Origin of the sequence: Uliginosibacterium sp. 31-16 (assembly GCF_030730865.1) — a bacterium.
Lineage (GTDB): Bacteria > Pseudomonadota > Gammaproteobacteria > Burkholderiales > Rhodocyclaceae > Uliginosibacterium.
In genome coordinates, this window is record NZ_JAVALZ010000001.1 from 1,532,158 (window position 1) to 1,643,273 (window position 111,116).

The following is a 111,116-nucleotide window of genomic DNA, read 5'->3' on the forward strand; positions in this document are numbered from 1 at the left end:
TCGCGTTCGATGCGGGAGAGTGCCGCGTCAACCTGGGCCGGACTTTGCCGCGCCAGGCCGACGGCCACCTGCAGGCGGGCCAGCGGCGAACGCAGCTCGTGGGACACATCGTGGAGCAGACGGCTTTGCGAGCCCATCAGCTGTTGCAACTGCTGCGCCATGCCATCGAATTCGCGGCCGAGTTCGCCGATCTCGTCGCGCCGGCCATCCATGCTCTGGGCCACTCGCACGTCGAGCTGCCCATGCGAGGCGGCCAGAAATGCATCCTGCAGCTTGCGGATCGGGCGCGAGAAGTGGCGGGCAAGCAGGGCGCTGACGGCCAGGCTGGCGAGCAGCGCCGCAATGGCCAGAGCGATGGGCGCTTCAATGCGCACATACGGTAGCAGGGGTGCGCGTTCCGGTGCCCGCGCTGCGGTCAGCGGGAAAAACATCAACCATTCATGCCCGGCGGTATCCTGCCAGGCGCGCACGCCGCGTTTGCGCCAGTCGCCCACCCGTTCGCCATCCCGCGAGGCGTGCCATTCGGCCAGCCTTTCGCGCGCAATGCCCAGCGCCTCGGCGGGCACTTCGCGGCCGAGCAGGTCAGCCCCCTCCTCATTGACCACGAGCGGTGGAGCGCCGTCGTGAGCCGGCCAGCTCTCCAGCAGCGAGCGCAGGGCGCTTTCGCCACCATACTGGGCGACCGACCAGGCCGTGCGCAGGGCGATACTGCTGCGCGGCCCGGCGGCCAGCACGCTCTCCTCGCTGCGGCGCGCCTCTTCCTGAATGGCCAGCGCGGCCGTGACGCCGATCACGGTCAGCAACAGGGTCAGCCAGAAGCCGGCGAAGATTTTCCAGAACAGGCGCCCCATCGCTCACTCCACGATGTACTGATAGCCGATGCCGCGCACAGTCTGGATCGGCGAACGGCCATCGGCGAGCAGACCGAGCTTGCTGCGCAGATTGCTTACGTGCACGTCGATGCTGCGGTCATAGCGGGCGAGCGGCCGGCCGAGCCCTTTTTCGGACAGATCGTTCTTGCTGACCGGGCTGCCGGCCTGGCGGGCGAGCACTTCAAGCAGATTGAATTCGGTGCTGGTCAGGTCGAGCAGGTTGCCCGCCCATTCGGCGCGGCGCTGTTCGGGGCGCAAGCTCAGCAGACCAACCGCAATCGGCATCTGGGCCTCGTGGCCGCTGGCGACGCTGCCGGCGCGGCGCAGGATGGCGCGGATGCGCGCCACCAGCTCACGCGGTGTGCAAGGCTTGGGTACGTAATCATCGGCGCCCAGTTCCAGACCCAGCACGCGATCAATGTCGTCGCCGCGTGCCGTCAGCATGATCACCGGAACGCGGCTGGCCTGGCGAATGATGCGCAGCGCCTCGATGCCGTTCATGCGCGGCATCATTACATCCAGAACGACGATGGCATGTTCGCCGCTGAGGGCGGCGGCGGCGCCTTGTTCGCCATCATTTGCGGTGTCCACCTCGAAGCCTTCCACGCGCAGGTATTCCGCCTGCAGCGCACACAGCTCGGTGTCGTCATCGACCAGCAGTACCTTGGTCATTTTCAATTCATCCTGTCAGAACAGGCGCCCATGATACGACCGGGGCATGGCTGCCAAACCCTGCTTACGCTTCCTTAACCAGAATTTACGGGCGGCTGACACAGCTTAACTGCCCCGGCGCCCACACTGGCATCACCCGATCAACCCGATCAGAACCCCAGAGGAGCCTGTCATGACCGAACTGAATTCCACCATCCGCCGTTTCCTTACCGTCAGTGCCGTGGCCCTGGCCCTGCCCATGAGTGCATGGGCGCAGCAGGCTGCCGGCAGCGCCCCCGCTGCCCCGGCTCAGGATGCTCGCGCATCGGTGCAGCAACGCCCGCATGGGCATCACGGTCATCACGGCCGGATGGATGCGGGCATGCGCGGCGATCACCTGTTCATGCTGCGTGGGCTGGATCTGAGCAGCGCACAGAAAGATCAGGCCAAGGCCCTGTTTGAAGCTCAGCGCCCGGCCATGCAGGAAAAACGCCAGGCCGTGCGTGAAGCCCGCGATGCGTTGCATCAGCTGGTGATTTCCGGCAAATACAGTCCTGAGCGCGCCGCCGAACTGGCCAAGGATATTGCCCAGAAGGAAACCGCCCAGATGCTGTTCATGGCCGAACAGGGCAACAAGCTGGTGCAGATCCTGACCCCCGAGCAGCGCACCAAGCTGCAGACGCGCATGCAGGACAAAGGCGCCGCGCACGGTGGCCGCCGTTAAGCCTGCAGCATTCCTCCTGAGCCCCGCAAGCCGGATCCGGCCGTACACGATCCGGGCTTGCGAGGCCCGAATTTCGCCCACGGAATCCCATCATGAAACGCGTCCTTCTGCCCTTGAGCCTGCTGATCACTGCCCTGTGGGCACTGAGTCAGTCAGCGGAAATCCTGACTTTTGCCGCCCCCTTCCTTGATCTGCGCAAGGCACTGACGATTCTGAGCGGCGCGTTGGCGCTGGGCTGGATGAGCTATTCGATGCTGCTGGCGCTGCGGCCGGTGTGGCTGGAGCAGTGGCTGGGCGGGCTGGACAAACTGTTTGTCGAACACAAATGGGCCGGTATTGGCTCGGTGCTGTGGGTCGTCACGCATTGGCTGATTGAATTGTCGCCGCGCACCCTGGTGGCCTGGGGCTGGGTCACCCTGCCACCTCGCGCTCCGCGTGGTTCCCGCCCGCCGCTGGACTGGTGGATTGCGCTGGCCCGTCAGCTCGCCGAGCCGGCTGCCTGGCTGATGATTGCGCTGGGCATCGTCGCGCTGCTGCGCTTCGTGCCTTACAGCTGGTTCCGCAAGCTGCACAAGCTGTTCCCGATCGCATTCCTGATGGGCGCGTATCACAGCGTCTTCATTCCCGGCGGGATCAGCGCCTCAGCGCTTGGCGCCATGATGGTACTGATGGCCGTGTTCGGCAGCGGGGTGGCCGTCATGTCACTGGCCAGCCTGATCGGTCGTCAGCGGCGTGTGGCAGGGCGCGTCAGTCACATCGAGCAACATGCCAGTGGTGTCATCGACCTGAGGGTGCAACCGACGGGCAGCTGGCCGGGTCATCGTGCCGGCCAGTTCGCCTTGCTGACCCTGGATCGGCACGAGGGGCCACATCCGTTCACGATTGCTTCGGATTGGCAGCCTGGCAGCAGTCTGCGCTTCACAATCAAGCCGCTGGGTGACTACACCTGCAAGCTGGCGGGCAGTGTGAAGCCCGGTGACGTGGCACAGATCGAAGGGCCGTTCGGTGGCTTCGATTTCGGCACGGCCGCTGAACCGCAGTTGTGGGTGGCCGGGGGGATCGGGATTGCCCCGTTTCTGGCACGCCTCGATGCGCTGGCAGTCCAGGGCGGGGCAAAACAGAGGATCGTGCTGTTCTACAGCGTGCGCAATGAGCAGGAAGCGCTGTTCCCGGTCGATCTGCCCGAGCTGTGCGCACGTGCCGGGGTCGAGCTGTTGCTGCGCGTGGAAAGCCGTGACGGGCGTTTCAATCCTGCCGAAATTGCTCTGCGCCTGAGTGCCGAAGCCAGCGTATGGTTTTGTGGTCCGGCCCGCTGGGGAGATGGTTTGAAGCGTTTCCTGCGGCGCCAGAACGGCTTGGGGGCGCAGGCATTTCATCAGGAAATCTTCGAGTTCCGCTAAGCTACTGAGATGTCTCGACGCGTCCCCCTGTTGTGCCTCCTGAGCAGTCTGCTGGCCGGCTGCATCAGTGTAGGCCCCGATTACCGCGAACCCGCGCCGGTATTGCCTCTCCATTGGCATGCCGTGGACAGCGGCGCTGCAAGCGGCTCTCCAGCCGGGTGGTGGCGCAGCTTCGATGATCCGGCGCTCGCCGGCCTGATCGACGCGGCGCTCGCCACCAGCCCGGACCTGCGCACGGCCCAGGCCCGACTGCGTGAGGCCCGCGCCCGGACCAGCGTGGCCGAGGCCGCGCGGTACCCAGGCATCACCAACGATATCAGCGGCAGACGCAGCGAAAGCGCCGGCAAGGGCGTGGCGACCGACACCTACAGCATCGGCTTCGACGCCAGCTGGGAGATTGACCTCTTCGGTGGTACCCGGCGCAGCGTGGAAGCCGCACAAGCCAATGCCGAGGCGGCCGCAGCCGGCGTGCGGGATGCCCGGGTGACGCTGGCTGCCGAGGTGGCGCGCAATTACCTCGACCTGCGCACCCAGCAGACCCGTCTGCAGATCGCCCGCGACAATCTCGCCAGTCAGGCCGAGACCGCGCAACTGGCGCGCTGGCGCCAGCAGGCCGGGCTGGTCACCGAACTCGACGCCTTGCAGGCCGGCAGCACGCTGGAATCCACCCGTGCCCGCATTCCGGCGCTGGAATCTGCCGTGGAAGCGGATCTCAACAAGCTTGCCGTGCTCGCAGGCCTGCCGCGCAGCGAGATCGAAGCACGCTTCGGTGCGGCTGCACCGATCCCGCTTACGCCGCCCGCACTGGGTGTGACGATTCCGGCCGAAACGCTTCGCCAGCGCCCCGATGTGCGTGCCGCCGAACGCAAGCTGGCCGCCGCTACAGCCAGCATCGGTGTGGCAACCGCCGAGTTGTATCCGGGCCTGAAACTTTCCGGCAATGTCGGCCTCTCCGCCCTGAGCACCGATACCCTGCTGCGCCCCGAAGCGGCCAGCAGCAGCCTGCTCGCCAGCCTGACTACGCCGGTCTTCGATGCCGGGCGGATCCGGCGCAACATCGCCATCCAGAATGCCCTGCAGGAGCAGGCACTGATTGCCTGGGAGAAAACCGTGGCGCAGGCGCTGGCCGATGTTGAAACGGCCCTGGTGGCTCTGGCCAAGAGCCGCGAGCGTGCCCGCAGCCTGGTGCTGGCGGCTGATTCGGCGCGTCTTGCGGCACAGCTCGCGCAACACCGTTATGCCGGTGGCTTGATCGATTTCGGCACCCTGCAGGATACGCAGCGCAGCCTGCTGTCAGCCGACGATGCACTTGCCTCGCTGCGTGGCGAGGAAGCCAGCGCACTGGTTCAGCTGTACAAATCGCTGGGCGGCGGGTTTGGTGAAGAGGCTGCACCGTGACCCGCCATGACCTGCCGTGCCACGCCCTGACTACTCCGGACATGCCATGACCGAAACCACTCAGAACACGCCCTCCGGCATTGCCCAGGTCCTTGCCGGCAGCCGCAAGAAACCACGCACCCGGCGCCTGTGGCGGCTGCTGATCGCGATTGCCGTGCTGATCCTGGCCGGTGGCGTGTATGCCTGGCTGCAGGGGCGCTCGGCCAAGGGGCCGCAATACACCACCAGCACCGTTGCGCGCGGCGACATCACGGTGACCGTGACCGCCACCGGCAACCTGCAGCCGATCAATACGGTGGATGTCGGTTCGGAAATCTCCGGCACCATCGCCAGTGTCTATGTCGATTTCAACGACAAGGTGAAGAAAGGCCAGGTGCTGGCCCAGCTCGACACGACCAAGCTGCAGACCGCACTGGAGCGCTCGCGTGCCACCCTGGCCGCCAATCAGGCACGCGTGCAGCAGGCGCGTGCCACGCTGGAGGAAAGCCGTCAGTCGCTGGCCCGGTTTGAAGAGGTCTCCCGGCTCTCAGGTGGCAAGGTACCCTCGGCCACCGAGCTGGATGCGGCACGCGCCAAACTCGCCCGGGCGTTGGCCGATCTGGCTACGGCGGAAGCGGCAGCCAATGAGTCGGCTGGCGCGGTGAAGCAGGGCGAAACCGATCTGGGCAAAGCCACCATCCGCTCGGCGACCAATGGCATCGTCCTCAAGCGCACGGTGGAGCCGGGCCAGACCGTGGCGGCTTCGCTGCAGGCGCCGGTGCTGTTCTCGCTGGCCGAAGACTTGTCCGAGATGGAACTGATCGTTGCCGTGTCGGAGGCCGATGTTGGTCAGATCAAGGAAGGCATGCCGGCGACCTTCACGGTCGATGCCTGGCCGGACAAGAGCTTTCCCGCCACCATCCGCCAGGTGCGCTATGGCGCCACCATCGTTGACAACGTGGTGAGCTACCAGACCGTGCTGCTGGTGAAGAACACGGATCTCAAGCTGCGCCCCGGCATGACGGCCACGGCCGACATCAAGGTGGCCGAGCACAAGGATGTGCTGCTGGTGCCCAACACCGCGTTGCGCTTCAAGCCTGCCGAGGCGCAGAAAAAAGCCGAGGGCGGCGTGATGTCCATGCTGATTCCGCGCCCGCCCGCACCGCCCAAGCCCCAGGCGCGCGGCAATGGTGAAGGCGGCAGGAACCGTGCCCGCGTGTGGGTGAAAACGGCCGAGGGCATCAAGCCGGCGCCGGTGCGCACCCTGCTTTCCGATGGTCGCAACACCGAGGTCGAATCGAAAACCCTGCAGGTCGGTGACGAAGTGGTGACTGACGCTGTGGAGAAGGCCAAGTGAGTGAGCGCCTGAGTGGCTCCCTGATTTCACTGCGTGGGGTCACCAAGACCTATGGCAGCGGGCAGGCCGCCTTTCAGGCACTGAAAGGCATCGACTTCGACATCGCTGCCGGCGAGTTCGTTGCGGTGATGGGGCCGAGTGGCTCCGGCAAATCTACCGTCATGAACATTCTGGGTTGCCTCGACGTGCCGACTTCGGGCGAATACATCTTCCTCGGCGAACATGTCGAAAGCCTCAGTCGCGACCAGCGCGCGCTGTTGCGCCGTCACTATCTGGGTTTCGTATTTCAGGGCTTCAACCTGCTGGCGCGCACCACGGCGCTGGAGAACGTCGAACTGCCCCTGCTGTATCGCGGCCTGCCGCTGGCGGAACGTCACGCCAAGGCGCGTGCCGCCCTGGCTCTGGTCGGACTGACCGGCTGGGAGCACCACACGCCGGCGGAACTCTCCGGCGGGCAGCAGCAACGCGTGGCGATTGCCCGCGCCATCGTGACCCAGCCGACCCTGCTGCTCGCCGATGAGCCGACCGGCAACCTTGACTCCGAACGCGGCGCCGAGATCATGGCGCTGCTTACCGGGCTCAATCGCGAGCACGGCATTACCGTGCTGATGGTCACTCACGAGGCCGACATGGCTGCGTATGCGAGCCGTACCCTGCGCTTCGTTGACGGCGTGGTGGGGCATGACACGTCTTACGTGGGGGCCGACTGATGATCTGGAACGCCCTCCTGCTGGCCCTGCGCGAAATCCGTCGCAACCTGATGCGCGCCTCGCTCACCGTGCTGGGCATCGTCATCGGCGTGGCTGCCGTGATCACCATGGTCACTCTGGGCAATGGCGCCACCGCCCAGATTACTGCGCAGGTGGCGAGTCTGGGCTCCAATCTGGTCATCGTGCGGCCCGGCCAGCGCATGTCGCCGGGTCAGGCGGCAGGCTGGGCGCCGGCCTTCAAGGAAGACGACATTACCGCCATCCTCGAAGCCGTGCCGGCCGTGCGCAGCGCCACCGGCACAGCACAGCGCGGCAGTTCCCTGAGCTATCTGGCCGAGAACACGTATACCCCGGTGATCGGCACCACCCCGAGCTACCCCGAGGTGGGCAACTGGAGCTTGACCGAAGGCCGTTTCTTTCACGATGGCGAGCAGCGTGCCGGGCGCGCCGTGTGCGTGCTCGGTGAGTCGGTACGCAAGACCCTGTTTGCCGGCACCAGCCCGCTGGGGGAGAAGATCCGCTTCCGCGGCGTCGCCTGCGAGGTGATCGGCGTGCTCGCCCCCAAGGGGCAGTCTGCGATGGGACAGGATCAGGATGACGTCGTGCTGATGCCGCTGAAAGCTTACCAGCGCCGCGTCGCGGGCCGCCGCAGCCGGCAGGACGTGGGCACCCTGATGCTTTCGGTGCGAGATGGCATGAGCACCGAGAAAGTGGTCAAGGAAGTCACCGAACTGATGCGTGAGCGGCGCAATCTGGCGCCCAACGAGAGCGACAATTTCTCGGTCTTCGATACCAAGCAGATCGCTGACGCGCTATCAAGCACCACGCGCATCCTCACCGCGCTCCTCGGCGCAGTGGCAGCGGTCAGTCTGCTGGTGGGCGGCATTGGCATCATGAATATCATGCTGGTGTCGGTGACTGAGCGCACCCGCGAAATCGGCACCCGGCTGGCCATCGGCGCACTCGAATCCGAAGTGCTGCTGCAGTTCCTGGTTGAGGCGGTGGCGCTGTCGTCCTTTGGTGGCCTGCTTGGCATCGCACTGGCCCTGATCGCCTCATTCGGCCTTACCAGCGCGATGAACCTGCCTTTCGTACTGGATCTGAACATCATGCTGCTGGCCTTCATCGTGTCTGCCAGCATCGGCGTGCTCTTTGGTTTCGTGCCGGCACGCCGCGCCGCGCGGCTCGATCCGATCGAGGCGCTGCGCCACGAATGACCTGCATCGGAGATTGCCATGCGCCTTTGTTCCCGCTTCCTGACCCTCCTGTGTGCGCTGCTGCCGGCTCTGGTCAGCGCTGCGGAAACCCGCGACATCACCCTCGCCGCGGGTGAAGTGTTCCGGCTCAGCGAAACCGAGCAATGGCGCTTCGAAGTGCAGAAGGAGGCCAGTGGCCGTTTTGCCGATGTGCGGATCAGCCCGAAGCAGGGCAACAGCTTCATCCTTGCCCTTTACTTCATTGCCGACACGCCTGATCTCGCTCGCCTCGATACGCCGGAAAAAATCGCCCGTTCGGTGAGCGAAGGAGCCGAAAAATACCTTGCGAACAGTGTCGAGAAAGACATCACCCTGCAGGCGATTTCGGCGCGGGGCAGCTATGGTTACCGGACCGTGCTGACCGATGCCGATCCGCGCAGTGCGCCGGGCGGATATCGCTACATCACGCGCGGCATGGTGCGCCTCTCGCCGGACTCCGCGCTGGGCTTCAGCCTGCTGAGTCAGGAGATCAACACCGCGGCCTACAACCGCCTGCTCAACTACGTGTACAGCTTCATCAGGCTGGCTCCCAACAGCGCGCAAAGCGCACCCGCCGTGCCGCTCGCCACGACAGCACCTGTCGCCAGACCCTCCGCCAGCTTCAGCTCCAGCTCCAGCCCCAAGCCCGCTCCGGCGCCTACCGCGAAAGCGCCGGTGTCGCGCCAGCCCCGGCCGGGCAGGGCCGGCCAGGATCTGCGCGATTGCCTGAATCTGCCCACCGCCGCTGAAGTGGCGCGCTGTACTCACTCCCGCTGAAGCATCGGTCTGCCAAGCCGCATCCAGCGGGCTTCTCCGGATAGCCTGCCTGTTCAGCCTTGTGCAGAGCGGATTTCCAGCATGGCATGCTGAAGAAGTCCGCGGGAGGCGGCTTGGCAGGAGGGGACGTGCAGCCATTCAGGTGGCGTGCGTAAAAAGCCACCTCAGTCCTCCGGCACAACGGTTGCCGTTGCAGGCTAGCGTGCCGGTCCCACCTTGGCGGGCTCGACGGTTTGCTGGCAATTGCGGCCGGCCTGCTTGGCGCGATAGAGCGCTGCGTCGGCCTGGTGAAGAAGTTCTTCCGCCGCGTGCAGGCGCGAGGCGTGCAGACTGGCCAGACCCAGACTGACCGTGACAATGCCGGGCGGGATGTTGGCGTGGGGCAGGGCCAGCGACCAGATGCCCTGCTGGATGCGTCGTGCGGTTTCGCGCGTTTCGTGCGTGTTTGAATTGGGCAGGAGCACGACGAATTCTTCGCCACCGTAGCGGGCGACCAGATCGCCGGCGCGTTGTGCGGCTTGTGTCAGGGCCTGGGCGATGGCCTGCAGGCAGGCATCACCAGCCGGGTGGCCATAGTGGTCGTTGAAGTGCTTGAAATGGTCGACATCCAGCATGATCAAAGACAGGGGCGCGCTGGCGCGCTGGGCACGACTCCATTCCTGGGCGAGCATGCGATCGAAGCTGCGGCGGTTGGCAATGCCGGTCAGCGCGTCGGTGTAGCTCAGGGCTTCAAGCTTGTTGTTCGCTTCGGCCAGTTCCCGGGTGCGTTCCTCGACGAGGGCGGCGAGCTCGGCGTTGCGCTCCTGCAGGCCATTGATGGGGTAGACCTCGCCATCCTGTACGAGGTGATAGGGAATCGAGATGCCACTGTGGATGATCTTCCAGTCCTGGTCTTCCAGCCGGAAAATCAGGACCAGCCGGGCGGTTTCGCGCGACAGGATGTGATCGGGGGTGGGCAGGTGGATGTGGAAGAAAGCGGTGCTCGCCACCACGTCGTCGCTGATGTCCTGCAGGGAGACATCCAGCATTTCGATGCCCAGACGACCCGGCACCTGGGCGAAGTCCTGGCGGGTGATGCTGATCCATTCCGCCTTGCTGGTCACGAGGCAGTTGCCGCCACCGGTGTAGCCGCTGAAATTGTCGCTGAAGCGCGTGGTGAGACGGTCGTCACGGGACGCGTACATCTCGATGTATTCATCGAAGAGTGAGCGAATCAGCTGCTGGCGTTCCGTGCGCATGGGACAAACCTGTTTCTGGGGGAGGAATGTGCGCGTTGCGTTTGACGCGCCCTGTCAGGATGGCGGAAATTGGCGACAACCCGGGGCCGCACTGTCCGAAAGTCTTCCCCCTTGTTTCAACATGGTTTTACGGCCGCGCGTGACGCAACTTTACCGCGGGATGCCGGTCTGGCCTCAAATCAGGCTTCTCCGGTCAGGCGTGGCCAATGGTCGGCTGCTCGCGTGCAGGTTACGGGGGCTATGATTGCGCTTGCAGGCTGTGTGGCCTGTGAGCCTTCCACCGACAAAGAGAGTCATCTTGAGCGCCTCCATGACACCCGTCCGGTTCCCGCGCACACCCTTGCTGAATGGTCACGATGTCCGGCAGATGCGGCAGACCGTGCGCGACTATTTCCACGCCACCTTTGACCGCTACGAACAGCTCTTTGAAGTGCTGAGCTGTGACGAGGCTTACTACCGGAAGCCGATCACGCTGCGGCACCCACTGATTTTCTATTACGGCCACACCGCCACCTTCTTCATCAACAAGCTGCTGCTGGCCGGCCTGATCACCGAGCGCATCAACCCGGCCTTCGAGTCGATGTGCTCGGTGGGCGTGGATGAAATGAGCTGGGACGACCTCTCTGACGCGCATTACGACTGGCCGGCGGTGAGCGAGCTGAAGGCCTACCGTGATGCGGTGCGGGCGAAGGTGGATGCGGTGATCGCGAACGCGCCGCTGACTTTACCGATTGACTGGAGCAACCCCTGGTGGGCGATCCTGATGGGCATCGAGCATGAGCGTATCCATCTGGAAACCTCGTCGGTGCTGATCCGTCAGCACGTGCTCGATTTCGTGCAGCCAAATGCTGCCTGGCAGCCCTGCCGTGAAACGGGTGTGGCACCGGCGAATGAACTGCTTGCGGTGGCCGCTGGCAGCGTAAGGCTCGGCAAGGCGCGCGAGGATGCGCGCTATGGCTGGGACAACGAATACGGTCAGCGTCACGCGGCGGTTGCCGCCTTTCAGGCCAGCCGCTATCTGGTGAGCAATCAGGAATTCCTCGGTTTCGTCGAGGCCGGCGGCTATGCGCAGGATGCGCTGTGGACCGAAGAGGGGCTGGGCTGGCAGCGTTTCAGCCAGGCGACGTGCCCGACTTTCTGGCAGTGCCGCGAAGACGGCTGGCGTCTGCGCCTGATGTGCGAGGAAGTGCCCATGCCCTGGGACTGGCCGGTGGAGGTGAATTACCACGAGGCCAAGGCGTTCTGTACGTGGAAGTCACGCGAGACCGGGCTGCGTGTACGTCTGCCGAGTGAGGATGAGTGGTATCGCCTCTACGATCTGGCGGGGCTGGGTGAAGTGCCTGCTCAGGAGCCTGCGGCGGCCAATCTGCATCTCGATCACTGGGCATCCTCCTGCCCGGTGACGCACTTTGCCCACGGTGATTTCTTCGATGTGGCGGGCAATGTGTGGCAGTGGACCGAGACGCCGATCTATCCCTTCGAGGGTTTCGAGGTTCATCCGATCTACGACGACTTCAGCACGCCGACCTTTGACGGGCGCCACAACCTGATCAAGGGCGGCTCGTGGATCGCCTGTGGCAACGAGAGCCTGCGCGATTCGCGCTACGCCTTCCGGCGGCATTTCTTCCAGCATGCCGGTTTCCGCTACGTGGTGAGTGAGGCTGAGGCGGCCGCGCCGAACGTGTTCTACGAGAGCGACAAGCAGCTCTCCGAATACGCCGAATTCCACTACGGCGACGAATACTACGGCGTGCCGAATTTTCCGAAAGCGCTGGCGCAGATCGCGATTGCTGCGATGGCCGGCAAGCCGGCGCGCACGGCGCTTGATCTGGGCTGCGCCACCGGGCGCGCGAGCTTCGAGCTGGCGCGGCATTTCGAGCATGTCACCGGCGTGGACTTCTCCGCACGCTTCATCAATCTGGGCGTGCAGCTCGCCGCACAAGGCGAAGTGCGCTACACGCTGGTCGATGAAGGCGAGCTGGTTTCCTACAAGACCCGGCGGCTGGCTGATCTGGGGCTGGAGTCTGTGCGCGACAAAGTGAGCTTCCTGCAGGGCGACGCCTGCAATCTCAAGCCCATCCTGACCGGCTTCGACCTGATTCTGGCGGCCAATCTGATCGACCGGCTGTACGATCCGGCGGCCTTCCTGTCTGCGGTGCATGAACGCCTGAACATTGGTGGCGTGCTGCTGATCGCTTCGCCCTACACCTGGCTGGAGGAGCACACCCGGCGTGAGGACTGGCTGGGTGGCTTCAAGAAGGATGGCGAGAATTTCACCACGCTGGATGGTCTGAAAGCGCTGCTGGGCAAGCATTTCCGCCTGATGCAGGCACCGCAGGAAGTGCCCTTCGTGATCCGCGAAACGCGGCGCAAATTCCAGCACACGCTGTCGGAAGTGACGCTGTGGGAGCGGCTCAGATAAGCCGCAGGTTTCACGTTGCCGCAGGCGACTGAAAGGAATGGCGATGGATATCTACATGCAGGCCGCCATTGACGAGGCGGAGCTGGGGCGTGCCGAGGGTGGCATTCCGATTGGTTCGGTGCTGGTGCATCACGGCAAGATCATCGGGCGCGGGCACAACCGGCGTGTGCAGAATGGCAGCGCGATCCTGCACGGCGAGATGGATGCACTGGAGAATGCGGGGCGCCAGCCCGCGCAGATCTACCGGGAGTGCGTGCTGTACACCACCTTGTCGCCTTGCCCGATGTGCAGCGGCGCGGTCGTGCTGTATGGCATTCCACGCGTGGTGATTGGCGAAAACCGCAGCTTCATGGGCGAAGAGGAATGGCTCCGGTCGCGCGGGGTGGAGGTCGAGGTGCTGGAGGACCGCAGCTGCATCCGGATCATGAGCAACTTCATCGCCGAACACCCCGAGTTATGGAATGAAGACATCGGCGTCTAGCGCCGGACTGGCCGATTACACGGACAGCATCCTGATCAGCTGAGTGTCACCGCTGTTCGCCACCTTCTCGGCCAGCGCATTGGCCTTGATCTGCTCCTGAGCCTCCAGCCTCTCCCTGATTTTGGCCGCGATGGCCTTTTCGATGGCGGCGCATTTCTCGGCGGGCATGGCTTTGAGGTCTTCTTCGGTCAGCCCCATTTCCTTGAGGATGGCTTCGCGCATGCGCTGCTCGGGGGTTTTGCTCATGTATTCGCGGAATTCAGCCAGCGCGGCAGCATCGGCTTCCCGGGCGGCACGGTTGCGGTCGGCCACACTCAAGCCTGGTGTTGCAGTGCTGGCGCTGCCTGTGCCGGAGAGGGCCTGTTCCAGCGCGCGCTGAAAGCTGTCGGTCGACGTCGTGCTGCGGGAGCTGCCCGCCAGGCCGCTCGTCGATGTGGCGTTCTGAAGCTTGGTGATCAGCATGGTGGTGAGCTTTCACGACAGGGGTGTTCCCTGTCCATGCAATCGGCGTACCAGACCGTGCGGCCTTGCTGCGGTTGCCGCGCATTGGGAGGCGTGGAAAATCCTGCCGGGCGAGCGCGCTTTTTTGCCGGCAGAAACCGCCGGAGTTTGCCGTTTCCCGGGCGTACCGCTCCCGGGAGAGGCGTCGTTCAATCGTTGCCGGGCCGGCGGAAATCGTCCTCAATCCAGGCGTTGGCGCTGCGCAGGTTGAAGCGGAAATCCGGCCCGACACGCACCCGCGCCAGCACTTCGCCGGTGGCGTCGAGCGCGGCGAGCAGGGCGTGCGGCTCGTCCTCGTCGGGGATGATCTCCAGGGTGATTTCAAGCGGCCCGTTCTCCGTGCTGACGGTGAGGCGCTTGTGATGCATGGCGTGCACGTGCTGCTCGTGGCGGCGGATGACTTCGCTGGCGGTCTTGATCAGGGTGCTGAAGGCGAAGGCATCCAGCGGTTTGGGATTCTTCTTGTCGCGGCCCATCGTCCACGGGCCGACCAGCGCGGGTTCGGGCTCGCCATCCTTGATCATCTCGACGGCCCAGCCGTCGTCGTCTTCGTTCTTGATGACGCGGGCCGTCCAGCCCCTGTCGATCCACAGGCGGGGTTCGTTCACGGCGCTGGGGATTGCGGCCTCGGAGGCTTCGTGCTGCAGGTCTTGGGTCATGGCAGGATTGTACGTGGCTGCGCCTTGGCGCAAGCTGCTTTAAACAGGGGTGGCCGGAGAGCCGCCTGCAGAGTGCTTCTGCAGGTAGTCGTCCGGCTCAGGCAGTCTGGATGCGGGTTTCCGGGCAGGGGGACGGCGCAGGCTTGCTGCGTGCGGCCGGGCAGGCGGGTGCCCGGTGGGTGCAGACGTCAGACCCGGCGGACATGCGTGCTGTCTCGATCAGCTTTCCGCTGCATCCGCAGCGGGTTGCGGGGAGGTCTCCGGGGTTTCGTCGCCGATGTCCTGATCGCTGCCGCCCTCGTTCTTGCGCTTGAGCTTTTCTTCTTTCTTCTGTTTCTTTGCGAGTTCGCGCTGACGTTTTTCGTAGGAATAGTTTGGTTTGGCCAAGATGCGATCTTTCACTTTCGGGTTGTGGATGGCCTATACGGTAAGCGATTTCCGGGAATTAAGCTGCATTGCTGCGTGCCGGGCCCGGTGAATGCCTACAATGAGGCGGCGTTCTCCACCCGGGATCCCTCATGTTCAAGTCCCTCGCCATCGTGCTGTCTGCCTGTCTGCTGTGCCTTGCCGCGACGGCGGCCGAACCGCTCTGGCAAACGCAGGTCCATGCGCCCGCACCGGTCGACAACCCGCTCAAGGGGCTGGTGCCGTATGCCGGCGCGGCCAATCCGGACGGCTTTCCGCACAGCATGGAGTTCAGCTATTTCCCCCTCTCGGCCGTTTTGAAGGCGCCGGGTCGATACGACTGGACGGTACTGGAGCGCTTTCTGGATCAGGTGGCCGGGCGCGGGCATCAGGCCGTGTTGCGTTTTCATGTCGAATATCCGGGCAAAACCGGCAGCCTGCCCCCCTACCTGCTGGATGCCGGAGTCGGGCTGACGCGCTGGCAGCGGGCCAGCACCCCGCCGCGCCCGCCGGTGGACAACGAGACGCCGGACTATGCGAACCCCGTTTTGCGCCGGGCGCTGACGGACTTCATCGCGGCCTTTGGCGCACGTTACGACGGCGACCCGCGCATCGGCTTCATCACGGCGGGTCTGCTCGGCCTGTGGGGTGAGTGGCACAACCATCCGCGTACCGAGCTGTTTGCTGACAAGGCTCTCCAGGCGGCGGTGATGGATGCCTACGCGCAGGCCTTCCGCAAGACGGCCGTGCTGCTGCGTTATCCGGCGGGCGAGGCCGATCCGGTCTACGTGGCGAATGCCGGAAGCCGCTTTGGTTTTCACGACGATTCCTTCGCCTGGAATACGCTGGCGACGAAACCGCATTACTTCGTGGCCAAGCTGCAGGCGGCCGGCGCACTCGATGCCTGGCAAACCCGCCCCATCGGCGGCGAGATCCGCCCCGAGGCCTGGGGCAAGGTTTTCGATGCCGAACCGGGTCTGGCAGCACTGCAGGATTTCGCCCAATGCGTGGAGGCGACCCATGTGAGCTGGCTGATGGATTCCGGCATGTTCAAGGCGGGCAATTCCCTGGAACGACGTGAGCGCGCCATCGCACAGGTACGCCGCATGGGCTACGAGTTTCACGTGACGCAGGTCGCGCTGGTGCAGCAGGCCGAACAGCTGACGGTGAAGCTGCAGATTGAAAATCGCGGGGTGGCGCCGTTTTATTACCCCTGGTCGCTGAAGGGCGTGCTGCTTGATTCTTCAGGCAAGCTCGTCCGGGAGGCTCGCGGGACGGGCGTATTGGCGGGCATCCTGCCGCAAGCCGCGCCAGCAGCGCGTGAACAGGTGTTCGATCTTGCCGGCCTGCCCGCCGGGACGTACCGCGTGCTGCTGCAGGGAGAAAACCCACTACCGAAGGGCCAGCCCGTGCGCTTTGCAAATGCGCGGCAGGATGCGGACCAGACCGGCTGGCTGACGCTGGGGGCGATTGTGCGCTGACGCTCAGCGCGGATCGAACACGCCTCGGGCAATGATCAGGCTCACGCTGCCGCCCAGATCGCGTACGTAACTGTTGTCGTCGCTGCTGAACAGGCCATCGAAGCGCTCGCCCTGCGGCGCGTGGGCGCGGCAGGCGAGAATCCAGCCCAGATCACGCTTGGGCGGCACGACTTGCGGTGCTGCGCCGGCTTCCTTGTCGAACCACGCCGGGTCGCGCAGGCCTGCCGCCACACGCGTCATCAGCTTGTCCAGTCTGGCCTCACGCAGTACGAACCAGTCTTGACGGGTCTTGCGCGCCATCTCGGCCATCATCGCCAGCGGCATGGCCGAGAAGTTGTGATAGTGCAGCGCGCGAATGCCACGCGTCATCTCGTGGGGCAGCGTGCCGTCGTCGCGGATGTCGGAGAGTCCTGCTTCATAGATCTGGCGTGCTTCGGCGAGCAACTCGGCATCGTTGGTGGCGACGGCGGTGGCCATTACCCCGACACCGGTCCAGTAGTAGTGGTTGTTGCGGGTTTTTTTCGGGTTGTCGGTCCAGTAGGCCAGCGTCGCCCTGGACACTGCCTTGAGCCAGCCATCAATGCGGCTGCGCTGCTCGGCACTGGCCTTGTCACGTACCTTGTTCCAGGCAATCGCCGCCGTGGCGTTGGTCCATTTGCGGACGTACTCGGACTGGTCGTTGTTCACCCGCACCATGTTGCCGAGCATTGCGCCATCCTGCGCCCAGCGCTCCAGCCAGGCGATGGCGCACGTAGCGGCATTGTTGTCGCCTTTGTCCAGATAGCGGTCGGACTGTTTGGCAAGCTGGGTGGCGAAGTCCTCGAAAGGCTTGGAGGCTTCGCGGGTTTCCTTGAATTTTGCCTCGTCGCGGACCGACTTGGCTTCGTCGCTGTAATAGCCAGCGATCCTGATATCTGCGGGGCCGGTGCTGGGCGCGGGGCAATCGGCGGCTGCGGCGCTCAGGCTGATGAGTGTGAGCAGGAGGATGGCTGGAGAGCGGCGCATGGCGTGCCTTTCAGGGATGCCTGCCTGCAAAAGCACACCAGAAGCGGCTCTGCGGGCAGGGTGCTGCGAGAATCAAACGCAGTGCGGCTCGACAGGGAGGCCCCAAAAGCGGAAACGCAGCCCCTACAAGAAGTACGGCAAGGAGGTGCCGCAACGCCAGAATCCTGTTGTCAGTGTTTCAGCGGAACACCACGGTCTTGTTGCCGTGAACGAGCACCCGATCCTCAAGGTGATAGCGCAGGCCGCGCGCCAGCACCGCCTTCTCGATGTCCTTGCCGTAGCGCACCATGTCTTCGACCGAGTCCGAGTGGTCGACGCGGATTACGTCCTGATCGATGATCGGCCCCTGATCAAGCTCTTCGGTGACGTAGTGGCAGGTCGCACCGATCAGCTTCACGCCACGCGTGTGGGCCTGGTGATAGGGCTTGGCGCCGACGAAGCTGGGCAGGAAGCTGTGGTGGATGTTGATGATCTGGCCGGGGTAGTCGCGGCACATGTCCGGCGGGATGATCTGCATGTAGCGCGCCAGCACCATCACGTCACCACGCACTTCGTCGAAGATGCGGCGCACTTCGGCGTAGGCAGCGGGTTTGTTGTCGGCCGTGACCGGCACATGGTGGAAGGGGATGCCATGCCACTCGACGAGGCCGCGGAAGGTCTCGTGGTTGGAGATCACGCAGGGGATCTCGATATCCAACTCCTTGCTCTGCCAGCGCCCGATCAGGTCGTACAGGCAGTGCTCCTGCTTGCTGACCATCAGCACCACGCGTTTCTTCACCGTGCTGTCGCTGATCTTCCAGTCCATGTTCAGTTCTGCGGCGATCGGGCGGAAGCGCTCGCGGAACTCGGCCAACATGAAGGGGATGGAGTCGGCGCGGATCTCGATGCGCAGGAAATAGCGCTGCGTATCGTGATCCGTGTGCATGTTCGATTCGAAGATCCAGCCGCCATGCTGGGCGAGGAAGCCTGAGACGCGGGCGACGATGCCGCTGCGATCAGGGCAGGAAGCGGTCAGGGTGTAGAAGCGTTGGGTGTGCATGGGGAGGAATCGGGTTCAGGCTTGTACGATGGCCTTTGAATAGGCATTGCGGTCCATGTCCAGCGCCTCGGCGGTGATCTGCACCGGCAGCACCGGGCTGTTCATCACGCAGGAGCGCAGGGCCGCCACCAGACCTTCGGTGATGGCCTGCTTGGTGCCGGCCTCGCGCCCGGCCAGCAGATGCAGGCGGGCATGCAGGAAGCCACCCGGCGCCGCGTCGCCGACGAGAAAATCGTCCAGGCGCAGGGCGCGGCTCTTGATGTGATCCGGCACGAATTCGCCGGAAGCGAGCAACACCGTGTTCATGCGGTGCAGGGCCTGCGCCGGCTCGAAATCCGGCAGCAGGTTGGCGGTGTATTCCAGGACGAGATGTGGCATGGTCAGCGGGCAAACATAGGGATGACGATGGCCGCCAGAATGCCGATGCCGGCAATCCCGCCGACCAGAATGAGCCACCACTGGGTCCATTTGCGCTGAACGGCGTTGAAGTGTTCGACGCTGTCCCAGCGCTTGTTGCGCCAGGCCATTTCCCGGCCCTTTACGCCCAGATAAATCTGCATGATGAAGCCGATGTATGGGATGAGGCAGATCAGGCCGATCCAGGTGTTGTTGCCGATAGCCCAGATCCAGCCCCACAAAAATGCACCCCAGCACCAGCCTTTGGCTTCCGCGGGGACATTTGCATTCTTGCCCATGCCTGAGGTGTTCTCGCCTTCGTAGACATCATTCAGAACCGATTTTGGCGGCTGATATGGATTGATCTGGTCACTCATGTCGGTCTCCTGTCTGGATCTGGTTTAGTCAGCATTGCCGATGCGCGCAGCGGCCTTGTCGATCTCGGCGCGCAGCGCGCTGTAATCGCGCACTACCGGGTACTGCGGGAATTCGCGCACCACGTTTTCGGGTGGGTGCATCAGGATGCCGGCGTCGGCGGCTCCGAGCATGGCGGTGTCGTTGTAGCTGTCGCCGGCGGCGATGACCTTGAAGTTCAGAGCCTTGAAAGCTTCCACGGCGTGGCGCTTCTGGTCCGGCATGCGCAGGTGGTAATTTACCAGCATGCCGGAGGCATCCGCTTCGAGACGGTGACAGAACAGTGTGGGCTGACCCATCTGCGCCATCAGCGGCTTGGCGAATTCGTAGAAGGTGTCTGACAGGATCACGACCTGGTAATCCAGACGCAGCGCGTCGAGAAATTCCTTGCAGCCCTCCATCGGACCCATCGCGCCGATGACTTCCTGGATGTCCGGCAGGCCCAGCTTGTGCTCGCGCAGGATGTTCAGGCGGTACTGCATCAGCTTGTCGTAATCGGGTTCATCGCGGGTGGTGCGACGCAACTCCGGAATGCCGGTGCGTTCGGCGAAAGCGATCCAGATTTCCGGGACCAGCACGCCTTCCATGTCGAGACAAACGATCTGCACGATGAACCTTCAGGTGAATTGACGAAAACCCTGCATTGTACAGGGCTGGAGCGGCTTGTTCAGCAGCCGCAGCGGCCCCAGCCCCGCATCTCGGTGCGTTGGCGCCCGGCCCATTGCAGGATAAGGTGGCTGCGGTAATCCGTGCCTTTGCAGGATTTTGCCTTGGCCGAGCAACTGGCGGTGACTTCGCTGACGGTCTGGATGCTCCAGTTGCCCTGAGCCAGCTGCAGGGTCATGCGGTCGCCGGGGCGCGGTGGCTCATGCTGGGCCGGGAAGTATTTTTCGCTGCGCAGGGTCAGCTTGCGCAGGCCGCCTGGTTCGCGGATCACGGCATTCTGCTTGTCGTTCTCCCAGCTCCAGAAAATCAGCGGCACGCCTTTTTTCTCGCCAAAGCTGCAGCCGCACTGCTCCGGCAGATCGCTTGCCTGCAGGGGCTGCAATGCGGGCATGGGATCAGCTGCGTGAGCTGCCAGCGGCAGGGCAATCAGGACAAGCAAGCAACAGATCTGGCGCAGCAATGAAGGCATGACGGCTCCCGGAAGAGAAGGCGGAGGCCGCAAATCTATCAGTTTTACCCGCCGGCCGTGGCAGGTAAGATCGCAAGGATGAGCGATATCAAGCCCTTTGACGAGCCGCCTCCCGTTCCGCCGGACGAGCCGGACGCCTTTGCCTGCTGTGGCAACGACTGTGGCGAGGCCTGCGTGTGGACGATCTATCAGCATGCGCGCCGGCGTTACGAGGCGCAGTTGCTGGCCTGGCAGGAGCGTCAGCTGGAGCGGGACGACTAGACGCTGCTGCGGCGCATGGCTTGCGCTCAGATCAGCGCCGGCTCCATCTCCAGGCTGACGCCGAAGCGGTCATTCACGTCACGGCGAACCGCCGCAGCCAGACGCAGCACATCCTGCCCGGTGGCGCCGCCATGATTGACCATGACCAGCGCCTGGTGCTCATACATGCCTACCTGCCCGAGCGCACGACCTTTCCAGCCGGCCTGATCAATCAGCCAGCCAGCTGCAATCTTGACCGAGCCATCGATCTGCTTGTAGCTGGGAATCTCGGGGAAGGTGGCAAGCAGCTCGGCATAGTGCCGGGCATCGACGACCGGGTTCTTGAAGAAGCTGCCGACATTGCCGATCTGTGCCGGATCGGGCAGCTTGCGGCTGCGCACGGCCATGATCGTGTCGGAGACATCGAGCGGCTTCGGGTCGATGATGCCGCGAGTGGCCAGCTCGCGTGCCACGTCCACATAGCGGGTCAGGGCGGTCCAGCGCTTGGGCAGGCGGAAGGTTACCGAGGTAATGACGAAGCGACCGGCGCCTTCGTGCTTGAACATGCTGTCACGGTAGCCGAAGTGGCAGTCCTTGAAGTCGAAGCTCATCAAGGCCCCGCTCTTCAGATCAACGGCTTCGAGGATCATGAAGCGTTCGCACACTTCCAGCCCGTAGGCGCCGATGTTCTGCACCGGTGCGGCACCCACCGTGCCAGGGATCAGCGACAGGTTTTCCAGGCCGGGCCAGCCCATGGTCAGGGTCCAGCGCACGAATTCATGCCAGTTTTCGCCGGCGCCGGCGCGCACGAAGTGATAGTCGTCATCGCCGCCAATCAGCTCGCGGCCGGGAATGCGGATGTGCAGCACGGTGCCGTCGATATCGCCGGAGAGCAGGACATTGCTGCCACCACCGAGGATCACGACACGATCGCCGTTGAGTTCCCCGCTGCGTACCAGCTTGACCAGCTGGCTGGCCGAGCGGATGTCGGCATAGCGTTTTGCCGTGCCGGGCAGGCCGAAGGTGTTGAAGGGCGCGAGAGAAACGTCTGTCTGGAAAGGGAAAGCCATGAGAATCGCCGGAAACGGGTTTTGCTCAGTGCGCCGCTTTGATGCGCTGAGCAAAACCCGCTTCGTCCTTGAGACGGCGCAGCTGACGTTTGGCCGCCTGGCGCAGGGCCTTGCCGGATTTCTGGTGCACGCCCTCGCCATTGCGGCTGCGCATGAGTTGCACCAGCGGATTCCGCGGGCGCGATGTCTTGAGTTTCATTGCTGTTTCTCCTTCATTGAGTCGCTGATTCCACGGCCTGACGCTGGGCTTCCGCCTGCTGGCTGGCCGCATCAAGCTGTTGCTTGACCTGATCCATCTGCTGCCTTGCCTGCTCGGCCTGTTGTGCCTGGCCCTTGCCGACGGCCACGGCGGTGACTGCGGTTTCGGATACGCCACAGGCGGCCAACAGGATACAGGCAAGCGCCGACAAAAGGATTTTCAGTGTTTTCATGGACCTACTCCAATACGATTGATTCCGGCCAAAAGTCTCTGAGCGGAGCCGGCGGCGAGGACGTATCATCCCGTCTCTTTTGCCTACTCCTTACAAATAATATGTGGTTCCGTAACATTCAACTCTACCGTCTGCCCGAACAGTGGGACATGAGTGCCGAACGGCTCTCCGAACAACTCGAACGTCTGCTGTTCCAGACCTGCGGCACGCAGGACATGAGTAGTCAGGGCTGGGCACCGGTGATGCAGGATAGTCTGGTGCATGGCGTCGGCGGGCAGTGGATGATTGCGCTGGGCGTCGAGCAGCGCCTGCTGCCGTCCTCCGTCGTCAAGCAGGTGTGCGATGATCGCGCCGAGGAGATCGAAGCCCAGCAAGGCTTCAAGCCCGGCCGCAAGCAGATGAAGGAACTCAAGGAAGCGGTGACCATGGAGCTGATGCCGCGCGCCTTCACCCGCCGCCGCCGCGTGTATGCCTGGATCGATCCGAAAGACGGCTGGCTGGCTATTGATGCCTCCAGCCGCAGTTCCGCCGAGCCGGTGGTTGAAGCCCTGCACAAGGCGCTCGACGAGCTGCCGCTGAAGCTGCTGAACACCGAGAACAGCCCCGGTGCGGCAATGACCGACTGGCTGGCGGGCGGCGAAGCGCCCGGCGCCTTCACCATCGATCAGGATTGCGAACTGCGCACTGTCACCGACGAAGCCAGTGCCGTGCGCTACGTACGTCACAGTCTCGAAGGCGAGGAAATCCGCGAACACATTGCTGCCGGCAAGCAGGTCAGCAAGCTGGCTCTGACTTTCGATGACCGGGTGTCCTTCATCCTCACCGACAAGTTCGAGATCAAGCGCCTGCAACCGCTGGATGTGCTGACCGACAAGGGCGGCGAAGGTGATGTGAAGACCCGCGAAGAACAGTTCGACGCTGATTTCGCCCTGATGACCGGCGAGCTGCGCAAGCTGATCCCGGCACTGCTGGATGCATTGGGCGGAGAAGTCAAAACCATCTGATGCTGCAGGTCGTGTGAGCCGAAGGCGTAACCCGACAGGGAGCTCACCCAGCACTTCGCGAAGCGACAATGAAAGCCTATCTCGCCGGCCCTGACGTGTTCCGCCCCGACGCCCTTGAATGGGCGGCGCAGGCGCGTGCGCTGTGCCGGCGGCACGGCGTCGAGGCGCTGGTGCCGCTGGATGGCGAGGCGCTGACGGCGGAAGGCATCTACTTCCAGAATGTCGCCATGATCCGCGCGGCCGACGGAGTGCTGGCCAATCTCGACGCCTTCCGTGGCGCCGAGCCGGATTCCGGCACCAGTTTTGAAGTCGGTTTCGCGCTGGCGCTGGGCAAGCCGGTCGTGGGCTACGTGAGCACGGCCGGGACGACACCAGAGCGCGTTGCGCGCTGGCAGGGGGGCGAACTTGAAGAGGCCGACGGAAAACTTATCGACCGTGACGGCCTGATCGTCGAAGACTTCGGCTTGCCGCTCAACCTGATGCTCGCCGTACCCGCCCGGATTGTGGTGGGGGGGCTTGAAGAGGCGCTTGTGGCCTTGCTCTCCGGCAGGGCTGGCTGAAAAGGCGCTTCTGACTTGACTTTCTGGCAAGGTCGAGCGAAGCAGTTGTTTGGTTTGGGGTTTTGAGTGTGGCGCGGAACCACGCTTCTGGATCCCGGCCTTCGCCGGGATGACGGCAACAAGAGATGTCTCGACGGACGTAACGACTACTTTGTGTCTGCTGAGGGCGCTTGTCCGCCAAACAGCGTCCCCAAATCGGCGTCATCCCGGCGAAGGCCGGGATCCAGGAATCGTCCCGCAGTGCCTACACCAGATCTTCGTACAGATCCCTCCAGCCAGGATTGCCGACCTCAATCAGTTTCAGCTTCCATGCCCGCTGCCATTCCTTGATGGCTTTCTCGCGCGCAATCGCTTCTGGCATGGAGGCATGCATTTCATACCACACCAGTAACTTCAGGCTATAGCGCTGGGTAAAGCCTTCCACCAGACCGCTCTTGTGCTGCCATACCCGCTGCACGAGATTGGCGGTGACACCGACGTACAGCGTACCGTTGCGTTGGCTGGCGAGGATATAGACGCAGGGCTGGATAGACTCTCGTCTCCGTGTTGGCGTGTTCTGGATCCCGGCTTTCGCCGGGATGACGCCATGTGGTGAGGATTGTCCTTTTCAGCGCCCCAGAATCCGGTCGATCACCGCATCGGTACGCGCCGCACTCTCGCCCGTGCTCGGGCACTCACCCCGGCCAAGCAGGGCATTCACCACGGTCTGGATCAGCGGCTGCTGTACATGCGCCGGATTCGGGATGTCAAAGCGTTCCTCGCCGGCGGCCGTGATCAGGCTGAAGGGCTGGTCGTCGAAGGTCGAGAAGACGATGCGTCCCTTGTCGCCGATGATCTCGCAGCGGTCCAGTTTGTCACCGGCGGCGAAACACCAGGCGCCGCTGCCCAGCACACCACTGGCAAAGCGGAAGCTGGCGCTGACCGTGTCTTCCACGCCGTGCGTGCCGCTGTGACAGGCCGCATGGCCGTTTACATCGACGATGGGGCCGAACAGGTAGTCGAGAAAATCCAGCTGGTGCGAGCCCATGTCCACAAAGCGCCCGCCGCCTGACAGCACCGGATTGACGCGCCAGGGCAGGCTGGCTGCGTCCAGCTCCTCAGGCGCTTGCGGCTGGTGCAGTTGCAGATTGACATAGCGCACGGCGCCGATTGAGCCATCCAGCACCCGTTCGCGGATCTGCCGGAAGCGCGGCATGGCGCGGCGATAGTAGGCGACGAAGAGCGGCAGCTGCCGGTGCGCGAAAGCCTGCTGCATGATCAGGCTCTCGGCGTGGTTCAGTGCCATCGGCTTTTCCACGTAGCAGGGCTTGCCGGCGGCAGCGCAAAGCAGGGCCAGCGGCTGGTGGGCGTTCGGTGGCGTGGCGATGTAGACCGCATCGACCTCCGGGGCGTCGATCAGCGCCTGGGCGCTGTCGTACCAGCGCGGCACGCCGTGGCGTTGTGCATAGTCGCGGGCGAGTTCGCCGTTGCGGCGCATCACCGCCACCAGTTGCGAGCCATCGGCCCGCTGGAAGCCCGGGCCGCTTTTTACTTCAGTCACTTCACCGCATCCGAGGATGCCCCAGCGGATCTGTTTCATCGTGTTGTTCCTTGATCTCTCGTTGTGGTTTCGGGCGGTCTGAGTACCACGCTGCCCGGGCTGCTGTCGGCGCTGCCTGCCGGCGTTACGGGCCTGGCCGGGCTCTGCGTCCGTGTCTTTTCATAGTCTGCGTAGGACTGCCGGGTGATGCGCTGCAGGCATTCCTCGCGAGCCCCCGGCGCCTGTTGCTCGCAGCGGGATTTCTGGGTGGCAATCCCGGTTTCGTAAAGAAACTGGCTGCAGCCGGGCAAGGCCAGCGCTGCGAGCAGGCAGGCAATCAGAGTGCGTACAGGGCGCATGTTCGGGATCACAGATTCAGCATCATCTCGTGTTCATCGGGCAGATCCGCAAAGCCACGCTGTTCGTAGTGCTTGAAGATCGCGGCGACGATCTCTTCCGGCTCGTCGATCAGCTGGATCAGGTTCATGTCCCCCGGGTTGATCATCTTCTCGCTTACCAGCGTTTCACGGAACCACTCCAGCAGGCCTCCCCAGAATTTCGTGCCAACCAGGATGACCGGGATCTTGCGCGTCTTGCCGGTCTGGATCAGGGTCAGCGCTTCCATCATCTCGTCCAGCGTACCGAAGCCGCCGGGCATCACCACATAAGCCGAGGCGTACTTTACGAACATCACCTTGCGCGGGAAGAAATGACGGAAGGTCTGTGAGACATCCTGATACGGATTCCCGCTCTGTTCGTGCGGCAACTGGATGTTCAGCCCCACGGATGGGCTCTTGCCGGCGAACGCGCCCTTGTTGGCCGCTTCCATGATGCCGGGGCCGCCGCCGGAAATAACCGAAAAGCCCGCATCCGAAAGCAGACGGGCGATTTTTTCGGTTTCCAGATAATAAGGATGATCGGTTGGCGTGCGGGCCGAGCCGAAGATGCTCACGGCCGGGCGGATGGGCTTGAGGCGCTCAGTCGCCTCGACGAACTCTGACATAATGCCGAAGATCCGCCAGGCCTCGCGTGCCAGCTCGGTTTGCTCGGTGACCGAGGGGGCGTGAAAGGGTGGCAGCTTGTTTTTTGCGCTCATGTTCCGATGCGGTCGTGAGGAAGAAAACCCGATACTGCGTGCATTCCCCCTTGTGAGGCAAGACCATCTGCCCGCTTCGCCCCTGGCCCGTTCCTCGTTTTGCACATTTGACCTGAATCCGCCATGCCCAAACTTCTGCTCGTCGACGGTTCCAGTTATCTGTTCCGTGCCTTTCATGCTCTGCCCGATCTGCGCAACAAGGCCGGTGAGCCCACCGGAGCGCTGCGCGGCGTGCTCAGCATGCTCCTGCCTCTGCGCGATTCGATCGGCGCGACTCACGCCGTGTGCGTGTTCGACGCCAAGGGCAAGACCTTCCGCAACGACTGGTATCCCGAATACAAGGCGACCCGCAAGCCCACGCCGGAAGACCTCGTGCCGCAGATCGAGCCGATCCAGACTTGCGTGCGTGCGCTCGGCTGGCCGGTGATCGTCGAGCCCGGCGTGGAGGCCGATGACGTGATCGGCACGCTCACGCGTCAGGCCGTCGAGCGCGGCTTCGAGGTGATCATTTCTACCGGCGACAAGGACATGGCCCAGCTCGTCCAGCCCGGCGTGACGCTCATGAACACGATGACGAACGAATCACTCGATTCGGCCGGCGTGCTGGAGAAATTCGGCGTGCCGCCCGAGCGCATCGTCGACTACCTCACCCTGATGGGCGATACCGTCGACAACGTACCGGGCGTCGAGAAGTGTGGCCCCAAGACCGCCGTGAAATGGCTGGCCGAATACGGCACGCTCGACAACATCGTTGCCAATGCAGACAGCATCAAGGGTGTGGTTGGCGAGAATCTGCGCCGCGCGCTGGACTTCATCCCCATGGGCAAGAAGCTCGTCACCATCGTCACCGACGTGCCGCTGGCCGAGAAGCTCGATGAGCTGACCTGGCGCGAGCCGGATAACGCCACCCTGCTGGAGCACTACACCCGCTGGGAATTCAAGGGCTGGCTGCGCGCCTTGCAGGGCGCCGCGGGCTCCGGGCCGGCGGCTGCCACGCCCGCAGCCGGTGAGCAGGGTGGTCTGTTTGGCGAAAGCAGTGCCTCCGCTCCGCAACGCAGCTTCGCGCCTGCGCGACCTGGCGATGACGAACCTGTGATCCGCAGCGCCGCGCACCGCGAAGCCTACGAGTGCATCCTCACGCGCGAAACCTTCGACAAGTGGCTCGCCAAAATCGACGCCGCCGCGCTTACTGCTTTCGACACCGAAACCGACAGCCTCGACGGCATGCTGGCGCATCTCGTGGGCATGAGCTTCTGCGTCACGCCGGGCGAGGCCGCCTACCTGCCGCTCGCCCACCGCTACCCCGGTGTGCCGGATCAGTTGCCGCTCGCCGACGTGCTGGCTGCGCTGAAGCCCTGGTTCGAGGACGCAAGCAAGCCCAAACTCGGCCAGAACCTGAAATACGACATGCATGTGCTGGCCAACCACGGCATCACCCTGCGCGGCGTGGCGGAAGACACCCTGCTCGAATCCGCCGCGTGGGAGAGCGACAAGGGCCACGATCTGGATGGTCTGGCCAAACGCTATACTGACATGGAAACCCTGTCCTATGCCGACGTGTGCGGCAAGGGCGCCAAGGCCATCGGCTTTGCTGATGTTGATCTCGCAATCGCCACGGCCTACGGTGCCGAGGATGCCGACGTCACCCTGCGCGTGCATCAGAAACTCAGCCCGCTGATTGCTGCAGAGCCAGGCCTGACGCGGGTCTACAGGCAGGTCGAACTGCCCGTGCAGGAAGTGCTGTGGGCCATGGAGCGCGAGGGCGTGCTGATCGATTCGCAGCTCCTCATGCAGCAGAGTGACGAACTGGGCCGCAAGATGCTGGAGATCGAACAGCAGGCTTATGAGGCGGCCGGCCAGCCCTTCAATCTGAACAGTCCCAAGCAACTGGGTGAAATCCTCTTCGAGCAGCTCAAGCTGCCCGTGAAGAAGAAGACCCCCAGCGGCGCGCCCAGCACCGACGAAGAAGTGCTCGCCGAACTCGCGCTCGACTATCCGCTGCCCAAGCTGCTGCTCGATTACCGCAGCATGGCCAAGCTGAAGAACACGTATACCGACAAATTGCCGCGCAGCGTGAATCCGCAAACCGGCCGCGTACACACCAGCTTCTCGCAGACCGGCGCGATTACCGGGCGGCTGGCCTCCAGTGAGCCCAATCTGCAGAACATCCCGGTGCGCACGCCCGAAGGCCGCCGTATCCGTCAGGCCTTCATCGCGCCGCCCGGCTGCAGCATCGTCTCGGCCGACTACTCGCAGATCGAGCTACGCATCATGGCGCACCTTTCCGGTGACGAGCGCCTGCTCGAAGCTTTCGCCCAGGGCGAAGACGTGCACCGCGCCACGGCGGCCGAAGTCTTCGGCGTGCCCAGTGCCGAGGTCAGCAGCGAGCAGCGCCGTTATGCCAAGACCATCAACTTCGGCCTGATCTACGGCATGAGCGCGCACGGCCTCGCGCGCTCACTGGATATCGAACGCGCCGCCGCGCAGAGCTGGATCGACCGCTACTTCGCCCGATACCCCGGCGTCGCCCGCTACATGGAGCACACCCGCATTGCCGCGCGCACCCAGGGCTACGTCGAAACCGTTTTCGGCCGCCGCCTGTGGCTGGCCGAAATCAAGAGCAGCAACGCCGGCCGCCGCCAGGGCGCCGAGCGCGCCGCCATCAACGCCCCGATGCAGGGCACCGCGGCCGATCTGGTCAAGCTCGCGATGCGCAGCGTGTATGACTGGCTGAACGCCGAAGGATTGCAGAGCAAATTGCTGCTGCAGGTGCATGACGAACTGATCCTCGAAGTTCCGGAGGCCGAGCTGTCACTGGTCCGCGAGAAGCTCCCCGCATTGATGGCCGGCGTGGCGGAGCTGAAGGTGCCGCTGCTGGCGGAGGTGGGGGTGGGCGCTAATTGGGATGAGGCGCATTGATTGAGTAGCCCGGATTCCGCTGCGTTGTATCCGGGCTGCTTGATGGTTGAATTGCTTGATTACATCCGGAGGTTTTCGTGACTGATGTCTCCACGTCCAGTGCAAGCGAGCGAATGTCCAAGGCCCGCGCTCGCTTATTCAGTGAGCTCTCTAAGCCAACTGAGTCGGGTTCATTATCTGAGTCTTTTTGTGTCAGTTGCACACAATGTGCAACTCGCATGGAATACATGCCGGGCTTGGCGGAGCACGTTGTTTGTGCGAAGTGCCGCTCGATCTATGAAGTAGGCAGAGAATCAAACATCCGACTTCAGAAGAGGTATGCATTTTCTGAAGCTGTGCAACCTCAAATTAAAGTCGGCATGCGCGGCGACATACGTGGTGCTAATTGGGTGGTTGTAGGATGGAGGTATTCGAAACTTCGCAAGGGCGAAATCGCTGTTGGGAAAATTTTCGAATACCAGATTTTTAATGCATTTTGGGGGTTTCGTTGGCTAGTCTATGACGAACATTCGTGGCAAATGTTAATGCCTGTCAAGGGAAAGCAAGATGAGCAGCGCGGGATTGGTTTGGCCGGGAAAAACAATTTCGATCAGAGCAAGCTAAGTGCGGACACAATTTGCGCAGAAGGTATGTTCGAGAACTCTCCTGTTTCGACGAGGAGTATTCCAATTCTTTCCGAATTTCACCGAGCTGGGAATCTTATAAAATTCGAATCGTCCGGACAAACAACATGGTATGAGATTGCTTTGTTAGAGGATGATGCGCTCAGATACTGGGCGCTAGGTGCCGAAGATATTGAATCCAAAAATCCCGAAATGGAATCGGCTGGCTTGTTATTTCCGGCACTGATTGTCGCCATTCCTTCATGCATTGCCGTGTCATTCCGTTTTTTTGACCCTGGGATGAGGGATGGTGACAGTTACGATCCGGAAGTGATCGTAATGCTCTTTCAGTTGGCCGCACTATTCTTTTTCCCCGTTGGATACGGAATTTATTTTTTGATGAGAAGCCTGTTGCCGAAAGGTCTCCGTAGAGTCCGCACTCACCTTGTAGGCGCCGCATCTTTGTACTTGCTGGCAGTGCTGCCTCTGTTGTTCTCGGGGGTGGTTTTGTTTGCATTTATCGCCTTCTTTGTTTTGGTAATGTATTTGCGATTTCCTGCGCAAAAATCCATCGAGGGAGCCTTCAACAATAGGCGCTCTCCAGTTGCCGTTAAATATCTGTGGAGAATATATATATCGTCTGTTTGCGCAGCGGCTTTGAGTTGGGCTGGTTATGTGGTCTGGTTTGGTGATTTTCCAGAGTCACCTAGATCGCTTATTGTTTCGATTGTTGTCATGGTGCCGTTTTGTATTTTGTTGCCATTCAAAGGCCGGACTGAAGAAAAAGGCCGTTTTAATGATTTTGTAGAAGGCGTTTCTTTTGATCGTGTTGGGGACGATTGAAACGGCGGCATCCTCCGCGAGCCTGGCAGGGTCAATGTCATTAAGCCTTGTAGCCCTGCGCTGACCAAGCTTCATGGCTGGCCGAATGTTTTGTCCGTTCGGGTTACGCCTTTGGCTAACCCTCCCTACGCCCCCCGAAGACCCGCAGCACACGGCTCTGTGCGGGCAGGCGTGCCGAAGATGCCCGGCTGACGTGCTTCTCCGGGCAACACTTGTGGAAAAACCGAGATGAGCCGTGACTATTTCAACGCCGCCGCAGCTGATTGGGACACACCGGTGCGTGTGGAGCGGGCGCAGAAGATTGCCGAGGTGATCCGGCGCGAAGTGCGCCTCGCGCCCGAGGCGGTAGTGGCGGATTACGGCAGCGGCACCGGACTGATTGCGGCGGCACTCGCGCCACATGTTGCGCGCGTGGTGGCGCTGGATAATGCCGCGAACATGCTCGCAGTGCTGGCCGACAAGTGTCGCGCCGGCGGCATTGCGAACATCGAGACGCGCTTGTGCGATATCGAGACGGACAGTTTCGCAGCGCCGTTCTGCGATGTGTTTGTTTCCAGTCTGGTGTTGCATCATCTGCGCTCGCCGGAGCGCTACGCGGCAGCGGCCTGGCAGGCGTTGCGCCCCGGTGGCGTGGCGGCGGTGATCGACCTCGACTGCGAGGGGGGCGATTTCCACACGGGGCACGATGAGGTGCATCACCATGGCTTCGAGCGTGCGGCGCTGGTGCAGGTTTTTGTGGAGGCGGGCTTCGCCAGACCGAGCGTCCGCACCGCGCTTACGATCCGCAAGCTGGGCCGCGCGGGCGTGGAGCGCGACTTCACGTTGTTCATCCTGCAGGCGCGCAAGGGCTGATCAAGTCGGCGAAGCCATCGCCTGATCCTGCCGTGTGGCTTGAAAAACCGCTTCTGGCGGGCTTCTTCAGCCATCCTGCCTGTGTAGCGGCGCCGGGCGGGCGTGTGCATGGAGCTTGGCCGGAGACGTCCGCCACATGCGGCTTTCCACTGTGCCGGTTTGCATGCTTGATGGCCGTGCGCGACACTCCGGTTTTCGCCCGTGCTTCATGAACAGGAGTGCGCCATGCACATCGGCATCTACGTTTTTGATCCGGTGGAGGTTCTCGACTTCGCCGGCCCTTACGAGGTTTTCACGACTGCCGCACGGGTGCATGGGCGCAGCCAGCCGGGGGTGCCGCTGTTCGAGGTGTGCACCATCGCGGCGGGTCATGCGCCGGTTACAGCGCGGGCCGGGCTGCCAGTATTGCCCGATTGCACCATCGCCGATCACCCGCCGCTGGATGTGCTGATCATCCCCGGCGGGGTGGTGACGGCGGAGCTGGCGCGGCCTGAGGTGATTGAGTGGATCGCGCGGCAGGCCGGACAGGTGCAGACTCTGGCCTCGGTATGTACCGGCGCCTTCCTGCTGGCGCAGGCCGGTGTGCTGCGGGGGCGTGCGGTGACCACACACTGGGAAGACACCGCCGATCTGCGTGCGATGTTCGCCGGGCTGGAGGTGCGCGAAGGCCTGCGCTGGGTGGATGAGGGCGCGGTGGTGAGTTCTGCCGGCATCTCGGCGGGCATCGATATGTGCCTGCATCTGGTGGAGCGTCTTGCCGGCCGCGCGCTGGCGGAGTGCACGGCACGCCAGCTGGAGTTTGACTGGACGGAGAACGGCGGCAGGCCGGCTAGCTGATCCGGAAACGCTGGGCGAGCTGGTGCATTTCGTCGGTGAGATCACTGAGTGCTTTTGCCGAATCCGAGGTCTGTTCTGCCGCATGGGTGCCTTGCTCGGAATCGGTGGCGATTTCTTCCACGCGGGAGGCGATCTCGTGCGCGGCAACGGCTTGCTCCTTGAGCGCATCAAAAATGGCGGAGACCGCATCAGCCGCAGAGACAACGGCGGTCTGGATTTCCGTGATGGCTTCGCCTGCACGACCCGCCAGTGCAACGCCTTCGGTGACGCGTGCGGTTGAGGCCTGCATGCCGTTGGCGACGCTGTGGGTGCCTTGCTGGATCATGTCGACCATCTGCGAGATTTGATGGGTTGAGCCACTTGTGCGCTCGGCCAATTTGCGCACTTCGTCTGCAACGACAGCAAACCCCCGGCCGGATTCGCCTGCGCGGGCTGCCTCGATGGCAGCATTCAGCGCGAGCAGGTTGGTCTGGTCGGCGATCTCGCGGATGACCTGAACGGTGTTGGTGATCTGCTCTGAATGGCTCTGCAAGGTTGTGACAGCCTCAACGGCCTGCTGGACCGTGCTGGAAATGAGACTGATCTCTTCGGCGGCCTGGCGGATGACCTGCCCGCCACTCTGGGCCAGCTCTTCGGTCCGGATGGCGATTTCGCGGGATTCATTGGCGAGATCGCGAACCTGATCCACCGAAACCGACATTTCCTCGACGGCGGCGGCCATGGCGGCGGCTGACTTGGATTGGCGTAGCGATGCTCGGGAGCCTTCGCCTGCCGCCTCGTCCAGCGAGTGGGCCTGAGGCGTCATGGATTCGATGCGGTCCACGAGATCCGCCACCAACTCATGCAGCTTGCTGCGCATGAGGACGATCTGAGTCAGCACTTCGCCGATCTCGTCATACATATTGACTGGCAACGGTACCGACAGGTCGCCACTTTCGGCGATGCCGCGCAGCAGTTCGCGTGTGCGCACCATGTTGCGGGTGAGATAGCTGATCATGGCGGCAAACATGGCAATGCCTGCAAGCATGGCAAATGCGATCATGCCGAGACCCAGCGTGCGTTGCCCATACAGGGCGATTCCTTCACCCAGCAACATCAGTGCAGTAAAGACAATGAAGGTGGCCCAGAAGCGCCAGGCAAGCCGCACATGCCGGTTGAATGCGACGAGTTTGCCCAGCCAGCCGCCAGGCAGACTGTTGCCCGCTTCGAGGTGCAGGCCGGGGCGGGCATACAAGGCTTCTGCGTGCTGGATCTCGGCGCGACTGGCTTCTGTCCGAACCGACATGTAACCCTCGCCGTTGGGCAGGCAGGTGACGGCAGCTCGTACCCAGTAGTGGTCGCCGTTCTTGCAGCGGTTTTTGACAATGCCGGTCCACGGGCGTCCGGCCTTGAGCGTTGCCCAGAGATCACGAAAAGCTTCGGCGGGCATGTCCGGATGGCGCAGCATGTTGTGTGGCTGACCGATCAGTTCGCTTTTTTCGTAGCCGGAAATCTCGATGAACGCCGCGTTGACGTGAGTGATTTGGCCTTTGGCGTTGGTGCGACTGATGATGACCCTGCCGCTTGGGTAGGGACGTTCTTTTCCACTCACGGGCTGATTGTTACGCATGCTGTCCTCGACGGTTTGTTTTTTTGGCAGACCAATCTGAATATGGGAAATACCTTCCACAGGACTGCGATTGTTTGCCCGTAGGTCTGGAACATTCCGCCTTGGGTTGTCGAGGATTCATGCCCGGACCGTATTTTCCGGATGCCATGCTCAGTGCAAGAGTGATGACTGGCGCGCGACCCATCTCGTACCGGCCGCTGGATAGTTCTGGATGAGCGGGGGATGTGAATGCCTGTGGCAATAACTGATGCAACGGGCCGTGGCGATCTTCCGCGGTTTTATGGCGACTCCGCGCACTGCGGATCAGCATGCATGGGGTGAGTCTGGCGCGTACGCAGGCGTTTTTGTGGCGCCTGCGGGCGTGAATTACGCCCAGAAGCGTTTGAAACTGCCGACGACCACGCCCCAGATGGTTAGCTCGCTGCCGTCTTCCGGCTGTATTTCCGGCACGTCGGGCGCGTCGGCCTGCAAGGCAGTCTTGCGACCGCGATGATGCAGGCGGCGCACCAGACGCTCGCCATTCACGAGAGCCAGCACAATATGGCCGTGGGCAGGCTGGATGCGTTTGTCGACGATGAGCATGTCGCCCTCGAAGATGCCGGCGCCTGCCATGGCGTCGTCGCGTGCCTGGAAGCAGAAGCTGTGATCGTCGTGGCGAACGAGATAGTCGTGCACGTCGAGGCGGCTGCTTTCGTCGTCGGTACTCGTCGGCGGCGCTTCTGCCGAGCGGCCGGACACCATCAGTGGCCGGGTGCGTGCGGCTTTGCGCCGGGTGCGCCGGATCTCCGGAAACGACTCCGGTGGCGCGGACGGCGAGGCGCCGACGAGGCTGACGAAGGGAAGCGGGATCTGCTCGGACATGGCGACGATAGCTGTAAATAAAAACAGTATCTTGGCTGGGGCTTTGGCTGTCAAGCGAGGCGCGCACATGCCGTCTGCTCGCCGGCTTGCCGGGCCCGGGAATCCGGCCGGTGGCGCTGATTCGGCAGCCGCGTCAGTCGCCAGCGCGATCGGGACGGCAGACAAAAAAAGACCCCGGCACTGCCGGGGTCTCGGGCACGGGCGCCAGACCTGTGCGCGCCATGGGAATCAGATCACGCCCTGGGCCAGCATGGCTTCGGCGACCTTGACGAAGCCGGCGATGTTGGCGCCGTCGACGTAGCTGATCGAACCATCCGGACGACGACCGTACTTCACGCAGGAGGCGTGGATGCCTTGCATGATTTCCAGCAGGCGGGCGTCGACCTCTTCGCGGGTCCAGGACAGACGCATGGCGTTCTGGCTCATTTCCAGCCCCGAGGTTGCGACGCCACCGGCGTTGGATGCCTTGCCCGGTGCGTACAGCACCTTGTTGGCTTCAAACACCTTCACGGCTTCGATGGTGGACGGCATGTTGGCGCCTTCGGATACGCAGATCACGCCGTTGGCGACCAGCGTCTTGGCATCGTTTTCGTCCAGCTCGTTCTGGGTTGCACAGGGCAGGGCGATATCGGTCTTGACGTGCCACGGCGTCTTGCCGGCTTCAAACTTGGCATTGACGCGGGCGGCGTAGTCGCTGACGCGGCCATAACGCTCATTCTTCACTTCCATCAGGATCGCCAGTTTCTCCGGCGTGAAGCCTTCCTCGTCGATCACGGTGCCGGAGGAGTCCGATACTGTGATGACCTTGGCGCCCAGTTCCATGGCTTTTTCAACGGCGTATTGCGCTACGTTGCCCGATCCGGATACGGAAACGCGCATGCCCTTGAAGCTCTTGTCATGAAGCTTGAGCATCTCGTTGGCGAAGTACACGGTGCCGTAGCCGGTGGCTTCCGGGCGGATCAGCGAGCCGCCGAAGGTGATGCCCTTGCCGGTGAAGACGCAGTCGGCGCGATTGGTGAGCTTCTTGTACATGCCGGCCATGTAGCCGACTTCACGCCCGCTCACGCCGATGTCGCCTGCCGGCACGTCGGTGTCGGAGCCGACGTGGCGGAACAGTTCGCTGACGAAGGCTTGGCAGAAACGCATGATCTCGCGCGGGCTCTTGCCCTTGGGGTCGAAATCGGAGCCGCCTTTGCCGCCGCCCATGGGCAGCGTGGTCAGTGAATTCTTGAAGGTCTGCTCGAACGCCAGAAATTTCAGGATCGACAGATTGACCGAGGGATGGAAGCGCAGACCGCCCTTGTACGGGCCGATGGCCGAGCTGTGCTGGATGCGGTAGCCGCGATTGACGTGTACGTTACCCGCGTCATCCACCCAGGAGATGCGGAACATGATCACGCGTTCCGGTTCAACCAGGCGATCGAGCAGTCCTTGCTCGGCATAACGCGGGTTGGCCTGGATGAAGGGCCACAAGCTTTCGATGACTTCCGTGACGGCCTGGATGAATTCCGGCTGGCCCGGATTACGCTGGGCGACGGCATCGATGAAATCGTGGCTGCTCTGATAGCGCATGAGATTTGTCTCCTCTGGAAAATGTATTAAAAGGGCGAGCATTATTCCTTAAGCACATGTCTATTGCACCATTTTGGTGCTTTAAAACAAGGCTTATCAGGCATAAGCACCAATATGGATCGAATTTTTATGGTTTTTGCACCAATGCAGCGCCAGTTCTGTTGTGGGCAAAAACATCAGAAAAGGGTGTGCGGGTCGATTTCCGCAGCGCAGGCGCGGGTGTAAGCTCGCGCCTTCTTTTCTGTTTCCGGGTCAGCCCATGAAGTTCCGCAGCCTGTTCCTCCCGCTCGCTTTCTTCGCCAGCGCGGCCTGCGCCGAAACCGTTTTCCTGATCGGTGATTCGACCGTGTCCAGCTATTCACCGCCGGATCCGCGCAATGGCTGGGGGCAGGTGATCGGACAGTTTTTTACGCCCGACGTGACGGTGAAGAACTTTGCGATCTCGGGTCGCAGCTCGAAGAGCTTCTTCGAGGAGGGGGCCTGGACACCGGTGCTGCCACAGGTCCAGCCGGGTGATTACGTGTTCATCCAGTTCGGCCATAACGACGAGAAACGCGATGCGGCGCGGGGCACCGAGCCCTTCGGCAGCTATCAGGAATACCTTGCCCGCTATGTGGATGACACGCTGAAGGCGGGCGGAATTCCGGTACTGGTGACGCCGGTGGGGCGTGGCGGGATGAAGCGCTCGACCTGGGCCGGTTCACATGGCCGCTACCCGGCGGCGATGCTGGAGCTGGCGCAGACGAAGAAAGTGCTGGCCATTGATCTGACGACGCTGAGCGAAGCGCATTTTCGCAAGCTCGGCGGTAGCGACACGCTGAAACTCTTCGTGGCGTCACTTGACGGCAAGGACGACACGCACTTCCTGCCCGCCGGCGCGCTGGAAATTGCCAGGCTGGTGGCGCAGGCGGTCAGGGGGCTCGATACACCGCTGGCGAAAAAGGTCCTGATCGGCGAGTAGACGGGTGCATTTTTCTGGACGCTTGCCTGCTCAGCCGCTTGCCGCCTGTGTCTGCAGGCAGCATGTGCGCAGAAGCCCATGAAAAAAGCCTCTGCCGGCACCATGCCGGCAGAGGCTTGCTGGATGCGGGTCTTCAGCTGGCTTAGCGTTTGAGCGCCTTGACCATCCCGGCGAACTTGAGCGGGTCGGTGCTGCCGCGGCGGGCGTCTTCCACGCTGACCATGTTGGCCTGAATCAGGCGCAGCAGATCGTCGTTCATGGTGTGCGAGCCGGAGTTGCTCTCCACACTCAGCAGATCAAGCAGCGCGCGGATGCCGGCAATGTTGCCGGTTTCGATGATGCTGGAGACCTCGGGGGTGACGGTCAGACACTCGGTGGCAAGGTGATAGGCATCGCCGGCCAGCGAAGGCAGCAGGGCCTGGCAGATCACGCCGCGCAGCGAGCTGGCGAGCGTCTGGGCCTGCGCGTCGGCATTGCCGAGCAGACGCAGCATCTTCTGCAAACCGAGTTCGGTGGAGCGGGCGTGCAGGGTGGCAAACACCAGCGGGCCGGATTCGGACAGCGCCAGCGCTTCCTGCGCGGTCTGCGCGTCGCGGATTTCACCGATCACGATCACATCCGGGCGCTCGCGCAAGGCATCCAGCGCGCCGAGGTAGAAGCTCGCGACGTCGCCATCGGTGCCGACCTCGCGCTGGGTGATGATGCTTTTGCGCTGCGGGATGATGGTCTCGACCGGGTCTTCAATCGTGATGATGTGGCCGGAGCGGCGCTTGTTGATTTCGTCGAGGATCGATGAAATCGTGGTCGACTTGCCCTGGCAGGTGTCTCCCACGATCAGCACCAGCCCGCTGGTGAGCTTGGCAAAGGCTTGGGCGTTCGGGCGCAGGCCCAGTGTGGCGAGCGCCAGCGGTTCGGTCGGGAAGCGGCGGATCACGCAGCCCAGGCGCTTGCGGCCGTGGAAGGTGAAGCAGTTCACGCGCAGCCGCGCGCTGTACAGATCCTTGGCGCGGTCAAAGGCGCGCTCCATGATGCGCTCTTCCCAGTTCGGCTCGATGACCTCGAAGAACTCCTCCAGCTCCTGCCCGGTGACCGGAATGTCGGACACAGCCACCAGCCGCTTGGGCTGGCGCAGCATCAGCGGGCTGTTCTGGTGAATGATGATGTCGGAGAAAACGATGCCGGAACTGAGCAGGCTGAGGATCTGTTCGATCAGCGTGCCATTGCTGGGAAAGTCCCCGCTCTCGCTCAGCGAAAGGGTTTCAATTTTTGAGTACTGTGGCTGGTCCATGGTGTTCCCCGGCGATGTAGGCGGGCTACGCGTGCTGCGTGCGCCTGATTTTTGTAACCCCGAATCCTTGCGCGTGCGGCGCTGAATTGCAAGGGGAAGATGCGAGGCGTCGCCGGGCGGTTGGCGCCTGCTCGTGACGCTGCACAAAACCACCGCTGCTGCCCTGAAGAGTGGCGCCCGGCCTCGCTTTGCGGAATGGGTAGCAGCGGACCGTGAACTGACAAGGCTTTGCCGGCAGGGTGCCGGCAAAGCCTTGCTGGGTGCGGGTCTCGGAGGAGAGCCTAGCCGCTGTTGCGCAAACCGGCGGCGATGCCGTTGATGGACAGGAGGATGCCGCGACGGATGCGGTCGTCCTCGTTGCCCTCGCGGTAGCGATGCAGCAGCTCGACCTGCACGTGGTTGAGCGGATTCAGGTAGGGCAGGCGGTTGCGGATCGAGCGTTGCAGGAGCGGATTGCCGTCGGTGAGTTCCTGCTGGCCGGTGATGGCCAGCAATACTTCGATGGTGGCCTCCCATTCGGCCTTGATGCGCGGGAAGATGCTGTTGCGCAGGGCTTCATCCTGCACCAGTTCGGCATAGCGTGAGGCAATGGCCAGATCGCTCTTGGCCAGCACCATGTCCATGTTGGCGAGCTGGGTGGTGAAGAAGCTCCATTCGCAATTCATGGCCTGCAGCAATTGCATGCCGGCTTCGCCATGCTTGGCGAGGTAAGCCTTGACCGCCGAGCCGAAACCGAACCAGCCCGGCAGCATGACGCGCGACTGGGCCCACGAGAACACCCAGGGAATCGCCCGCAGATCTTCAATGGCGGTGCTCTTCTTGCGCGAGGCCGGGCGCGAGCCGATGTTGAGGTTGGCGATTTCCGAGATCACGGTGGATTCCCAGAAATACTGCTCGAAGCCGGGGGTTTCATAGACCAGTTCGCGGTAGGCCTTGAAGGCGTGATCCGACAGTTCGTCCATTGCCGCCAGATACTCGGGGCGCGGCGCGGCTTCCGGGTGGGCCAGCAGCGTGGCCTCCAGCGTCGCGGCGGCGAGCACTTCCAGATTGCGCCGGCCGACTTCCGGATTGGAATACTTGGAGGCGATGACTTCGCCCTGCTCGGTCAGACGGATCTGGCCCTGCACCGCGCCGCCCGGCTGGGCGAGGATGGCCTGATAGCTGGGGCCGCCACCGCGCCCGACCGAACCGCCGCGGCCGTGGAACAGGCGCAGGCGTACGCCGTGTTTCCTGAATACGCCGATGAGCTGGATCTCGGCCTTGTAGAGCTCCCAGCCAGAGGTGAGGAAGCCGCCGTCCTTGTTGGAGTCCGAATAGCCGAGCATGCATTCCTGGGCTTCGTCACGCGAGCTGACCAGCGCCCGGAAGGCCGGAATGCCGAGAATCCGGTCCATGATGCCGGCGGCGTTCTGCAAGTCGCCGATGGTCTCGAACAGCGGGATGATGTTGATGTCCAGGCGTGCTTCATGCGGGCGCAGCAGGCCGACTTCCTTGAGCAGCACGGCCAGCTCCAGCATGTCGGAGACGCCATCGGTCTTGGAGATGATGGCGTTCTGCACGCAGCACTTGCCGTAGATCTTCTGGGCCTCGGCGATGGCGCGGAAGATTGCCAGCTCGCCGGTGGTTTCCTCTGAATACTGCACGCTCGGAGAAGACAGCGGGCGTGGCGTGGCCAGCTCCTGCAGCAGGATGCTGATGCGGCCTTCCTCGTCTTTGGCCAGATACTGCGTGCCGGGGTGGGCGGCTTCAAGCAGCTCGGCCACGGTGCGCTCATGCACGTCGGAGTTCTGACGCACGTCGATGCTCGCCAGATGGAAACCGAAGACCGAGGCTGCGCGCTGCAGCTCGCGCAGCTTGCCGTGGGCCAGGGCCGGCGAGCAGTGCTTGAGCAGTGAGTCGTGGAGCACGTCCAGATCGACACGGAAGGACTCGGCGTCCGGATAGGGTTCGGCTTCAGCCGCAGGCAGGCGACCGGTGGGGCGCAGGCCAAACTGCAGGGCGGTGGCCCACAGGCGGGCGTGGATTCCCCGCATGGCGCGGCGATAGGGTTCGTCTGCCGTATGGGCGCTGCGATAGGGTGAGCGCTCGGCCAGGGCAGCCAGTTCCGGGCTGACGTCGACCAGACCGCTGGACAGCGACAGGCGCGTTGCCAGACGGTTGGCTTCGTCAATGTAGAAATTGAAGACCACTTGGGCCTGCAATTGCAGCGCCCGACGCAGAATGTCGGCGGTGACGAAGGGGTTGCCGTCACGGTCGCCGCCGATCCAGCTGCCCATGCGCAGGAAGGAGGGCAGGTCGAAGTGCTCGCCGTTCTGGCTGCGGGCCGCAAGCTGGTCTTCGAGGCGGGCGTAGAGCTTGGGCAGTTCGCGCAGGAAGGTGTAATCGTAAAAGGACAGACCGTTGGCGATTTCATCGACGACCGACAGCTTGGTCAGCCGCAACATGCGCGTCTCCCACAGCAGCAGCACTTCGCGGCGCAGGGATTCTTCGTTTTCTTCTTCCTCTTCCGGGGTGAGCTGCACGCGGTCGCGCTCGTCGAGCAGCTGGGCGATGCGCAGCTGGCAGTTCAGGATGCTCTTGCGCTGCACTTCGGTCGGGTGGGCGGTCAGCACCGGCCGGATCATCGCCGTGCTGAAGAACGCCTTGAGCTGGTCGTCGCCGATACCGGCGTGGGTAGCCAGATCCAGGGCGTGCGCCATGCTGCCCTCGCGTGGTGCAGAGCCCGCGCGCAGGTGGGCACGCGAGCGACGGATGTGATGCTCGTCTTCGGCGATGTTCGAAAGCTGCGAGAAGAAGCTGAAGGCACGCACCACGTTCAGGGCGTTTTCCCGTGCCAGTTCCTTGAGCATGCCTTCCAGCTCGTGGCGGGCATCCAGATCGTCGTCACGGTGGAAGCGGATCGAAGTCTGGCGGATACGCTCGATCAGGTCGAAAACGTCGGCGCCTTCCTGCTGGCGCACGGTGTTGCCGAGGATGCGGCCGAGCATGCGGATATCGTCACGCAGGGGCGTGTCTTTGTCCTGTTCGCTGAGGAAGTTCTGAGTGTTCATGTGAGCTCTGGGGGCGGGGTGAAGGCTGGTTTTTCTGCTTGAACTGCGAATATATCAGCCCGGCGGGTCAGCCGGACAGCCGTGCTAACATCAAGACTCCCCTGATGAAGCAAGATATGTACGCCATCCGAATGCCGAATCCCGCCCAAGCCAGCCTGCCCGCTCCTTCCCGTATCGTCATCGCCACCCGCGAGAGCCGTCTGGCCCTGTGGCAGGCCGAGCATGTGAAAGCCCGTCTCGAAGCGACCTGGCCGGGCTGTGTGGTGGAGCTGCTGGGCATGACCACGCGCGGCGACCAGATCCTTGACCGTTCGCTGTCCAAGGTCGGCGGCAAGGGGCTCTTCGTCAAGGAACTCGAACAGGCGCTGGCGGATGGCCGCGCCGATATCGCGGTGCACTCCATGAAGGATGTGCCGGCGCAGATGCCCGAAGGCTTTTCGCTGATCGCCACCCTTGCGCGCGAAACGCCGCTGGATGCCTTCGTCTCGAATCGTTACGAGAGCCTGGCCGACATGCCGCCGGGCACGGTGGTCGGCACCTCCAGCCTGCGCCGCGAGGCGCAGCTGCACGCGCAGCATCCATATCTGGGTGTGTTGCCCCTGCGCGGCAATCTGGATACGCGCCTGAAGAAACTCGATGAAGGCCAGTACGACGCGATCATCCTGGCTGCCGCTGGACTCAAACGTCTGGGCCTGGCTTCGCGCATCCGTTGCGAGCTGTCCGCCGAAGACAGCCTGCCCGCCGCCGGGCAAGGTGCACTGGGTATCGAGGCGCGCGCCGACCGGCCGGAAGTGGCGGCCTGGCTGGCGCCGCTGGTTGACCCGGTAACGACTGCCTGTGTGGCCGCCGAGCGCGCGCTGACCCAAGCCTTGCAGGGCGGTTGTGACGTGCCGATTGGCGCTTTCTGTGCGCCGCAGGCCGATGGCAGTCTGAGCATGCGTGCTTTCGTGGCGACGCCGGATGGAGCTCAGATCGTGCGTAGTGCCGGCACGGCGGCGGCGGCAGAAGCCGAGGCGCTGGGCCAGCGTCTGGCCGCAGATCTGCTGGCGCAGGGGGCGGCCGGCATTCTCGCGAGCTTGCGGGAGCTCTGATGCTGCCGCTTGCCGGGCGCTGCATTGTCACCACCCGGCCTGCCGGGCAGGCTGACGGGCTGGCTGGCGAGCTGAGCATGCTGGGCGCTGAGGTGTTGAATTTTCCGGTGATCGGCATTGCGGCGGCAGACCCGGCGCCCCTGCAGGCCTTGAATCTGGCCGATTTCCAGCTGGCGTTTTTCGTTTCGCCCAATGCGGTGGAACAGGCTTTCAGAATTCGCCCCTTTGAAGACTGGCCTGCAGCCTTGCTTCTGGCGACGGTTGGCCCGGCAAGCGCGCGGGCATTGGCTCTGCAAGGATGCCCCGTGGTGATCAGCCCTGGTAGCGGCTTTGACAGCGAGTCGGTGCTGGCTTTGCCCGAATTCTCTGCGGAGGCGCTGGCGGGCAAGCGGGTACTGCTGCTGCGCGGTGACGGCGGACGCGAGCTGTTGGCCGACACCCTGCGCGAGCGCGGTGCGCAGGTCGTGCAGGTGAGTTGCTACCGGCGCGTCCGGGCGGCACTGGATCCGGCGCCCTTGCTGATGCGTTTTGCTCGCGGCGAGATTGCGGCGCTGGTGTTTTCGGCCAGCGAAGGCCTGCGCTTTTTCCTGGAAATCACCGGTGCGGGCGGGCATGCGATGCTGCAGGCTTTGCCCTGCTTTGCGCCGCATCCGCGCATCTGTGCGGCCCTGCAGGAAGCCGGCGCCACGCACGTGCGGCAGACCGGCGCAGGCGATGTGGGCATTGCCGCGGGGCTGGCAGAATACCTCGCCGCCAGTCCGCCTGCCCCTTCCGCCAAATCCTGAAGGGCGGGCTGATCGGGTAAGATTCGGCCATGGAAAACCAAGCACTCACCCCGTCTCCCGTGCCTGTGCCGGCTTCCGAGCCGAAGCACCGCACCGGTCCGCGCTGGAACCGGATTTTCACTTCAGCCGCGATAGCCATTCTTGCCGTCCTTGCCTGGCAGACTTACGACACGCGACAGGCCCTGCGCGATACGCAGGGCGAGTTGGCCCGACGCCTGGCCGAAGGCGACAAGGCCGCGCAGGAAGCGCGGACTCTGGCGCGTCAGAGCCAGGAAAGCATCGACACCCTGAAAGCGCGGATGGGCGGCCTGGCGGCCAAACAGGACGAGGCACAGGAACAGTTTGCCATGCTGGAAACCCTGTCTGCCGAACTCTCCCGGGCGCGTGACGAGCGGGCCGTGGCCGAGGTCGAGCAGGCCGTGAACATCGCTGCCCAGCAGCTGCAGCTGGCTGGCAACGTATCGGTTGCACTGGCCGCGCTGCAAAGCGCCGACAATCGTCTGGCCCTGCTGGATCAGGCGCGCTTCCTGTCGTTGCGCAAGCTGATCGCCCGCGACATGGAGCGCCTCAGAGCCTTGCCGATGTCCGACGTGAGCAGCGTGGGGCTGCAGCTGGAAACCATCATGGGGCGCATCGAAAGCATGCCGCTGGGTTTTGAACACGCTCCGGCGAGCACTCCCAGGGCTCCCATCAAGGCGGCTGCACAGAAAGGCGGCAAGCCGGTTGCCGCTTCAGTGCCGGCCGCGACCGCTTCCGACGTGCCCGCCCCAAGCGTGGTGATGGGCTTGCTGCAGGATGTGTGGGGTGAATTCCGCCAGCTGATCCGCATCGAGCGCATGGATCGCCCCGACCCGGCCTTGCTGGCGCCCGGACAGGCTGCCTACCTGCGCGAAAATCTGCGCCTGCGCCTGCTCTCCGCACGGCTGGCCCTGATGCAGCGTGAAGGCAAGCTGTTTGCCGAAGACGTGCGTCAGTCGCGGGAATGGCTGCAGCGCTATTTCGATGTACAGGCCCGTCCGGTGGCGGACACACTGAATGAGCTGGCGCAGATCGAGCGCGCCCGCTTGACCATGACCCTGCCCAGCCTGGAGGAAACGCAAGCAGCACTGCGTGGCTTCAAGCTCGGCGGCAAGCGTTGAGGCGGCAACCATGCGAGTGATCCTGTGGGTGCTGGGCCTGTGCGTACTGGCGGTGGGGCTCACCGTCGCGGCGCGTTACAACGAGGCTTATGCCTTGCTGGTGTGGTGGCCGTACCGTGTGCAGATTGCGATGAATCTGCTGGTCCTGCTGCTGCTGGCGGGTTTCGTGATTGCCTACCGGCTGGTGCGTCTGGTTGTGCGCGGCATGGAGATGCCCGGCGAGGTGCAGGCCTATCGTCTGCGCCGGCGCAGCGAGCAGGCCCAGCGCGCCATGCACGAGGCCGAGCGTTTCTTCTACGAGGGGCGTTACGGGCAGGCGTTCCGCAGTGCGGCGCAGGCCTATGAGGGCATTGCCCGTCCCGGGCTGGCAGCGCTGCTGGCGGCGCGCTCGGCACACGCGATGCACGACACCGAACGGCGCGATGCCTGGCTCGCGCATGCGGCTGAATACGATGGCGACATCCGCATGGCACGCCTGATGAGCGAGGCTGAAATGGCCTTGTCGGAGCGCCGCTTTGACGACGCGGCACATCATCTGGAAAGTTTGCGGGCCAGCGGTCATCGCCATCTGGCGGTCCTGCGCCTGTCCTTGCAGACCGAACAGGGGCGTGGGCGCTGGGCTGAGGTGGCGCGTCTGGCGCGGACCCTGCGCAAGCATGAGGCGCTAACCCAGGAGCAGGCGGCGCCTTTGCTGCGGCGTGCCCAGCTGGAGTTGCTGCGGGATGCGGATGGCGATCTGGCCGCGCTGGAGCGCGTGTGGCAGAGCATTCCGGCGCAGGAGCGGCGCGATCCGGGGTTCCTGTTGCGGGCGGTGCCTCATCTGATTGGCGCCGGCGATGAAAAACTCGGCATCGAGGCCATTGAAGAGGCCCTCAAGCACGACTGGGAGCCCGAACTGGCCATCCTGTATGGTCGCTGCAAGAGTGCGGACCTGCGTGCGCAACTGGCGACGACCGAGACCTGGCTGAAGGAACATCCGGAAGATGCCGGTTTGCTCCTGGCGCTGGGGCGCCTGTGCCTGCGTGGCCAGTTGTGGGGCAAGGCGCAGAGCTATTTTGAAGCCTCCCTTTCGCAGCAGGCCTCACGTGCCGTACATCTGGAGCTGGCGCGTCTGGCCGAGCGCCTGGGCCGCAAGGAAGATGCGGAGCGCCATTATCGCGAAGCAGCCAGTCTGGGCGTCTGATTCCAGGCACTGCACGGCAAGCAAAGACCCGTCCGGGGCCAACCGGGCGGGTCTTTTTTCATCTGCCGTCGGTCGGTTTTGCAGGCAAGCTTCCGGGTGAACAGGAAAACTGTGCATGACCCAAGCGGCATGATGCCTCTGGCCGGAACCTGAGGCCGGGAAGTTTTTGTGCAGGCATGCCGGGGTGTCTCGACAAGCAGCGGACCCGTTGCCACAAAACAGTGAGGCCGGGATAGCGGTATATCTACAGGACCAAAGGAGATCATGTGAACAAAACCATGCTGATCAGCGCACTCGGCGCGATCACCACATTTGTTGCAGCACCATCCGCCCTGGCATACAGCGAGGCCCCGGCGCTGGCCGCTCTGGTCAGGGAGGGCAAGCTGCCGTCCCTCGACAAACGCCTGCCCGGCAAGCCGGAGGTCATCAAACCCGTCGATCATATCGGTACGTATGGAGGCACCCTGCGTTCCGCCCTGCGTGGCAACGGCGATGTGAATGGCATTCTCAGGCTGATCAGCCCTCAGGGATTGGTACGCTGGAATACCGACTTTTCGGGGGTGATCCCGAACGTGGCTGAAAGCTGGACGCTGAGTCCGGACGCCCGGGAATTCAGTTTCAAGCTTCGCGCGGGCATGAAGTGGTCGGACGGAGCGCCTTTTACGGCGGACGACATACTCTTTGCCGTCAATGACCTGCTTGGCAACAAGCAGTTCTTTACCGCTCCGCCCTCGCATTACGTCAATGACGGCAAGGTCGTGACGGCCGAGAAAGTTGACGATACGACCGTCAAACTGAAATTCACCGGCGCCTACCGGGCGTTCATTGAGCAACTCGCAACACCGCTCGGGCAGCATCCGGTGATGTACCCCAAGCATTACTGCCAGCAATTCCACCCCAAGTACAACCCGAAAGCGGATGAGCAGGCAAAGGCCGTCAAGCTCAGTGACTGGACGGCCCTGATGCGCCAGAAATGTGGCGATATTGAAGTCTCCACGCGCTGGGGCAACGTCGATAAACCGACACTGGATCCGTGGGTGCTGGTCGATCCGTACGGGGGCAATTCCACGCGCGTCACCATGAAGCGCAATCCCTACTTCTGGCAGGTCGACACCGCTGGCAACCAGTTGCCCTATATCGACAACATCCGCTTCCCGATCATCTCGGAGCCGGAAACCATCATCCTGTCGATTCTTAACGGCCAGCTCGATTTTCAGGTCCGGCATGTCAACAACATTCAGAACCGGCCTGTTCTCGTCGAAGGTGCAACCAAGGGCGGCTACAAGGTACTCGGGCTGAATGACAGCAACGCAACCGGTCTGGCGGTCTTCATGAACCAGACCACCAAGAACGAGAAGTTGCGTCCGTTCATGCGGCAAAAGGATTTCCGGGTGGCCCTGTCGCTGGCCATGGACCGCAAGGAGATCAATGACATCGTTTTTCTTGGGCAAAGCGAGCCCTGGCAGATCGGCCCGGCGCGAGCCAACAAGTATTACAACGAAAAGCTGGCCAAGCAGTACACCACGCAGGATCTGAAAACGGCCAACGAACTGCTCGACAAGCTGGGGCTCGCCAAGCGGGACTCCGAGGGATACCGGCAATACCCGTCGGGGGGACGTGTTTCTCTGGGGGTGATCGTCAGCATTGCTTCGCCGTACCAGATCGAGGCGCTTGAACTGATGCGCAAGCAGTGGTTCAAGGCGGGTCTGGAGCTGGTGATCCAGAGCTCCGAGCGCTCGCTCTACTATGACCGTGGCAACAACAATGACTACGATCTTTCCGTCGACAGTCTGGCCGGCGGTTATGACCCGACCCAGAACCCGCGCGGTTTCCTCGCCGTGCACGCCCAGGAGTCGCGCCAGAGCCTGCCGTGGGTGCGCTGGCTCGACAGCGGTGGCAAGCAGGGAGAAGAGCCGCCAGCGAGCATGAAGAAGCGTCGCGAGCTGTTTGATCAGTGGAAAGACGCCAAGACCGATGCAGAAGCCGATGCACTGTTCAAGCAGATTCTGGTGATCGCCGCCGATGAACTGGAAGTGCTGGGTACGGTTACACCGGCCAAGGCGGTTGCCATCAAGAGCAACCGGCTGGGCAATGTTTACGAAAAAATGCCGTGGAGCTGGACTTACCCGACTCCGGGCCCGTCCCTGCTGCAGCAGTGGTACTTTGTGAAGTAAGGGCAGCGGCCCTTCTGCGCGGTGTGGCAGAAGGGCCGATTTGACGCTGGCGGCCGGATGTCGCAAGATCGTGCCCTGCCCAGAAATTTCCCTGCTCCATGTCGCAAGCTGCAGTTCCCCGTCGTCTCGATCTTTCCGTTCAATACGCCCTTCCGCACGAAGCGCTGCCCACGCGCGCGCAGATCCGCCTCTGGGTCCGTGCAGCGGAACCCGGCGCTGCACGCATCACTGTGCGTTTCGTCGACCGCGAAGAAGGTCGCAGTCTGAACGCGGGCTATCGTGGCAAGGATTACGCGACCAATGTCCTGTCCTTCCCCTATGAAACCGAGCCTGTCCTGCTGGGAGACCTCGTCCTGTGTTGGCCGGTGGTGATCGAAGAGGCCGCAGTGCAGGACCAGAGCGCTGAAGCGCATTGTGCCCACCTGATAGTGCATGGCGTGCTCCATCTGCAAGGCTGGGAGCATGAAGATGATGCTGAAGCCGAAGAAATGGAAGCCGAGGAGCGCACGATTCTTGCTCAGCTTGGCTATCCCGATCCGTATGCCAACGAAAAGATCTGAGTCGTTTGCGTAAGCGGACCTCACCTCCGGATTGCCGGATGACGCTACGCTAAGCCGACCCACAGGAACCATGGACCCTTCCCCCAGTCGCCCCAGTATTCTTGACCGTCTTTCCGCCCTGCTTACCCGCGAGCCGGATGAGCGGGCCGAGTTTGTCGAACTCCTCCACGCCGCACACGAACGCAAGCTATTCGATACCGATGCTCTGGGCATCATCGAAGGCGCCCTGCAGGTTGCCGATATCCCGGTGCGTGAAGTCATGGTGCCGCGTGCTCAGATGAACGTGGTGCGCATCGATCAGTCCATTGACGAGATCATTGACATCGCCATCCGTACCGGTCACTCCCGCTTTCCCGTGGTGGGTGAAGACAAGGATGACGTGCTCGGGGTGCTGCTGGCCAAAGACCTGCTGCCGGTGCTGCGTCATCCCGAGCTGAATCTGCAGGCGCTGCTGCGCCCGGCGACCTTCATTCCCGAATCCAAACTCCTGAACCTGCTGCTGCGCGAATTCCGCGTCAGCCGCAATCACATGGCTGTCGTTGTCGACGAATACGGCGGTGTGGCGGGGCTGGTAACTATCGAGGATGTGCTCGAACAGATCGTTGGTGACATCGAAGATGAATATGACTTCGATGAAGACGCTGACAACATCGTGCCTGCGCCCGGCGGGCGCTGGCGCGTCAAGGCCCTGACCGAAGTCGAGGATTTCAACACTGCGTTCGATTGTCGGATGCCGCGTGAAGATGCGAGCACCATCGGCGGTCTGGTCATGCATCATTTCGGCCGCATGCCCGCGCGTGACGAAAGCATCGAGATCGGTGGCTTCCGTTTCAAGGTGCTGCGAGCCGACAGCCGTCGTGTCTATACCCTGCTCGTCGAGCGCCTGCCCGCGCCGGACGGGGTTGGAGGCTAGGCCCCGGGAGACTGCGCGAGCAGTCTGACCGCTTCATCCTGCGTGGCACGGATGCGGACGAAATACTGCTGGTAGCGGGGGGCGCCAATACAGGCCAGGATCTTGCCGATCGGGTTGTAGGCGTAATGCCACTGGAACATGTCGCACGTCGTGGCGCTCTCGTCCGGGTGCGTCATCATGAATTGCTGCTGGTTCAGCGTTGCCTGCGGGTGGTATACCAATCGAAGTACCCAGTGGCCGTGCTTCCGAACACCAGCCTTCCCCAGATCGTTGTCGAGCGTATTTCGCATGAGGCGCAATTCACCTGCCAGCAGGCGCTGCTGGATTGCCGATTCGTCCAGAACGGAGAAATCCTGCAGGTCGCCACGCAGGCTCTGCAGCACCTGTGCCGCACCCCGGTTCTTGTTCTCCAGCATACCTTGCAGCAAGGCCTGATCACTCCGGATCTGAGTGGTGGCGATCATTGCGCCAAGCAGGGTATGGCTTTGTTCCAGTGCTGTTAACCAGTAGTGCATGTGTTGTGCAAAGCGGGCTTCAGCTGCTCTGTCCCCGGCCTGCAGGCGCAAGGCCAGATCGATGCGGGCCAGACTGGCAGCCTTGGAGCCCGGAGCGTAGGGCAGGAAGACCGTCATGCTTGAAGCATCTTCCTCGTGAAATCCAGGCAGGGCGATGGCGGCGTAGTAGCGCGCCAGCGCGGGCTGCTGCTGACTGACGAGCTTCTTCAGTTCGGCTTGTTTCGCAAGGATGCACGGCAGGACGTCTGGCCCGTTCTGGCGGACATTGCACAGACTGGCGTCGATACCGCTGTTTTGCCAGGCCGGGCCAAACTGGCTGAGATACGTCTCGGCCATGTCTGGCGGGTTAGGGGACTCTTTCAGGCGTTCGATGATCTGCCGCCCGACTGTGGTACCCGGCTGTTTCTCCACGCCAATGGCAATCATCGCCAGCCAGGCATTTTCGGCGTCCGGCACGGTGTTGGGCGGCACGGCGAGCCAGGCCTGCGCCTCGGGAGTGAGTGCTTCGTCCTGCCAGTTGATCGCCACCAGTACGATAAGGATCAGTACGCCCAAACCGGCCAGACTGGCGCAGATCCAGGTCGCCCAGCGCAGCAGGCGGCGCCACAGAGGGCGGCGGAGTTCGGTGTCAGGCTGGGCATTCATGGCAGATTCCGGTCAATGCGAAAGGCATGGATGGATTGTGGCACAGCCTGAAACTCAGGGTCTCAATTGTCCGCAGGGCGTTGCGCCGAATGTGTGTTTTCCCATACGTCGCAATGTGCCTCGCTTCGATTGTGGCCTACGCCCACGCCCCGCGAATCATTGCCATGCCGTGGGCACCGTGGGCGCGGGCAATCGCCATGTCATTCGGGCCGAGGCCGCCGATGGCGAGCACCGGCATCGGCAGATCGGCGGTGAGCTCATTGAAGCGTGCCCAGCCCAGATCCGGCTGGCCGGCGTGGCTGGGGGTTTGCTGGACGTGGCCAAGGAGCGCGTAGTCCAGCCCGAGTCCGGCTGCTTTTTCCAGCTCGGCGCGGGTGTGGCAGGAGGCGCCAATCCATTCGCCGTCCGGACGTGTATCCAGTTGCATGAGCAAACGCGCCGGCAGATGCAGGTTGCCTGAAGAGCCGCATCCAGAGCCGATCTCAGCGGCATTCAGGCTGCAGATCGCGCCCACCTTGGCGCAGCGCGCCTGCACCTCGCGGATGAAGGCTGCGCGCGGCTCTTCAGGCATGTCCGGTTCACGCACCTGCACCCAGCGCAAGCCGTTTGCCAGTGCGCGCTCCAGTGCATCGAGCTGCTGTTTCACGCCAACCTGCGCGGCCTGGGTCACTCCCATCACGCGCGGCAGGCGCAGGGCCTTGAGGATCGGGCCGTTGGCCGGCAGCATCGGGCCGACTTCGAGTGCATCTGCCTGCTGCCAGGCCAGCGCGCTGTGCACGTGAGCTTTCGCCTCGCCGCGCCATTGTGTGACCTCGAAGAAATGCAGATGCACGTGGGCGTGCTCATACACATGCTCGCGGGTCAGCCAGGGATTGGCGACTTCGACCTCGATGGCCAGTTCTTCGCGCAGCTCGCGCAGCAGCGCCTCGCGCGGCGTTTCGCCGGCTTCGACCTTGCCGCCGGGGAATTCCCAGTAGCCGGGGTAGAAGGTGTCCGGTGCGCGCTGGCCGAGGAGGAATGAGCCGTCCGGACGAGTGATGACGGCGGCGGCGACGTGGGTGATTTTTTTCATGGTCTGTCAGTGTGTGGGGTGCGCACTGCGCACCGCTTGTCATGTGTATGAGGCCGGATCGGCGTGCGCTGTGCGCACCCTACCTGGCTGATTGTGGCTGGCGAAGGTAGTAAATATCCCATTCGGTTTCGTCGCACTGCACGAAGCCGTGGCGTTGGTAGAAATGGTTCGAGTCGCTGCCGCGCAGCGCGCCGACGCGGACCGGCAGGTTTGCCGCATCGGCGCGTGCGAAGACGTGTTGCAGGGCGGTTGCGCCGAGCTGGCGATTCTGGAAGTCCGGGTGGATGTAGAGGTGATCAAGCAGCAGCGTATCCGCCTGCGGCTTCACGACGAGAAAACCCGCGACCTGCCCGTCACACAGAATCCACTGTGTGTGCTCGGACTGGAAGCCTGCGAGGAAGCGCTCGCGCGCACGTTGCGCGTCGAACCGCCCCGCCTTCTCCAGGCTCGGGCGCATGGCGGCAATGCGCAGCGTGACGAGGGCTTCGGCGTCTTGGGAGCGACAGACTTGGAAGGCAAGGGTGGTGCGCATGTCTCTGGCCCGTTCGGTTTCTCAGTCCTGGCCAAACTGAACCGCGCCAAACCGGTTCAGCGATGCAAGCCCGAAGGCGACTAGCAGGGCCAGCACGCCGCCGCCGATTTCAAGCAAGCGCCAGTGTTTGTTGATTGGCAGGATTTCGTGCCCTTGGGTGACGCGAATGCAGGTTTTGAAAAGTCGGCTGCTCTGTACTTCGATGGTGTCGCCGTCCTGCAGCCTTGTATAAACAGAGTGTCCTACCTTGCAGGACGAAATCTGGCTGCCCGTCAGATGGAGCTTGTAATCGGTGTGGGAGGAGGGGAGCCGGCGTCCGTTTTCCGGGTTGATGTCTCTCTGCGTAAAGCTGGAGTGGCGATCTACTTGCGCAGACTCGACGCGAGCGGGGAGCAGGATGTCCAGCAGCAGGACGACTGCAGCAATGAAGGCGGCGGCGCGAATCAGGGTATTGAGCATGTTTCAGGGCCGTAAGTTCAGGCGATCTGCCGCCCCGCAAAATCCCGCGCAAACTGCCAGGCCACGCGGCCGGTGCGTGAAGCGCGCATCTGTGACCAGAGCAGGGCTTCGGCGCGGATGCTCTCGTCCCACGTGGCAAGGTCGACGCCGAAGGCGCCCAGCCAGTGACGCACGATATCCAGATACTCATCCTGACTGAAACTGTAGAAGCTGACCCACAGGCCGAAACGGTCCGATAGCGAAATCTTCTCTTCCACCGCTTCGCCGGGGTGGATCTCGCCATCGCCATGCTGCGCACCGAGGTTGTCGCTCATGTACTCCGGCATCAGGTGGCGGCGGTTGCTGGTGGCATAGATCAGCACGTTGTCAGGCACTGCCGCGAAGCTGCCGTCGAGCACGCTCTTGAGTGCCTTGTAGGCGGGCTCGCCGTCTTCGAAGCTGAGGTCGTCGCAGAACAGGATGAAACGCTCCGGGCGCGTGGACACCAGTTCGACGATGTGCGGCAGGTCGATCAGATCGGTCTTGTCGACCTCGATCACACGCAGGCCTTCGGCGGCGTATTCCGTCAGCACGGCGCGCACCAACGAACTTTTCCCGGTGCCGCGTGCGCCGGTGAGCAATACGTTGTTGGCGTGGCGCCCATGCACGAACTGACGCGTGTTGGCGGCGACGCGGGCTTTCTGCTCGTCGATGTCCTGCAAATCGGCGAGCTGGATGGTATGCAGCGTGCGCAGCGGTTCCAGCCAGCCGCGCCCCTGGCGGGTGCGCCAGCGGTAGGCCAGCGCACTCCAGTCTGGTGCGGGTGGAGCCGGAGGCAGGAGGGCTTCAAAATGCGTGAGCAGATGCTCGGCGCGCAGGAGCAGGCGTTCCAGATCGGGGGAAATCATGGCGGGCAGCGTTTGTGCGACAAGGGAGGCCAGTATACTTGTCGCTCCGGCAGATGAGGACAGCAGGCATGAAGCAGGTCTTGAGTTGGGTGGTGGTTCTGGTTCTGGCAGGGTGCTCGGTGCATCCCTATCCGGGCGTGCGGCCCGAACCCGCGCCGCAGCAGTCTGCGCCGCTGCCGGCACAGAGCGCACCGGCTTGCCCGGTGTGCCCGGAGCCTGCGCCAATCCGCCCTGTGGAGCCACTGCCGACGGTGTCTGCTCCGTCGGCTGCACCCTTCAGTGCGGCGCAGTGGTCCGACCTGCCGGCCTGGCAGGCGGACCACCTCGATGATGCCTGGCCGGGTCTGCTGGCCTCGTGCAAGGCGCTGCGGCAGCCAGAGATGAAGGCCGCCTGGGCTGAGACCTGCGCGGCGGCGCAGGCGCTGGGTGACAAGCCGGGCACGGCGCGGATCCGTGCTTTTCTCGAAGAGCGTTTGCAGCCGCAGCAGATCGTGAACGCCGATGGCAGCCGCGAAGGGCTGATCACCGGCTACTACGAGCCGCTGATTCACGGCAGCCGCTGGAAGAGCGCGAAGAACCCGGTGCCGGTGTTCGGCGTGCCCGATGACATGCTCCAGCTTGATCTGGCCGAGGTGTATCCGGAAACGAAAGGCCTGCGTCTGCGCGGCCGGATTGATGGCAAGAAGGTCGTGCCCTACTGGTCGCGTGCGCAGATCGAGGCGGCGGGCGAGGCGTTTCCGGCCAGGACATTGCTGTGGGTGAATGATCCGATCGAATACTTTTTCCTGCAGGTGCAGGGTTCGGGCCAGGTGCAGCTGGCCGATGGTTCGCGCGTGCGCATCGCCTATGCCGACCAGAACGGTCATCCCTATAAATCCATCGGCCGCTGGCTCATCGACAAGGGCGAGCTGACGCTGGCACAGGCCGGCATGGCGGGCATCCAGAACTGGGCCCGGGTCAATCCGCAACGCCTGTCCGAATTGCTCAATGCCAACCCGAGCTATGTGTTTTTCCGCGAGGAGGCCGCCAATGGTGAAGGGCCGAAGGGTTCGCTGGGCGTGCCGTTGACGGGCGGGCGGGCGATTGCCGTCGACACCCGCATGGTTCCCTTGGGGGCTCCTGTATTCATCAGCTTTGCCATGCCGGATGGCAAGCCGGTGCAGCGACTGGTGATGGCGCAGGATACCGGTGGTGCCATTCGTGGCCGGGTGCGGGCCGATTTTTTCTGGGGGTTTGGCGCCGAGGCAGGTGCCCAGGCCGGCAGGATGCGTCAGCAAGGCCGCATGTGGGTGCTGTGGCCCAAGGGCGCGGCATTGCCTGCCGTGACGATGTAGGCTCAGGCCTTCTTCTTTGCGCGCGGATGCGCGGCATCGTAGATTTTTGCGAGATGCTGGAAGTCGAGGTGGGTGTAAACCTGCGTGCTGCGGATGCTGGCGTGGCCAAGCAGTTCCTGTACTGCCCGCAGGTCGCCGGATGACTGCAGCATGTGCGAGGCGAAGCTGTGGCGCAGCATGTGTGGATGGACGTGCTGCGGCGCGCCTTTCTCTCGGGCCCAGCGGGCCAGCCGGGCCCGGATCATGCCCAGCGAGAGGCGAGCGCCGCGCTGACTGACGAAGAGTGCGACCTCATCAGGGGCTGCCAGCGTGGCACGCACTTCCAGCCAGCTTGTCAGGGCTTCCAGTGCCTTGCCGCCGACCGGCACGCGGCGTGTCTTGCTGCGTTTGCCGAAGACCGTGACTTCGCCTTCCGCGATGCTGCAGGTGCCGGTCAGATCCAGTCCGCCAAGTTCGGCCAGACGCAGGCCGGAGGAATAGAACAGCTCGAACATGGCGATGTCGCGCATCTCCAGAACATCCTCTGGCGTGGCATCAAGGAGTGCGCTGGCGGCATCCACTGAGAGCGCTTTAGGCAGCGGTTTGCCGGCCTTGGGGGGACGGATGCCGAGCACCGGATTGGCGGCAAGCTGACCACGCGCCAGCAGCCAGCGGAACAGCCCGCGCCAGCATGACAGGGTGCGCGCAATCGATCGCGCCTCCAGCCCGCCGGCATGCAGTTTGGCGACGAAGCGGCGGATGTCGGCCGGTTTGATCTCGGCCAGCATGCGACCGGAGCAGAGCGTCTGCAGCTTGCCCAGATCGCGCTGATAACTGGTCAGAGTATGCGGGCTGGCGCGGCGTTGCGTGCCGAGATAGGACAGCCAGGCTTGCGCCTCTGGCGTGAGCGGATCCTGGTTGGCGGGAGCTGCTTGCCGGGTGGGGGGCGTGGAGGGTTTGGGCATCGTCGCGTCTTTTGTTTCCCCAGGGCCCGGCGCGGCCTTACCCGATTTGTTTCAACACTGCTGCGCCCACCAGATCGCCGATGCGCTCCACGTACATGGTGCCCATCTCGGGGAAGAAGCGTTGCGGGTCCTCCGAGCCGAGCGCGAGCATGCCGAAAATCTGTGCATCACGGCGCAGCGGGATCAGCGCGATGGATTCGAGGAAGGCGCCGTTCTCGCCGAACCAGCCGAGAATTTCGCCATGCGGTGCCGCCGGGCCACAGTAGGGCTGGCGCAGGTCGGCGGCGAAGAAACGCAGCTCTTCGCTGACCTCGATGAATTCCGGTACCGGGCGCTTGAGGATGCTGTTCCAGATGCGCAGCGCCACATGCGGCACCGCGAAGTCTTCCTGCAGGTGGTTGTACACCGCGAAGTTAACCGCCTCGAAGCTTTCTGCCAGCAGCAGGGAGAGGGTCAGTCGATGGACCTTCTCGGCAATCACGTCATTCTCTTCGCCGAAGCTCACCAGCTCGGCCAGTTTGCCCTGCACCTGGGCCAGCTTTTCGCGCAGGGTCAGCAGCTGGCGCTCGGTCAGCGAGATGGCCTGTCCGTTCATGGGATGCGGCACGGTCAGTTGGTTGAGCAGATCCGGATGCTCGTCGAAGAACTCCGGGTGCGCCTGGAAGAAAGTGATGATGTCTTGTGCGTTCATGGTTTTGTCCGGGAAGTCGGGAGTGGGAGGTGGGGAGTCAGGCGCGTGCCTCGATCTCGCCCTCGAATACGCTGACCGCCGGGCCGGTCATCAGCACTGGTGTGCCGGGGCCGTTCCAGGCTATCGACAATTCGCCGCCACGGGTTGCTACACGCACTGGCGAGACCAGCAACTGACGCTGGATGCCGGCTACCACGGCGGCACAGGCGCCGGTGCCGCAGGCCAGCGTTTCACCCGCGCCGCGCTCGAAGACGCGCAGGCGGATGCTGTGTTCATCCACCACCTGCATGAAACCGGCATTCACGCGCGCCGGGAAGCGCGGGTGATGTTCGATGCGCGGGCCGAGCTGCTCGACCGGTGCGGTGTCGGCATCGGCGACCACCTGCACGGCGTGCGGGTTGCCCATCGACACGGCGGTGATCGCCAGCACCTGGCCGTCTACCTCCAGTGGCTGCACCACGGCATCGGACTCCGATACGAAGGGGATGCGCGCAGGGGTGAGTTCCGGCACGCCCATGTCCACCGTCACCAGCCCGTCATCATTCAGATGCGGTGCAATGATGCCGGACTTCGTTTCGACGCGGATTTCGGTCTTGGCGGTGAGCTGCTTGTCGACCACGAAGCGCACGAAGCAGCGCGCACCATTGCCACACTGCTCAACTTCGCTGCCATCCGCATTGAAGATGCGGTAACGGAAATCCACGCCCGGCTGTGTTGCCCTCTCGACGATCAGAAGCTGGTCGCAGCCGACGCCGAAACGCCGGTCGCCCAGCGCCCTGGCCAGTTCCGGAGTCATTGAAATGGCCTGATTGATTGCGTCGATCACGACGAAATCATTGCCCAGACCGTGCATCTTGGTGAATTTGAGCTTCATGGCGGGAGTATATCGCCGCATGTGGCGGCGGTGCTGAGTACGGCAGCGCGAGTGCCGGGTGAATGCCGGCGTTTCATGGGCAAGGTGCAGGCCCGATCTGTGGAGGGGGTGGAGAGGCGTATCTGGCGGGCTTCTTCAGGAATGGGGACTGAAGAGCCTTGTCCTGCGTGGGTTTTGAGGTGGGCTTGCCGGAAATCCTTGTCAGTAGGGGTTTTCCGGCCATCACTCCACAGACCTCAGTAAAGCTTCGGCTCGCCCGGCGGGCGGGTCTTGAAGCGTTTGTGCACCCAGTAATACTGCTCGGGCGCCTTGCGGACTTCGCTTTCGATGAAGGCGTTCATGCGGGCCGTGTCGGCGTCCGGGTCGTCGCTGGGGAAATTTTCCCAAACTTCGCCAAATTCGCAGACATAGCCCTGTGCATCCGGCTTGGCAAGGATGATCAGCGGGATTACCGCAGCTTTGGCGAGTTTCGCGATGCGTGGCAGGCCCGGCACGGTGGCGGTCTGAACGCCGAAGAAGGGTACGAAGATCGAGTCGCGCGGACCCAGATCCATGTCCGGCAGGTAGTACAGCGGGCGACCCGTCTTGAGCGCCTTGACCGCGCCGCGAATGCCTTCCTGGCGCGACAGCAGGTGCTGGTTGCCAAAGCGGGTGCGGCCGTGGAGCAGCATTTTTTCCAGCAGCTTGTTGTTCTGCGCGGAATACACGCTGACGCAGTCGACCTCCATGGCCAGGCGATTGCCGACATCCAGATTGGTGAAATGCGGGATCAGCACGATGACGGCGCGGCCCTCGCGCTGCAGGGCCTGCAGTTTCTCCAGCCCGCGCAGCTCGACATTGCGCCGGATGCGCGCCTCGGAGGCCCACCAGACCATGCCGCGTTCAAGGAAGGAACGGGTGACGGCGACGACATTGCGGCGGGCCAGCTTGCGTCGCTCCGTTTCGGAGAGCTCCGGAAAGCACAGGCGCAGATTTGTCAGCACCACCCGGCGGCGCGGAGCCACCAGCACGTACAGCAGATGGCCGAGCAGCCAGCCGAAGGCGGCTTGCACGCGCAAGGGCAGCCAGTGGAAGAGCCACAGGAAAGCGAGAAAAATGCGGGTCATGTGTTTTCGGTGGATTCAGCGGGTGGCGGGTTGGCACCCGCCGGGACTTTGTAACGGTTGTAGCCCCACAGATACTGCGTGGGGCATTGGCGGATCAGGTGTTCAACCTCGCGATTGATGGCGTGAGCACGCTCTTCGAGCGAGCCTTCAATCGGCATCTGCGGCGCCATGATATGCAGGCGCCAGCCTTTGCCGGTGATGCGTTCGCCCCAGAAGAGCAGCACACGGGTGTTCTTCACTTCCGACAGGCGCGCCGCCAGGGTCATGGTGTAGGCCGGCTTGCCGAAGAACGGCACCCACAGACCTTCGCCTTTGCCGGGTGCCTGATCCGGCAGCAGGCCGGTGGCGATGCCTTGGCGCAGCCCCTTGATGATGCTGCGCACGCCTGCCAGATCGGCCGTGGCCAGCGAGAGCTGCCCGCGCGCGCGGCCGGCGCGCAGGATCGGTTCGACACCGGCTTGTTTGGGCGGGCGGTACAGCACAGTCATGGGGAGATGAGTGCCGAAGTACAGCGAGGCGATTTCAAAGCAGCCCATGTGCGGGGTTAGCGCGATGACGGTGACGCCCTCTGCGCGCAGCGTTTCAACCAGATCCCAGCCGATGACTTCGACGAGGTGCCCCATGACCTCCGCGACTGGGCGCTGCCATACAAAGGGCAGTTCCAGCATCATGCGGCCGGTTTCGCGAGCGTTTGCATGCAGCTCCGCGGTGGTGGGCTGGCGCCCCAGTCCGCGCGCCAGATTTTCCAGCAGACGCCGCCGGTAGCTGCCGGACAGCCAGAAAGTGGCCAGTCCGGCCAAGCCTCCCAGCCGGTGCAGGGTGGGGAGGGAGCAGCGCCCCAGGAGGCGAAACAACGGCGGGAGCAATGAGTTCAGAGACACGGACGGGCAGTGCGGGCGATAGACGCTTGCATTATAAGGGCGGCTACCTATAATCCCCGAACCGCCGAGTTAAAGACAACTTGCAGGGCGGTGGCAGGGCGCAGGCCGTGCCGGCAAATTCTGCTAAAGCGTCGACCACTCGAAACCCCGGAGTCGGCCGCGCCGACGAATATCCGGGGTTTTTGATTTTGTGGAGTGCCAACATGGCCAATGATTACCTCTTCACTTCCGAATCCGTTTCGGAAGGTCATCCGGACAAGGTCGCTGACCAGATTTCCGATGCGATCCTCGACGCAATCTTCGCGCAGGATCCCCGCTCCCGCGTGGCCGCCGAGACCCTCTGCAACACAGGTCTGGTGGTGCTGGCCGGTGAAATCACTACCAACGCCCATGTGGATTACATCCAGGTCGCCCGCGACACGATCCGCCGCATCGGCTACGACAACACCGAGTACGGTATCGACTACAAGGGCTGCGCGGTCATGGTCTGCTACGACAAGCAGTCCAACGACATCGCCCAGGGCGTCGACCATGCCAATGACGACTACCTGAACCAGGGCGCTGGTGACCAGGGCCTGATGTTCGGCTATGCCTGCGACGAAACGCCCGAGCTGATGCCGGCGCCGATCTACTACGCCCACCGGCTGATGCAGCGTCAGGCCGAGCTGCGCAAGGACGGTCGTCTGTCCTGGCTGCGCCCGGATGCGAAGAGCCAGGTGACCTTCCGCTATGTGGATGGCAAGCCGGTCGAGATCGACACCGTCGTGGTGTCCACCCAGCACGCGCCGGATGTGTCGCAGGAAACCATCCGCGAAGCCGTGATCGAGGACATCATCAAGGCCACCATTCCGGCGGCCCTGCTGAAGAATCCGACCTACTTCGTGAACCCGACTGGCCGTTTCGTCATCGGTGGCCCGCAAGGCGACTGCGGCCTGACCGGTCGCAAGATCATCGTCGACACCTACGGCGGCGCTTGCCCGCACGGCGGCGGCGCATTCTCCGGCAAGGATCCGTCCAAGGTTGACCGTTCGGCCGCTTACGCCGCCCGCTATGTGGCCAAGAATGTGGTGGCGGCTGGCCTGGCGCGCGAGTGCCAGGTGCAGGTCGCCTACGCCATCGGCGTGGCCAAGCCGATGAACGTGACCGTGTTCACTAACGGTACCGGCGTGATCGCCGACGAGAAGATTGCTTCGCTGGTGGCCGAGCATTTCGATCTGCGTCCGAAGGGCATCGTGCAGATGCTCGACCTGCTGCGTCCGATCTATCAGAAGACGGCGGCGTATGGTCACTTCGGTCGTACCGAACCGGAATTCACCTGGGAGTCGACCGACAAGGCTGCGGCGCTGCGCGCGGCGGCCGGGCTGTAATCAGGCCGTCAGCAGGTAACAGAAAAAGGGTCGCGCAAGCGGCCCTTTTTTTTGTTGCTGAAGAGGCCCGCAGGTACCGGCTTTGCGGCAGGCTTGCCAAATAGACCAACGCCTCCTTGTTGTGCGTGCTGGTCTGTCGGTGCTGCTGTGCAGCAGGGTTGTCGCCAGATTTCCCTGATTGCTGCTTTGCCAAGGCTGTGTGACCATTCAGAAAGACGGGGTACATGCCGTCTACGTAGTGAGTCGAATCTGCTGCATTCCCGATCATTGACCTGGGTTCCCGTGTGACAGCTCAACACGATCTGCAACTGGACGAGCCCTTCCTGTTTGCCGAGGAAGGTCCCGCACATCCTGATGACGCCGCGTCAGTGCTGCACTGGCGCTGTCTGATCGTGGATGACGACGAGGGTGTTCACCAATCCATGGTTTTTGCCATGAACAACCTCATGGTTGAAGGGGGGCGCATCGAATGGCTGCATGCGTATTCGGCACGTGAGGCGCGCGAATTGCTGGCGCGTGAGCGCGATGTAGCCCTGATCGTGCTGGATGTGGTGATGGAGCATGAGCAGGCTGGTCTGGACTTGGTGCGAGCCATCAGGGTGGATCTCGGTCTGGCCGATACCCGCATCATCCTGCATACAGGGCAGCCCGGATTCGCTCCGGAAATCGCCGCGATCCGCGATTACGACATCAACGATTACCGTACCAAGTCCGAGCTGACGCGCAACCACATCTACACCTGCCTGGCCTCGGCAATCCGGACCTATCGGCAGATCCGCAGCATCGAGGCCAGCCGCCAGCAATTGCGCCGGATCATTCAGGCCGGCAATGTGCTGATGAGTCAGGCTGACGAGGCCACCTTTGCGCAAGGCGCACTGGAGCTGTTTTCCGGCTTGCTGCAGATCGAGAGCAGCGGTCTGACCCTGCTGCACCATCCGGGCTCCAGCATTGCAGAATTGCAGGTGGTCTCTGCAAGCGGCGAATGGCGCGCCCGGACCGGACAGGCACTGACAAGTCTGGGCGAGGATATCCGCAATTGCTGTCTGCGCAGCCTTGAGAGCCGTCAGGCCGAATGGGGGGCGACAGGCGTGGCCCTGAGCATTCCGGGGCGGGATGGCGGCATGCTGGTTTTATATCTGGACGCGCTTCCCCAGGCGCGTCGCCTGGTGGACGACAGTGTGCTGGAAATCTTTGTCGCGCATTTTTCGGCCTGTCTCAATAACCGTCTGTTGCTGGGGCGCCTGCACCACGATGCCTTCTTCGACCGTCTGCTGGGCTTGCCTAACCGGCGCTGCCTGAACGAACTGGTTGAAGCGCACTATGCTGATGGGACTCAGGCGCAAATGACCCTGGCCCTGATCGACATCGACCGTTTTGGTGAGATCAACGAAGCGCTCGGACAGACTTTCGGTGATGCATTGCTGCAGGCCATGGCAGGGCGTCTGGAAGCGAGCGTGCAGCGCAAGGCCATGCTGGCGCGCTTGTCCGCAGACATCTTCGCGGTGTTTGGTCCAAGCGACTGGGTCACGCCAGAACAACTGCTGCCCCTGTTTGCCACGCCGCTTTCGGTGCTGGACCAGGAAACCATGGTGTCGGTCACGATCGGCCTGACGCGCCTGGTCGAAGTCGAGGCCAGTGATGGGGCTGCGGCGCTGGAGGCCGCGTTTCAGGCTTTGCGTACTGCCAAGACGACCCAGCGTGGTCAGTTGGCCTGGTATTCGCCGGATCTGTCACGACAGACTCATGAGCGCGTTAATCTGCTCAACGGTTTGCGGATGGCGCTGCGTTCGGCAGGCTTGTTTGTCGTGTACCAGCCGCAGATCGCGCTGGGTGATCGCCGCCTGATCGGTCTGGAGGCACTGGTGCGCTGGCGTACCGAGAGTGGCGAGCCGATCGGGCCGGACCGTTTCATTCCGGTGGCCGAGCAATCCGGGCTGATCCGCGAAATCGGTTTCTTCGTGCTGCGTGAAGCCTGCGGAGTTCTCGCCAGCTTGCATCGCGAGGGAGATGCCCGTCTGCGCATGGCGGTCAATGTTTCGGCCATCCAGTTCCGCCATCCAGCGTTCCTGCAGGAGCTCAAATGCATCATTGCCGATTCGGGAATCGATGCCCGTTGTCTGGAACTCGAAATCACCGAATCGATTGCGATGGAAGATACGGTCTACGTCCGCGAGACGCTTGATGCACTGCACGCAATGGGGATTCAGTTGGCCATCGATGATTTCGGTACGGGCTACTCTTCGCTGGCCCAGCTCAAGGGGCTGGCGGTGGATCGGCTGAAGATCGACAAGGCCTTTGTCCGCGATCTGAATGAGGCCGACGCGGATGCCAGCATTGCCGGGGTGGTGATCCAGCTGGGGCGGCGCCTGGGCAAGGAGGTGATTGCCGAGGGCGTGGAAACCGAAGATCAGGCCATGCTGCTCGGTCGCATGGGGTGCCCCGAGGCGCAAGGCTATCTCTTCGGGCGACCGATGCCGCTGGATGAACTGCGCGCCTGGATCGGTCGGCAGCCCGCCTGATTGCGGTGTCGTGCCACGCAGCTTTCCCGGCGGGAGCCGTGTTGCCGGACTATCCTGAAGCGGACTCCGGCGGGAGAGAAGGCCTATGTCGCAGTGCGGGAGACTTTGCTACACAGGTGCTGACTGAAGTGTCGCATCATCTGTAGCGGAGATTCGTTCGTGGCGGGCTGCAACATCAAGCCGCTACGTGCATCGCGCAATTCCCCGATGCTGGCGAAACGGCGCTGGAAAAGCAGCAATAGCAGATTGCGTGCCGGACATCCGGCACGGGCCTCACGCATGGGAGAAACGATGCGGCTGGGTTTGGTCGGACGATGGCAGGGGAGTTTCCGTTTCCGTCTGGTAATCGCAACGGTTGCTGCGATTACCGTCATGGTCGCCCTGTATACCGGCCTGCAATACCTGCGCCATGTGCATACGGTGGAGGCTGCGCAGAAAGAGCGCGCCGAGGGGCTGGCTAATCTGATGGCAGAGTCCCTTGCCCAGCCGATGTTTGATTTCAATACGCTGGCGGTGGCACTGGCCGTCAAGGCGCTGGGCTCGCATACCGATATCCGCTGGGTGCGGGTAACGGACAGCAACGGCGATGTGGTGGTAGACACCGGAGCCGAGGTACAGGCCAGCGAGCTGCTGCTGACGCTGAGACGGCCGATTGCCTATCAGGACGGGAAGCGCTTACTGGAGGTGGGTAATATCCAGTTGGCGTTTTCGCGCAAATCGCTGGATGCCGAACTTTACAAGGGTGCGCTGGAGATCCTGCTGAGCGGATTGCTGGTGGCCGTCGGCACGGTGCTGGCGGCCTTGTGGGCGTTTCGCTCAATTACCCGGCCGCTGGGCGAAATCACCCGCGGGCTGGACCAGCTGGCAGCGGGACAGACCGGGATTGCTCTGCCCCCTGTGCAGCGCGACGACGAGTTTGGCCGCATGGCCAATGCCTTGCAGCGTTTTCGCGATGCGATCATGGAGCGCCAGCGTGCCGAGGCTGCGATCCATGATAACGAAGAACGGTTTCGCGATTTTTCGCAAAGCTCCGCCGACTGGTTCTGGGAAATGGACGCGGATCTGCGCTTCTCCTATTTTTCGGACAACTTTGCCGCCATCGTCGGGGTGTCGCCGGCGGGCTTGCTGGGCAAGACACGCATCGATCTGAGCCATCTGGTGATTCTCAACCAGTCTGCCGTGCGCGCCGAGCTGCTCAGCCGGCTGGTGCGCCGCGAGCCTTTCCGCAATGTCGAATATCACGCCCGCAAGTCAGACGGCAGCCTGCTGTGGCTGTCGGTCAGCGGGCTGCCTTACTACGCACAGGATGGAACGTTTCGCGGCTATCGCGGGGTCGGGCAGGATATTACGGCCCGGCGTACTGCCGAAGAGGCGGCGCGCAAACTGTCGCTGGCGGTCGAGCAAAGCCCCAACAACGTGATCATCACCAACGCTGCTGCCGAGATCGAATACGTCAACGAAGCCTTCACACGCATCACCGGCTACACGCCCGGCGAAGTGCGCGGGCGTAATCCGCGCTTCCTGCAGTCCGGCCAGACTCCGCCGGAAACCTACGTCGGCCTGTGGCAGGCATTGTCGCGGGGGCTGCCCTGGCAGGGCGAGCTGATCAACCGGCGCAAGGATGGCGAAATCTACATTGAATACGGCTTCTTTGCGCCGCTGCGCCAGCCTGACGGCACGATCACCCACTACTTGGCGATCAAGGAAGACATCACGGCCAAGAAGCTGGTCGAGCGTGAGCTGGAGCGCCACCGCGATCACCTGGAACTGATGGTCGCCGAGCGTACCGCCCAGCTGGCGGAGGCCAAGGAAGCGGCCGAGGCGGCCAGCCGGGCCAAGGGTTCATTCGTGGCGAACATGAGTCATGAGATCCGCACGCCCTTGAATGCCGTGCTGGGTCTGGCGCGCATGATCATGCGTGAAAACGACGGCCGCAAATCCGGTCGTACGGCGGCCCAGATTCTTGAAGCCGGCGAGCACCTGCTGGGCGTGATCAACGACATTCTCGACTTCTCGCGCATCGAGGCCGGCAAGCTGCTGATCGAGTTGCGCCCCTTCCGTCTCGGTGTCTGTGTCGAAGAGGCGCTCAAGCTGGTTGCCGAGCGTGCCCGCGCCAAGGGCCTGCATCTGTTTGCCGAACATGGCACGGACATGCCGGAATGGGTGGAAGGCGATCGTTTGCGCATCGAGCAGATCCTCATCAACCTGCTCTCCAATGCAGTCAAATTCACCGAGCAAGGCCGCATCGTCCTGTCTCTGGCGCGGGATGATGAGCGCATCCTGTTCAAGGTGGCTGACTCCGGTATCGGCATGAGTGCCGAGCAGATAGTGCGTCTGTTCCAGCCCTTTGAGCAGGCCGATGCCTCGACCACCCGCCGATTCGGCGGTTCCGGGCTGGGGCTGACCATCAGTCGCAATCTGGCGCGCCAGATGGGCGGCGACATCACGGTGGACAGCGCTCCCGGGCGAGGCAGCGTGTTCGTTCTCAGTCTGCCTTTGCGCGAAGTCCTGCCCGATGGCGCCGCGGTGATCGTGCCCATGGGGAATCAGCGTCTTGCAGGCTTGCGGATTCTGGCCGTGGAGGATATGGAGCTCAACCGCATCGTGCTCGATGACATGCTTGAAAACGAAGGTGCCACGGTCGTTTTTGCCGAGCACGGGCAGCAGGCGCTGGGGCTGCTCGACAAGCCGGACGTGCCCGCTTTCGATGTGATCCTGACCGACATCCAGATGCCGGTCATGGACGGCTACGAACTGGCCCAGCAGGTGCGGCTGCGCCAGCCCGGTCTGCCGGTGATCGGCCTGACCGCGCATGCCATGCCCGAGGAGCGGCAGCGCTGCCTGACGTCGGGCATGGTGGCGCATATCTCCAAACCGATTGATTGCAACATCCTGATCGCCACCATCCTGCAGCACGTATCGCCGCCCTTATCGACGCCCGTCACGCGAGCTTGTACCAGCGAACTGATCGATTGGGCCGCCCTGTCCGAACGCTACCGGGGGCGTGGCGAATTCGCCGAGAAACTGTTCACCATTCTCCTGCGGACGCATGCGGAGACGCCGCATACGCTGCGCAATGCGGCGCGTGCCTACGATGTCGAAACCATCAAGAGCATAGCCCACACCTTGCAGGGCATTGCCGGCAATGTCGAAGCCCCGGCCTTGCACGAACTGGCCATCCAGGTCGAACAGAGCATTCGCGAGGGCCGCGAGGACAGTCTCGGGCTGGCTGAACAGCTCGCTGCGAGCATGGATGAGTTGCTTGCCATGCTGCGCCAGCGCGGCGCTCAGCAAATTCATGATGTGTGAGCGGCAGGCTGAAGGCCCCCTTCTGGTGGGCCTGAGCGGACAGGGGGTCTGCAGGGGCGCGTGTTTATTGGCTGAGCGCCATGTGTGCCTGAAGATGCCCGTCCAGCGAGGGTCTGCGAGCATGCATCATTGATCGCCGAGGCGTTGCCGGAGCGCGGTGGCTTCGGCGCGCAGGGCCGTCAGGAATGCATCGCTCAGCGGCGTCGACGGCCGGTAGGCCGGGCGCACCGCGCTGACCCGGAACGGGATGGACACGCCAAAACGCCGCAGCGCCAGCCCGCTTTCCGCATGTGCCGCGTACTCCAGCGCCGTCAGCGGATTCACGATGGCGAGCCCCAAGCCCTCGCGTACCAGCGCGCAGACCGAGGCGGCGGTCTGCGTTTCCAGCAGCTGCTGGCGCGCCACGCCATGCTCGTGAAACACGGCATCCAGCTGCACGCGATACGGGTCGCCCGGCGCGAGGCTGATGAAGGGCTGACCGGCGAAATCCTGCGGCATCAGCACCGGCTTGGCGGTCAGTGGATGGCTGGCGGGCAGCACGCAGACCTCGTCAGCCTCCAGCAGCACTTCCAGCGTGGTGCCGGGTGGCGCGCTGTCCTGCTCGGTGAGGCCCAGATCGAAGCGCTGCGCCGAGAGCCATTCCTCCAGCCAGGGTGATTCTGCCGGGGTGATCGCCAGCCCCACGCTGGCGTGCTGCGCCCGGAAGCGCCGGCACACGCCCGGCAGCAGTGCCTGGGCAAACGCCGGCACGCAGACGATGGCGAGGCTGGCGGCGGCAAACTCACGCAGACCGCTGGCCGTGGCGAGGATACGCTCCAGCCCGATATACGAGCGTTGCACTTCCTCATGCAGGGCCAGCGCGCGAGCGGTCGGCTTGAGGCGGCCGCGCACCCGGTCAAAGAGGGCAAAGCCCAGCAAAGTTTCGAACCGGGCCAGCTCGCGGCTGACCGTTGGCTGCGAGGTGTACAGCAGTGCCGCCGCACCGGTGACGCTGCCGGCCTGTATCACGGCGCGGAAAATCTCGATGTGGCGGTGTTCGATGCTCATATCAGGAATGGATTGATTGTGTGAATAAAAGCATTTTACTGAATTAATGGCGGCTGGCACGATGCGGCCATTCAGGTAGCGACGCAGCCACAGGCTGCGCCTGCAACCTTGCTCAATAGCTCACCGGATTTTTGCCATGCTCAAGCCCCTCGATCACTCCCGCCTGAACCAGCTCGCCGCCGAATTCGGCACGCCCTTGTGGCTCTACGACGCCGCGATCATTCGCGAGCGCATCGCCGCGCTGCGCGCCTTCGATCACATCCGTTTTGCCCAGAAGGCCTGCTCGAACACCCACATCCTGCGCCTGATGCGCGCAGAAGGCGTGGTGGTGGATGCCGTGTCGCCTGGCGAGATCGCCCGCGCGCTGGCCGCTGGTTTCACCTCGAAAGAAGGCAAGAGCGAGATCGTGTTCACCGCGGACCTGGCCACCGAAGAGACGCTGGATCTCGTCGTGCGTGAAGAGATTCCGATGAATGCCGGCTCGATCGACATGCTGCGCCAGCTCGGCGCGAAGGCGCCGGGCCACCGCGTTTGGCTGCGCATCAACCCGGGCTTCGGCCACGGCCACAGCAACAAGACCAACACCGGCGGCGAGCACAGCAAGCATGGCATCTGGCATACCGACCTGCCGGCGGCGCTGGCGGTGATCGCGCAATACGGCCTCAAGCTGGTGGGACTCCATATGCACATCGGCTCCGGTGTGGATTACGGCCACCTGCAGCAGGTCTGCGGCGCGATGGTGCAGTTGGTCAAGGATGCCGGGCAGGACATCGAGGCCATCTCGGCCGGCGGCGGCCTGTCGATTCCGTATCGCGAAGACGACGCGCAGATCGACACCGCCCACTACTTCGGCCTGTGGGACGCAGCGCGCAAGGAAGTGGAAGCCCATCTCGGCCATCCGGTGAAGCTGGAGATCGAGCCGGGTCGCTATCTGGTCGCCGAGTCCGGCCTGCTGCTGAGTGAAGTGCGCGCCACCAAGGACGTGGGCAGCAATCACTTCGTGCTGGTCGACGCCGGCTTCACCGAGCTGGTGCGCCCCTCCATGTACGGCAGCTACCACGCCATCAGCGTGGTGTCGCGCGATGGTTCAGATGTAGCTGCCCGCCCGCTGCGCGACAGCGTGGTCGCCGGTCCGCTGTGCGAATCCGGCGACGTGTTCACCCAGGCCGAAGGCGGCGTGGTCGAAACGCGCAGCCTGCCCGCCGCGCAGGTCGGCGATCTGCTGGTGCTGCACGACACCGGCGCTTACGGCGCGAGCATGTCCTCGAACTACAACAGCCGTCCGCTGATCGCCGAGCTGCTGCTCGACGGCGGGCAAGCCCGCCTGATCCGCCGCCGCCAGACCATGGCCGAGCTGCTCGCACTGGAAGCCTGAGCGGCAGACCGGCCTGCTTGAAGAGCCGCATCTGGCGGCGTTCTTCAAGCAGGCTATGCGGTGAGGGCCGCCCTGACTGGATCCCCGGCATGGCATGCTGCACAAGCATGCTGGAGGCTGCTCTTCAGGCAGGCACGCAGGGCGCTTGCGCGTTCATCGACTGCCGCCCGGATGGATGCTGCCGCGATGGCACATGCATCAGGACTCTGCTAGCGTGGAGGCTGGTTTTTCGGCGAGGGCTTGCACATGGCAGGCGAGGATTTCGCGGTTTACAAGTACAAGCACGGGCAGCGCACAAGCGCGTCTCGCGGACGCCTGCTGTGGGCACTTGGCTTCTTTGCTGCCGGCGTGCTGACGTTCTTTTTCCTGTTTCCGCTCGGGCTTATGCTGATCGCCATCGGTGCCTGGCAGCTGTGGGGGCGCAGCGCGGAGAACGGTCTGATGATCGGCCCACGTTATCTCATCTGCGGCAACACGATTCTGTACTACCGCAACCTGAGCCGCGTGGCGAGCAGCGCCAAGGGAGTGCTGGATCTGTACGGCAGTGCCGGCGCGCCCTTGCGCATCGAACAGGAGCGGTTCCCCACGGGTGCCCGCAAGGCCGACAAGATCGAGCGCAACACCCGCGCCAAATTTGACAAGGCGAGCGCGCTGATTCTCCGGCGGGTGCAGGCGCAGGCCCCCGATGTCCAGTTAACTGGCGTGAGCATGCCGCTTCCCGAAGGCGATGCATGAAGAAATCCAAAGCAGAGGCAGCACGGGAATTCCGGCGGTTTCGTTATAAGACACCGCAGCTGCATTGGGTGTTGCTGGCCTTCCGCGCGGCAATCAATGCTTTCTTCCTGGCCTTGTTGCTGGTGCCCTTGGGCGTCGTGCTGCTCATGTTTCTGGCGCCCGGGCGCCTGCCGGACCCGGATGCCTGGCCTACCGGAACCATCCTGTCTGTCATGATCTCCTGCTTGTTCGGAGCGGTTTCGGGCCTAGTGTTTGGCGAGGCGCGATTGATGGGGACATTGCGCATCGGCCCGCGCTATGTGATCTGCAACGGACAGATCGCGTACTACCGCAATATCCGAGAAGCCGTGCTGGCGTGCGGCAAGCAGCTGACACTGCAGACACAGGCTGGCGCTTGCCTCAAGATCAGGCAGGACTGGTTTTATGTGCTGGGGCGACGGCAGGATGAAAAGGCCGCAGAGCGTTTTGACGCAGCTGCCAGCCTGATCAGGGAGAATCTTCGGGCGCTGGTGCCTGCGGCCACCTGGAAGGAAATCGAGCAGCCACGTCGCCGGAAGAAAAGTCCGCCCGGGGCTGCGCCTGAGAAAACCGCTCTTCGCGCCAACCGGCCCGGAACCAGAAAGACGCAGCGATAGCATGGAATTCTCGCGCAACATTCACCTGCTCTACGTGCCGACGCTGTGCTGCAACCTCAGCTGCAGCTACTGCTATCTCGGTGAGCAGACCACGCAGGCGGCGCTGAAGGAGGATGCCACGCGCGCCGTGGCGAGCCTGCAGACGGCCCTGCAGCGGCTGGAGGAGGCGGGGGTGCTGGCCTTCAACCTGTCCCTGCATGGCGGCGAGGTGACAACGCTGCCCGCCCCCGTGCTGGACCAGCTGTTCACGCTGGTGCGTGGCCACTACCGCAAGCATTTCGACGCGATCAGCGCACTGGGCCACAAGAAATCCGCCCCGCACATCAAGACCAATCTTTACAAGTTCGCCAGCCTGTACGAGCTGCTGGACCGCCACAAGGTTTCCGTCAGCGCCAGCATCGATCTGCCGCTGGCCATGCATGCCAAACATCGCCTGACCCGCGGCGGCAAGGTGTGGCTGGACCGCACCCACGACAACCTGCGCCTGCTTGCCCGCTACCCGCATGCCAAGAAGATTTCCGCCACCCTGTGTGCCGAGCATCTGACGGACATCGATGCCTTTATCGCCGACATCTGGTTCATCCACCGTGAGTTGGGTTTCGACATGAACAACTTCAACATCATGTTTGCCTTCGGCTCGCGCCTGAACGACGCGGCACGCTGTGGCGACAGCTTCGAGCCGGTCTCCTCGGCCCAGCAGATGGCGCTGTACGAGAAGCTCCAGACCGCGTTCACCGGCACCGAACTGGAAGAGGGCTTGCGGCGTAACTGGTTCGACGAATTCAAGCCCAGCTACTGCACCAATGCCTTCAACTGCGGCGAGCGCTTCTACCTGTTGCAGAGCGATGGCGAGGTGTATTCCTGCGTGCGCGGGCAGGGCATCGAGGAATTTCATTACGGCAATCTGTTGCGTGATCCGGTCGACGCGGTACTGGATAACGGCGCCCGCAAGATCAGCGCGATCCATCAGGCGCACGGTTTCGACAGTGATTGCCGCAGCTGCGGTCATCTCGGCCTGTGCCACACCGGCTGCCCGGTGGTGAAGCATCAGCAGGCGGCTGCCAAGTCCTACACCTGCGGGGTGCAGAAGCTGATTTACCGCGATCATCCGGTGTCGTTCCCGGCCGCGGTTGATGCGGCCACGCAGCGTGAGCAGGCGCGCGAATACGCGGCCGGCATGCATCCGGCTTTGCTGCTGACGGACGAGCTGCCAGCCCCGCCTGCGCCACCGGAATTCCGTGTGCCGAATGATCTGGCCGAAGCGAAGAACACGCTGGACGCCCTGATCGCTGCAGATCCGCTGCTGCAGGCGCTCTATGATCCGGCGGCGTTCGTGCTGGAGTTTGCTGATGGCGAGCTGCTGGCGCTCGATTCGCAGTTGCTCAAGCCGCGTCGCCGGATTTTCACGCTGGCGGAGGGTGAGGCGCTGACCCTGCATGTGCGTCGCGACATCCTGCTGGCGGCGTGCGCCGAGCCGGTACGCAACACCGTGTACCTGCAGGTGCTGCGCGACACGCCAGTGGTTTATGGCGACGAACAGCGGACCAAGCAGGCACATCTCTACACCTATCAGTGCTATGCCGATTGCTTGCAGCCGAGCGAGCGTTTCGGCGAGACGCACGCGAGCCTGGCGCTCGCGCATCTGCTGGCGATGCACCGGCACCTGTATCAGCGCGGCGTGGCGAACAACCTGTTCGTCACCACGCAATACCTGCGCGACTACCATTACCAGAAGCAGCGCAACAATGCCTTCTACCACGTGCAGGCCGTCAACCTGCCGTTCCAGAATCTTGAATTCCACTACCTGTCCGCAGAGGATCCCGTCTCATGAATCCCCGTGATCTGCAGAAAATTGCCTACACGATCGAACAGTTCCTGAATGCCGCAGGTCTGCCCGATGATGCGGCGCGCACGGCGGTCGAGGAAAAGATCGTCAAGCGCCTCGCCAGCGGTGGCAAGGATGACTACGTGGTATTCAACGGCGGTGGCCTGTACTGCTACCAGAGCGGGAAAATGCGCGAAAGCCTGCCCGCCAATGGCGCCACGGCCACGCAGCCGATCTGGAGTAATGGCCGCGAAATCTCCGCGCTGGATACGGATGCCTGGCAGGGCGGCGGCAAGCTGGTGATGCTGGGCGCCGCCGGACTTGCGCTCGGCTCGGCGGCGGCGCTGGGTGCGACGCCGAAGAACGGCAAGGACAAGGAGCGCAACAGCAATAACAACAATAACAATAACAACAACAATAATAACAACAACGGCTGATCAGACCTTCCAGGAGCCGCTTCTGGCAAGGGTCTTCAGGGGGTGTGCCTGAGGAGTCAATGTTGTAGCGCCTCGACAGGCATGGTCTTCGCGGATGGCCGTCAGACGCGGCTCTTCACCTGGTTGCGTACGGCTTCCAGCGTCTTGGGCAAGCTGTCCTTGCCGAGCATGTCCACGATCCAGCCCAGCCCGACGGGCACGCTGCCGGGGTCGGAATACACCTGATAACGCAGCACGGTTTTCGCCGGGTCGGCGGGCAAGGGCGTGAGCAGCCAGTAGCCACGGGTGTCGGCGATGGTCTGGTCCGGTTTCAGGTCGGGGCGGGGCAGCATCTTCCAGGCGAGGCGGCAACTCTGTGCGTTCACGGCCGGGCTCATCTGCAGGCGGTATTGCTTGGTCTTGCCCAGTGGCAGGCTCAGGGTGAAATCGGCCTGTGTGCCGTCGGCGTCTGCTTTGATGATCACGGCTTTGGCCATGTTCGGCATGAAGGTCGGGTAGCTCGCGTAGTCCTGAATCAGCGCGCACAGCTTGGGCATCGGCGCGGCGATGATCGTGCCGGCCTGCCAGGTCTTGCCCGGCGCTCCGCTGGTGGGCAGCTCGATAGTGGTGATGCGGGCTTCGCTGAGGCTGGCCGGATCGATTTCGGCGGCGCTGCTCAGTCTGGTCAGCACGGCAAGCAGCAACGCGAATTTACGCATGCGCCTTTTCCTTTTTGGGGCGGCTCGAGAACCACAGCAGCACGGCGGCGACACCGACGAACTGCCAGTAGTCGGTGGGCGCAAACAGGAACCAGTGCTTGTGCCAGACCACATCTGCCGGGTTGAAATGCGCGAGGCCGTAGGCCGGATTGAAGGCGAACCACAGGAAGTCTTCGATGATCCAGAACAGCATGATGCAGGCGATCACCCGTGCCTCGGCGCGCAGCGACCAGTGCGCGAAGAAGGCCAGTGGCAGGTGAAAGATCAGTGCCATGAAGGAGAACACCCAGGCGTGGTAGCCGGTCATCGGCCGGCCGCCCCAGAAGATGTCCAGCAGCCAGTGGCTCTCGATGCGCCAGGTCGGCAGATTGGCGGCCCAGCCAGCGGCGCCCTCGATCTGCACCTCGACCATAGCGAAGAAGGTGGCGACGAGCGCCACCCAGCCGATCAGCAAGGCCAGTTGCCAGGGGCGTGCAGGCAGTGTGGGATTCATTGACCGACCACCCTGGCGAGCACCGCTTTGCCCGCGTCCGGTCGGCCCAGCGCACGGGCCTTGCGGCACATGTCGGCGAGCCGGGCAGGATCTTCCAGCAACAGGCGTACGCGGTATTCCAGCGTTACGGCGTCACAGGCTTTGAGCGCCACGCCCTGTTCCAGCAGGTAGTCGGCGTTGCGCTCTTCCTGGCCGGGGATCGGTGAATTCAGGATCATGGCCTTGCCCATGGCCAGGCATTCCGAGGTCGACAGCCCGCCCGGCTTGGTGATGACCAGATCGGCGCAGGCCATCAGGCGCTCAACCTTGTCGGTGAAGCCTTGCGGGAAGAGGCGGCCCGGATAGCGTTTAGCCATCTCCTGCAACGCGGCCAGTGCCGCCGCATTGCGCCCGGCCAGCACCACCAGCTGGAAGTCGCCGCCAATCGCGAGCAGGCTCTCCGCCACGGTATCCAGACTGCCCATGCCGGCGCCGCCGCCCATCAGCATCACGGTCGTGCGCTGCGGGGCCATGCCGTACTCGGCGGCGCAGGCCGCGCGGTCCAGTGGCTCACCGAAGGCCGGCATGATCGGGATGCCGGTGAGATGGATGTTCTGTGCCGGAATGCCCGCCGCGCGCATGCGGAACACCACTTCATCATTCGCGGCGAAGTAGCCGGCCATGTGTTCGTGCACCCACATGCGGTGCAGATCGAAGTCCGTCACCTGTACCCACACCGGGCAGGCGATGTCGCCCTGGCGCAGCATGCGGTCGAGCATCTCGGCGGGCAGGAAGTGGGTACAGACGATGGCGTCCGGCTTGAAGGCGGCGATCTCTTTGCGCAAGGGGCGGGTCGACAGGCGCTCCACGCCACGGCGGATTTTCTCGCCGGTGCTGTCCGGCTCGGCCTCGTGGCTGGCCTGATACAGATAGCCCCACACCGCGGGCAGCTTCGCTACCAGTTTCAGATAGGTGTCGGCATACAGCTTGCGGAAGCCGGCCGGCACGTAATCCATCACGTCGAGGTGGCGCACTTCCAGTGCCTCGGCGCCTTGTGCCGCGGCGCGGATCGCCTCGGCGGCACGCACATGACCGGCACCGGCCGATACGCTGAGGAGAAGGATTTTTCGGGTCATGGTGATGGCTCAGTGATTCCGGAGAGCGGATCTTACCCGGCCTGTATTTCAGTCGTGCAGACCGCTGGACGAGTGGGGCGCCGGGCGGACCTCTGCAGAGAGCCAGCCCTGAGCGCCGCGACTTACCTCGCTCTCCAGTATGGCTGGCTGGAGAACAAGGCAGGGAGCGGGTCTACAGAGGGATGCTGCGGAAGTTTTTCAATTCGCGCAGTGTGCAGCGCGGCAGCCAGATGAAGCCGCACAGCCAGTACAGGCAGGTGGAGGCGTAGAAATTCGCCTCACGGTAGACCGGGTTGCCGACCGTGGTGTGCCACAGCAGATAGCTGCCATCCACGGCGAACCACCACCAGAACAGGATCAGCGGCAGCTTGCGCCAGTCGCGGCGCAACACAGCACGCGCCGAGGGCGCGGCGGTGAGGCAGGTCAGCCCGGCCATGATCAGGCTCACCCCGATGTCCCAGTCGCCGATCTCGTAAAACAGCGCGCCGTAGATCAGCCAGCCCAGGCCAAGGGCGAGGGTGACGAGCTTCCACGGGCGGCGCAGCTCGCGCGGGGATTCGAGCAGGCCGGGCATCACGCCTGGGCGCGCTTTACCTTGTAGCCAAGCCAGCAGAGACACAATCCGGCGCCGGACCACAGGCTGAATGCCAGCAATCGTGCGCCGGTGTCGCCGAGGGTCTGCGATGCCAGGAGCACGAGGCGGCAGATGGCGCGACAACTGCCCTGACCATCCGGCAAGGCCTGGCTGCCGGTGAGGAAGCTTGCCCCATAGCAAAAGCCGAATGCGCCGAGCAGGTAAAGAGCGACGCCGAAAGCTTGCCCGCTCCGCGTCCGGCCAGGCGTCAGGCGTGCTTCGGTCTCTTCCTTGAGCATTAGTGTCAGGGCGAGAAGGAACAACACAAACCCCAGAAAGCCGCCGATCGTGACGAGATCTGCCGCCGGGTGAGTGATGAGTGCTGCCAGCGTGAGCCCGCCAGCGCCCAGAATGATGAGTTGCAGCAGGACGCGGAGCGTTTTCATCGAGCGCGCCGCCTCACTTCGTCGAACACACCCGCACGTTCTTGTCGCCGCGCTTCGCACAAGGCATGCGTTTGTCGGGCGAGGGGTGCGGGGTGCCTGTGTTGTCGATGCGAACTTCGTCGATCATCCAGTCGGCCACGCCCTGTTTGTCCAGCGTCATCCGCAGCAGCCAGCCCGTGCGCCCGGCCTTGGTGTCGAAACCATCGAAGACAAGATTACCCAGGCTGTAGATGATCGGCGCGCCCTTGTAGATGTCGGTGCCTTGCGTGCAGTGCGGGTGTCCGCCGACAACGGCGGCGGCACCGGCGTCGATCATCTGCTGGGCAAATTCGCGCTGGCGGGCGCTGGGCGAGGGTTCGTTTTCCCAACCCCAGTGCATGAAGGGGATGACCAGATCGGCACCGGCCGTCTTGGCCGCACGAATGTCACCGAGGACCTGACTGTCTTCGCTCCAGGCAATCCCCGGCCAGGTCGGGCCGGCCTCGAAACTGCGCGGCTTGTACTCGTTGTAGCCGAGCACCGCGATCTTCAGGCCGTTCTTCTCGAGCCACAGCGGCGTGTGGGCTTCGGCGAGGTTGCGCCCGGCGCCGAAGTGGCGAACCCCGGCCTCGTCGAGCAGGCTCATGGTTTCCAGAAGTGCCGGGTGGCCGTAGTCACCGGAGTGGTTGTTGGCCAGCGAGACGGCTGTGAAACGGTTGCGCAGCAATTTGGCCGCGTTCGGGACTGCGCGGAAGGTATAGATCTTGTTCGGGTTGGGTTTGCCCTTGCTGGAGATCGGCGCTTCGAGATTGGCAATGCGGAAATCGCTGCGCGACAGCAGCTTGCCGAGCGGGGCGAGCGGGTCACCGCCGTCAGCAATGACTTTGCCAGGGCCTTCGTCGAGCATCACGTCACCACCGAAAACCAGCGTGACGGTGTCGGCCGCCTGAGCGGCGCCGGTGGCGAGAAGCAGGCTGAGCAGGAGGCGTCTCATGGTTGTTCCTCGGCGGGCTGGATCTCGCACCAGTAGCGTAATTCGCTGTCACGAATCGGTTCGTAGACGCGCTGCATGCCGGTGAAGCCGGGGCGGCCGTGTGCCTCCATGGCTTCGGCGAGCGGATAGGACGCCTGATGGACCAGCACCGGGCCATCCGGATGGTCGGCATAGGTGTAGAGCTTCACCATGCCGGGCTCGAACACAGGCCGGAACAGGAAGTAGGAACCGATGGCAGTGGGCGCCACCCGGTAGGCGTCGGGGACGCTGGCCAGCCTGGGCTGGAACAGGCTTTTCGTCTCGCCCCCGTAGGTGTAATGACAGGCCAGTTGTTGTGCCGGTGCCGCGAAGGCGGTGCCGGCCGCAACGGCCAGCAGGAATGCGGTGATGGTGTTTTTCATAGGAAACGATCCAGAAGCTTGCGCGAGTGGCGGTCCAGATCAGCGAGCTTGCGGATCATGAACTGAATGCCATGCGCGTCGGCAATCAGGAGGATACCGCCGGGCAAGCGACGGATATCTTCTTCACCCTTGAGTACGAAGCTGGCCGTGCCGCGATCGGTTTCGACATCCCAGGTGCTCGGTGTGGCGAAGCTGGAGACCTTGTTCAGGCGCTTGATCTCGGGCATGAATTCACGAGCACCCAGTTCTTCCTCGATCAGGGCGCGCAGCTCTGCCGGTAGCCCGGCCAGCAACTCGATCCAGGCGACTTCGTGGCCGTCCGTACTCATCAGGGCGATGCCTTCGAGCGGCGCAGAGATCGGATTGGCACGCACCGGCGTGATGCCTTCATGGCGCACGCCATCGGCATCGGTCAGCACGAGCTGGCCGAAGGCGTTGCGCTCAAGTGAAAAATTGATGGAACTCATTTCACAGTCCTCTGTGGGATGCGTTGGGCCGGAATGCGGATGAACCGCGAGCCGTGTGAGGAAGCAAAGGGTGGTTCCCCTTTGCGACGAGCATGGGGAAGCGGGCGCCGCATTCCGACCCAACCCGAAGGGCCGTCACTGTTCCGGGCGCATTGCTGCGTTGCTCGTTGCTTGTGTGGCCACACCACACGGCGCGCCTCGCGCCTTGCCCTGCCTCCCGGAACAGTGGCAGCGCACCCACCGAGGGCTGTGAAATGAGTTCCCGCGGGGCGCCCATCATTCGCCTCCTTCAAGCAGATTCTGTTCGGCATTGCGCAGTTGGGCCTGATACAGGCGCCAGTAGGCCCCTTCGGCGGCCATCAGCTGGTCGTGGTTGCCAACCTCGACGATCTGGCCACGATCCATGACGACGAGGCGATCAGCTTTGCGCAATGTGGACAGGCGGTGGGCGATGGCGATGGTGGTGCGGCCCTGCACGAGGTTGTCGAGCGCGCGCTGAATTTCCTTTTCGGTCTCGGTATCCACGGCCGAGGTGGCTTCATCCATGATCAGGATGCGCGGGTCGATCAGCAGCGCGCGGGCAATCGACACGCGCTGGCGTTCGCCGCCGGAGAGGCCCTGACCGCGCTCGCCGACGATGGAGTCGTAGCCCTGTGGCAGGCGCAGGATGAACTCATGGGCGTGAGCTGCGCGGGCGGCGGCGATGATCTCGGCGCGGGTCGCATCCGGTTTGCCGTAGGCGATGTTCTCGGCAATCGTGCCGAAGAACAGGAAGGGTTCCTGCAGCACCAGCCCGATGTTGCGACGGAAGTCCGCAATCGCCACGCTGCGGATGTCCACCCCATCGATCATGATCGCGCCTTCCGATACGTCGTAGAAGCGGCAGATCAGGTTGACCAGCGTGCTCTTGCCAGAGCCGGAATGGCCGACCAGGCCGATCATTTCGCCGGGCTGGATGTCCAGCGATAGATTGCGGATCACCGAGCGGTTGCCGTAGCGGAAACCGATGTCGCGCATCTGGATGCTGCCTTGCACGCTGGGCAGGGGCACGGGTTTGACGGGCTCCGGCACGCTGGAAACGTGGTCGAGGATGTCGAAGATGCGCTTGGCGCCGGCGGCGGCTTTTTGGGTGACCGAGACGATGCGGCTCATCGAATCCAGCCGGGTGTAGAAGCGCCCGATGTAGGCCAGGAAGGCGACCAGCACACCGACGGTGATGTCGTTGTGCGAGACCTGCCAGATGCCGAAGGCCCACACCACGAGCAGGCCGATCTCGGTCAGCAGCGTGACGGTGGGCGAGAACAGGGACCAGGTCTTGTTGATCCGGTCATTCACGGCGAGGTTATGGGCGTTGGCTTCACGGAAACGCTGCGTTTCGCGTTTTTCCTGCGCAAAAGCCTTCACTACCCGGATGCCAGGGATGGTGTCGGCAAGGATGTTGGTGACTTCACCCCAGACGCGATCTATCTTTTCGAAACCGGTGCGCAGGCGGTCGCGCACGGTGTGGATCATCCACATGATCAGCGGCAGCGGCAGCAGGGTGACGATGGCCAGCCAGTGGTTGATCGAGAACAGGATTGCCGTGGTCATGGCGATCATCAGCACATCGGTGATGAAATCCAGCGCATGCAGCGAGAGGAACACGCTGATGCGGTCGGATTCCGAGCCGATGCGCGCCATCAGGTCGCCGGTGCGCTTGCCGCCAAAATACTCGAGCGAGAGTTTGATCAGGTGTTCATAGGTGGTGGTGCGCAGGTCGGCCGAGATCCGCTCGGAGACCAGCGCGAGGATGTAGGTCTTGGCCCAGCCGAGCAGCCAGGACAGCATGGCCGCGCCAAACAGCCCGGCCAGCAGCATGATCTCCATCCGGGTGTCGATCGGCTTGCCGTTCTGATAGGGGATCAGCACCTTGTCCATCAGCGGCATGGTCAGGTAGGGCGGCACCAGTGTCGCGGCGGTGGCGCCGGTCATCAGCGCGAAACCCGCGACGAGTTGCCAGCGGTAGGGTTTGGCAAAGCGCCACAGGCGGAAGAGTGTCCAGGTCGACGGGGCTTCGTGCAGCTCGCGGGCGCAGATCGGGCATTCGTCTTCGCCCGGGGGCAGCGGGGCCTTGCAGGTCGCGCAGATTTCTTCATCCGGCGTCTTGGGGGCCTGGCCGGTGCGCAGGGCTTCGGTCTGGCGCTCGAATTCGCTGATCACGCGCAGGGCGGCGAGGTTCTGGCTCAGGGTGAAACGCCAGTGGGCGATCCGTCCGTTGGTGTCCAGCAGCTCCAGGCAGCCCACGCCAGCGTGGTCGGTGTGGCGCAGGGCCAGTGTTCCCCTGAGCGGCCAGCTTTGCCAGCTGGCCTCGGGCGTGCACGCCAGCAGCTCGCTGGCGGTGATCAGGACCAGCCCTGAGGCGAATCGCAGGCGCGCATCCAGATCCAGCTCCAGCCAGGCCAGAACAGGTTTGCCGCAGCCCGGACGGGTAGCGATTTCGGTACGCCAGCGCTCAGGCAGGCTATGGTCAGCAGGTACGGGCAACATCGGGGCTCACTTCGGGTCTTGTCAGGTTCATGCCAGCTTCGGGGTGCTGAATTGGGGCCGGATCGGGGCGGAAGTCCGTTAAACTCACGTCTGAGAAGTCGGGGCGCCCGGCAGCACATGATAAACGCTGCGGGCTGCTTGCTGGCGGTGCTGCATCATGGAAGCACGTGTTCCTGATCTGGCGCGTACCGGTCAGGCGCCCGATGGCGCATAATCCGCGCGCCGATGAACCTGCTGGCTTGATGCGTGAAGGCACACGCCCGAAACTTGCGACAACATGACCAAAGACATTCGAATCCTTGATGTGCTGCACCTGCGCGGCCCCAACATCTGGACCTATCGCCCGGCCATCGAGGCCCGGGTCGATATCGGCGAACTGGAGGAATGCCCCTCCAATACCATTCCCGGTTTTTACGAGCGTCTATCGGGCATGCTGCCCGGCCTGATCGAGCACACCTGCAGTTATGGCGAGCGCGGAGGTTTCCTGCGCCGCGTGCAGGAAGGCACCTGGCCGGCGCACATCCTCGAACACGTTACCCTCGAATTGCAGACCCAGGCGGGTCAGCGCACCAGCTTTGGCAAGGCGCGCAGCACTTCGCAGACGGGTGTTTACAAAGTTGCCGTGCGGTCGCGCCACAAGGATGTGACCGTGGCCTGCCTGCATGCCGCGCGTGACCTGGTGATGGCAGCCATCGAAGACAGGCCTTTCGACGTGCCCGCCACCGTGGCCCGTCTGCACGAACTGGCCGACTCCCTCTGTCTCGGGCCGAGCACAGCCTGCATTGTGGATGCCGCGACCGACAACAACATTCCCTCGATCCGTCTTACCGACGGCAATCTTGTCCAGCTCGGCTACGGCGTACGCCAGCGCCGCGTATGGACGGCCGAAACCGACCGTACCAGCGCCATTGCCGAAAGCATCGCCAGCGACAAGGATCTGACCAAGAGTCTGCTGGTGCCTTGTGGCGTACCGGTACCGGAAGGCCATGTCGTTGCCAATCCCGAAGAAGCCTGGGAGGTCGCACAGGACATTGGTTTGCCGGTGGTGGTAAAGCCTTCGGATGCCAACCATGGCCGCGGCGTGTGTCTTGAACTGATGACCGAAGAGGAGGTCAAGGCGGCCTTCCCCGTGGCCGATGCCGAAGGCAGCGAAGTCATTGTCGAACGCTACATCCGGGGTTGTGAACACCGCTTGCTGGTTGTGGGCGGCAAGCTGGTGGCGGCCGGGCGCGGCGAGAACATCGTGATCACCGGCGACGGCAAGGCCAGCGTGCGTGAGCTGATCGACAGCCAGCTCAATATCGACCCGCGTCGCGGCGAAGCCGAAGAGTTTCCGCTGGAAACCATCAAGATCGACAGTGATCGCACCATGCAGCTGCTGCTGGAACGCCAGGGCTTCAATGCTGATTCGGTGCCGGCTGCCGGCCGTGTGGTGACCGTGCAGCGCAACGGCAACGTGTCCATTGACTGTACCGACGAGGTTCATCCTGAAGTTGCTGCGGCTGCCGTGCTGGCGGCACGCATTGTCGGGCTGGATATTGCCGGCATCGATCTGGTGACCGAAGACGTCTCCCTGCCGCTGGAGCGAACTGGCGGCGCCATCGTCGAAGTGAATGCCGGCCCCAGCCTGCTGATGCATCTGAAGCCGGCCGAGGGCAAACCGCGGCCGGTGGGCGAGGCCATTGTGGGGCACCTGTTCCCGGGCGAAGACAACGATGGCCGGATTCCCGTGATCGGCATTGCCGGCTGTGATGACACCACGCGGGTGGCTCGCCAGATCGGCTGGCAGCTGCACATGGGCGGCTACAACGCCGGCCTGGCCTGTCGTGAGGGGCTGTTCCTCGATCAGCGTGCCGTGGAAAAGACCGACTGCGCCAACTGGGCGGCGGGGCAACGCGTGCTGATGAACCGTACGGTGGATGCGGCCGTGTTCGAAACCCCGGTCGAGAGCATTCTCGGCGAAGGCTTGCCTTACGACCGCTGCAATGTCGGCGTGGTCACCAGCATCCGCCCCTCGGCCGATCTGGAGCGTTTTGATGTGCGCGATGCCGATCAGGTGCGCAATGTGCTGCGCACCCAGGTCGATGTGGTGATGGCCAGTGGCGCCGCCGTGCTCAATGCCGATGACGCCCAGGTGGCGGGTCTGGCGGAGCTGTGCGACGGCGAAGTGATTTTCTATGCCTTGTCGGCTGACGTGGATGTCGTGACCGAGCATCTGGCTGCTGGCGGACGTGCCGTATATGTGCGTGAAGGCAGTGTGGTGCTGGCCACTGGCGCGAGTGAGCAGATTCTGGCGGCACGCGTGGCGCACCCTGCCAACGCCTTGTCGGCCGAACTGGCTGCGGTGGCGGCGGCTTGGGCGCTGGGTATCTCGCCGGATCTGATCAGCAGTGCCATCGAAAGCTTTGAATCCAGCCTGGGCCGCTGAGCGCCCGGATTGATCGTTAATCGAACAGGAACACGATTCAATGGAAGTTTCCCGTATCCGTGCGCTGCGCGGCCCCAATCTGTGGAGCCGTCATACGGCGATCGAAGCCATCGTCACCTGCACTCCGGCCGAGCGTTCGCTGGCCGATCTCCCCGGGTTTGATGCCCGTCTGCGCGAGTTGTTTCCGCAGATCGGCGCGATCCGCTCCACGTTGCATGAAGAGAGCCTGTCCATGGCGCATGCGCTGGAGTTTGCCGCGCTCGGGCTGCAGGCGCAGGCCGGTTGCCCGGTGACCTTCAGCCGCACTTCGGCGACGACCGAAGAGGGCGTGTATCTGGTGGTGGTGGAGTACAGCGAAGAAGCTGTCGGCAAACGCGCCTTCGAGCTGGCCGAGTCCCTCGTTGCTGCCGCAGCCAGTGGCGGCGGGTTTGATGTGGATGCGGCCTTGGCCGAGCTGCGCGAGCTGGACGAAGACGAACGTCTTGGCCCCTCGACGGGTTCCATCGTGTATGCCGCAGTCGCCCACAACATTCCGTTCCGGCGCCTGACCTCCGGCAGCCTTGTGCAGTTTGGCTGGGGCAGCAAGCAGCGCCGCATCCAGGCCGCCGAGATTGACTCTACCAGTGCGATTGCCGAATCCATCGCGCAGGACAAGGATCTGACCAAGAAGCTGCTCGAAGCCGCTGGTGCGCCGGTCCCCAAAGGGCGTCCGGTCAACGGGTTTGAAGATGCCTGTGCGGCCGCGGATGAAGTCGGCTATCCGGTAGTGGTCAAGCCACAGGACGGCAATCAGGGCAAAGGCATCACGGTGAATATCAGCAACCGCGAAGGGCTGGCTCTGGCCTACCGTGTGGCCTGCGAATTCAGCGATGAGATCCTGGTCGAAAAATACCTGCCGGGCCATGATTTCCGCATGCTGGTGGTGGGTGACAAGCTGGTTGCCGCGGCGCGCCGCGAACCTCCGCTGGTGATCGGTGACGGCGTGCATACCGTACGGGCGCTGGTTGAGGAAGTGAACAAGGACCCGCGTCGTGGCGAAGGTCATGCCACCTCGCTGACCAAGATCCGCTTCGACGACATCGCCCTGGCGCGTCTGGCCGATCAGGGGCTGAGCGCCGACTCCGTGCCGACCAAGGGGCAGCGCGTGATCCTGCGCAACAACGCCAATCTGTCCACGGGGGGCTCGGCCACCGATGTGACCGATGACGTGCATCCGGATCTTGCTGCGCGTGCGGTGGCGGCGGCGAAGATGGTCGGGCTGGATATCTGCGGTGTGGATGTGGTGTGTGACAGCGTGCTGCGTCCGCTTGAAGAGCAGTCAGGCGGGATTGTCGAAGTGAATGCCGCGCCCGGTCTGCGCATGCACCTGTCGCCGTCCTACGGCAAGGGACGCAACGTGGGCGAGGCGGTGATCTCCACGATGTTCGCGCCTGGCGATGATGGACGGATTCCGGTGGTGGCCGTGACCGGCACCAATGGCAAGACCACCACGGTGCGCCTGATCGCCCATCTGCTCACCAAAAACGGCATGCGCACCGGCATGACCAATACCGACGGCGTTTACATCGAAGGCCGGCGTATCGACAGTGGTGACTGTTCCGGCCCGCGCAGTGCGCGCAACGTGCTGCTGCATCCGTATGTTGATGCTGCCGTGTTCGAGACCGCGCGTGGCGGCCTGCTGCGTGAAGGCCTGGCCTTTGACCGCTGCAAGGTAGCCGTCGTCACCAATATCGGCATGGGCGACCACCTGGGTCTGAACTACATCACCACGCTTGAAGACCTCGCGGTACTCAAGCGGGTGATCGTGCAGAACGTGGCGGACAACGGCTATGCCGTGCTCAATGCAGCGGACCCCATCGTCGCCGGCATGGCCGCCAACTGCCCCGGCAGTATCATTTTCTTTGCGGCCGACCGCAACAATCCGGTGATGGCGACGCATCGTGCCCAGGGCAAGCGCGTGGTCTACGTCGAGAATGATGCTATTGTGTGCACCGAAGGCAAGAAATCCGAGCGCATCTCGCTGGCTGGCGTGCCGATCACTCGTGACGGCACGATCAGCTTCCAGGTCGAGAACGTCATGGCGTCGGTCGCCGCCGCCTGGGCTGTAGGTCTGGAGTGGGACGTGATCCGTGCGGGTCTGGCGAGTTTCGTCAACGATTCGGACAACGCCCCGGGACGCTTCAACCTTTTCGATTACAAGGGCGCAACCATCATTGCCGACTACGGCCATAATCCCGACGCCATGCTGGCGCTGGTCAAGGCCGTTGAAGCCATGCCCGGCAAGCAGCGCTCGGTGGTGATTTCCGGTGCGGGCGACCGTCGCGATGAAGACATCCGTCAGCAGACCGAAATCCTTGGCGCCGCCTTTGACCGTGTCATTCTGTATCAGGATGCCTGCCAGCGCGGCCGTGCTGATGGTGAAGTGATCGGCCTGTTGCGCGAAGGTCTGCGCGACGCCCGGCGTACCCGTGCGGTGGAGGAAATCAACGGCGAGTTCATCGCCATCGACCGGGCGCTGGAGCAATTGCAGTCCGGAGACCTCTGCCTGATCCTGATCGATCAGGTCGAAGAAGCTCTGGCGCATATCGCCCAGCGGATCGCCGAGGCCGGTTGAAGTACGCATGACGGATGAAAAGGGCGGCCTGCGGGTCGCCCTTTTTTCATGCTGCGAAGCGTTCGAACCGGATGCTCAGCGGCGTCGGCGCGCGGGCTTTGCCGGCGGGCGCGGTGGCAAGCCCAGTGCGGCCCGGGCAAGCTGGTCTGCGGCGGCGTTGCGGTGTTGCGGCAGCCATTTCACTTCCACCCACACAAACTCTGCAAGGCGCTCGCGGATCTGAGCAAACAGCGGCGCCAGGCGGGCGGCTTCGGTGTTGCTGGCGTCGCGGCTGAGGCGCACCACTACGTCATTGTCTGAATGCACGCGCAGATGCCGCACGCCGAGGCTCAGGGCCAGGTCAAGGGTGGCGAGCAGCGCGCGGGCTTCGGCTTCATTGTTGCAACCGTTATGCGGGCTGCGCTGCGAAAGCGGGTGAGTGCTGCCGTCAGGCGCGCACAGGATCGCGCCGAGAGCCATGTGGCCAGGGTTGGGGCGGGCACAGCCGTCGCACCAGGCTTGCCAGAGTGGTTCGGTGTTCATGGATGGGATGGTACACGCCGCCTGCGGTGGCGGTGTCGAGGAAATGCTCATGCAGCCGGCTGGAATGGCATGCCTGGAAAGCCGCATCCGGCGGGCTTCTTCATGGGGGCATTCCGCAGAAGCCCGCTGGGCGACGGTTTCGGGAGCGGTGTGCCAAAGAAGCTTGTCAGAAGCGCCTCTCCGGCTACCGTTCCTGACGTACTCAGCACTCAGTCTCGGTGGGAAGCCCGGCGAGGAACTCGGGGCGGTCGAGCAGGCGGCACAGGGCCGCAACGACGTCGGGGTCGAACTGGCTGCCGGCTTTCTGCTCAAGCTCGGCGCGGGCTTTCGCAAGCGACCACGGCGTCTTGTAGGGGCGTGGGCTGATCAGGGCATCGAAGACGTCGACGACCGAGACAATACGCACGGCCAGCGGCAATTCACTGGCGCAGATGCCGCTCGGGTAGCCGCCGCCGGCCCAGTGCTCGTGATGGCTGTAGGCGATCTGGCGGGCCAGGCTCATCGAGTGATCATGCGTGAGCACGGCAGCGCCGATTTCCGGGTGTTTCCTGATCTCGGCAAACTCCTCCGGGCTGAGCCGGCCAGGTTTACACAGGATGTGGTCGGGAATGCCGATCTTGCCAACATCGTGCAGGCGACTTGCGGAGCTGATGCGCTCGGCTTCCTCTTCGTCCAGCCCCATTTCGCGGGCGACGGCTTCCGAATAGCGGGCGATGCGGTTGACGTGTTCGCCGGTGCTCTTGTCCTTGTACTCGGCGATCTGCGCCAGCATGTCGATGGCGTTGTGGTAGGCCTTCGATAGATCAATGTGCAGGCGCAGGTTGTCCAGGGCGTGGGCGCATTGCTGGGCCGTCAGGCGGATCAGGCGTTTGTCGTCGTCGTTGAGTGGCAGGGTGGGCTCGATGTAGATGTAGCCCTCTGGTTTGGTCTGCGGGACGATCGGGATGATGAAGGCGTGCTCGCGCAGGTTCTCGGGCTCGCGTCCGTTCAGAATCGCTTCGCAGCATCGCGCATGGATTTCGTGGAAGCGCTCGGATTCGATGAAATGGCCGGTGGCTGCATGCACGGCCTTCTCGCCGCATTCGACGGTGGCGATGACGCCCTCGATGGTCGAAATGAAGGAAGTGGGCGACAGATGACACAGGCCGACAACCTGGGTCAGCACGCCGGAGAAGAACTGCTGCAGCGACATGTTGGCCAGCCGGTAGATTTCAGGCGCAGCCTGCAGCAGGCGTTCCAGGCCCATGCGGTTGATGTCGATGGCGCACAGGTCACGATAAGCCTTCAGCGCACTGCGCACCGTGGTGTACAGCCGGGTGGTGGTGAGTTCGGTCTTGTCCTTGTAGTCATCGATGTCGTAGTGATCGATCACGTAGCGTTCAGGGGCGGCGCCCGGCTGGCCGGTGCGGATGATCAGGCGGATCAGGCTGTTGTGGTGGTGTTCGCGAATGGTTTCGACGAGCCGGAGCCCGGCATCGTCCGTTTCCATCACCACGTCGATCAGTGCAATCGCGATATCCGGGTGCTCGGCCAGACGCTCCAGCGCTTCGGCCTGTGAGCCGGCCTCGATGAATTCGAGCGTCCGCCCGGCAAAACTGAAGTGTCGCAGGCCCAGACGGGTGACTGCGCGAACATCCGGCTCATCATCCACGACCAGCAGTTTCCAGGTGTAGCGCGGTGGCTCGTGGGGTACATCGTCGCCTTCCTCGCGCAGAACCAGACTGTCATCAGGGGCTTGCATGGCGCTCACTGGCCTTTCGGGGCGTTGAGGGACGCGGGCAGGGTGATCAGGAAATGGGTGCCGCCACCGGGCAGGCTGTCACCACGGATGCTGCCGCCCAGACGCGTGGTGATGAGGTTGTAGCAGATGTATAGACCCAGACCTCCGCTGTCGCGACGTGTACTGAAGAAAGGCTCGAAAATTCTGGAGAGCACCTCGGAGGACATGCCGACGCCATCGTCGGCATAGCTGATGAGCAGGCGGGAGCTGCCCAGCGGCTCAACCTCGATGCGGATGTGACCGTGGCGCCGGCCGTCTTCAAAGCCATGCTGCACGCTGTTGAGCACCAGATTGGTGAGGATCTGGTCGAGCAGGCCGGGAATTCCCGTGATGCGCAGGTCTGCCGGGCAGAGAACTTCGATCTCGGCACAGTGCCGGTAGCGGGCATGCAGGGTCTGCAGCACATCGTCAATCAGCTCGTCGAGCCTGAAATTGCGGGCTTCTTCCTGCTCCATGCCAGCGGAGGAACGTTTGAAGCCCTGGATCAGACTGGCGGCACGGCGCAGGTTGTTCAGGGCCAGATGGTAGTGCCGCTGCATGCTTTCCAGGTGTTGCCGGAGCTCCTGTTCCGGAATCCTCTCCCGCTCAAGCATCCGGTGGATCTCGTCGATGCAGTCTTCGCCCTTGGCGGCGGCATTTACGGCCAGACCGATCGGGGTGTTCAGCTCATGGGCGAAACTGGTGACCAGGCGTCCGAGCGACGCCATTTTCTCGGTCTGGACGAGGCTGTCGAGAGTCTGCTCCAGCTCTCGCCAGTGCTTGTGCAGCTGCTTCAAAAGAATGTGGCTGAGGCCGGCAAACAGGGCGAAAACCAGCAGATGGCGCCATGCCGACAGGATGATTTCCTTGCGGGCGTTTGCTGCCGCCGGAGCATAAGGCTGGCTGATGCTGATGCCGCCGCGCACATCGCCGATTTGATAACCTTGCTGGGCATGGCAGTGCAGGCAGCTGCTCACTACCTTGAGGGGGGCGACGTAACGGAACTCCTCGGAACCATCGGCGCGCAGGCCCCATTCCGTCACTTCGGGGCTGCCTTGCGCCAGCGCCAGCAGGGCCTGGGCCTCCCAGTCATCCGGCGCATTTTGCGGGTTCAGGGGCTGCAGGCTGGGCATGCGGATGCGCAAGGCCGTATCAGCGGAGATGATTTCGCCAATCAGACGGGTCATGTAGGCCGGGTTGACGAGTGTCAGCCGCGTACCGTCACTGGCGGTGATTTCACGCCCCGGATGCTTGAGGTAAGGATTGGGTTGCAGATCACCAGAAACCGGAGCGTAGACCCCCGCCGAGCGTGAGTTCCACTCGCGGGCCGCGACGATGGTGCGGAAAATGTTGCGGGCACCCTCGCGCAGAAGTTCGGTGTTGCGCGCACGGATCTGGCTCACGCTGAAAGCCAGCGAGGCGGCAACCAGCAGCGCCCAGACGCACATCAACAGCCGCCATGTGCCGCGCGTGACGGGTGGGGCGCGCATGGAGGCAGACCGTGATGAGGGTTCGGGTGAAACAGGCAAGGGCATGCATGCTCCGGGGTGACGCGAGAAGAATCCCTCGCACCCTGTCAACGTCCCCGCCCGGCGTCTGGCGCATATGCTCTTGCGGGCAGGCGCGAGGCTTCAGTCGCCGGGCCGCCGGCAGATCAACAGATTTTGCTGGGCGCATGCTCGGCGTAACATGGCGGGATGTCTGATGCGACCCCGTTTTTCGATCTTTCCCGCCCCTTGCGCCTAGTTCTGGACACCAATGTGGTGATGGCCCTGTGGCATTTTGTTGACCCGAAGCTGGCGGAGCTGTCTGCCCTGGCCAGTTCCACGCGAGCCGTGCTGCTGACGCGCGCAGAATGCCTGGACGAGTTGCAGCGCGTGCTGGCGTATCGCCAGTTCGCCATTCCGGCCGAACGCCAGAAGGCCTTGCATGCAGATTATGTGGCGCTGACGCAGTGCCTGCCGGCTGCCGATGAGGTCCGGCAGGCGTTTGCCCTGACCTTGCCACGCTGCAAGGATCGCGACGATCAGAAATTCGTCAGCCTGGCCTGGGATGCGGACGCTGATGTGCTGGTGACCCGCGACAAGCTGTTGCTGGGGCTGGCGCGCAAGCCGCCTTTGCGTGAGCGCCTGAAGATACTCACGCCGGAGCGCCTGCAGCAGTTGTTGCGGCAAGCGGCGGATTGACGGCCTCAAGTTGCCGCGGTGTTGCGCCGTAAGTGCTCTGGAGCGGCGGCATGCTACCGGCCAGGCGGCGATGCCAGGGACGTACGTGCACATCAACGCCGCTCACCTGATTCAACGGCTGCCGGATCGCCCCGGCGGCCGTTTCCGTTTACGGGCCGCTCAGGCCAGCTGGCGGTACTTGCCGTTGAAGAACAGCAGCGGATCGCGTTCGGAACGGTCGCAGCGTTCCACCTCGCCGATGAACATCACATGATCGCCGCCCGGGTAACGCAGCGTGTTGCGGCATTCGAACACCGCGCAGCAGCCTGCCAGCACCGGCGCACCGCCCAGACCGGGCTCCCAGTCCACTCCCGCAAAGCGGTCGGCTACCTTGCTGGCAAACAGATTGGAGAGTGCCTCCTGATCGGCCGCCAGCACATTCACCGCGTAGTACTCGCAGGATTCCAGCACCTCGCGCACCGCGCTGGTATTGGTGAGGCTCCAGACGATCAGCGGCGGGTTCAGGGAGACGGAATTGAACGAGCTGACCGTCAGTCCGATCAGGCTGCCGTCGCTGGCGCGGGCGGTGATCACGGTGATGCCGGTAGCGAACATGCCCAGGGTGCGGCGGAACGTGGTCGAGTCGAAAGCGAGGGCAGGGGTACTCATGGATTTCTGGCGGGCAACAGCGGGGAAGGCGCGAATTATCCGCCAAAAGAGCGGCCTGCGGCGGAAGGCCGGTTTCCTGCGGCTTTGCCGGAGCGGGCTTGCGCAGATCAGGCCGGAGAGCCGCTTCTGGCGGATTTCTTCAGGCAGGCATGCTGAAGAGGCTTGTCGGGCGAGGCTCTTGAGGCATGTGCACCGGGAGTCATTGGCCGTGGCGGCTCTCGACGCATCATGCTGCCGCACTTGATGCTACCCTCGCCTAATGAGTGAATTCGCCGCAAAACTGATTGCCTGGCACGCGGACCACGGCCGCCACGACCTGCCCTGGCAGCACACCCAGGACCCTTACCGCGTCTGGCTTTCCGAGATCATGCTGCAGCAGACCCAGGTGGATACGGTGATTCCGTATTACCTGCGCTTTCTTGAGCACTTTCCGACAGTGGCGAGCCTGGCGGCGGCACCGCAGGACGCGGTGCTCGCCTTGTGGGCCGGGCTGGGCTACTACGCGCGGGCGCGCAATCTGCATCGGGCGGCGCAGGCGGTGATGAACGAACACGCCGGGGTATTTCCGCAAACCGCGGCTGCGCTGGCAGAGCTGCCCGGCATCGGGCGTTCCACCGCGGCGGCAATCGCCTCCTTCTGCTTTGGCGAGCGGGCGGCGATTCTCGATGGCAACGTGAAGCGCGTGCTGTGCCGGCATTTCGGCATCGAGGGCTTTCCGGGCGAGCGTGCGGTGGAGCAGCGTTTGTGGGCGCTGGCTGAATCGCTGCTGCCGGATGCGGGGATCGCCATCTATCCGCAGGCGCAGATGGATCTGGGGGCGACGATCTGCACGCGCAGCAAGCCGCGCTGCCTGCACTGCCCGGTCAGCGAAACCTGCGTTGCCCGCAGAACGGGGCAGGAAGCCGCTCTGCCGATGGCCCGCCCGAAGAAGGCCGTGCCGCAACGCTCTTGCGGCATGCTGCTCATAGAGGCAGGCGGGGCGCTGCTGCTGGAGCAGCGCCCGGCGGCCGGGATCTGGGGCGGCTTGTACAGCCTGCCGGAGATGGCCGAGGGCGAATCCGCCCCGCAGGCGGCCTTGCGGCGTCTCGGCCTGGCGCTGACGGGGTTTCAGGAGCAGGCCGGCCTGCGGCACAGCTTCAGTCATTTCACGCTGGACATCACGCCCTGGCGGGTCGAGCTGGCCCAGCTGCCCGCGGCGGCACATGACCCGGCCCTGCGCTGGGTGAGCCGGGATGAACTGGCTACGGTTGGCTTGCCGGCGCCGATCCGCAAGCTGCTGGAGCGCTGATCAGGCGCGCTGGCCGATCAGCGTGGCGGCCCGTGTCACGCACAGGTCGCAGATGTACACCGCGCTCGGGCCGGGCACCAGCATACTGACCTCGGACTGGCGCTTGCCGCAGAAGGAACAGCACGCCTCGTCCTCGTCGCGTTCGCGCAGCTGGCTGATGGCGTCGCTCAGCTCCAGCATGGTTTTGCTCAGCTCCAGCGAATTGCCAGTATTCATGCGGGCCTCCGGGGGCTTTTTCAGGATGCCAGATTATCCGGGGGCGGTAGCGCAGCGGCAGGATTCATGCTGCGGAAGTGCCAACTAGTTGGCACTTTCCGGGGCGCGTTCAGACCGGCGGATGGTGCCGCGGGTTCAGTGCATCAGGCGCTAGTCCTTGAGCAGCTCGTGCTCGACCAGGTATTCGTGAATGATCGCCAGGCGCAGATCCGCGTCCTCCAGTTCAAGCAGGCGCTGCCGCGCCAGATTCGGGATCGGCAGGATTTCGGCATAGCGGTAGCCGACCCAGGCGGCGTCGCCAAGTGCGTAAGGACGCGGGATCACCTTTTCCCCCGCATCCTGCAGCACCATCTGCAGCAAGGGCAGCATGGCCTCGTGATCAGCGCTGACCGCCTCGCCGGCCGGCTCATCAAACCATTGCACGATGCCGGTGATCACGCCGTGTTCATCGGCGCCCTGCTCCAGCACCCGGAAGCGTCGTCCGCCCCGCACGGTGAGGCCGAGAATGCCCGGCTCGCTCATGTCCCAATCCACGATCCGCGCTTCACAGCCGACCAGATGCGGCACGGCCGGGGTGCCGACCTCTTCGCCTTCGACAATCAGGCAGACACCGAAGGGGGCATCGGCCTTCATGCAGCCGGCAATCATGTCCAGGTAGCGCACCTCGAAAATCCGCAGGTTCAGGCGTCCGTGTGGAAAGAGCACACAGTTGAGCGGGAAGAGCGGCAGGCGCAGGGGTTCTGACATGGTGACAGGAAATCGGGAGTGGAGAGTCGGAAGTCGGAAAGCCCGCATATTGTACGCGGATGCCTGAAGGCCACGCCCCACTCCCATTTACAATCCGGTTCATGCACACCCAGCTTCCCCCGCCCGGCGCCGACGCGCTGGAACACTCCGCCCGCCTCGCCGCACGTATTGCCGATGAAATTCGTGGTGCCGATGGCTGGCTCAGCTTCGCCCGCTTCATGGAACTGGCCCTGTTTGCGCCGGGGCTGGGCTATTACAGCGGTGGTGCCCACAAATTCGGAGCGGACGGCGATTTCGTTACCGCGCCGGAAATCTCCCCCCTGTTTGGCCGTGCGCTGGCCGCGCAGGTGCAACAGGTGCTGGAAGCCTCCGCGCCGCATGTCATCGAAGTGGGGGCCGGCACCGGCCTGCTCGCCTGCGACCTGCTGCAGGAGCTGGAAGCGCGTGACTGCCTGCCCGAGCACTACGACATCATCGAACTCTCCGGCGAGCTGCGCGTGCGTCAGGCCGACAACCTGCGCGCGAAGCTGCCGCATCTGGCGGACCGGGTGCGCTGGCTGGATGCCCTGCCGGAAGCGTTCTCCGGCTGCATTCTGGCCAACGAAGTGCTGGATGTGATGTCGGTGCAGCTGGTGGTGTGGCGCGATGGCGTGATTTTCGAGCGCGGCGTGGTGCTGGATGAAACCGGGGGTTTCGGCTGGCAGGATCGTCCTGCCGAAGGCCGCCTGCTTGCCGCCGCACAAGCCCTGCCGGTCGAGATGCCGGAGGAGGGCGAGTACCTCAGCGAGATCTGTCTGGCCGCGCGGGCCTGGGTGGCCGAGTGGGCGCCACGCCTGCAGCAGGGGGCGATCATCCTGATCGACTACGGCTACCCGCAGGCCGAGTACTACCTGCCCAGCCGCAGCACCGGCACTCTGCAGTGCTACTACCGGCACCGCGCCCATCCGGACGTGCTGCTGTGGCCGGGCTTGAACGACATTACCTCTTTCGTCGACTTCACGGCCATCGCGGATGCTGCTTTCGCCGCGGGTCTGGCGGTCGAGGGCTACGCCAGTCAGGCCAGCTTCCTGACCGACTGCGGCCTGCTTGAGCTGCTGACTGCGATTGGCCCCAGCGATGAGGCGCCGTACCTGCGCGCGGCCCGTGCCGCCCTGCGCCTGATCGCCCCGCACGAGATGGGCGAGCTGTTCAAGGTGCTGATCCTCGGGCGCGGGCTGGAACTGCCCCTGCTGGGGCTGTGCAGCGGGGATCGGACTCACGCGCTGTAATTCAGGTCGCCTGAAGAGGCGCATGCAGCAAGGGTCTTCAGCGTATATGCCTGCTGACCCGCGTCGAACAAGGGTTCGCAGGCTGTCCGCCTGAAGATTCTTGTCAGAAGCGGCTCTGCGGGCCGTTCCGGGTGGTTTGCGTTGCAGCAAAGGGGCTGCCGTTGGTCCGCTGTTTTCATCCGGTCGTAACATCGGCCTCGCACAATGCGCGCATGTTTCTATCACTTTGGTCATAAACATGCGCGCCCTGAAATGTTCCCTGCTGCGTTTGGCCGCCGGTTTCTCCCTGCTGGCCCCGCTGGCCTGCAGTGCGCTGGCTGCGCCGAGCGCTCCGACAGTCTTGCCTATCGAAGCCGCCGGCAAGTTGCGCAGCCTTGCGCAACGGCAAGCCAAGCTCTATCTGCAGTTGAGGCTGGAGGTCGAGCCTGAGGCCAGCCAGCGTTGGCTGGCCGAGTCTGTACGCAGTTTTGACGAAAATCTGGCGCTGGTGGCGCGGGCTGCGCAAGGGGATGCGCCGACCGTGCGCATCGTCACCCGGATCACGACGCAGTGGGAGGGCTTTCGTCAGACCCTGAGCAGTCCACCCGATGCGCGCAAGGCGCAGAGCGTGGCGGCGGATGCCGAGCAGATTGCGCTGGCCGCACAAAGCCTGGCCCTGCGTTTCGATCTGGCTCAGGATTCGCCCGTGTTCCGGCTGGTCGATCTGGCTTCGCGCAACGACATGCTGGCTCAGCGTCTGGCCCGCATCTACATGCAGACCCGCGCCGGTCAAGGCGGCAAGGCCGCCGAAGTCGACATGGAGCAGACCCGCAAGGAGTTTGCCGCGGGCTTGAAAGCACTCAGCGATGCGGCCGAAAACACCCCCGCTATCCGTGCCAACCTCGAACTGGCCCGCCAGCAGTGGCTGTTCTTCGACATGGCGGTGAATGATCGGCAGAAAAGTTTCGATTTTGCCCGTCGCGATGTCGCCACCACCAGCGAGCGCATCAGCCAGATGATGACGGCGGCCGCGCAGGTGTATGGGCAGATGGCCGGCAGCAGCGCGGAGCCTGCAGCGCCGGCGGCTGCACGCAAGCGTTGAACGGAGAGGGCAGAATGCAGAAGCGGCGCCCGTGGCGCCGCTTCTGGTTTGAAAGCACAGGAGCCCGTGCTGCTATTCCTGCGCCCGGTAAAGACGCCGCATGAAGTCTTCCGTGTCGCATTCGGGTTCAGGCTGTGGCGGCTCGCGTTCAGGTAGCGGTGCGGCGTGCAGGCCCAGCACGCTCAGCAGCATCTGCGGCAGCCAGTTGGCGTTCAGCACCTCGTCGCCGTAGCGATCCATCTCTGTCAGGCAATTGCCCGTGATCGTGTTCATGATTTCGCCCTCTGTGTGCGAGGTTTGTCTGACCGCGGCTCCGTGTGCCGAATCCCGCGCCCTGTCAGGTTTAACGACGAGGTGACAGGAAACTTGATCCGCTTTGAAGAGCCGTTTTGCAAACACGCGTTACGCACACGAACGCAGCCTGCATGGCAGGATTTCATCTGCTTGGGCAAGGACTGGCAATATGACGATCGGGCTTCCCGGAGGGGCATCCGGGTTGTTCCCGGCGGGGGAAACCCTCGGGCCGCGATCAGAGGGTGGCGAAGAGTTCGCCCAGGCGCTCCGCCTGTTTGCAGTGCAGGGCCAGCAACAGCAGCACGCGCGCCTGCTGCGCGGTCCGGTCACCGGCGGCGATGCAGCCTGTCGCGGCATCATCCTCGTTGGTTTGTGGGCGTACGCCACCTGCCGCCACGCGGCTGGCGCGCACGATGTGCACGCCCTGGCTGAGGGCCTTGGCGATGGCCGCGCGCCAGCTGGCCGGAATGCTGCCGTGGCCGCTCAATGCCAGCACGATGCCGGCCGCGCCTGCCGTTACACAGGCGTCGATCAGATCCGGCGCCGCGCCCGCATGAGCGTAAAGGATGTCTACGCGCGGCAGGCTCTCTGGTTTGGGTAGTGCTCCATCAGCCGCTTGCAGCAAGGCTGTGCGGGCAGCTTGCGTGCACAGCCGCATGGACACTGACTCGCCGAGCACGCTGCCTGCCAGACCGCGTCCCGCGCGGCTCTGCAGGGCATCGACGGCGTGGGTGTGCTGTTTGACCAGATCATGTGCGGCGATCACCGCATCATTGGCGACGACCAGCACGCCCTGATTGCGCGCTGCCGGGCTGAGCGCCACGCAGGCCGCCTGCAGCAGATTCAGCGGCCCGTCGGAGGACAGGCTGGTGGCCGGGCGCATCGCCGCAGTCAGCACCACCGGCTTGCCAGCGGGCAGCAGCAGATGCAGGGCAAAAGCGGTTTCCTCCAGCGTGTCGGTGCCGTGGGTGACGACAATGCCGTCAATCGCCGGATCGTCGATCTGCCCCTGGATGCAGGCGGCCAGCTGCAGCCAGTGCGCGGGCTCGATGTCACGGCTGTCCAGCGCGAAGGGCTGCTCGATGTGCCAGTCTGCCAGGCGCCGCAACTCCTGCACCGCGCCCAGCAGCGATTCCGCCCCCAGCGTGGCTGCGGTGTAGCTGTCCTGGGCTCCGGTGCCGGCAATGGTGCCACCGGTGGCGATGAGGGCTAGGCGCATTTTCGGGCGTTGGAGCGGGAGGCAGGGAGTGGGCCGACTTTCAACTCCCTGCTCTCGACTTCCGGTCAGTGATTGAGGATCTTCGACAGGAATTGCTGTGCCCTGTCCGAGTGCGGTTTTCCGAAAAAGTCCTCTTTTGGTGCATCCTCGACGATCTGGCCGTGGTCCATGAAGACGACGCGGTGCGCGACCTTGCGGGCGAAACCCATTTCGTGGGTGACGACCATCATGGTCATGCCTTCATTGGCGAGGTCGACCATCACGTCGAGCACTTCGCTGATCATCTCGGGGTCGAGTGCCGAGGTGGGTTCGTCGAAGAGCATGCAGATCGGGTCCATCGACAGCGCGCGGGCGATCGCTACGCGCTGCTGCTGGCCGCCGGAGAGCTCGCCGGGGAACTTGTTGGCGTGCATCTTGATGCCCACGCGGTCGAGCAGCTTCATGCCGCGTTCGTGCGCTTCGTCAGCCGAGCGCCCGAGCACCTTGGTCTGGCCGATGGCCAGATTCTGGATGATGCTCATGTGCGGGAACAGCTCGAAGTGCTGGAACACCATGCCGACGTGCGAGCGCAGCTTGGGCAGATCCGTGGCGGGGTCATTGACCTGCGTGCCGTTGACGATGATCTTGCCCTGCTGAACGGGCTCCAGACCATTCACACACTTGATCAGGGTGGATTTGCCGGAGCCGGAGGGGCCGCAGACGACGACCACTTCGCCCTTGGCGATGTGCGTGCTGCAGTCGGTGAGTACCTGGAAATTGCCGTACCACTTGGAAACGTTCTGGATCTGGATCATGGCGGGGACCTAGCGAATGATGGCGATGCGCTTGTTCATGTACTTGACGAACATGGACAGCGAGAAGCAGATGACGAAATAGATCAGTGACACGAAGATCAGCATCTCGACCGTGCGACCGTAGAGTTTGCCGGTGTTGTCAGCCGCCTTGAGCAGGTCGGTGGCGCCGATGGCGTAGACCAGCGAGGTGTCCTGAAAGAGGATGAAGGTCTGGGTGAGCAGCACCGGGATCATGTTGCGGAAAGCTTGCGGCAGGATCACGTAGCCCATGGTCTGCCAGTAGGTCATGCCGATGGCAAAGCTGGCATTGATCTGGCCGCGCGGGATGCTCTGGATGCCGGCACGCATGATCTCGCTGTAGAACGCGGCCTGGAACAGGGTGAAGGTGATCAGTGCAGACGTTTCCGGCGTGATCTTGATGAAGAAGGGCGCGAGCAGGAAGAACCACAGGATCATCATCAGCAGCGGCACCGAGCGCATCAGGTCGACATAGGTCTTGGCCGCGAAGCCGAGCGTCTTGCCGCCGGACAGGCGCGCCAGTGCGAGCAGGGTGCCGATGATGATGCCGCCGAGCATGGCGGTGACGGTGAGTCTGAAGCTGAACATCAGCCCTTCCCAGATGTAGGGCAGGCTGGGCAGGATGACGGAGAAATCGAAATTGTTGAACATGGTCGTCGCCCCTTATTTCGCCACGATGAAGCCGGGCACGTGCGAGCGGCGTTCGATGACGCTCATCAGCAGATTGGCTGCGTAGGAGCAGATGATGTAGAGCACGGTTGGCACGATCAGGCTTTCGATAACCTGGCCGCCGGTTTCCTCGACCATCTGGCGAGAGACGAAGACCAGTTCCCACACGCCGACAGCGTAAGCCACGCCGGAGTTCTTGAAGGCATTCATGAATTCCGAGGTGAGTGGGGGGATGATGATGCGGAAGGCCATCGGCAGCAGCACGTAGCGATAGGTCTGGGCCTGGGTGAAGCCCAGCGCCAGCCCGGCACTGCGCTGACCGCGCGACAGGCTCTGGATGCCGGCGCGCACCTGCTCGGCAACGCGAGCCGAGGTGAACAGGCCCAGCGCCAGCACGGCGGTGATGAACTCCTTGGCGGGCATGTCCTGCTTGACCCACATCGACAGATCGCGGGGTAGCAGTTCGGGCACGACGAAGAACCAGATGAAGAGCTGCAGCAGGATCGGCACGTTGCGGAAAAACTCGACCCAGGCGTGGCCGATCAGGGCTATGCCGCGATGCGGCACGGTACGCAGGGTGCCAATGATGCTGCCCAGCGCGAGGGCAATGACCCAGGCGCACAACGAGATGGCGACCGTCCAGCCCAGACCATGGAGGATCCAGGTCAGATAGGTGACGTCGCCGGACGGGATGGTTTCAAAGAATACCCCCCAGTTCCACTTGTAGTTCAAAGCCATTCCCCTTCCTGATCACGCGCGGTGGCGAGCACCACCGCGCGTGCAGGTCATCACTTCTTGTAGTTTTCAGCCGGATTGTCGTTCGGATTGATGATGGCGGCCTTCAGCTGCTCGCTCATCGGCACCGAGAGGTTCACGCCCTTCGGAGGAATCGGCGAGTTGAACCATTTGGCATAGAGCTTGGTGAGCTGGCCGGTTTTCATCATGTTGGCGATGGTGGCGTGCACCAGACCCTTGAACTGCGGGTCATCCTTGCGCAGCATGATGGCGATCGGCTCGACCGACAGCGGCTCGCCGACAATGGCGTAATCCTGCGGCGTCTTGGAGTTGGCGATCAGGCCCATCAGCAGGTTGTCATCCATCACGAAGGCGACGGCACGATCAGTTTCCAGCATCAGGAAGGAGTCGGCGTGGTCCTTGCCATAGACTTCCTTGAAGTCGATGTTCTTGCCCTTTTCGTGCGAGCGGATGAGCTGCACGCTGGTGGTGCCGGTAGTGGTGGCGACCGGTTTTCCACTGAGCTGGTCCAGACTCTTGATGCCGGAGGATTTCTTCACCGCCATCAGTACGTTGGTGACGTAGGTGGTGGGTGCAAAGGCCACCTGCAACTGGCGTGCGGCGTTGTTGGTGGTGGAGCCACATTCCATATCAATGGTGCCGTTCACGATCAGCGGGATGCGGTTCTGCGAGGTGACGGCCTGGGTCTTGGTTTCCAGCTTGGGAAGCTGCAGGCGGGATTTCACCGCATCCACAACGGCATTACAGATGTCGATGTGATAGCCAATCGGCTTCTGGGTGGCATCAAGATAGGACAGCGGGAACGATGACTCGCGGATGCCCAGAGTGATGGTGTTGCTGTCCTTGATTTTCTTCAGCGTGCCATCCAGTTGCTGGGCGGTGGCGGTACTGGCGATCAGGCCCATGACGAGACCCAGAAGCAGGTGATGCTTTTGCATGATTCCTCCTAGAACGGAACAAACAGTGTGACGGAAGCGACACTGCGACGAATGCACGCGAAAATCGTACCAGTCTTGAGGCTAACCTGGAGATTCCCGACAGAAACAGTATAACTTTGGACTGTCGTCAGGTTTGTGTGATTTTGAGTCGGCGAAACCCGTGGTTCAGGGTTTGAAGCCGGCGAGGTAGGCGCTCACGCTCAGGCGGGTGACGCTGGCTATCTGGAAACGCCCAGGGGCGATCAACCAGTGGAAGCATAGGCCATCAACCAGACCGAACAGACCAACAGCGATTTTTTCGTTGTCCTGGGCCGGATCGAGTTGCCCCGCCTGCATTGCGAGCCGGACTTCTTCCGCCATCTGGGTGAGGCAGTCTTCGCGAACCCGCAGGAAGTGCCCGCGGGTGGATTCCAGTTCCTGGGTGAACTCGCAGCGCAGCATCAGGATGGTCATGAGCATGCGGACGGGTTCGTTGGTTTCGATGCACTCGGCAACCCAGCATGCCTTGCGCTGTATGCGGGCGAGCGGGTCCATGGCTTGCTGTTGCGCGACTTCGTCAAAGGCCTGCTGCATGGGCAGGGCGACGCGCTCCCAGAGCGCAGTCAGAAGGTCGCCCTTGTTTTCGAAGTGCCAGTAGATGGCTCCGCGAGTCAGTCCGGCGGCTTCGGCAATTTCATGTAGCGAGGAACTGGCGACGCCTTGTTCGCAAAACAGGCGTGCCGCAGCGTCCAGGAGCTGATTGCGGGTTGCCTGTGCTTCTTCTTTGGTTTTACGAACCATACTGATGAGGGGTGGCGAGTGAATTCATGTAAATCATGGTAGCGGATGATTTACATACATACAAGGATGTATGTATAGTTCACGCATCAACCGATGGTGCGAATTGCGAACCATCTCTGGATGCCCTCCTATTTCATTCCCCCGACAGGCTTGGTCTGTCTCAAAAGCGCAGTGGAGAGAACAACATGATGCAAATTGGCCAGAAAAACGGGCTGGTGCTGGCGGTGATGCTGGCGGCTTTGGCTGCCGGTGGCTGCAGCAAGGGTCAGCAAGGAGCTGCGGGTGCCGGCGCAGGACAGATGCCGCCCGCCGAAGTCGGTGTGGTGACGCTGGAGGCGGCGACAGTGGGGCTCTCGACGGAGCTGGCCGGGCGCACATCGGCGTACGCAATTGCCGAGATCCGCCCGCAGGTTGGTGGCATCATCCAGCAGCGCGCGTTCACCGAAGGCGGTGACGTGAAAGCGGGGCAGACGCTGTATCAGATTGATCCGGCAAGCTTCCAGAACGCATTCGACAGCGCCAAGGCGGCACTGGCCCGCTCCGAAGCCAGTCTGGCCACGGCACGCCTGAAGGCCGAGCGCTACAAGGATCTGGTGGCCATCAAGGCTGTCAGCCAACAGGATTTTGACGATGCACAGGCCACATTCAAGCAGGCCGAAGCCAGTGTAGCTGCCGACAAGGCCGCACTCGACACTGCGCGCATCAACCTCGGCTACACCCATGTAGCTGCACCCATTTCCGGGCGTGTTGGCCGCTCCTCGGTGACGCAGGGCGCACTGGTGACGGCCAATCAGGCTACCGCGCTGGCAACTGTGCAGCAGCTTGATCCGATCTACGTGGATGTCACCCAGTCAGCCGCCGATCTGATGCGCCTGAAGCGCGATCTGGCCAGTGGTGTCCTCAAGCGTGCCGGCAATGGCCAGGCGCGGGTTCGTCTGCTGCTGGAAGATGGCAGTGCCTATCCACTGGAAGGCAAGCTGGCATTTACCGATGTGTCGGTGGATGCCGGTACCGGCAGCGTGACCGTACGTGCCGTGTTCCCGAACCCGAAGCAGGATCTGCTGCCGGGCATGTTTGTGCGTGCCGTGCTTGAAACGGGCGCGCGCGAGCAAAGCATCCTGGTGCCGCAACAGGCCGTGACCCGCAACACCAAGGGCGAGGCGGTGGTCATGGTGGTCGCTCCGGAAGGCAAATTCATGCCGCGCGTGATCAAGACCGAGCAGGCCATGGGTGACAAGTGGCTGGTCAGTGCCGGTGTGCAGCCGGGTGATCAGGTCATCGTCGAAGGTCTGCAGCGCCTGCGTCCCGGTGTGGTGATCAAGCCGGTGCCTGTTGGTGCCGCTTCGGCTCCCGCCGCCAGCGCACCGGCCGCCGGCCGCTGAGAAGGAGAAGATTCATGGCACGTTTTTTCATTGATCGCCCGATCTTTGCATGGGTGATCGCGCTGGTCATCATGCTGGCCGGCGCCTTGTCGATCGAAACCCTGCCGGTTTCGCAGTACCCGACGATTGCGCCGCCGACGGTGTCCATCTCCGCGACCTATCCTGGTGCCTCGGCCAAGACCCTTGAAGATTCGGTGACCCAGATCATCGAGCAGAAAATGAAGGGTCTGGACGGGCTGCTGTACATGTCGTCCGCCAGTGACTCCTCCGGCAGCGTGAGCATCACCCTGACGTTTGCTGCCGGCACCAATGCCGACATCGCCCAGGTGCAGGTGCAGAACAAGCTGCAGACGGCCTTGTCGATGTTGCCGCAAGAGGTGCAGAAGCAGGGTGTGACGGTAGCCAAAACTTCCAGCAGTTTCCTGATGGTGGTTGGTTTTGTGTCGGAAGATGGCAGCATGGGTCAGACCGACCTTTCCGACTACATGGTTGCCAATGTGATCGATCCGCTCAGTCGCGTGGAGGGTGTCGGTGAAGTCCAGCTGTTCGGGTCCCAGTACGCCATGCGCATCTGGATCGATCCGGCCAAGCTCAACAACTTCAAGCTCACCCCCGCAGACGTCAAGAGCGCGATCAGCGCACAGAATGTCCAGGTCTCGGCCGGCCAGCTCGGCGGTACGCCCGCAGTGCCGGGCCAGCAGCTGAATGCCACGATCAATGTGCAGAGCCGTTTGCAGACGCCGGAGCAATTCGGCCAGATCATCCTGCGCAGCAATGCAGACGGATCCACGGTACGACTCAAGGATGTGGCACGCGCCGAGCTGGGCGGTGAAAACTATGGTGTGGTGGCCCGCTTCAAGGGCAAGCCGGCATCTGGTCTGGCCGTCAAGCTGGCCTCCAACGCTAATGCCCTGGCAACCGCCAAGGGCGTGAAGGCGAAGATCGACGAGATGTCGAAATTCTTCCCCAAGGGCATGACGGCCGTAGTGCCTTATGACACCACCCCGTTCGTACAGACTTCGATCAAGGAAGTGGTGTGGACCCTGATCGAAGCCGTGGTGCTGGTGTTCCTGGTGATGTGGCTGTTCCTGCAGAACCTGCGTGCCACCCTGATTCCGACGATTGCCGTACCGGTGGTGCTGCTGGGGACGTTCGGTGTGCTTGCGGCGTTTGGGTACTCGATCAACACCCTCACCATGTTCGGGCTGGTGCTGGCCATCGGTCTGCTCGTGGATGACGCCATCGTGGTGGTGGAGAACGTCGAACGGGTGATGAGCGAAGAGGGACTGTCGCCTTACGAGGCCACCAAGAAGTCGATGGATCAGATTACCGGCGCTCTGGTGGGTATTGCGCTGGTGCTCTCGGCGGTGTTTGTGCCGATGGCCTTCTTTGGCGGCTCGACCGGTGTGATCTATCGTCAGTTCTCGATCACCATTGTTTCGGCCATGGTGCTGTCGGTGGTCGTCGCCCTGGTGCTGACTCCGGCGCTGTGCTCGACCCTGCTCAAGCCGATTCATCAGGGTGAGCATTTCAGCGAAAACTGGTTCTTCCGCGGCTTCAACCGCATGTTCGATGCTGGCGTGCTGCGCTACACCCGTGCGGTGGGGAACATGCTCGGCAAGCGCACGCGCTATCTGCTGGTGTATGGCCTGATCGTGGTCGGTATGGGGGTGCTGTTCATGCGCCTGCCGACGGCCTTCCTGCCGGATGAAGATCAGGGCGTGTTGTTCACCATTGTCCAGTTGCCGGCCGGTGCTACACAGGAACGGACTGTCGAGGTGCTCAAGCAGGTTGAGGAACACTTCCTGACCAAGGAAACCGAAGCTGTCGAGTCCATCTTCACTGCCGCTGGTTTCAGCTTCGCAGGCAGCGGGCAGAACACGGGTCTGGCCTTCGTCAAGCTCAAACCCTGGGATGAGCGTCCGCGTGCAGATCTGCGCGTCAAGCCGATTGCCGGCCGTGCCATGATGGCCTTCTCGCAGATTCGTGACGCGATGGTGTTTGCCATGGCTCCGCCTGCTGTGGCCGAACTCGGCAACGCCAGCGGCTTTGACGTGAAGCTGCAGGACCGTACCGGTGTCGGGCACGAGACCCTGATGGCCGCGCGTAACCAGTTCCTTGGTATGGCGATGCAAAGCAAGGTGCTGACCGGGGTGCGTCCGAATGGTCAGGATGATACGCCGCAATACCAGGTGGATATCGATTCGGCGCGTGCCACGGCCATGGGCCTGTCGCTTTCCGATATCAATGACACGCTGGCAACGGCCTGGGGTAGTGCTTACGTCAACGACTTCGTCGACAAGGGGCGCGTCAAGCGTGTGTACATGCAGGGCGAGGCCGCCTCACGCATGCTGCCGGAAGATCTGGACAAGTGGTTCGTGCGCAATGCCAAGGGTCAGATGGTGCCGTTCTCCGCTTTTGCCAAGGCGCACTGGTCCTATGGTTCGCCGCGTCTGGAGCGTTACAACGGCAATCCTTCGGTTCAGCTTGTGGGGCAGCCGGCGCCGGGCAAGAGTACCGGTGACGCCATGGCCGAGGTCGAGCGGATTGCTGCCAGCCTGCCGGAAGGCATCGGTTACGAATGGACCGGGATTTCCTACGAGGAGCGTCAGGCTGGCTCGCAGGCGCCAGCCCTGTATGCCATCTCGCTGCTGGTGGTGTTCCTGAGTCTGGCTGCGTTGTACGAGAGCTGGTCGGTGCCTTTCTCGGTGATCCTGGTGGTGCCGCTAGGTGTGATCGGGGCGCTGCTGGCGGCCAGCGGACGTGGTTTGTCGAACGATGTGTTCTTCCAGGTCGGCCTGCTCACCACGATTGGTCTGGCGTCGAAAAACGCGATTCTGATCGTCGAGTTTGCGCGGCAGTTGCAGGACGAAGGCATGGACATTATCGAGGCTACGCTGCTGGCGGTGAAACAGCGTCTGCGTCCGATCCTGATGACTTCGCTGGCTTTCGGCCTCGGGGTGCTGCCGCTGGCGATTGCTACCGGCGCCGGCTCGGGTGGGCAGAACGCCATCGGTACCGGTGTGCTCGGCGGGATGATTACCGCGACCATACTCGGGATATTCTGGGTTCCGGTGTTCTTCGTGGCGGTGCGCAAGCTGTTCAAGGGCAAGGTGCCGCGCTATGCGCAGGCTCACCAGCAGGAGAAGCAACAATGATGAACAAGACCGGTTTGAGTTTCGCGGTCGCAATGGCCTGCCTTGCCGCAGGCTGCACGATGGCCCCGACCTATGAGCGCCCCGCTGCGCCGGTGGCTTCCGCCTGGCAAGGCGCGGAGCAGAACGGCCGGGCTGCGGCCGACATCGGCTGGCAGGAGTATTTTGCCGATGGGCAGTTGCGCGGGGTGATCGAACTGGCGCTGAGCAACAACCGCGATCTGCGCGTTGCCATTGCCAACATCGACAAGGCCCGTGCGCAGTACCAGATCCAGCGCGCCAACCTGATGCCGGCGGTGAATGCCACGGCCGGTGAAACGGCCTCACGCACCACGGCAGCAATGTCCACGACCGGGCAGGAGCGGGTTACGCGGACCTACTCCGCTGGTGTTGGCTTTGCCAGCTACGAGCTGGATGTGTTCGGCCGCGTGCGCAGCCTCAAGGATCAGGCGCTGGCCCAGTATCTGGCCACCGAGGAAGTGCGTCGCAGCGTGCAGATCAGTCTCGTTGCCGAAGTCGCTAACGCTTGGCTGACGCTGGGCGCCGACCGCGAACGTCTGCAACTGGCTCAGGCCACGCTGCAGGCGCAGCGCGATTCGCTCGCGCTGGTGCAACGGCGCTACGACGTAGGTACGGCCTCCGGTCTCGATCTGGCACAGGCCAAAACCAGCGTCGAATCCGCACGGATCGACGCGGCGCGCTACACCAGCCAGGTCGCGATGGATGAAAATGCCCTGACCCTGCTCGCAGGGACGGGCGTTCCGGCCGATCTGCAGCCGAAGCTGCTGGTTGCTCAGGCGATGGCGCAAGCCGAGCTGCCTGCGGGCCTGCCGGCAGAAACCCTGCTGCGCCGGCCTGACGTTCTGCAGGCCGAGCAGCAGTTGATTGCTGCCAACGCCAACATCGGAGCGGCGCGTGCGGCCTTCTTCCCGCGGATCAGTTTGACGGCCTCGACCGGATTCATCAGCCCTGCGCTGGAGGATCTGTTCACCGGCGCTGCGCGCACCTGGAGTTTCGCTCCGCAGATCAGCATCCCGATCTTCAATGGCGGTGCCAATCGTGCCAATCTCGACGCGGCCAATGCCAGCAAGGTGGCGCAGGTGGCAACGTATGAGAAGGCCGTGCAGAGCGCCTTCCGCGAAGTGGCCGATGCGCTGGCCCAGCGCGCCACCATCGGTGAGCAGCTTGACGCGCAAACCGCGCTGAATGCCGCTACCGACGACGCCCTGCGCCTGTCGCAAGCACGTTACGACAAAGGCGTGGCCGGCTATCTGACGGTGCTCGATTCCCAGCGCAGCCAGTACGCCGCCCAGCAGAGCCTGATCAGTACCCGTCTGGCCCGCCAGAGCAATCAGGTCACGCTGTACAAGGTCCTGGGTGGCGGCGTGAAAGAGTAATTGCCGTCGTTCGCCAGAACAAAACGGCCACTGGATTCCAGTGGCCGTTTTTACATTCAGGTGAGCGCGAGCGTTCGGTGGGGGTCTGGCGCATTACCGGATGATGCCGCGGAGAGCCGCTTGCGACGGGCTTCTGCAGCATGCCGTGCTGCAGAAGCCCGGCCGTAAAGCGTCTTGCGGCATATTGCCCGAAGAGGCCCGCTGCACGGGGCTCTTTGGCTGCCGGCCGGTCCCCGGTTCTGCGTTTCCAAATGTCGCTGGCGACTTACTTCGCTGCTGCAAGCAGCCCCTTGCCGATTTCCTCGCTCAGTCGCGCCAGTGCTTCGCTCTGCGCTGCCACGGCGGCTGGCGGGCTGCCATCCCTGGCTTGTACGCGGATCTCGCTGCCGCGCTCGCCGAGCAATTCTTTACGGTCCCGGCCGACGATGCGCCAGCGTGCGCGCAGCACCGTCGTGCCTTGCGCGCTGGTGTCGAACTGCAGCACTTCGAGGGGGACATGGATGGCCGGAGCGTCATTCAGCGGCCAGGGGTGAGACTGCAGGCGCTGCGGGTTGAGCTGGCGAACGAGGTTGTCGCGCAGAACGCGTTCAAAGCCGGCGTCCAGCGGTTCTGCCCAGCGATCATTCTCGGCCGTTTCGATGCTGCCGGCATCCAGCCGGATGACGAGCTGGCGACGATTCAGATAGTCAGGCCATTTGAGCGGGCCGATGCCGATGCTGCTGTTCAGGCCGGCAGTCTGGCTCGCCCCGGCTTGCGGACTGAGCTGATACAGGTGCACCGCCTGTGGCGGGGCGATGCTGCAGGCAGCGAGCAGGGTGACGAGCAGGCCCGTGGCGCTGAGGCGCAGAGTGAAATGCTTCATGGCGTGGGCTCCTTGCGGGGCGTGGGTTTCCTGCCGAAGAGCAGGGAGTTGGGCTGGCGGTCCAGCGTGTCGGAAAGGTCCTGCAAGGCGCGGGCGGCTTCCTTGAGTTCCTTCAGCGTCTGGCTGGCATTGTGCAACGCCGGGCCGCCTTCGCTGGCCAGTTCGCTGAAGGTGGCGGTGGCCTTGCTCAGATCGTCCGCGGCTTGCCTGAGGCTGGCGAGTGGCGCCGCGGTCTGGTCGGTGAAGCCGGCGAGCTTGTCGGCTGAGGCGCCAACGGCATCCATGTTGCGCGTGACGGTGCTCAGCGTCCGGTCCAGATTCTGCGCCAGCGGGTCGATGCGCTGGTCCAGCTTGGCACTGACGGATTTGAGCGAGCTCAGGGTGGCGTCCAGATTCTTCAGCGAGTTGGCCAGCTCCGGGCTGCGCACGAAGCTGCGGGTCGTGTCGGCAATGGCGGCCACATCATTGAGCAGCCCTTCGATATCGATCTGCTGCAGCTTGTTGGCGATCTCCTGCACGGGCGAAGGAATGGTCGGAATTTCCGGCAGGCGCTTGCTGGGCGCGCGGTAGACCAGCGGCTTGTCGGGGTGGAAGTCGAGTTCGATGTAAAGCTGGCCGGTGAGCAGGCTCTGGGTGGCCAGCTGGGCGCGCAGGCCCCGGTCGATCAGCTCGGTCGGGTCTGGCGCTTCTTCCTCGGCGGTGTTGCCATTCACGTCCAGCAGCTTTTTCGGCAGTCCCTCCACCGTCACCGGGATGACCAGCTGGCGGCGTCCGCCGTCATAGCGCAGGTCGATGCGCTGCACGCTGCCGATCTGCACGCCACGGAATACCACCGGGGCGCCGATCTGCAGACCGTACACGGAGCCTTCGAAGTACAGGACGTAGCGCGGTTTGTTGACGAAGAAATTGCTGCCGGTGAACAGGATGATGCCCGCCACGATGAGGATCATCGCGCCGAAGACGAAGGCGCCGATCAGGGTGGGATTGGAGCGCTGGCTCATGAGGATTCTCCACGCGAGAGGAAGTTGCGCACGGCCTCCGGGCCGTGCGCAGCGAGGTGTTTCGGGTCGCCGCTGGCGATCATGGTTTTGCTGTCCGCATCGAGGAAGACCGAATTGTTGGCTACCGCAAAAATGCTTGGCAGCTCATGGGTGACCAGCACGACGGTGGCGCCCAGACTGTCGCGCAGTTCGAGGATCAGTTCATCGAGCCGGCGTGAGCTGAGCGGATCGAGGCCTGCCGAAGGTTCATCGAAGAACAGGATCTCGGGATTCAGCGCCATCGCACGGGCGAGCCCGGCGCGCTTCTTCATGCCGCCGGAGATCTCGGATGGATAGTAGTGCTCGAAGCCGGCCAAACCTACCAGAGCGAGCTTGGTGCTGACGATTTCACGAATGGCGGCGGCCGGCAGGGCGGTGAACTCCTCCAGCGGCAGGGCCACATTTTCGGCGAGGGTCAGCGAGCTCCACAGCGCGCCGGCCTGGAACAGCACACCGAAGCGGCGTTTGAGCGCATCCTGCCCGGCCTCTGTGGCGGCCCAGAAATCCTCTTCGCCATAGCAGACACTGCCTGCCTTGGGGGCCTGCAGACCGATCAGGTGACGCAGCAGGGTGCTCTTGCCGCAGCCGCTGCCGCCCATGATCACGAAGATGTCGCCGCGCTGCACCTCAAAGCTGAGGTCGCGCTGGATGACATTGTCACCGTAGGCCATGGTGAGCTGGCGGATGGAAATGGCGACTTCACTCATCTCACCACCCCAGCCGCTGGAAGATGATGGTCAGCACCGAGGCCGACACGGTGATCAGCAGGATGCTGGTAACCACCGCCGAGGTCGTCGCTTCGCCGACTGCCTGCGCGCTGCGCCCGCATTCCATGCCGCGCCAGCAGCCGGCGAAGGCCACCAGTGCGCCGTACACGGTGCCCTTGAACATGCCGATGAGGATATGCGCCCAGGAGAGCGCCAGCACGGTTTCGTTCAGGTATTCGCGAATGCCGACGCCGAACACGGTGGTGGCGATCAGCATGCCCGCACCGATGCCGACCACGCCGGCGTACAGGGTCAGCAGCGGCACCATCAGGACGAGGGCGATCAGGCGCGGCAGGACGAGGTAGTCGATGGGCGACAGTCCCAGGGTGCGGTAGGCGTCGATTTCTTCGTTGACCTGCATGGTGCCGATCTGCGCGGCGTAGGCTGCACCGGTGCGGCCGGCGAGAATCACACCGGTCATCAGCGCACCGATCTCGCGCACCATGCCGATGGCGACCAGATCCGCGATGTAGATCTGCGCGCCGAACTGGGCCAGCTGCACCGCGCCCATGTAGGCGAGGATGGTGCCGACCAGAAAACTGATCAGCGAGGAGATCGGCAATGCCCGCGGGCCATTGGCCTCGATCAGCCAGAGCAGGTCGCGCCGGCGGAAACGCGCCTTGCCGATCAGCAGACGGGCAAAGGACTGGGTGATCTCGCCGGTGAAGCGCAGCGCGCGGGGCAGGTCGGCCCACAGATGCAGGGCGATCAGGCCGAGGCTGGCAAAGAAACCGGGCGCCGTGTCGGTCGGGTGATCGGTGCGCGGCGGCACGGCCAGCGCGAGCGCGAGCAGTCGCTGCGTTCCTTCGGGAAGCCCGGTGGTATCGAGGGCCAGTCCGCGTGCGCTGGCGGCGCGGCTGAAGCTGATCAGCCAGGCGAGCAGGGCGCCGTCGCTTTCCGAGAGGCTGTCTGCTGTCAGACGCACCCCGGAAAGGCCCGCCCATAGCGGCTCTTCAGGCATGCCTGGGGCCGCGTCAGACCAGTTCCAGGCGCCGGACAGGCGCACCTGCAGCAGCGTGTCCTGGCGCTCGAATGTGGCGTGGGGAGAGGTGGGGCTTGGGCTCATGGCAGATGGATCGGGCCGGAAGTCCGCATATTACTGTGCTGGCGGGCAAGCGGGGCTGCTCGGGTGGGCAAGCTGCCTGCAGCAGAGTCCCGCTGATCGGGTGCTGGGCGGGAGTTTGTGCCGGTGGTATCGGCGTTGGCCGCTGAAGGAGCGTCCTTCTGCGCACCCGGCACTCAGCACTTTAATATTCCCCGCGTAGAATCCTGTCCGCACCCATTCCGGATTTCGATCATGCCTTTCCTGATTGCCCTGCTGGCTGGCGCCCTGAGCGTGCTGGCCTATGCGCCCTTCGAACAGTTCTGGCTGATGCCACTGTGCTGGGGCGTGCTCTACCAGTTGCTGCGGCAGGACGAGGTGCGCCCCGGTCGGGGGTTCCTGCTCGGTTGGGCCTGGGGGCTTGGTGCGCTGTTCGCCGGTCTGTGCTGGCTGGTGGTGGCGCTGTATCGCTTCGGCGGCATTTCGGCGCCGCTCTCGGTGTTCCTGATCCTGCTGTTCAGCGCAGCCCTGGCGTTGTATCCGGCGCTGGCCGCGGCACTCTTCGTGCGCTTGCGCAGCCGGGTGTGGGGCGTGCGGGTGCTGCTGATGGTGGCGTGCTGGATGGGCGCCGAACTGCTGCGTGGCCAGCTGTTCCCCGCCTTCCCGTGGCTGGCGGTGGGTTATACGCAAACTCCGCCCAGCCCGCTGGCCGGTTGGGCGCCGGTGTTCGGCGTGTATGGCGTGGGTTTCCTGCTGCTGCTGGTGTCGGCCTTGTTTGTCGAGGCCTGGTTTGATGCCGTTCTGCGCCGTCGCGCGCTGCTGTTGGCGACATTGATCTGCGTCGCGGGGGCGGGCTTGCGTGTGATCGAGTGGACGAGCCCGGTGGGCGCGCCGGTGAAGGTCGCGCTGATCCAGCCGAATGTGGC

General features: G+C 63.4%; 105 protein-coding genes (2 of these 105 only partly in view). 44 read left to right on the forward strand and 61 right to left on the reverse strand.

The features are described from left to right. A protein-coding gene (locus Q9Q94_RS07200) for an ATP-binding protein (RefSeq protein WP_305979348.1) crosses the window boundary here: on the reverse strand, window positions 1-851 show its 5' portion. Its footprint begins 541 nt before the window's first position; the window shows 851 of its 1,392 coding nt (coding positions 1-851); the start codon lies at window positions 849-851; its stop codon lies beyond the left edge, outside the window. Window positions 852-854: 3 nt separating this feature from the next. Then, the gene (locus Q9Q94_RS07205; protein ID WP_305979349.1) at window positions 855-1,544 is read right to left on the reverse strand and encodes a response regulator transcription factor; all 690 of its coding nucleotides are present in this window, start codon (window positions 1,542-1,544) and stop codon (window positions 855-857) included. A 172-nt stretch (window positions 1,545-1,716) separates the two neighbouring features. On the opposite strand from Q9Q94_RS07205, the gene Q9Q94_RS07210 reads away from it, so the two are divergent. From Q9Q94_RS07210 to Q9Q94_RS07240, 7 genes are all read left to right on the forward strand, one after another. Then, entirely contained in the window at window positions 1,717-2,247 is a 531-nt protein-coding gene (locus Q9Q94_RS07210; protein WP_305979350.1) for a Spy/CpxP family protein refolding chaperone, read from the forward strand. 92 nt (window positions 2,248-2,339) lie between these two features. Continuing rightward, entirely contained in the window at window positions 2,340-3,647 is a 1,308-nt protein-coding gene (locus Q9Q94_RS07215) for a ferric reductase-like transmembrane domain-containing protein (protein WP_305979351.1), read from the forward strand. Between the two features lie 9 nt (window positions 3,648-3,656). Beyond that, complete coding sequence (locus Q9Q94_RS07220) at window positions 3,657-5,045, forward strand: efflux transporter outer membrane subunit (RefSeq protein ID WP_305979352.1); 1,389 nt, start codon at window positions 3,657-3,659, stop codon at window positions 5,043-5,045. A 46-nt stretch (window positions 5,046-5,091) separates the two neighbouring features. Then, complete coding sequence (locus Q9Q94_RS07225; protein ID WP_305979353.1) at window positions 5,092-6,381, forward strand: efflux RND transporter periplasmic adaptor subunit; 1,290 nt, start codon at window positions 5,092-5,094, stop codon at window positions 6,379-6,381. After that, entirely contained in the window at window positions 6,378-7,091 is a 714-nt protein-coding gene (locus Q9Q94_RS07230) for an ABC transporter ATP-binding protein (protein WP_305979354.1), read from the forward strand. Before Q9Q94_RS07225 ends, Q9Q94_RS07230 begins: the two co-directional genes overlap by 4 nt. Further along, complete coding sequence (locus tag Q9Q94_RS07235; protein WP_305979355.1) at window positions 7,091-8,308, forward strand: ABC transporter permease; 1,218 nt, start codon at window positions 7,091-7,093, stop codon at window positions 8,306-8,308. Before Q9Q94_RS07230 ends, Q9Q94_RS07235 begins: the two co-directional genes overlap by 1 nt. An 18-nt stretch (window positions 8,309-8,326) precedes the next feature. Next, the gene (locus Q9Q94_RS07240; protein ID WP_305979356.1) at window positions 8,327-9,103 is read left to right on the forward strand and encodes a hypothetical protein; all 777 of its coding nucleotides are present in this window, start codon (window positions 8,327-8,329) and stop codon (window positions 9,101-9,103) included. Window positions 9,104-9,300: 197 nt separating this feature from the next. Here the strand turns inward: Q9Q94_RS07240 and Q9Q94_RS07245 are convergent, their stop codons facing one another. After that, entirely contained in the window at window positions 9,301-10,341 is a 1,041-nt protein-coding gene (locus tag Q9Q94_RS07245; RefSeq protein ID WP_305979357.1) for a diguanylate cyclase domain-containing protein, read from the reverse strand. Between the two features lie 310 nt (window positions 10,342-10,651). On the opposite strand from Q9Q94_RS07245, the gene ovoA reads away from it, so the two are divergent. Beyond that, the gene (ovoA, locus tag Q9Q94_RS07250) at window positions 10,652-12,763 is read left to right on the forward strand and encodes a 5-histidylcysteine sulfoxide synthase (RefSeq protein WP_305979358.1); all 2,112 of its coding nucleotides are present in this window, start codon (window positions 10,652-10,654) and stop codon (window positions 12,761-12,763) included. Between the two features lie 43 nt (window positions 12,764-12,806). Beyond that, window positions 12,807-13,244: a nucleoside deaminase gene (locus Q9Q94_RS07255; RefSeq protein ID WP_305979359.1), complete on the forward strand. Its 438-nt coding sequence runs from the start codon at window positions 12,807-12,809 to the stop codon at window positions 13,242-13,244. Between the two features lie 15 nt (window positions 13,245-13,259). On the opposite strand, the gene Q9Q94_RS07260 is transcribed toward Q9Q94_RS07255, so the two are convergent. The 3 genes from Q9Q94_RS07260 to Q9Q94_RS07270 form a co-directional block, all read right to left on the reverse strand. Further along, a complete protein-coding gene (locus tag Q9Q94_RS07260) occupies window positions 13,260-13,706 on the reverse strand; it encodes a hypothetical protein (protein ID WP_305979360.1) in 447 nt (148 codons plus the stop codon). Between the two features lie 188 nt (window positions 13,707-13,894). Next, complete coding sequence (locus Q9Q94_RS07265; RefSeq protein ID WP_305979361.1) at window positions 13,895-14,404, reverse strand: hypothetical protein; 510 nt, start codon at window positions 14,402-14,404, stop codon at window positions 13,895-13,897. Window positions 14,405-14,623: 219 nt separating this feature from the next. Then, window positions 14,624-14,791 carry a hypothetical protein gene (locus tag Q9Q94_RS07270; protein WP_305979362.1) on the reverse strand — a complete coding sequence of 56 codons (168 nt, stop codon included), beginning with the start codon at window positions 14,789-14,791 and terminating at the stop codon, window positions 14,624-14,626. Between the two features lie 131 nt (window positions 14,792-14,922). Here Q9Q94_RS07270 and Q9Q94_RS07275 point away from each other — a divergent pair, with 131 nt between their 5' ends. Continuing rightward, the gene (locus Q9Q94_RS07275) at window positions 14,923-16,290 is read left to right on the forward strand and encodes a DUF4832 domain-containing protein (RefSeq protein ID WP_305979363.1); all 1,368 of its coding nucleotides are present in this window, start codon (window positions 14,923-14,925) and stop codon (window positions 16,288-16,290) included. Between the two features lie 3 nt (window positions 16,291-16,293). Here Q9Q94_RS07275 and Q9Q94_RS07280 read toward each other — a convergent pair whose 3' ends face one another. The 6 genes from Q9Q94_RS07280 to Q9Q94_RS07305 form a co-directional block, all read right to left on the reverse strand. Further along, window positions 16,294-17,295 (reverse strand): alginate lyase family protein, encoded by a 1,002-nt coding sequence (locus Q9Q94_RS07280; protein ID WP_305979364.1) that lies wholly within the window; start codon window positions 17,293-17,295, stop codon window positions 16,294-16,296. A 178-nt stretch (window positions 17,296-17,473) separates the two neighbouring features. Further along, entirely contained in the window at window positions 17,474-18,334 is an 861-nt protein-coding gene (purU, locus tag Q9Q94_RS07285; protein ID WP_305979365.1) for a formyltetrahydrofolate deformylase, read from the reverse strand. Between the two features lie 15 nt (window positions 18,335-18,349). Continuing rightward, window positions 18,350-18,712, reverse strand: a complete 363-nt coding sequence (locus tag Q9Q94_RS07290; RefSeq protein ID WP_305979366.1) for a 5-carboxymethyl-2-hydroxymuconate Delta-isomerase — start codon at window positions 18,710-18,712, stop codon at window positions 18,350-18,352. Window positions 18,713-18,714: 2 nt separating this feature from the next. Then, window positions 18,715-19,107, reverse strand: coding sequence for a hypothetical protein (locus Q9Q94_RS07295; protein ID WP_305979367.1), 393 nt, complete (start codon window positions 19,105-19,107; stop codon window positions 18,715-18,717). Between the two features lie 24 nt (window positions 19,108-19,131). Continuing rightward, window positions 19,132-19,752 carry a bifunctional phosphoserine phosphatase/homoserine phosphotransferase ThrH gene (gene thrH, locus Q9Q94_RS07300; RefSeq protein WP_305979368.1) on the reverse strand — a complete coding sequence of 207 codons (621 nt, stop codon included), beginning with the start codon at window positions 19,750-19,752 and terminating at the stop codon, window positions 19,132-19,134. Window positions 19,753-19,811: 59 nt separating this feature from the next. Further along, entirely contained in the window at window positions 19,812-20,201 is a 390-nt protein-coding gene (locus Q9Q94_RS07305) for a hypothetical protein (protein ID WP_305979369.1), read from the reverse strand. A 156-nt stretch (window positions 20,202-20,357) separates the two neighbouring features. Here Q9Q94_RS07305 and Q9Q94_RS07310 point away from each other — a divergent pair, with 156 nt between their 5' ends. Then, entirely contained in the window at window positions 20,358-20,540 is a 183-nt protein-coding gene (locus tag Q9Q94_RS07310) for an oxidoreductase-like domain-containing protein (protein ID WP_305979370.1), read from the forward strand. A gap of 26 nt (window positions 20,541-20,566) precedes the next feature. On the opposite strand, the gene murB is transcribed toward Q9Q94_RS07310, so the two are convergent. The 3 genes from murB to Q9Q94_RS07325 are packed head-to-tail and all read right to left on the reverse strand — an operon-like array spanning window position 20,567 to window position 22,020. Continuing rightward, the gene (murB, locus tag Q9Q94_RS07315; RefSeq protein WP_305979371.1) at window positions 20,567-21,589 is read right to left on the reverse strand and encodes a UDP-N-acetylmuramate dehydrogenase; all 1,023 of its coding nucleotides are present in this window, start codon (window positions 21,587-21,589) and stop codon (window positions 20,567-20,569) included. Between the two features lie 25 nt (window positions 21,590-21,614). Beyond that, a complete protein-coding gene (locus tag Q9Q94_RS07320) occupies window positions 21,615-21,788 on the reverse strand; it encodes a hypothetical protein (RefSeq protein WP_305979372.1) in 174 nt (57 codons plus the stop codon). A 13-nt stretch (window positions 21,789-21,801) separates the two neighbouring features. Then, a complete protein-coding gene (locus tag Q9Q94_RS07325) occupies window positions 21,802-22,020 on the reverse strand; it encodes a hypothetical protein (protein WP_305979373.1) in 219 nt (72 codons plus the stop codon). Window positions 22,021-22,121: 101 nt separating this feature from the next. On the opposite strand from Q9Q94_RS07325, the gene Q9Q94_RS07330 reads away from it, so the two are divergent. Together Q9Q94_RS07330 and Q9Q94_RS07335 are read left to right on the forward strand one after the other, a co-directional pair. Continuing rightward, window positions 22,122-23,024 (forward strand): recombination-associated protein RdgC, encoded by a 903-nt coding sequence (locus tag Q9Q94_RS07330; protein WP_305979374.1) that lies wholly within the window; start codon window positions 22,122-22,124, stop codon window positions 23,022-23,024. A 68-nt stretch (window positions 23,025-23,092) separates the two neighbouring features. Beyond that, window positions 23,093-23,584, forward strand: a complete 492-nt coding sequence (locus tag Q9Q94_RS07335) for a nucleoside 2-deoxyribosyltransferase (RefSeq protein ID WP_305979375.1) — start codon at window positions 23,093-23,095, stop codon at window positions 23,582-23,584. A 244-nt stretch (window positions 23,585-23,828) separates the two neighbouring features. Here Q9Q94_RS07335 and Q9Q94_RS07340 read toward each other — a convergent pair whose 3' ends face one another. The 4 genes from Q9Q94_RS07340 to Q9Q94_RS07355 are packed head-to-tail and all read right to left on the reverse strand — an operon-like array spanning window position 23,829 to window position 26,199. Then, window positions 23,829-24,164, reverse strand: coding sequence for a GIY-YIG nuclease family protein (locus Q9Q94_RS07340; RefSeq protein ID WP_371929831.1), 336 nt, complete (start codon window positions 24,162-24,164; stop codon window positions 23,829-23,831). A 27-nt stretch (window positions 24,165-24,191) separates the two neighbouring features. Further along, window positions 24,192-25,163, reverse strand: coding sequence for a Gfo/Idh/MocA family protein (locus Q9Q94_RS07345; RefSeq protein WP_305979376.1), 972 nt, complete (start codon window positions 25,161-25,163; stop codon window positions 24,192-24,194). Then, window positions 25,160-25,462 carry a hypothetical protein gene (locus tag Q9Q94_RS07350; RefSeq protein WP_305979377.1) on the reverse strand — a complete coding sequence of 101 codons (303 nt, stop codon included), beginning with the start codon at window positions 25,460-25,462 and terminating at the stop codon, window positions 25,160-25,162. The genes Q9Q94_RS07345 and Q9Q94_RS07350 overlap by 4 nt, the downstream gene beginning before the upstream one ends. 8 nt (window positions 25,463-25,470) lie before the next feature. Beyond that, window positions 25,471-26,199: a TIGR00730 family Rossman fold protein gene (locus Q9Q94_RS07355; RefSeq protein WP_305979378.1), complete on the reverse strand. Its 729-nt coding sequence runs from the start codon at window positions 26,197-26,199 to the stop codon at window positions 25,471-25,473. 123 nt (window positions 26,200-26,322) lie between these two features. On the opposite strand from Q9Q94_RS07355, the gene polA reads away from it, so the two are divergent. The 4 genes from polA to Q9Q94_RS07375 all read left to right on the forward strand — a co-directional run bounded on the left by polA (window position 26,323) and on the right by Q9Q94_RS07375 (window position 32,252). Then, complete coding sequence (gene polA, locus Q9Q94_RS07360) at window positions 26,323-29,118, forward strand: DNA polymerase I (RefSeq protein ID WP_305979379.1); 2,796 nt, start codon at window positions 26,323-26,325, stop codon at window positions 29,116-29,118. A gap of 218 nt (window positions 29,119-29,336) precedes the next feature. Continuing rightward, complete coding sequence (locus Q9Q94_RS07365) at window positions 29,337-30,563, forward strand: hypothetical protein (RefSeq protein WP_305979380.1); 1,227 nt, start codon at window positions 29,337-29,339, stop codon at window positions 30,561-30,563. 228 nt (window positions 30,564-30,791) lie between these two features. Continuing rightward, window positions 30,792-31,415, forward strand: a complete 624-nt coding sequence (locus tag Q9Q94_RS07370; RefSeq protein ID WP_305979381.1) for a class I SAM-dependent methyltransferase — start codon at window positions 30,792-30,794, stop codon at window positions 31,413-31,415. Between the two features lie 225 nt (window positions 31,416-31,640). After that, window positions 31,641-32,252, forward strand: a complete 612-nt coding sequence (locus Q9Q94_RS07375; protein WP_305979382.1) for a DJ-1/PfpI family protein — start codon at window positions 31,641-31,643, stop codon at window positions 32,250-32,252. On the opposite strand, the gene Q9Q94_RS07380 is transcribed toward Q9Q94_RS07375, so the two are convergent. The 3 genes from Q9Q94_RS07380 to gdhA all read right to left on the reverse strand — a co-directional run bounded on the left by Q9Q94_RS07380 (window position 32,245) and on the right by gdhA (window position 36,294). After that, complete coding sequence (locus Q9Q94_RS07380; RefSeq protein ID WP_305979383.1) at window positions 32,245-33,861, reverse strand: PAS domain-containing methyl-accepting chemotaxis protein; 1,617 nt, start codon at window positions 33,859-33,861, stop codon at window positions 32,245-32,247. The genes Q9Q94_RS07375 and Q9Q94_RS07380 overlap by 8 nt on opposite strands. Before the next feature lie 366 nt (window positions 33,862-34,227). Next, window positions 34,228-34,722, reverse strand: a complete 495-nt coding sequence (locus Q9Q94_RS07385) for a LexA family transcriptional regulator (protein ID WP_305979384.1) — start codon at window positions 34,720-34,722, stop codon at window positions 34,228-34,230. A 228-nt stretch (window positions 34,723-34,950) separates the two neighbouring features. Then, window positions 34,951-36,294 carry an NADP-specific glutamate dehydrogenase gene (gdhA, locus tag Q9Q94_RS07390; RefSeq protein ID WP_305979385.1) on the reverse strand — a complete coding sequence of 448 codons (1,344 nt, stop codon included), beginning with the start codon at window positions 36,292-36,294 and terminating at the stop codon, window positions 34,951-34,953. 259 nt (window positions 36,295-36,553) lie between these two features. Here gdhA and Q9Q94_RS07395 point away from each other — a divergent pair, with 259 nt between their 5' ends. Further along, on the forward strand, window positions 36,554-37,255 hold the full coding sequence (locus Q9Q94_RS07395) for a rhamnogalacturonan acetylesterase (RefSeq protein ID WP_305979386.1): 702 nt from the start codon (window positions 36,554-36,556) through the stop codon (window positions 37,253-37,255). Between the two features lie 142 nt (window positions 37,256-37,397). Here Q9Q94_RS07395 and Q9Q94_RS07400 read toward each other — a convergent pair whose 3' ends face one another. Then, window positions 37,398-38,543, reverse strand: coding sequence for a type IV pilus twitching motility protein PilT (locus Q9Q94_RS07400; RefSeq protein WP_305979387.1), 1,146 nt, complete (start codon window positions 38,541-38,543; stop codon window positions 37,398-37,400). Between the two features lie 281 nt (window positions 38,544-38,824). Beyond that, complete coding sequence (ppc, locus tag Q9Q94_RS07405) at window positions 38,825-41,593, reverse strand: phosphoenolpyruvate carboxylase (RefSeq protein ID WP_305979388.1); 2,769 nt, start codon at window positions 41,591-41,593, stop codon at window positions 38,825-38,827. A gap of 104 nt (window positions 41,594-41,697) precedes the next feature. Between ppc and hemC the strand changes: the two genes are divergently transcribed. The 7 genes from hemC (at window position 41,698) to Q9Q94_RS07440 (ending at window position 49,438) form a co-directional block, all read left to right on the forward strand. Beyond that, entirely contained in the window at window positions 41,698-42,684 is a 987-nt protein-coding gene (gene hemC, locus Q9Q94_RS07410) for a hydroxymethylbilane synthase (RefSeq protein ID WP_371929820.1), read from the forward strand. Then, window positions 42,684-43,469: a uroporphyrinogen-III synthase gene (locus Q9Q94_RS07415; protein WP_305979389.1), complete on the forward strand. Its 786-nt coding sequence runs from the start codon at window positions 42,684-42,686 to the stop codon at window positions 43,467-43,469. The genes hemC and Q9Q94_RS07415 overlap by 1 nt, the downstream gene beginning before the upstream one ends. Before the next feature lie 29 nt (window positions 43,470-43,498). After that, a complete protein-coding gene (locus Q9Q94_RS07420) occupies window positions 43,499-44,608 on the forward strand; it encodes a uroporphyrinogen-III C-methyltransferase (protein ID WP_305979390.1) in 1,110 nt (369 codons plus the stop codon). 10 nt (window positions 44,609-44,618) lie between these two features. Then, window positions 44,619-45,791 (forward strand): heme biosynthesis HemY N-terminal domain-containing protein, encoded by a 1,173-nt coding sequence (locus tag Q9Q94_RS07425; RefSeq protein ID WP_305979391.1) that lies wholly within the window; start codon window positions 44,619-44,621, stop codon window positions 45,789-45,791. A gap of 266 nt (window positions 45,792-46,057) precedes the next feature. Continuing rightward, a complete protein-coding gene (locus Q9Q94_RS07430) occupies window positions 46,058-47,965 on the forward strand; it encodes an ABC transporter substrate-binding protein (protein WP_305979392.1) in 1,908 nt (635 codons plus the stop codon). Between the two features lie 98 nt (window positions 47,966-48,063). Beyond that, window positions 48,064-48,525 carry an rRNA maturation RNase YbeY gene (gene ybeY / locus Q9Q94_RS07435; RefSeq protein WP_305979393.1) on the forward strand — a complete coding sequence of 154 codons (462 nt, stop codon included), beginning with the start codon at window positions 48,064-48,066 and terminating at the stop codon, window positions 48,523-48,525. A gap of 70 nt (window positions 48,526-48,595) precedes the next feature. Beyond that, complete coding sequence (locus Q9Q94_RS07440; RefSeq protein ID WP_305979394.1) at window positions 48,596-49,438, forward strand: HlyC/CorC family transporter; 843 nt, start codon at window positions 48,596-48,598, stop codon at window positions 49,436-49,438. Here the strand turns inward: Q9Q94_RS07440 and Q9Q94_RS07445 are convergent. The 5 genes from Q9Q94_RS07445 to Q9Q94_RS07465 all read right to left on the reverse strand — a co-directional run bounded on the left by Q9Q94_RS07445 (window position 49,435) and on the right by Q9Q94_RS07465 (window position 53,548). Continuing rightward, the gene (locus tag Q9Q94_RS07445) at window positions 49,435-50,598 is read right to left on the reverse strand and encodes a hypothetical protein (protein WP_305979395.1); all 1,164 of its coding nucleotides are present in this window, start codon (window positions 50,596-50,598) and stop codon (window positions 49,435-49,437) included. The two genes, Q9Q94_RS07440 and Q9Q94_RS07445, sit on opposite strands and share 4 nt — an antisense overlap. Window positions 50,599-50,734: 136 nt before the next feature. Further along, entirely contained in the window at window positions 50,735-51,670 is a 936-nt protein-coding gene (locus tag Q9Q94_RS07450) for a Nudix family hydrolase (RefSeq protein WP_305979396.1), read from the reverse strand. Between the two features lie 79 nt (window positions 51,671-51,749). Then, complete coding sequence (locus tag Q9Q94_RS07455; protein WP_305979397.1) at window positions 51,750-52,202, reverse strand: GNAT family N-acetyltransferase; 453 nt, start codon at window positions 52,200-52,202, stop codon at window positions 51,750-51,752. A gap of 21 nt (window positions 52,203-52,223) precedes the next feature. Then, window positions 52,224-52,661, reverse strand: coding sequence for a hypothetical protein (locus tag Q9Q94_RS07460; RefSeq protein ID WP_305979398.1), 438 nt, complete (start codon window positions 52,659-52,661; stop codon window positions 52,224-52,226). A gap of 17 nt (window positions 52,662-52,678) precedes the next feature. Beyond that, window positions 52,679-53,548, reverse strand: a complete 870-nt coding sequence (locus Q9Q94_RS07465) for an ATP-binding protein (protein WP_305979399.1) — start codon at window positions 53,546-53,548, stop codon at window positions 52,679-52,681. Window positions 53,549-53,616: 68 nt separating this feature from the next. Between Q9Q94_RS07465 and Q9Q94_RS07470 the strand changes: the two genes are divergently transcribed. Continuing rightward, on the forward strand, window positions 53,617-54,882 hold the full coding sequence (locus tag Q9Q94_RS07470; RefSeq protein ID WP_305979400.1) for a murein transglycosylase A: 1,266 nt from the start codon (window positions 53,617-53,619) through the stop codon (window positions 54,880-54,882). A 2-nt stretch (window positions 54,883-54,884) separates the two neighbouring features. Here the strand turns inward: Q9Q94_RS07470 and xerC are convergent, their stop codons facing one another. The 5 genes from xerC to Q9Q94_RS07495 form a co-directional block, all read right to left on the reverse strand. Next, complete coding sequence (gene xerC / locus Q9Q94_RS07475; protein WP_305979401.1) at window positions 54,885-55,826, reverse strand: tyrosine recombinase XerC; 942 nt, start codon at window positions 55,824-55,826, stop codon at window positions 54,885-54,887. A gap of 37 nt (window positions 55,827-55,863) precedes the next feature. Beyond that, the gene (locus Q9Q94_RS07480) at window positions 55,864-56,517 is read right to left on the reverse strand and encodes a DUF484 family protein (RefSeq protein ID WP_305979402.1); all 654 of its coding nucleotides are present in this window, start codon (window positions 56,515-56,517) and stop codon (window positions 55,864-55,866) included. A gap of 37 nt (window positions 56,518-56,554) precedes the next feature. After that, a complete protein-coding gene (dapF, locus tag Q9Q94_RS07485) occupies window positions 56,555-57,391 on the reverse strand; it encodes a diaminopimelate epimerase (protein WP_305979494.1) in 837 nt (278 codons plus the stop codon). Window positions 57,392-57,627: 236 nt separating this feature from the next. Continuing rightward, the gene (locus Q9Q94_RS07490; protein WP_305979403.1) at window positions 57,628-58,497 is read right to left on the reverse strand and encodes a lysophospholipid acyltransferase family protein; all 870 of its coding nucleotides are present in this window, start codon (window positions 58,495-58,497) and stop codon (window positions 57,628-57,630) included. Continuing rightward, a complete protein-coding gene (locus tag Q9Q94_RS07495) occupies window positions 58,494-59,378 on the reverse strand; it encodes a lysophospholipid acyltransferase family protein (RefSeq protein WP_371929821.1) in 885 nt (294 codons plus the stop codon). Before Q9Q94_RS07495 ends, Q9Q94_RS07490 begins: the two co-directional genes overlap by 4 nt. 203 nt (window positions 59,379-59,581) lie before the next feature. On the opposite strand from Q9Q94_RS07495, the gene metK reads away from it, so the two are divergent. The 3 genes from metK (at window position 59,582) to Q9Q94_RS07510 (ending at window position 66,573) form a co-directional block, all read left to right on the forward strand. Further along, window positions 59,582-60,745 carry a methionine adenosyltransferase gene (metK, locus tag Q9Q94_RS07500; protein WP_305979404.1) on the forward strand — a complete coding sequence of 388 codons (1,164 nt, stop codon included), beginning with the start codon at window positions 59,582-59,584 and terminating at the stop codon, window positions 60,743-60,745. A gap of 284 nt (window positions 60,746-61,029) precedes the next feature. After that, on the forward strand, window positions 61,030-63,264 hold the full coding sequence (locus Q9Q94_RS07505) for an EAL domain-containing protein (protein ID WP_305979405.1): 2,235 nt from the start codon (window positions 61,030-61,032) through the stop codon (window positions 63,262-63,264). Between the two features lie 279 nt (window positions 63,265-63,543). Continuing rightward, complete coding sequence (locus Q9Q94_RS07510) at window positions 63,544-66,573, forward strand: PAS domain S-box protein (RefSeq protein ID WP_305979406.1); 3,030 nt, start codon at window positions 63,544-63,546, stop codon at window positions 66,571-66,573. Window positions 66,574-66,699: 126 nt separating this feature from the next. On the opposite strand, the gene Q9Q94_RS07515 is transcribed toward Q9Q94_RS07510, so the two are convergent. Next, on the reverse strand, window positions 66,700-67,620 hold the full coding sequence (locus Q9Q94_RS07515) for a LysR family transcriptional regulator (protein ID WP_305979407.1): 921 nt from the start codon (window positions 67,618-67,620) through the stop codon (window positions 66,700-66,702). Between the two features lie 136 nt (window positions 67,621-67,756). Between Q9Q94_RS07515 and lysA the strand changes: the two genes are divergently transcribed. The 5 genes from lysA to Q9Q94_RS07540 all read left to right on the forward strand — a co-directional run bounded on the left by lysA (window position 67,757) and on the right by Q9Q94_RS07540 (window position 72,627). Next, complete coding sequence (gene lysA / locus Q9Q94_RS07520) at window positions 67,757-68,995, forward strand: diaminopimelate decarboxylase (protein ID WP_305979408.1); 1,239 nt, start codon at window positions 67,757-67,759, stop codon at window positions 68,993-68,995. A 246-nt stretch (window positions 68,996-69,241) separates the two neighbouring features. Further along, window positions 69,242-69,730 (forward strand): hypothetical protein, encoded by a 489-nt coding sequence (locus Q9Q94_RS07525; protein WP_305979409.1) that lies wholly within the window; start codon window positions 69,242-69,244, stop codon window positions 69,728-69,730. Further along, the gene (locus Q9Q94_RS07530; protein ID WP_305979410.1) at window positions 69,727-70,365 is read left to right on the forward strand and encodes a hypothetical protein; all 639 of its coding nucleotides are present in this window, start codon (window positions 69,727-69,729) and stop codon (window positions 70,363-70,365) included. The genes Q9Q94_RS07525 and Q9Q94_RS07530 overlap by 4 nt, the downstream gene beginning before the upstream one ends. 1 nt (window position 70,366) lies before the next feature. Then, complete coding sequence (locus Q9Q94_RS07535; protein WP_305979411.1) at window positions 70,367-72,196, forward strand: radical SAM protein; 1,830 nt, start codon at window positions 70,367-70,369, stop codon at window positions 72,194-72,196. Next, window positions 72,193-72,627, forward strand: coding sequence for a hypothetical protein (locus Q9Q94_RS07540; protein WP_305979412.1), 435 nt, complete (start codon window positions 72,193-72,195; stop codon window positions 72,625-72,627). The genes Q9Q94_RS07535 and Q9Q94_RS07540 overlap by 4 nt, the downstream gene beginning before the upstream one ends. Before the next feature lie 101 nt (window positions 72,628-72,728). On the opposite strand, the gene Q9Q94_RS07545 is transcribed toward Q9Q94_RS07540, so the two are convergent. The 9 genes from Q9Q94_RS07545 to Q9Q94_RS07585 form a co-directional block, all read right to left on the reverse strand. Next, entirely contained in the window at window positions 72,729-73,325 is a 597-nt protein-coding gene (locus tag Q9Q94_RS07545) for an SRPBCC family protein (protein WP_305979413.1), read from the reverse strand. Beyond that, window positions 73,318-73,818, reverse strand: coding sequence for a hypothetical protein (locus Q9Q94_RS07550; protein WP_305979414.1), 501 nt, complete (start codon window positions 73,816-73,818; stop codon window positions 73,318-73,320). Before Q9Q94_RS07550 ends, Q9Q94_RS07545 begins: the two co-directional genes overlap by 8 nt. Next, window positions 73,815-74,933: a glycosyltransferase gene (locus tag Q9Q94_RS07555; protein ID WP_305979415.1), complete on the reverse strand. Its 1,119-nt coding sequence runs from the start codon at window positions 74,931-74,933 to the stop codon at window positions 73,815-73,817. Before Q9Q94_RS07555 ends, Q9Q94_RS07550 begins: the two co-directional genes overlap by 4 nt. Before the next feature lie 172 nt (window positions 74,934-75,105). Next, the gene (locus tag Q9Q94_RS07560) at window positions 75,106-75,507 is read right to left on the reverse strand and encodes a hypothetical protein (protein WP_305979416.1); all 402 of its coding nucleotides are present in this window, start codon (window positions 75,505-75,507) and stop codon (window positions 75,106-75,108) included. Continuing rightward, window positions 75,507-75,953, reverse strand: a complete 447-nt coding sequence (locus tag Q9Q94_RS07565; protein ID WP_305979417.1) for a hypothetical protein — start codon at window positions 75,951-75,953, stop codon at window positions 75,507-75,509. The genes Q9Q94_RS07560 and Q9Q94_RS07565 overlap by 1 nt, the downstream gene beginning before the upstream one ends. Before the next feature lie 13 nt (window positions 75,954-75,966). Beyond that, window positions 75,967-76,926 carry a CapA family protein gene (locus Q9Q94_RS07570; protein ID WP_305979418.1) on the reverse strand — a complete coding sequence of 320 codons (960 nt, stop codon included), beginning with the start codon at window positions 76,924-76,926 and terminating at the stop codon, window positions 75,967-75,969. After that, window positions 76,923-77,327 carry a hypothetical protein gene (locus Q9Q94_RS07575; RefSeq protein WP_305979419.1) on the reverse strand — a complete coding sequence of 135 codons (405 nt, stop codon included), beginning with the start codon at window positions 77,325-77,327 and terminating at the stop codon, window positions 76,923-76,925. Before Q9Q94_RS07575 ends, Q9Q94_RS07570 begins: the two co-directional genes overlap by 4 nt. Continuing rightward, window positions 77,324-77,794 (reverse strand): DUF1854 domain-containing protein, encoded by a 471-nt coding sequence (locus Q9Q94_RS07580; RefSeq protein WP_305979420.1) that lies wholly within the window; start codon window positions 77,792-77,794, stop codon window positions 77,324-77,326. The genes Q9Q94_RS07575 and Q9Q94_RS07580 overlap by 4 nt, the downstream gene beginning before the upstream one ends. 276 nt (window positions 77,795-78,070) lie before the next feature. After that, the gene (locus Q9Q94_RS07585; protein WP_305979421.1) at window positions 78,071-80,320 is read right to left on the reverse strand and encodes an ABC transporter ATP-binding protein; all 2,250 of its coding nucleotides are present in this window, start codon (window positions 80,318-80,320) and stop codon (window positions 78,071-78,073) included. A 277-nt stretch (window positions 80,321-80,597) separates the two neighbouring features. Here Q9Q94_RS07585 and cphA (Q9Q94_RS07590) point away from each other — a divergent pair, with 277 nt between their 5' ends. Both cphA (Q9Q94_RS07590) and cphA (Q9Q94_RS07595) read left to right on the forward strand, forming a co-directional pair. Then, complete coding sequence (gene cphA, locus Q9Q94_RS07590) at window positions 80,598-82,748, forward strand: cyanophycin synthetase (protein WP_305979422.1); 2,151 nt, start codon at window positions 80,598-80,600, stop codon at window positions 82,746-82,748. Between the two features lie 40 nt (window positions 82,749-82,788). After that, on the forward strand, window positions 82,789-85,362 hold the full coding sequence (gene cphA / locus Q9Q94_RS07595; protein ID WP_305979423.1) for a cyanophycin synthetase: 2,574 nt from the start codon (window positions 82,789-82,791) through the stop codon (window positions 85,360-85,362). Between the two features lie 75 nt (window positions 85,363-85,437). On the opposite strand, the gene Q9Q94_RS07600 is transcribed toward cphA (Q9Q94_RS07595), so the two are convergent. From Q9Q94_RS07600 to Q9Q94_RS07610, 3 genes are all read right to left on the reverse strand, one after another. Next, window positions 85,438-85,884, reverse strand: a complete 447-nt coding sequence (locus Q9Q94_RS07600) for a reverse transcriptase-like protein (RefSeq protein ID WP_305979424.1) — start codon at window positions 85,882-85,884, stop codon at window positions 85,438-85,440. A 202-nt stretch (window positions 85,885-86,086) separates the two neighbouring features. Then, window positions 86,087-87,625 carry a response regulator gene (locus Q9Q94_RS07605; RefSeq protein WP_305979425.1) on the reverse strand — a complete coding sequence of 513 codons (1,539 nt, stop codon included), beginning with the start codon at window positions 87,623-87,625 and terminating at the stop codon, window positions 86,087-86,089. A 5-nt stretch (window positions 87,626-87,630) separates the two neighbouring features. Next, window positions 87,631-89,133, reverse strand: coding sequence for a sensor histidine kinase (locus tag Q9Q94_RS07610; protein ID WP_305979426.1), 1,503 nt, complete (start codon window positions 89,131-89,133; stop codon window positions 87,631-87,633). Window positions 89,134-89,340: 207 nt separating this feature from the next. Between Q9Q94_RS07610 and Q9Q94_RS07615 the strand changes: the two genes are divergently transcribed. Further along, window positions 89,341-89,829 carry a putative toxin-antitoxin system toxin component, PIN family gene (locus Q9Q94_RS07615; protein WP_305979427.1) on the forward strand — a complete coding sequence of 163 codons (489 nt, stop codon included), beginning with the start codon at window positions 89,341-89,343 and terminating at the stop codon, window positions 89,827-89,829. A gap of 159 nt (window positions 89,830-89,988) precedes the next feature. Here the strand turns inward: Q9Q94_RS07615 and Q9Q94_RS07620 are convergent, their stop codons facing one another. Further along, complete coding sequence (locus tag Q9Q94_RS07620) at window positions 89,989-90,477, reverse strand: flavin reductase family protein (RefSeq protein WP_305979428.1); 489 nt, start codon at window positions 90,475-90,477, stop codon at window positions 89,989-89,991. 259 nt (window positions 90,478-90,736) lie between these two features. Between Q9Q94_RS07620 and mutY the strand changes: the two genes are divergently transcribed. Beyond that, complete coding sequence (mutY, locus tag Q9Q94_RS07625; RefSeq protein ID WP_305979429.1) at window positions 90,737-91,765, forward strand: A/G-specific adenine glycosylase; 1,029 nt, start codon at window positions 90,737-90,739, stop codon at window positions 91,763-91,765. Here mutY and Q9Q94_RS07630 read toward each other — a convergent pair whose 3' ends face one another. Both Q9Q94_RS07630 and Q9Q94_RS07635 read right to left on the reverse strand, forming a co-directional pair. Beyond that, window positions 91,766-91,981, reverse strand: coding sequence for a ClpX C4-type zinc finger protein (locus tag Q9Q94_RS07630; protein ID WP_305979430.1), 216 nt, complete (start codon window positions 91,979-91,981; stop codon window positions 91,766-91,768). A gap of 150 nt (window positions 91,982-92,131) precedes the next feature. Beyond that, complete coding sequence (locus tag Q9Q94_RS07635; RefSeq protein ID WP_305979431.1) at window positions 92,132-92,728, reverse strand: LON peptidase substrate-binding domain-containing protein; 597 nt, start codon at window positions 92,726-92,728, stop codon at window positions 92,132-92,134. A 101-nt stretch (window positions 92,729-92,829) separates the two neighbouring features. On the opposite strand from Q9Q94_RS07635, the gene Q9Q94_RS07640 reads away from it, so the two are divergent. After that, window positions 92,830-93,996 (forward strand): class I SAM-dependent methyltransferase, encoded by a 1,167-nt coding sequence (locus tag Q9Q94_RS07640; RefSeq protein WP_305979432.1) that lies wholly within the window; start codon window positions 92,830-92,832, stop codon window positions 93,994-93,996. A gap of 238 nt (window positions 93,997-94,234) precedes the next feature. Further along, a complete protein-coding gene (locus Q9Q94_RS07645; RefSeq protein WP_305979433.1) occupies window positions 94,235-95,077 on the forward strand; it encodes a hypothetical protein in 843 nt (280 codons plus the stop codon). A 72-nt stretch (window positions 95,078-95,149) separates the two neighbouring features. On the opposite strand, the gene Q9Q94_RS07650 is transcribed toward Q9Q94_RS07645, so the two are convergent. The 7 genes from Q9Q94_RS07650 to Q9Q94_RS07680 form a co-directional block, all read right to left on the reverse strand. Beyond that, the gene (locus Q9Q94_RS07650) at window positions 95,150-95,350 is read right to left on the reverse strand and encodes a hypothetical protein (RefSeq protein ID WP_305979434.1); all 201 of its coding nucleotides are present in this window, start codon (window positions 95,348-95,350) and stop codon (window positions 95,150-95,152) included. 256 nt (window positions 95,351-95,606) lie between these two features. Then, window positions 95,607-96,590, reverse strand: a complete 984-nt coding sequence (locus Q9Q94_RS07655) for an asparaginase (protein WP_305979435.1) — start codon at window positions 96,588-96,590, stop codon at window positions 95,607-95,609. Between the two features lie 65 nt (window positions 96,591-96,655). After that, the gene (locus Q9Q94_RS07660; protein ID WP_305979436.1) at window positions 96,656-97,384 is read right to left on the reverse strand and encodes an amino acid ABC transporter ATP-binding protein; all 729 of its coding nucleotides are present in this window, start codon (window positions 97,382-97,384) and stop codon (window positions 96,656-96,658) included. Window positions 97,385-97,393: 9 nt separating this feature from the next. Beyond that, on the reverse strand, window positions 97,394-98,053 hold the full coding sequence (locus Q9Q94_RS07665) for an amino acid ABC transporter permease (RefSeq protein ID WP_305979437.1): 660 nt from the start codon (window positions 98,051-98,053) through the stop codon (window positions 97,394-97,396). Window positions 98,054-98,065: 12 nt separating this feature from the next. Further along, window positions 98,066-98,809, reverse strand: a complete 744-nt coding sequence (locus tag Q9Q94_RS07670) for an amino acid ABC transporter permease (RefSeq protein WP_305979438.1) — start codon at window positions 98,807-98,809, stop codon at window positions 98,066-98,068. Window positions 98,810-98,859: 50 nt separating this feature from the next. Further along, entirely contained in the window at window positions 98,860-99,765 is a 906-nt protein-coding gene (locus Q9Q94_RS07675; protein ID WP_305979439.1) for a transporter substrate-binding domain-containing protein, read from the reverse strand. A 165-nt stretch (window positions 99,766-99,930) separates the two neighbouring features. Then, entirely contained in the window at window positions 99,931-100,545 is a 615-nt protein-coding gene (locus Q9Q94_RS07680; RefSeq protein WP_305979440.1) for a TetR family transcriptional regulator, read from the reverse strand. A 185-nt stretch (window positions 100,546-100,730) separates the two neighbouring features. Here Q9Q94_RS07680 and Q9Q94_RS07685 point away from each other — a divergent pair, with 185 nt between their 5' ends. From Q9Q94_RS07685 to Q9Q94_RS07695, 3 genes are read left to right on the forward strand one after another with little or no spacing between them, the layout of a single operon-like run. After that, entirely contained in the window at window positions 100,731-101,927 is a 1,197-nt protein-coding gene (locus Q9Q94_RS07685; RefSeq protein WP_371929822.1) for an efflux RND transporter periplasmic adaptor subunit, read from the forward strand. Window positions 101,928-101,941: 14 nt separating this feature from the next. Then, complete coding sequence (locus tag Q9Q94_RS07690; protein ID WP_305979441.1) at window positions 101,942-105,085, forward strand: efflux RND transporter permease subunit; 3,144 nt, start codon at window positions 101,942-101,944, stop codon at window positions 105,083-105,085. Then, complete coding sequence (locus Q9Q94_RS07695) at window positions 105,082-106,479, forward strand: efflux transporter outer membrane subunit (protein WP_305979442.1); 1,398 nt, start codon at window positions 105,082-105,084, stop codon at window positions 106,477-106,479. The genes Q9Q94_RS07690 and Q9Q94_RS07695 overlap by 4 nt, the downstream gene beginning before the upstream one ends. 265 nt (window positions 106,480-106,744) lie before the next feature. On the opposite strand, the gene Q9Q94_RS07700 is transcribed toward Q9Q94_RS07695, so the two are convergent. From Q9Q94_RS07700 to Q9Q94_RS07715, 4 genes are read right to left on the reverse strand one after another with little or no spacing between them, the layout of a single operon-like run. After that, the gene (locus tag Q9Q94_RS07700) at window positions 106,745-107,341 is read right to left on the reverse strand and encodes a membrane integrity-associated transporter subunit PqiC (RefSeq protein WP_305979443.1); all 597 of its coding nucleotides are present in this window, start codon (window positions 107,339-107,341) and stop codon (window positions 106,745-106,747) included. Further along, complete coding sequence (locus tag Q9Q94_RS07705; protein WP_305979444.1) at window positions 107,338-108,342, reverse strand: MlaD family protein; 1,005 nt, start codon at window positions 108,340-108,342, stop codon at window positions 107,338-107,340. The genes Q9Q94_RS07700 and Q9Q94_RS07705 overlap by 4 nt, the downstream gene beginning before the upstream one ends. Beyond that, entirely contained in the window at window positions 108,339-109,088 is a 750-nt protein-coding gene (locus Q9Q94_RS07710; RefSeq protein ID WP_305979445.1) for an ABC transporter ATP-binding protein, read from the reverse strand. Before Q9Q94_RS07710 ends, Q9Q94_RS07705 begins: the two co-directional genes overlap by 4 nt. Before the next feature lies 1 nt (window position 109,089). Beyond that, entirely contained in the window at window positions 109,090-110,214 is a 1,125-nt protein-coding gene (locus tag Q9Q94_RS07715; RefSeq protein ID WP_305979446.1) for an ABC transporter permease, read from the reverse strand. A 231-nt stretch (window positions 110,215-110,445) separates the two neighbouring features. Here Q9Q94_RS07715 and lnt point away from each other — a divergent pair, with 231 nt between their 5' ends. After that, window positions 110,446-111,116, forward strand: partial view of an apolipoprotein N-acyltransferase gene (lnt, locus tag Q9Q94_RS07720; RefSeq protein ID WP_305979447.1) — the beginning only. 793 nt of this gene lie beyond the right edge of the window; the window shows 671 of its 1,464 coding nt (coding positions 1-671); the start codon lies at window positions 110,446-110,448; the stop codon falls past the right edge of the window.

What these genes read in the sequence shown, in the direction of transcription:
- Q9Q94_RS07205 (WP_305979349.1), bottom strand. Translation starts at nt 1,544, where the DNA reads ATGACCAAGGTACTGCTGGTCGATGACGACACCGAGCTGTGTGCGCTG.
- Q9Q94_RS07210 (WP_305979350.1), top strand. Translation starts at nt 1,717, where the DNA reads ATGACCGAACTGAATTCCACCATCCGCCGTTTCCTTACCGTCAGTGCC.
- Q9Q94_RS07215 (WP_305979351.1), top strand. Translation starts at nt 2,340, where the DNA reads ATGAAACGCGTCCTTCTGCCCTTGAGCCTGCTGATCACTGCCCTGTGG.
- Q9Q94_RS07220 (WP_305979352.1), top strand. Translation starts at nt 3,657, where the DNA reads ATGTCTCGACGCGTCCCCCTGTTGTGCCTCCTGAGCAGTCTGCTGGCC.
- Q9Q94_RS07225 (WP_305979353.1), top strand. Translation starts at nt 5,092, where the DNA reads ATGACCGAAACCACTCAGAACACGCCCTCCGGCATTGCCCAGGTCCTT.
- Q9Q94_RS07235 (WP_305979355.1), top strand. Translation starts at nt 7,091, where the DNA reads ATGATCTGGAACGCCCTCCTGCTGGCCCTGCGCGAAATCCGTCGCAAC.
- Q9Q94_RS07240 (WP_305979356.1), top strand. Translation starts at nt 8,327, where the DNA reads ATGCGCCTTTGTTCCCGCTTCCTGACCCTCCTGTGTGCGCTGCTGCCG.
- Q9Q94_RS07245 (WP_305979357.1), bottom strand. Translation starts at nt 10,341, where the DNA reads ATGCGCACGGAACGCCAGCAGCTGATTCGCTCACTCTTCGATGAATAC.
- ovoA (WP_305979358.1), top strand. Translation starts at nt 10,652, where the DNA reads ATGACACCCGTCCGGTTCCCGCGCACACCCTTGCTGAATGGTCACGAT.
- Q9Q94_RS07255 (WP_305979359.1), top strand. Translation starts at nt 12,807, where the DNA reads ATGGATATCTACATGCAGGCCGCCATTGACGAGGCGGAGCTGGGGCGT.
- Q9Q94_RS07260 (WP_305979360.1), bottom strand. Translation starts at nt 13,706, where the DNA reads ATGCTGATCACCAAGCTTCAGAACGCCACATCGACGAGCGGCCTGGCG.
- Q9Q94_RS07265 (WP_305979361.1), bottom strand. Translation starts at nt 14,404, where the DNA reads ATGACCCAAGACCTGCAGCACGAAGCCTCCGAGGCCGCAATCCCCAGC.
- Q9Q94_RS07275 (WP_305979363.1), top strand. Translation starts at nt 14,923, where the DNA reads ATGTTCAAGTCCCTCGCCATCGTGCTGTCTGCCTGTCTGCTGTGCCTT.
- Q9Q94_RS07280 (WP_305979364.1), bottom strand. Translation starts at nt 17,295, where the DNA reads ATGCGCCGCTCTCCAGCCATCCTCCTGCTCACACTCATCAGCCTGAGC.
- purU (WP_305979365.1), bottom strand. Translation starts at nt 18,334, where the DNA reads ATGCACACCCAACGCTTCTACACCCTGACCGCTTCCTGCCCTGATCGC.
- Q9Q94_RS07290 (WP_305979366.1), bottom strand. Translation starts at nt 18,712, where the DNA reads ATGCCACATCTCGTCCTGGAATACACCGCCAACCTGCTGCCGGATTTC.
- Q9Q94_RS07295 (WP_305979367.1), bottom strand. Translation starts at nt 19,107, where the DNA reads ATGAGTGACCAGATCAATCCATATCAGCCGCCAAAATCGGTTCTGAAT.
- Q9Q94_RS07305 (WP_305979369.1), bottom strand. Translation starts at nt 20,201, where the DNA reads ATGCCCGCATTGCAGCCCCTGCAGGCAAGCGATCTGCCGGAGCAGTGC.
- Q9Q94_RS07310 (WP_305979370.1), top strand. Translation starts at nt 20,358, where the DNA reads ATGAGCGATATCAAGCCCTTTGACGAGCCGCCTCCCGTTCCGCCGGAC.
- murB (WP_305979371.1), bottom strand. Translation starts at nt 21,589, where the DNA reads ATGGCTTTCCCTTTCCAGACAGACGTTTCTCTCGCGCCCTTCAACACC.
- Q9Q94_RS07320 (WP_305979372.1), bottom strand. Translation starts at nt 21,788, where the DNA reads ATGAAACTCAAGACATCGCGCCCGCGGAATCCGCTGGTGCAACTCATG.
- Q9Q94_RS07325 (WP_305979373.1), bottom strand. Translation starts at nt 22,020, where the DNA reads ATGAAAACACTGAAAATCCTTTTGTCGGCGCTTGCCTGTATCCTGTTG.
- Q9Q94_RS07330 (WP_305979374.1), top strand. Translation starts at nt 22,122, where the DNA reads ATGTGGTTCCGTAACATTCAACTCTACCGTCTGCCCGAACAGTGGGAC.
- Q9Q94_RS07335 (WP_305979375.1), top strand. Translation starts at nt 23,093, where the DNA reads ATGAAAGCCTATCTCGCCGGCCCTGACGTGTTCCGCCCCGACGCCCTT.
- Q9Q94_RS07345 (WP_305979376.1), bottom strand. Translation starts at nt 25,163, where the DNA reads ATGAAACAGATCCGCTGGGGCATCCTCGGATGCGGTGAAGTGACTGAA.
- Q9Q94_RS07350 (WP_305979377.1), bottom strand. Translation starts at nt 25,462, where the DNA reads ATGCGCCCTGTACGCACTCTGATTGCCTGCCTGCTCGCAGCGCTGGCC.
- Q9Q94_RS07355 (WP_305979378.1), bottom strand. Translation starts at nt 26,199, where the DNA reads ATGAGCGCAAAAAACAAGCTGCCACCCTTTCACGCCCCCTCGGTCACC.
- polA (WP_305979379.1), top strand. Translation starts at nt 26,323, where the DNA reads ATGCCCAAACTTCTGCTCGTCGACGGTTCCAGTTATCTGTTCCGTGCC.
- Q9Q94_RS07365 (WP_305979380.1), top strand. Translation starts at nt 29,337, where the DNA reads ATGGAATACATGCCGGGCTTGGCGGAGCACGTTGTTTGTGCGAAGTGC.
- Q9Q94_RS07370 (WP_305979381.1), top strand. Translation starts at nt 30,792, where the DNA reads ATGAGCCGTGACTATTTCAACGCCGCCGCAGCTGATTGGGACACACCG.
- Q9Q94_RS07375 (WP_305979382.1), top strand. Translation starts at nt 31,641, where the DNA reads ATGCACATCGGCATCTACGTTTTTGATCCGGTGGAGGTTCTCGACTTC.
- Q9Q94_RS07380 (WP_305979383.1), bottom strand. Translation starts at nt 33,861, where the DNA reads ATGCGTAACAATCAGCCCGTGAGTGGAAAAGAACGTCCCTACCCAAGC.
- Q9Q94_RS07385 (WP_305979384.1), bottom strand. Translation starts at nt 34,722, where the DNA reads ATGTCCGAGCAGATCCCGCTTCCCTTCGTCAGCCTCGTCGGCGCCTCG.
- gdhA (WP_305979385.1), bottom strand. Translation starts at nt 36,294, where the DNA reads ATGCGCTATCAGAGCAGCCACGATTTCATCGATGCCGTCGCCCAGCGT.
- Q9Q94_RS07395 (WP_305979386.1), top strand. Translation starts at nt 36,554, where the DNA reads ATGAAGTTCCGCAGCCTGTTCCTCCCGCTCGCTTTCTTCGCCAGCGCG.
- Q9Q94_RS07400 (WP_305979387.1), bottom strand. Translation starts at nt 38,543, where the DNA reads ATGGACCAGCCACAGTACTCAAAAATTGAAACCCTTTCGCTGAGCGAG.
- ppc (WP_305979388.1), bottom strand. Translation starts at nt 41,593, where the DNA reads ATGAACACTCAGAACTTCCTCAGCGAACAGGACAAAGACACGCCCCTG.
- hemC (WP_371929820.1), top strand. Translation starts at nt 41,698, where the DNA reads ATGAAGCAAGATATGTACGCCATCCGAATGCCGAATCCCGCCCAAGCC.
- Q9Q94_RS07415 (WP_305979389.1), top strand. Translation starts at nt 42,684, where the DNA reads ATGCTGCCGCTTGCCGGGCGCTGCATTGTCACCACCCGGCCTGCCGGG.
- Q9Q94_RS07420 (WP_305979390.1), top strand. Translation starts at nt 43,499, where the DNA reads ATGGAAAACCAAGCACTCACCCCGTCTCCCGTGCCTGTGCCGGCTTCC.
- Q9Q94_RS07425 (WP_305979391.1), top strand. Translation starts at nt 44,619, where the DNA reads ATGCGAGTGATCCTGTGGGTGCTGGGCCTGTGCGTACTGGCGGTGGGG.
- ybeY (WP_305979393.1), top strand. Translation starts at nt 48,064, where the DNA reads ATGTCGCAAGCTGCAGTTCCCCGTCGTCTCGATCTTTCCGTTCAATAC.
- Q9Q94_RS07440 (WP_305979394.1), top strand. Translation starts at nt 48,596, where the DNA reads ATGGACCCTTCCCCCAGTCGCCCCAGTATTCTTGACCGTCTTTCCGCC.
- Q9Q94_RS07445 (WP_305979395.1), bottom strand. Translation starts at nt 50,598, where the DNA reads ATGAATGCCCAGCCTGACACCGAACTCCGCCGCCCTCTGTGGCGCCGC.
- Q9Q94_RS07450 (WP_305979396.1), bottom strand. Translation starts at nt 51,670, where the DNA reads ATGAAAAAAATCACCCACGTCGCCGCCGCCGTCATCACTCGTCCGGAC.
- Q9Q94_RS07455 (WP_305979397.1), bottom strand. Translation starts at nt 52,202, where the DNA reads ATGCGCACCACCCTTGCCTTCCAAGTCTGTCGCTCCCAAGACGCCGAA.
- Q9Q94_RS07460 (WP_305979398.1), bottom strand. Translation starts at nt 52,661, where the DNA reads ATGCTCAATACCCTGATTCGCGCCGCCGCCTTCATTGCTGCAGTCGTC.
- Q9Q94_RS07465 (WP_305979399.1), bottom strand. Translation starts at nt 53,548, where the DNA reads ATGATTTCCCCCGATCTGGAACGCCTGCTCCTGCGCGCCGAGCATCTG.
- Q9Q94_RS07470 (WP_305979400.1), top strand. Translation starts at nt 53,617, where the DNA reads ATGAAGCAGGTCTTGAGTTGGGTGGTGGTTCTGGTTCTGGCAGGGTGC.
- xerC (WP_305979401.1), bottom strand. Translation starts at nt 55,826, where the DNA reads ATGCCCAAACCCTCCACGCCCCCCACCCGGCAAGCAGCTCCCGCCAAC.
- Q9Q94_RS07480 (WP_305979402.1), bottom strand. Translation starts at nt 56,517, where the DNA reads ATGAACGCACAAGACATCATCACTTTCTTCCAGGCGCACCCGGAGTTC.
- dapF (WP_305979494.1), bottom strand. Translation starts at nt 57,391, where the DNA reads ATGAAGCTCAAATTCACCAAGATGCACGGTCTGGGCAATGATTTCGTC.
- Q9Q94_RS07490 (WP_305979403.1), bottom strand. Translation starts at nt 58,497, where the DNA reads ATGACCCGCATTTTTCTCGCTTTCCTGTGGCTCTTCCACTGGCTGCCC.
- metK (WP_305979404.1), top strand. Translation starts at nt 59,582, where the DNA reads ATGGCCAATGATTACCTCTTCACTTCCGAATCCGTTTCGGAAGGTCAT.
- Q9Q94_RS07510 (WP_305979406.1), top strand. Translation starts at nt 63,544, where the DNA reads ATGGGAGAAACGATGCGGCTGGGTTTGGTCGGACGATGGCAGGGGAGT.
- Q9Q94_RS07515 (WP_305979407.1), bottom strand. Translation starts at nt 67,620, where the DNA reads ATGAGCATCGAACACCGCCACATCGAGATTTTCCGCGCCGTGATACAG.
- lysA (WP_305979408.1), top strand. Translation starts at nt 67,757, where the DNA reads ATGCTCAAGCCCCTCGATCACTCCCGCCTGAACCAGCTCGCCGCCGAA.
- Q9Q94_RS07525 (WP_305979409.1), top strand. Translation starts at nt 69,242, where the DNA reads ATGGCAGGCGAGGATTTCGCGGTTTACAAGTACAAGCACGGGCAGCGC.
- Q9Q94_RS07530 (WP_305979410.1), top strand. Translation starts at nt 69,727, where the DNA reads ATGAAGAAATCCAAAGCAGAGGCAGCACGGGAATTCCGGCGGTTTCGT.
- Q9Q94_RS07535 (WP_305979411.1), top strand. Translation starts at nt 70,367, where the DNA reads ATGGAATTCTCGCGCAACATTCACCTGCTCTACGTGCCGACGCTGTGC.
- Q9Q94_RS07540 (WP_305979412.1), top strand. Translation starts at nt 72,193, where the DNA reads ATGAATCCCCGTGATCTGCAGAAAATTGCCTACACGATCGAACAGTTC.
- Q9Q94_RS07545 (WP_305979413.1), bottom strand. Translation starts at nt 73,325, where the DNA reads ATGCGTAAATTCGCGTTGCTGCTTGCCGTGCTGACCAGACTGAGCAGC.
- Q9Q94_RS07550 (WP_305979414.1), bottom strand. Translation starts at nt 73,818, where the DNA reads ATGAATCCCACACTGCCTGCACGCCCCTGGCAACTGGCCTTGCTGATC.
- Q9Q94_RS07555 (WP_305979415.1), bottom strand. Translation starts at nt 74,933, where the DNA reads ATGACCCGAAAAATCCTTCTCCTCAGCGTATCGGCCGGTGCCGGTCAT.
- Q9Q94_RS07560 (WP_305979416.1), bottom strand. Translation starts at nt 75,507, where the DNA reads ATGCCCGGCCTGCTCGAATCCCCGCGCGAGCTGCGCCGCCCGTGGAAG.
- Q9Q94_RS07565 (WP_305979417.1), bottom strand. Translation starts at nt 75,953, where the DNA reads ATGAAAACGCTCCGCGTCCTGCTGCAACTCATCATTCTGGGCGCTGGC.
- Q9Q94_RS07570 (WP_305979418.1), bottom strand. Translation starts at nt 76,926, where the DNA reads ATGAGACGCCTCCTGCTCAGCCTGCTTCTCGCCACCGGCGCCGCTCAG.
- Q9Q94_RS07575 (WP_305979419.1), bottom strand. Translation starts at nt 77,327, where the DNA reads ATGAAAAACACCATCACCGCATTCCTGCTGGCCGTTGCGGCCGGCACC.
- Q9Q94_RS07580 (WP_305979420.1), bottom strand. Translation starts at nt 77,794, where the DNA reads ATGAGTTCCATCAATTTTTCACTTGAGCGCAACGCCTTCGGCCAGCTC.
- Q9Q94_RS07585 (WP_305979421.1), bottom strand. Translation starts at nt 80,320, where the DNA reads ATGTTGCCCGTACCTGCTGACCATAGCCTGCCTGAGCGCTGGCGTACC.
- cphA (WP_305979422.1), top strand. Translation starts at nt 80,598, where the DNA reads ATGACCAAAGACATTCGAATCCTTGATGTGCTGCACCTGCGCGGCCCC.
- cphA (WP_305979423.1), top strand. Translation starts at nt 82,789, where the DNA reads ATGGAAGTTTCCCGTATCCGTGCGCTGCGCGGCCCCAATCTGTGGAGC.
- Q9Q94_RS07600 (WP_305979424.1), bottom strand. Translation starts at nt 85,884, where the DNA reads ATGAACACCGAACCACTCTGGCAAGCCTGGTGCGACGGCTGTGCCCGC.
- Q9Q94_RS07605 (WP_305979425.1), bottom strand. Translation starts at nt 87,625, where the DNA reads ATGCAAGCCCCTGATGACAGTCTGGTTCTGCGCGAGGAAGGCGACGAT.
- Q9Q94_RS07610 (WP_305979426.1), bottom strand. Translation starts at nt 89,133, where the DNA reads ATGCGCGCCCCACCCGTCACGCGCGGCACATGGCGGCTGTTGATGTGC.
- Q9Q94_RS07615 (WP_305979427.1), top strand. Translation starts at nt 89,341, where the DNA reads ATGTCTGATGCGACCCCGTTTTTCGATCTTTCCCGCCCCTTGCGCCTA.
- Q9Q94_RS07620 (WP_305979428.1), bottom strand. Translation starts at nt 90,477, where the DNA reads ATGAGTACCCCTGCCCTCGCTTTCGACTCGACCACGTTCCGCCGCACC.
- mutY (WP_305979429.1), top strand. Translation starts at nt 90,737, where the DNA reads ATGAGTGAATTCGCCGCAAAACTGATTGCCTGGCACGCGGACCACGGC.
- Q9Q94_RS07630 (WP_305979430.1), bottom strand. Translation starts at nt 91,981, where the DNA reads ATGAATACTGGCAATTCGCTGGAGCTGAGCAAAACCATGCTGGAGCTG.
- Q9Q94_RS07635 (WP_305979431.1), bottom strand. Translation starts at nt 92,728, where the DNA reads ATGTCAGAACCCCTGCGCCTGCCGCTCTTCCCGCTCAACTGTGTGCTC.
- Q9Q94_RS07640 (WP_305979432.1), top strand. Translation starts at nt 92,830, where the DNA reads ATGCACACCCAGCTTCCCCCGCCCGGCGCCGACGCGCTGGAACACTCC.
- Q9Q94_RS07645 (WP_305979433.1), top strand. Translation starts at nt 94,235, where the DNA reads ATGCGCGCCCTGAAATGTTCCCTGCTGCGTTTGGCCGCCGGTTTCTCC.
- Q9Q94_RS07650 (WP_305979434.1), bottom strand. Translation starts at nt 95,350, where the DNA reads ATGAACACGATCACGGGCAATTGCCTGACAGAGATGGATCGCTACGGC.
- Q9Q94_RS07655 (WP_305979435.1), bottom strand. Translation starts at nt 96,590, where the DNA reads ATGCGCCTAGCCCTCATCGCCACCGGTGGCACCATTGCCGGCACCGGA.
- Q9Q94_RS07660 (WP_305979436.1), bottom strand. Translation starts at nt 97,384, where the DNA reads ATGATCCAGATCCAGAACGTTTCCAAGTGGTACGGCAATTTCCAGGTA.
- Q9Q94_RS07665 (WP_305979437.1), bottom strand. Translation starts at nt 98,053, where the DNA reads ATGTTCAACAATTTCGATTTCTCCGTCATCCTGCCCAGCCTGCCCTAC.
- Q9Q94_RS07670 (WP_305979438.1), bottom strand. Translation starts at nt 98,809, where the DNA reads ATGGCTTTGAACTACAAGTGGAACTGGGGGGTATTCTTTGAAACCATC.
- Q9Q94_RS07675 (WP_305979439.1), bottom strand. Translation starts at nt 99,765, where the DNA reads ATGCAAAAGCATCACCTGCTTCTGGGTCTCGTCATGGGCCTGATCGCC.
- Q9Q94_RS07680 (WP_305979440.1), bottom strand. Translation starts at nt 100,545, where the DNA reads ATGGTTCGTAAAACCAAAGAAGAAGCACAGGCAACCCGCAATCAGCTC.
- Q9Q94_RS07685 (WP_371929822.1), top strand. Translation starts at nt 100,731, where the DNA reads ATGATGCAAATTGGCCAGAAAAACGGGCTGGTGCTGGCGGTGATGCTG.
- Q9Q94_RS07690 (WP_305979441.1), top strand. Translation starts at nt 101,942, where the DNA reads ATGGCACGTTTTTTCATTGATCGCCCGATCTTTGCATGGGTGATCGCG.
- Q9Q94_RS07695 (WP_305979442.1), top strand. Translation starts at nt 105,082, where the DNA reads ATGATGAACAAGACCGGTTTGAGTTTCGCGGTCGCAATGGCCTGCCTT.
- Q9Q94_RS07700 (WP_305979443.1), bottom strand. Translation starts at nt 107,341, where the DNA reads ATGAAGCATTTCACTCTGCGCCTCAGCGCCACGGGCCTGCTCGTCACC.
- Q9Q94_RS07705 (WP_305979444.1), bottom strand. Translation starts at nt 108,342, where the DNA reads ATGAGCCAGCGCTCCAATCCCACCCTGATCGGCGCCTTCGTCTTCGGC.
- Q9Q94_RS07710 (WP_305979445.1), bottom strand. Translation starts at nt 109,088, where the DNA reads ATGAGTGAAGTCGCCATTTCCATCCGCCAGCTCACCATGGCCTACGGT.
- Q9Q94_RS07715 (WP_305979446.1), bottom strand. Translation starts at nt 110,214, where the DNA reads ATGAGCCCAAGCCCCACCTCTCCCCACGCCACATTCGAGCGCCAGGAC.